The sequence below is a fragment of the Streptomyces sp. NPDC050546 genome, assembly GCF_044457425.1.
Lineage (GTDB): Bacteria > Actinomycetota > Actinomycetes > Streptomycetales > Streptomycetaceae > Streptomyces.
In genome coordinates, this window is the sequence record NZ_JBITGX010000005.1 from 1 (window position 1) to 114,587 (window position 114,587).

The following is a 114,587-nucleotide window of genomic DNA, read 5'->3' on the forward strand; positions in this document are numbered from 1 at the left end:
GCGAACAGCGGCGTCGCGAACATCAGCAGCATGATCGTGCCGTGCATCGTGAACGCCTGGTTGAACTGCTCGTTCGACATGATCTGCAGACCCGGACGGGCCAGCTCGGCGCGCATGAACAGCGCCATCACGCCGCCGATGACGAAGAACGCGAACGACGTCGCCAGGTACAGCGTGCCGATCGTCTTGTGGTCCGTCGTCGTCAGCCACTTGACCACGACACTGCCGCGGTTCTGGCGCCTGACCGGCAGCTCGTCCGCGTAATGGGACCCTGCTGCCGCGGCACCCTGGGGTTCGTTGAGGATGCTCACAGGTTGTTCGTCTCCCGGTTCTTCTCGTGGCTCGTCTGCGCGATGCCGGCAGGAACGTAACCGTTCTGCTGCTTGTCCACGAGGTCCTTGAGGTGCTGCTCGTAGCGCTCGGGGGAGACGACCTTCACGTTGAACAGCATCCGAGAGTGGTCGACGCCGCAGAGCTCGGCGCACTTGCCCAGGAAGGTGCCCTCCTTGTTGGGGGTCACCTCGAAGGCGTTGGTGTGGCCCGGGATGACGTCCTGCTTCATCAGGAACGGCACCACCCAGAAGGAGTGGATGACGTCACGCGAGGTCAGCACGAAGCGGACCGTCTTGCCCTTGGGCAGCCAGAGCGTCGGACCGGGGTTGTTGGTCTGCGGGTTCCGCGTACCGGGGGTGCCGCAGTCGTAGGCGCCGCCGGCGTTGGCCGGGAAGTCGTCCACGAAGCGCTTCGGAATCGCGTCGAGCTCCTTGGACGTCTTGGCGTCACCGGTGGAACCCGCGACGGGCTCGATGTAGTTGAAGCACCAGCTCCACTGGAAGCCGACCACGTTGACCGTGACGTCGGGCTTCTTCTTGAGGCTGAGCAGCTCGGACTCGTCACGGGCGGTGAAGTAGAACAGCACCGAGACGATGATGAGCGGGACCACGGTGTACAGCGCCTCGATGGGCATGTTGTACCGGGTCTGTGGGGGAACTTCGACCTTGGTGCGGCTGCGCCGGTGGAAGAATGCACTCCACAGGATCAGACCCCACACCAGCACGCCAACGGCGAGGGCGGCCGCCCAGGACCCCTGCCACAGGGAGAGGATCCGCGGAGCCTCTTCCGTGGTCGGGGTGGGCATACCAAGGCGGGGGAAGTCTTCCCAGTTGTACGAGCAACCGGTGGCTGTCGCCAGGACCAGGCCCGCGGTCATGCCTTGCAGCAGCTTCCGCCGCATCGGGCGCCGCGGCGAGCGGTCGGAGCCGTTGGGACTCACGTAGCGCCTTCCCGAGAGTCTCGCCCGCGCGGATCGGCTGCGGCCTGGCCTTCTCGCTGGTCGGTCGCCGCCCTGCGTCGGGCAGGGGTTTGGATGTTTATGCGGACCAAACCCTAGCCGACGCCCTCCGGGGGTTCTCTAGGAGGGGTGCCTACTCACCCGAGGGGTTCGCTGAATTGGCGGCTGCGGGTGGTTTGTGGTTCTTCGCGCAGTTCCCCGCGCCCCTGAGGGACGTCTGCGTGCTGGGCGCTCTAGCGTTGACGTGTGGCCTACTTCGATGCTGCTTCCGCTGCTCCGCTTCATTCTGTTGCCCGGCAGGCTCTGCTGGCCTCCCTCGACGAGGGGTGGGCGGATCCCGCGCGGTTGTACAGGGAAGGGCGGCGGGCGCGGATGCTGGTGGACGCCGCTCGGGAGGCCGCTGCCGAGGCGGTGGGGTGCCGGGCGGACGAGCTGGTGTTCACCTCGTCCGGAACGCGTGCCGTGCATACGGGGATCGCGGGGGCGTTGGCCGGACGGCGGCGGGTCGGGCGCCACCTGATCGTGTCGGCCGTCGAACATTCTTCGGTACTCCATTCGGCCGAGGTGCACGAGGCGGGCGGCGGGTCCGTCACCCAGGTGCCGGTCGACCGGGGCGGGACAGTGGATCCGGCGGCGTACGGCGATGCCCTGCGCGGGGACACGGCGCTGGCCTGTCTCCAGTCGGCCAATCACGAGGTGGGGACGGAGCAGCCCGTCGCGGCGGTGTCCGAGCGATGCCGGGAGGCCGGGGTGCCGTTGCTGGTGGATGCCGCGCAGTCGCTCGGCTGGGGGCCGGTGGAAGGGGACTGGTCGCTGCTCACGGCCAGTGCGCACAAGTGGGGCGGGCCGTCGGGGGTCGGGCTGCTCGTGGTGCGCAAGGGTGTGCGGTTCTCGACGCAAGAGCCGGTGGACGAGCGGGAGTCGGGGCGGGCGGCCGGTTTCGAGAACATCCCGGCGATCGTGGCCGCTGCGGCCTCGCTACGGGCCGTACGGGCGGAGGCGGCCGGGGAGGCCGCGCGGCTGCGGGAGCTGACGGAGCGGATCCGGGCCCGGGTGCCTGGGCTCGTACCCGACGTCGATGTGGTCGGGGATCCGGTGCGCCGGCTGCCCGGGGTCGTCACCTTCTCCTGTCTGTACGTCGACGGAGAGGCGCTGCTGCACGAGCTGGACCGGGAGGGGTTCTCGGTCTCGTCCGGATCGTCCTGCACCAGCAGCACGCTGACGCCGAGCCATGTGCTGCGGGCGATGGGCGTGCTGAGCGAGGGCAACGTACGGGTGTCGCTGCCGCTGGGGGCGGCGGAGGAGGATGTGGAGCGCTTCCTGGAGGTGCTCCCCCGCGCGGTGGCGACCGTGCGGGAGAAGCTGGGGGCGCCGGTCTCCGAGGTTGTGGTGCGGGAGGCGGACGTCCTTGTCGTGGACTCCCTGGGCAAGCGGTGCCCGATCCCCGTCATCGAGCTGGCCAAGGTCATCGGCGATGTGCCCGTGGGCGGCCTGCTGCGGGTCCTGTCGGATGACGAGGCGGCACGGCTCGACATTCCCGCCTGGTGCGAGATGAGGGGCCAGGAGTACGTAGGGGAGGAGCCGGCGGACAAGGGGACGGCGTACCTGGTCCGCCGGGTGAGCTGAACTCCCTGCTCGGGGGCGCGGGGAACTGCGCGACCAGCCCCCCACGCACCCGCAGCCGGCAACGGTCAGGCCAGATGCCCCTGCACCTCGGTCGCCGCATCGTCCCCGTACGCCTTGGTGAACCGCTCCATGAAGTGCCCACGGCGCAGCTGGTACTCCTGCGTCCCCACCGTCTCGATGACGAGAGTCGCCAGCATGCAGCCGACCTGCGCGGCCCGCTCCAGGGAGACACCCCACGCGAGGCCCGACATGAAGCCCGCGCGGAACGCGTCGCCGACGCCCGTGGGGTCGGCCTTGCGCTCCTCGTCCGGCGTGCCGACCTCGATCGGGTCCTCGCCGACCCGCTCGATACGGACGCCGCGCGCGCCGAGGGTGGTCACACGGTGGCCCACCCGGGAGAGGATCTCCGCGTCGCTCCAGCCGGTCTTGGTCTCGATGAGGCCCTTCTCGTACTCGTTGGAGAAGAGGTACGTCGCCCCGTCCAGCAGGATGCGGATCTCCTCGCCGTCCATCCGGGCGATCTGCTGGGAGAAGTCGGCGGCGAACGGGATGGACCGGGAGCGGCACTCCTCGGTGTGGCGGAGCATCGCCTCCGGGTCGTCCGCGCCGATGGAGACCAGGTCGAGTCCGCCGACCCGGTCGGCGACGGTCTTCAGCTCGATGAGGCGGGCCTCGCTCATGGCGCCCGTATAGAAGGAGCCGATCTGGTTGTGGTCGGCGTCGGTCGTGCACACGAAGCGGGCGGTGTGCAGCGTGTCGGAGATGCGGACGGAGTCGGTGTCGACGCCGTGCCGGTCGAGCCAGGCGCGGTACTCGTCGAAGTCCGCGCCCGCGGCGCCGACCAGGATCGGCCGGGTGCCGAGCTGTCCCATGCCGAACGCGATGTTCGCGGCGACGCCGCCGCGGCGGACGTCGAGCTTGTCGACCAGGAACGACAGCGAGACCGTGTGCAGCTGGTCCGCGACGAGCTGGTCGGCGAAGCGGCCGGGGAAGGTCATGAGGTGGTCGGTGGCGATGGAGCCGGTGACTGCGATGCGCACGGCGTGGATTCTCCTGAGGGAGGCGGGCCTTGACACTTCACGCTATCGGGTGGGCGGGGCAGCTCTGAAGGCGTTGAAACTACCCGATAGTAGATCTTTCTCCGCGAGCTCGAGCGTGCCTACGGTGCCGCTATGACGAACCTCAAGGTCCAGGTACCCGTTCCGGTCGATCTCGAAGGCGATCTGGCGTCGTTGCCGGGTGACGGGGCGCGGATGGCTCCCCACTGGGCGGCTCCCGACCGGATCGCCTCCCGGCCCGTCTCCCCGGCCCGGATTCACGGTGTGACCGTACCCCCGGCGTCGGCCCGGCTGCTCGACGCCATGTCGGACTACGGAGACTGAGCGAGTCCCTGCGGGAACCGTGTGCTCCCCCGCTGCGTCCCATCGCTGTCCCCCGTAAAGGTGAGGCGGGATACGACCCACCAGCGCCCCGTGTGTGACCGGTCCGGGTCCGATGGGACAGCTGTGCAGCCGAAGGAGCGATGCGGTGAACACCGAGCGACCCGACAACGACGACGACGCCAGGGAAGCGGGCGGCGCCGGAGCCGCCGCCGACCCTGCCCGGGACATCGGGGGCGTCTCCGACGGTGAACGGGGTTCGGCGGACGCCGAGGACGTGACCGAGGCCGCCGAATCCCGTGAGGTCGACACGCCGGGGGTCGCCGAGACGGAGCAGGACGCCGACGCCGATCAAGCCCCTGAGGCTCCGGAGGCGCCCGAGGGCCGTGAGTCCGAGGCCCGTGAGGACGACACGGCAGACGCCGGCTCGACCCCGGAAGCAGAAGGAGAAGGAGAGGGAGAGGGAAAGGGAGAAGCAGCAACAGAGCCAGAAGCCGCCACTGACGCGGAAGCCGGCGAAGACGCCGCCGCGACGCCGGACAATGACCTGCCCCGCAACGACGAGGACCTGGTCCACCCGGGCGGCGGACACCCCCGGACGCCCGCGATCATCGCCTCCGTCGCCGCCGCCGTGCTGCTGATCGGCGGGGGCGGGGCCTGGCTCGCCACCAACGTGGCCGGCGGGTCGGGCGGCGGACAGACGTCCGGCGCGCCCGGTGGGGACGACACTCCCCCGCCGCTCGCGCTCGACGGGTACTCGGAATCGACCTCCGGCGAGGGCAACGGCATCGCACCCGGTGAGCCCAACCCCTACGGCGCCACCTACCGGCTCGGCGGCACGCTGCCGGACGGCCCCGGCGAAGCCCCGGTGTACCGGGCGCGGGGCGAGGTCACCGAGGAGGACGTGGCCCGGCTGGCGAAGGCCCTCGGGGTCGAGGGGGCGCCGGTGACGCAGGGCGAGGCCTGGAAGGTCGGGGCAGGTCAGGACGGTTCGGGACCGAGCCTCCAGGTGAACAAGCAGGCGCCGGGAGCCTGGACGTTCAACCGCTATGCCCCGGGCACCGACAACTGCAAGGGCGCCGACACCTGCACGGCTCCGCAGTCCGGCGGCACCCCGGTGAGCGAGGGGGAGGCCGAGAAGGCCGCCGCGCCCGTGCTGAAGGCGCTGGGTCAGGACGACGCGAAGCTCGACGCGAGCCAGGTCATGGGCGCCCAGCGGGTCGTGAACGCCGCTCCCGAGGTCGGCGGGCTGCCGACGCACGGCTGGAACACCGGGGTGACGGTCGGCTCGGAGGGCGTGGTCGTCGGTGGCAGCGGTCAGCTGAAGGCGCCGGTGAAGGGGGACACGTACCCCGTGGTCAGTGCCAAGAAGGCGCTGGAGCTGATGGAGGAGCGGCCGACGGGCGACCACCGGATGGGCATCGGCGGCTGCGCCAGCGCCGTGCCGCTGAAGGACCGGCTGGAGGAGCCCTGCGGATCGTCGGCGAGCGGCTCTCCCGGGCAGGAGCAGCAGGACACGGTCACGGTCGAGAACGCGGTGTTCGGGCTGGCCTCGCACTTCGTGGACGGGCGGCAGGCGCTGGTGCCGTCCTGGCTGTTCGAGGTGACGGCGCCGGGCGCGAAGGACCCGTTCACGGTGACGTACCCGGCGGTCGACCCGAAGTATCTGACCTCTGCCCAGCCGAGCGAGCCGAGTGACAAGCCGACGTCGGCGCCCGGTCCGCGCGACGTCGAGGTGGACGGCTACCGGGCCGAGGGTGCGGAGCTGACCGTGACCTTCACGGGCGGGGTGTGCGCCGACTACGACGTGAAGGCGAGCGAGAAGGGCGACGAGGTGACGGTCACGGTGACCTCGACCGCCTGGCCGGACAAGGTCTGCATCATGATCGCGAAGCAGTTCCAGAAGACCGTGCAGCTGGACGAGCCGCTCGGCGACCGTGCGGTCGTGGACGCGGACGGCAAGGGCGTCCCGCTGGCCAGTGAGGGCGCACGGCTGCCGGCTCCCCCGACGCGGGAGCGGTAGGAGCCGCGCGGGTACCCAGCGCAGCGCGAAGGCGGCGGCCCCGTCGGAGGGGGCCGCCGCCTTCGTCATGTCCGCTGCCGCCCGTGGCGGCCCGGCAGGCTCAGCTGAAGGAGTCGCCGCAGGCGCAGGAGCCGGTCGCGTTCGGGTTGTCGATCGTGAAGCCCTGCTTCTCGATCGTGTCCACGAAGTCGATCGTGGCACCGCCCAGGTACGGGGCGCTCATGCGGTCGGTGACGACCTTCACACCGCCGAAGTCCTTCTCGACGTCGCCGTCGAGGGAACGCTCGTCGAAGAAGAGCTGGTAGCGCAGGCCGGAGCAGCCGCCGGGCTGGACGGCGACGCGCAGCGCGAGGTCGTCGCGGCCTTCCTGGTCGAGCAGGGTCTTGACCTTGTCCGCGGCGGCGTCGGTCAGGATGATGCCGTCGCTGACGGTGGTGGTCTCGTCCGATACGGACATCTACATCTCTCCCGGGTTGTACGGAGACTGCTTGCCGACAGTGGCAACCGGCGGGGCCGCGGATTCATTCCGGGCCGGGCGCTCGATTTACGGCTCCGTTTCATGCTCGCACACGCGCCGGGAACCGGAAAACGACTCTTTCCCGGTGTTCCCGGGAATGAACGGCGGCTCGCCGGGATTCACGTCACACAGACGCTATGGCCATCGTCAAAGTGACGTGAAGCGGTTATGATAGATAGCGTCAAATCGACGAAAAGTCGCGGAAGAGAAAGGGTGCGTGTGGTGACCACCGCCCAGCCCCAGGAGCTCGACGTTCAGCCGACGCCCCTCGCCCTGCTGCTCCTCGGCCGGGAGGCCGACCCGAAGAGCGAGCGCGGCGTGGAGTGCCCCGGCGACCTGCCCTCGCCGTCCGACCCGGACCTGGTGGAGCGCGCCCGCAAGGCGAAGGAGAAGCTCGGGGACAAGGTCTTCGTGCTCGGCCACCACTACCAGCGCGACGAGGTCATCCAGTTCGCCGACGTGACGGGTGACTCGTTCAAGCTGGCCCGGGACGCGGCCGCGCGCCCGGAGGCCGAGTACATCGTCTTCTGCGGTGTGCACTTCATGGCGGAGTCCGCGGACATCCTGACCTCCGACGACCAGAAGGTCGTCCTGCCCGACCTGGCCGCCGGCTGCTCGATGGCCGACATGGCGACGGCCGAGCAGGTCGCCGAGTGCTGGGACGTGCTGACCGAGGCCGGCATAGCCGAGCAGGTCGTGCCCGTCTCGTACATGAACTCGTCCGCCGACATCAAGGCGTTCACGGGCAAGCACGGCGGCACGATCTGCACCTCCTCGAACGCGAAACGGGCCCTGGACTGGGCCTTCGAGCAGGGCGAGAAGGTGCTCTTCCTCCCCGACCAGCACCTCGGCCGCAACACCGCCGTGCGGGACATGGGCATGTCCCTGGAGGACTGCGTCCTCTACAACCCGCACAAGCCGAACGGCGGGCTGACGACCGAGGAACTGCGCGCCGCGAAGATGATCCTGTGGCGCGGCCACTGCTCGGTGCACGGCCGCTTCAGCCTCGACTCGGTGAACGACGTGCGCGAGCGCATCCCGGGCGTGAACGTCCTGGTCCACCCCGAGTGCCGGCACGAGGTCGTGGCCGCGGCGGACTACGTCGGCTCGACGGAGTACATCATCAAGGCCCTGGAGGCCGCCCCGGCCGGCTCCAAGTGGGCCATCGGCACGGAGCTGAACCTGGTGCGCCGCCTGGCGAACCGTTTCGCACCCGAGGGCAAGGAGATCGTCTTCCTCGACAAGACGGTCTGCTTCTGCTCGACGATGAACCGCATCGACCTCCCCCACCTGGTCTGGGCCCTGGAGTCCCTGGCCGAGGGCAACCTCGTCAACCGCATCGAGGTGGACAAGGAGACGGAGGCCTTCGCGAAGCTGGCGCTGGAGCGGATGCTGGCGCTGCCATAGCCGCGACCTGACGGGTCTCAGTGGACCGGGCTCTGCGTGCTGGACGCGGCCCGGTCCAGTTCGACGAACTCGGCGAGGAGCGCCTCGCATCTGTCGGCCAGTTCCGGGTCCTCGGCCCGGAGCGCCGTCACGCCCTTCTCACCGTCCACCGCCTCGGCGAACAGGATTCCGCGGGTCTGCTCCAGCAGTTCCACAGCCCGTTCGGGCCGGCCCGCCGCGACCATGATGCCGCCCACGGTCATGGCCAGGCCGGGCATGTCCGCCAGCAGATATTCACGTTCGGCCCGGTCCAGGTGCCGGCCCAGGGCCTGCGGAAGCAGCATCACGAGCGTTTCCACCGCATGTGCCGCTTGCTCGGATCTCCCCAGCTTCATGAGGACCAGGGCGCCGCTGCGCGCGGCACGGACGCGCTGGCGGGCACTTCCGGCCGTGCTGTCGGCGCACTCGGCGTAGGCCTCCGCGGCCTCGTTCAGCAGGTGCGGCGGGGCCTCGTCGGCGGCAAGGGACTCCAACGCGCTGCCAAGCTGCAACAGGGCGTTGCAACGGTACGCCTCGGTGGACGGAACGGCTCGGACCGCACGCCGCGACAGTTCCACGGCGAGTGCCAGTGCGGTGTCGTCCCCGGTCTCGGTGAACAGCCCTAGCATGACACCCGCCAGGTTGGACAGGCGCGGACCGAACGGAGGCTGATGCTCAGCGGTGAGCATCAGTGCCTGCCGGGCGTAGGAGATGCACTCCAGCAGCACCGCCCGGTCCTTCGAGGACTGATACCGCAGCCTCAGTACCCAGCTCAGGATGTCTTTGCGCATCGCCAGGGCCGCGTGGCCGTCGGGCGTATGGCGCACCGCCCTGCGTGCCGCGGCCAGGGCCTGGGCCAAGGTCTCCGCGCCGCCGTCACGGACGTGGGACAAGGCCAGCAGCATGGCGACATTGGCCTCGTGATGTCCCCGCACCGCGCCCGCACGGGGCGCCAGGCTCAGGAGCTCCCGGCTGACCTCGATGGCTTCGGCGAAGACGGCTTGGCCACTCACCTCGGCGAAGCGGGCCAGCGCGTTCGCGAGGTTGGCCACATGGGCGACGTACCGGGGGTCGTGGCGCGGTGTCGTCCGGACGGATTCCCGTCCTGCCTGCACGGCTTCGGCCAGGCGGTCCAGGCTGCCTCGGGTCTCGTACTCGATGGTCAGCAGCGTGCAGAGATTGGAGAGCAGACTGGGGTGGCGTGAGGGCTGTGTGTTGGCCAAGATCGCGCGTCTGATCAGCGTGCCGGCCTCGCCGACATGGGTGGCGCTCGTGCCGTGCCAGTAGCAGTCGAGAAGAGCGGATCCCAGCTGGGAAAGGTAGAGCGGATGATCAGGATGTCCCTCAGCCGTGTGCAGCAGGGCCGCTCGTCGCGCCTCGACGAGGTGATCGAGATGAGTGGTGTCCCCTGTTTCGTCGAACATGCCCGAGAGCGCGCCGGCCAGGTTGTTGTACCGCATCGGCAGATACGGGTCGCCGGGCCGGCTCACCTCGATGGCGCGACGCATCACGTCCAGACTTTCCCGCAGGAGGGAGACGTCGTGGGAGCGGGAGTAGTGGTGTACGAGGTCGCCCCCGAGGTTCGCCCACAACGGTGCCACGTCCACGCCGTGGTCCAAGGGGCTGCCGGCCAGTTCGTCGTAGGCCTGGATGGCCGCACGCCGGCAGGCCAGCGTCTCCGTCAGAGCGGAGGCACTGCCCGTCGCGTCCACCACCGAGCGAAGAGCGGACGCCAGGGCGCCGAACGCGAGCACTCGCTCCGGATGCCCGGGCTCCACCAGGTCTACGGCGGTGCGCAGGAGCTCGATCGCCTCGGTCAGATGGCCCGGTTCACTCTCGACCTCATGCAGGCCTATCAGCGCGTTGGCCATGTTGTTCATGATGTTGGCCCGGATGCCGGGGTCGTCCGTCGCACAGGCGAGAGCCGAGCGGGTGGCGTACAGCGCCTCGTGCAGAGTGGCGGGCTCCCCTGTGAAGTCGTAGAGCATCCTCAGCCCGTAGGCGAGGTTGGACAGGCAGTTCGCCCGGTGGTCGGGGATCACCACGGCCGCCGCGATGGACCGGAGCAGGTCCAACGCCCGGTGCAGGACGTCCTGCGCTCCCGTCGTCTGGAACTCTTCGATCAGGTCCAGGGCGCGTTCGTGCCGCTCCACGGCGGCCACCTCCGCTCGCCCTCGTTCGTACAGGGTCCGCAGTTCCGCGGGAACGGCCTCCGGATGCTCCTGATGGACAGGCTGGAGGAGTTGTGCGGCGAGTTCGAGAGAGCGTTGATCGCGCCCCCGGGGCAGGACAAGGTAGCGCTGCCAGCACAGCCGGCCCGCCGCACGCAGCACTTCAAGAGTCGCGCCGCCTTCGGAGACCAGGGCCAGCAGGACGTTCAGCGCCTCCGTCGCCTCGTCCGACAGCACGACGGAGGGACTCGACGACTGTTCAAACAGTTCGACCCGTCGGCGGACATCCTGGAGCGCCCTGTGCACCTCGCCGGCAGCAGCTCCGGACTCGTTCATCTTCCGTCCCCCTTCGGCGCTGCCTGACGTCATGGACCCGTGTGGGTGAACCGCGACCACACGCTGGGGTGATGGCGGTTCTCGCCGCGGTCTCTGAGTTCCCTGACAGCCTCGTGCAGCGCCGAGGCGGCCTCGTCGGGAAAGAACCGCCCCTCACGGACCATGCGGCGGTAGACGGCCTCCGCCAGGTCCGCCGCTACGGCATCGGTCACCGACCAGGTCGTGGCGACGACGTTCCGGAAGCCGGTGTAGTGCAGGGCGGCGGCCAGAGTGATGACTTCGTCCGGCAGTGTGACGGAACCGGTGGCCGTCTTGCACGCCGACAGGAAGGCGAAGTCGCCGTGGTGCCGGCCTCGGGAGATCTCGGAGATGGTGAGCTTGCCGTCGGCGAGGAAGACCCCTCCGTTGGAAGGCGTCTCCAGATCCTGCGTTCCATGGCAACTGAAGTGGGTCCAGCGGTGCGTCGCCATCCCCGCCCGCACGGCCTCGACCGTGGCCGTCTCGTCCGCCAGCAGGGTGTGGCGGCCTGTGAACAGCTCCTGCAGCAGTGCTTGTTCACGCGCCACGGCCGGCAGTGGCGGCTGGCCGGGAGCGTTCGCCACCGTGACGAGCAGCAGCTTGTCCTCGACCGGGCGCTCATGGCCGGACGGACGGGGGCGTCGGGCCTCGCTGAGCGCTTTCAGCGTCGGCGTGTAGGAGGAGACGACCCGGTCGATGACGGTCGACGGACGGGAGCGCCCCGCGTCCTCGTGGTAGCCGGCGGAATGCAGGGGCAGGGAGGTGAGAGGGCCCGAGGGACACCACCAGAGTCGCGGCCATGGCCGGCCCTCATCCGGTGGGCCGGTGAATCCCAGGGCGTCGAGTACCGGGTCGGCGATGGTGTGCCAGACCCATTCCTGGGTGTCGATCATCACCTGTTCCACCGCCACGCGCGCGATCCAGTACCGCTCCAGGTCCGCGGGGGCGCCACTCGCCGCTCTGGCGGCGAGGATGTCCAGTTCCTGAACGGCCCGCAGATAGCGGTCGGTGTGGGTGAGGGCGTCGTCGAAGCTCAGCCCGGGCAGCGGGACCGGCCGGAGCCCGTCCGCCGTGAGGACGAGGGCGTCACAGGTCCAGCGGCTGGCGTTGAGCATCACGACAGGCCCGTCCGCCGCCGACGACAGCAGGCCGGTCAGGCCGGTGGGGCGCATGAAGTCACGGAAGCCGGGCCGCTCCCGGATCTCGTCGAGCAGTGCAGTCCATTCCGCCGCCAGTGCCCTCCTGCGCAGTGCGCGATCCGACGCTGTCGACGGGTCATCAGCCACCATCGCGCTCCCCCTACGGTCCGATGTGAAGGTACGAGGCCCAGGTGGCGAGAGGGGCCGGGTTCGCGCCGGTACGGAGTTCGGTGACAGCGTCGTGCAGTGCCACGGCGGCTGCGGAGGGGTCCTCGCCGAGACCGGAGTAGACCGCGCGGGCCACCTGCGGGGCGATCGGGTCACGAACGGCCCAGAGGGTGCCGATGACGTGCCGGTAGCCGGCCATATGGAAGGCCGCCGCCACATGCATGGCCTCATCGGCGACATCGACGCGACCGCGGGCCGTGTGGCAGGCGGACAGAAAGGCCAGCTCCGCGCCCTCCACCGGTTCGGCGGCGACATCGAGGACGGAGAGCCGGCCGTCGCCCAGCACGATGCCGCTCCGCGTCGGATCGGCGGAGTCGTGCGTACCGTGACAGGCGAAGTGAGCCCAGGGACGGTGGCGCACCGCCGTCTTCACCCGGTCGCATCGAGCCTGTTCGTCCCGGAGCACGAGAAGGTCGTCGCCGAGTCGCTCCCTCAGCGTCTCCAGTTCCCGGGGAACGGCGGGCAGATCCCCGAGTTCCTCGTCCGCCGACGGCGGGGTACGGCTCATACCGACCGCGAGTACCTTGCGGCTTCCCGGGGCGGCCGGTGGCCTGAAGCGCGCGTGGATCAGCGCCCCGAGGGTCGGCGTGTACGAGGAGATGACCCGGTCGGCCGTCGTGACACCGCCCGGGTGGTGCCCGGCCGCGTGTAACGGCAGCAGACCGAGAGGGCCCGTCGGGCACCACCAGACGCGTGGCAGGGACAGTCCGGGCTCTGCCGCCGGGACACCGGGAAAGAGGGCGCCGAGGACGGGTCCGACGATGTGGTCCCAGAGCCACTCGGTGGTCGCCAGCAGGGTCTGCCGGGAGTGGATCAGCCACCCCGGGTCCACGGAGCCCGCCCCCGTGCCGGCCGTCGCCTCGACGAAGGCGTGGGCCCGATGGAGCACCTCGTCGAATTCGAGCGTCTGCAGCGGTACCAGCAGCACGTCGTCGTGGCCCGGCCGCAGCACGAGCGCGTCGCAGCGGTGCCGGCTCACGTTGACGACGACCACCGGCCCGCCGTCCGCTGCCCGCCGCAGTTCGGCGAACCGGGGGATGCGCAGAAAGGTGCCGAAGCCGGGCAGCGCCCGGATCCGTGCGAGCAGTTCGGCGTGCCGCTCGGCCAGCCGCAGCCGGCCTGCCAGCGCCGCGGGGGCGTATCCCGAGGCCTGCTCGCCCAGGTCGCGCCTCGAAGAGTCACCGAAGTGCACGACGTTCAGGTCGAGGAGCCGGCAGACCTCGTTGAACTCCTCGGCGAGCCTGGGGTGTTGCTCACTCAGCGCGCGCCAGTCGCCCCGGGTCTCCATGAGATGGGCCCAGAGCACGGACCGGCCCTGCTCCAGCAGTCGTAGAGCCTGCTCCGGGGCGCCCTGTGTGAGCGCGGCCGCGGCGGCGTCGCTCGCCAGCCCCGGGAACCGGCCCAGTCGAGACAGCTGGGAGAAGCGGTCCAGCCCTCGCCAGGCGAGTCGCGGCAGGAGTTCCTCGATGGCGACGCGATAGCTCTCGACGGCGTCGGCCGACGCGCCCCGCATACACAGATCAGCGTGCGCCACCCGTGCGCGCAGCCGTGCCTCGGTGGATGCCCCTGCCTGGTCAGCCACCTCCTGGAAGGTCCGCAGCGCTTGGTGCAGGAACTCCGGGTCGCCGTCGTGGTCGAACCGCGCCCGCAGCGCCTGGGCGAGGTTGAAGCGGACACGCGCGGTGACCGGGGTGTCCTCGGGTGCTGAGCCCAGACAGGCCCGGAACACCGAGAGTGCCTCGTCGACGACTGCCGGATCGTTCGTCCGGCGGAAGCGCTTCATCAGACTGTTCGCGAGGTTGGACCGGCGCCCCGGCAGGTCCGGGTGCCGGGCCGGAGTGGCCTCCACCGCGGCTCGCGCGGCCCGGATCGCCTCGTCGCTCCGGTCGGCGTCCTCGCCGAAGTCCGCCCACAGGCTCAGCGCGGTGGCGAGGTTGGCCAGGTAGGTATGGCGCGCGGGGTCGTCGTCCGCCGCGTGTTCCACCGCCTTGCGCGCAAGGAAGACCGCCGTCTGCGCCATGGCGGACGCACCGGTCACCTCGGCCTGCAGGCGTGCGGTGACCGAGATGTTGGACACGATCGTCGGGTTGTCCGCCCCTCCGTTCTCGAAGGCGGTCATCCCGTGCAGCATCGCGGCGCGCAGATCGTCCCGGCTGCCGGTGCGCTCGTAGCGCAGGCGGAGTGCGATCATCAGCTCGGTGTAGATCATCGCCCGCCGGCGGTGATCCGCGGGAATCTGCTCGGACGCCCGCTGTCCCGTCTCGATCGCCCGGTCGAGGTCGTCCCCGGCGCCGGTGGCCGCGTAGCGGACGCGCAGGACGGCGGACAGGTTGCCGAGGTAGACGGGTCGGTCCTCGTGCCGGGCCGGTGTCGCCGCGACGGCGGCCTCGGTGAGCCCGACCGCCTCGTCGAGGTCGCCGATGTCTCCGTGCCGTCCGAACCGGCTCCGGTAGCGAGCGCCGAGAGCGGACAGGAGGTCGGGCTGGCCCGGCTCTGCCCGGGCTAGCCCGACCGCACGGTCGAAGTCGGCGGGGTCACCACCGCGGTCCCATCGTGCGAGGAGGAGCGTGCCCAGGGATGCCGACACCGCGGATGCCAGGTCACCGACGGTGGGCAGGTCCAAGGCGCCCTGCAGCGAGGCGATTCCGTCCTCCAAGTCGCCCTCGTCGCGTGTGCGGTGGTAGCGGTTCGCCAGCATGACACCGAGGTTCCAGGTGAATTGGACCCGATGTGAGTGGTCGGGACCGCCCGCCTCGATCGCGTCGCGCATCGTGGCGATCCCGGCATCGCTGTCGGCGAGGCTTTCGGACAGGTCGTAGCGTTGATGCAGCGCGACACCGAGATATCCCAGGCACAGGGATCTGGCCTCACCCGTGGCGATCGCGGCTGCTTGACGCCCGACGGCGACAGCCCGGTCGGCGTCTTCGAGTCTGTTCGTGAGTTGCGTCCGACGTGTCGTCATCGAGCAGACGTTGGCGAGGTAGGTGGCCTTCTCCACCGGGGTGCCGGCCGCGTCGGAGGCCCGTTTGAAAAGGGCGATGGCCGCGTCGAGCGTGCCGAGGTCGCCGCTGCGGAAATGACTGACGCTCAGCTGCAGGGCCTGTTCCGCCAACTCCTCCGGACCATCCGGTACTTGCTGCTCCTGGAACACCGCCTCCAGCGCGGCCGGGACCAGGTCCGGCCGTGTCGCCCGGAGCATCTGGAACAGGCTGAGCGCGATCCGGTAGTCACTGTCCTGCGCCCCGGGAGGCACCTGGGCGTGATGGCGGGCCCAGTGCAAGGAGGCCACCACATGGACCACTTCGACCTCATACGGAGGGCCGGCCGCCCGCATGAGTCCGCTTGCCTCGTTCACGGCCTCGTCGTCCAGCACCTGGCTGTGGTCTCCGGCGGCGAACGCGCGCAGACGGCGCCGCAGCGCCCCCGTCAAGTCGTCCTTCAGCGTGGCAACTCCTCGCGCGTGGATGTGAGGATCCCGCTGACATCTCGCGAGGCCCACCCGTAGGCTAACCACCTTTGATGGCAACATGTGATGTTCTGTAAAAACGGGTGGGTAATGGACGAATCAGATGCTCGCGCCCTGCTCTGCCGGCTGCTGCCGGGCCTGCGGGCGGGGGCGGAGACAGGACGCTGGACCGGCAGACTGGATACGATCCTCGCCCCTGTGCGGGACGGAGGCTCGGCAGCGGAGGCTCTCACGAGGCTCGGCTTGGAACCTCCGGCGGGCGAGACACCCGGCGGCGAGCGAGGTGGCCCCGGCCCGCACGCCCTCTGGGGCGGCGGCCGGGCTGAGGTGAGCGGTGCGTACGTGTGTCCGGGTACACCCCCTTGCCCACGGCGCAGCGGGCGGGACGCCGACGGCAGACCACCGGTGTGCGGCCTCCGTGACGTCCTCATGACCTTCCGGCAGTCGTGAACACGTTCCTGGCCGAGCTGAGCAAGAAGCTGGCCGAACGCTGGTTGTCACTGCTCGTGCTGCCGGGTCTGCTCTTCCTGGGCACGGCATGGGTGGCCACCACGCTCGGTCACCTCGCCGCGCTGAACCACGGGACCGCGCTCACCAAGGCGGCGGAGCAGGCCCAAGCTCTCCACGGCAAGCCGGTTCAGGTGGGTGCCCTGGTGGTGGCCGTCCTGCTGGGGGCCGCGGCGGTCGGGCTTCTCGCCAACGCCTTGGCGACGCCGGTCGAACGCCTGTGGCTCGGCCGGTGGAAGGTGCCGTTCCGCCCGGCGCCCACGGAGCCGCGCACCTGGATCGGCAAGCGCATGGCCCTTCTCGACCAGCGGATCGGAGCGCAGTACTTCGGGCTGCGGATCTCGCTCGTCTGGCCGCGGCTGTGGCTCTTGCTGGAGGAGGACCTGCGCAAGGCCGTCGGCACGCTGCAGGAGCGGATCGGCTCGACGTGCACGCTGGCCGGCTGGGGCCTGCTCTACCTTCTTCTCGGGCTCGTCTGGTGGCCCGCGGCCCTCGTGGGGATCGCCGTCCTCGCGACCGCCTGGCGCCGAGGCCGGGAAGCGGTGCACGGCTACGCGTCGTTGGTCGAGGCCGTCGTCGACGTCCGTCAGACCGACCTTGCGGCCGCGCTGGGTGTGGATCTGCCGCAAGGGGTCATCACGGCCGCCGAAGCAGCCAAGATCAACGAACGGCTGGACAAGGGCCTGCCCCCACTCCCTCCGTGATGACAGTCGGGGCCGGGTCGGGTCGGCCCACGCATACGAACCGGGCCCGCACGATCCGTGCGGGCCCGGCGCATCACAGCTGACCGGTCGGCTACACGCCTGCCGGCTCCGGCTCCTCCGCCGTCTCCGTGCGCGGGGCCGGGAGGCCCTTCTTCGCCGCGCGCTTCTTCGCCCGGCGCTCCTTGCGGAGTTCGAACATCGCGTACAGCGTCGGGACCAGAAGGAGGGTGAGCAGCGTCGACGTCACCAGGCCGCCGATCACGACCACGGCCAGCGGCTGGGCGATGAAGCCGCCCTCGCCGGTGATGCCGAGGGCCATCGGGAGCAGGGCGAAGATCGTCGCCAGGGCGGTCATGAGGATCGGGCGCAGTCGGTGGCGGCCGCCCTCGATGACGGCCTCGACGACGCCGTAGCCCTGCTTGCGGTACTGGTTGATCAGGTCGATCAACACGATCGCGTTCGTCACCACGATGCCGATCAGCATCAGCATGCCGATCATCGCGGGGACACCCATCGGGGTGCCGGTCGCCACCAGGAGGCCGATGGCGCCCGTGGCCGCGAACGGGATGGAGACGAGCAGGATCAGCGGCTGGACCAGGGACTTGAAGGTGCCGACCAGCAGCATGAAGACGATCGCGATGGCCGCCAGCATCGCCAGGCCCAGGTTGAGGAACGCCTCGTCCTGGTCCTCGGAGACACCACCGATCGACGCCGTGGCGCCGTCCGGGAGCTTCAGCGCGCTGATCTCGGACTGGAGCTTGGTGCTCACCGCTCCCGTGTTGTCGCCGGTCGGCTTCGCGGAGATGGTGGCCGCGCGCTGGCCGTCGATCCGGGTCATGGAGACCGGGCCGTCGATCTGCTTCACCGTCGCGATGTCGCCGAGCTTCACCGCGCCCAGGTTCAGGTCCTGAAGCTGCTTCAGGGTCTGGGCGGGCTTCGCCGAGCGGATGACGACGTCGCGCTCGCTGTCGTCGAGGGTCGCCTTGGCCGCGTTGGTGCCGCGGATGGCCTGCGCGACGGCCGCGCCCAGGGTCTGGTCGTTGAAGCCGGCCGCGGCCGCCTTGTCGTTGGCCTTCACCGAGATGCGCGGCACGCTCTGCGCCAGGTCGCTGGTGACGTCCGTGACGTCGTCGAGCTCGGCGACCGTCTTGCGGACCTGCTCGGACGCCGTACGCAGGACATCGGCGTCGGCGGCCTTCACCACGACGCTGAGGTCCTGGGCACCGAAGCCGTCACCGGCGGCGATGGTGGTCGTGCCGATGCCCTTGAGGCCGGCCAGGCCCTTCTCGATGTCGTCCTGGACGTCCTCGAACGGCACGGAGTCGTCCAGCATGATCTGGTACGAGGCCTGGTTGGAGTCCGTGCCGCCGCCGAAGGCGGCCATGAAGCCGGACGAACCGATGGTGACCTGGTAGTCCTTGACGCCCTTGGTGTCGGCGAGCAGCTGCTCGACCTTCTTGGCCTGGGCGTCGGTCGCCGCGAGGCTGGTGCCGGGCTTCAGCTCCTGCTTGACGCTGAGGACCTCCTGCTCGCCCTGGTCGAAGAAGTTCGTCTTCAGCAGCGGCGCCATGCCGAACGTGCCGACCAGGACGACGATCGCGAGGGCCACGCTGGTGAGGCGGCGGCGGGTCGCGAAGCGCAGGACCGGGACGTAGAGGCGCTGGAGGCGGCTCTTGGCCTCCTTCTCCTCGGCGAGGCGGCGTGCCTCGTCCGCGTCTTCCGGGGTGCCCTTCGGCGGGCGCAGGAACCAGTACGACAGGACCGGTACGACCGTCAGGGAGACGAGGAGCGAGGCCAGCAGGGCGGCCGTGACCGTCAGGCTGAACGAGCCGAACAGCTCGCCCACCATGCCGCCGACCAGGCCGATCGGCAGGAACACCGCGACCGTGGTGAGCGTCGAGGACGTCACCGCGCCCGCCACCTCACGGACGGCCAGGAGGATCGCCGAGTGGCGCTCCTCGCCGTAGCCGAGGTGCCGCTTGATGTTCTCCAGGACCACGATCGAGTCGTCGACGACGCGTCCGATGGCGATCGTCAGAGCGCCCAGCGTCAGGACGTTCAGCGACAGGTCACGGGTCCACAGGACGATCAGGGCGAGGACGACCGACAGCGGGATGGAGACCGCCGTGACGAGGGTGGAGCGGATCGAGGCCAGGAAGACCAGGATCACCAGGACCGCGAAGAGCAGACCGAGCGCACCCTCGGTGGTCAGGCCCTTGATGGACTTCGACACGGCCGGGCCCTGGTCGCTGACGACCGTGAGGTCGGCGCCGGAGCCGAGGTCCTTGCGGAGGTCGGGGAGCTTGTCCTGGACGGCCTCGGAGATCGCGACCGCGCTGCCGTCGCGGTCCATGGTGACGGCGACGGAGAGGCTGGGCTTGCCGTCCGTGCGGGTGATGGAGTCGGCCGCGGCCTCCTGCTGCTTCACCGAGGCGACGTCGCCGAGGCGCACCGGCTTGCCCTTGCCGGGCTCGCCCGTGACCATCAGGTCCTGGATCTGCTTCAGCGAGGTGAAGCCGCCGCCGACCTGGACCGTGCGGTTGGCGCCGTCCTCGTCGAAGGAGCCGGCCGGGACGGTGGCGCCGCCCGCCTGGAGGGCCTGCATGAGGGACTGCGGGGTGAGGCCCGCCTTGGCGAGCTTCGCGTTGTCGGGGGTGACGGCGACCTGGAGGTCCCGCACACCGTCGACAGTGACCTGGCCGACGCCGTCGATGCTCTTGAGGTCCGGCACGACGGTCTTTTCGAGCTGGTCGGCCAGGGCCTGCTGGTCCCGCTCGGAGCTGACCGCGAGGACGACGGTCGGCATGTCGTCCGTGGAACCGGCGACGATCTGCGGGTCGACGTCGTCCGGGAGCTGGACACGGGCCCGGTTGACGGCCTGCTGGACGTCGGCGACGAGCTGCTTGGTGTCGTTGCCGTAGTCGAAGGACGCCATGATCACGGCGTTGCCCTCGCTGGCGGTGGAGGTGACGCCGCTGATGCCGTCGACGGCTTCGAGGTTGTCCTCGATGGGTTCGACGACCTGCTTCTCGACCACGTCCGGTGACGCGCCCTGATACGGCGCCAGCACGGACACCATGGGCAGTTCGATGGTGGGCAGCAGCTGCTGCTTGAGCTGGGGTATCGCGATCGCCCCGAAGACGAGCGCGATGATCGACATCAGCCCTATCAGGGCCCGTTGCGCGAGGCTGAATTTCGACAGCCAGGACATGGGTGAGGGTCTCTCTTCTGTTAGCGGCAGAAGCGGCAGCGAGCGCGCAGATGAGCACCCGCCCTAACACCCTGAGCCATCGGGGACCCCGGATTCGTAGGCCCCAGGTCCATTTCCTTATGCCGCGCATACTCCGGGCGCAGTACACCCGGGCCGGGCTCACTCCACCCTTGGACGGACCAGTCCGGACTCGTACGCAGTGACCACGAGCTGGGCCCTGTCCCGGGCGCCCAGCTTGGCCATGGCCCGGTTGACGTGCGTCTTCACCGTCAGCGGGCTGACCTCCAGACGCTCGGCGATCTCGTCGTTGGAGTGTCCTCCGGCGACCTGGACGAGCACTTCGCGCTCCCGCCCGGTGAGCGAGTCGAGCCGCTCGGCGCGGGCCGGGTCGCGCTCGTTGTCGTCGGCCGGGTCCTGGGCGAGGAAGCGGGCGATGAGGCCGGTGGTGGCCGCCGGGGACAGCAGGGCCTGGCCTCCGGCGGCGGTGCGGATGGCGGTGAGCAGTTCCTCGGGCTCGGAGCCCTTGCCGAGGAAGCCGGAGGCGCCGGCGCGCAGCGACTGCACGACGTAGTCGTCGACCTCGAACGTCGTCAGGATGACCACGCGGACGTCGGCGAGTTCGGGGTCGGCGCTGATCATGCGGGTCGCGGCGAGACCGTCGGTGCCGGGCATCCGGATGTCCATGAGGACGACGTCGGCATGCTGCTCCTTGGTCATCCGCACCGCTTCGGCGCCGTCGGACGCCTCCCCCACCACCTCCATGTCGGGCTCGGAGTCGACGAGCACCCGGAAGGCGCTGCGCAGCAGTGCCTGGTCGTCGGCGAGCAGGACACGGATGGTCATGCGGGGTCCTCCCCGGTCGGTGTGCGGTTCTTGACCGGCAGGATCGCATGGACGCGGAAGCCGCCGCCGTAGCGGGGACCGGTGGTGAGGGTGCCGCGCAGGGCGGTGACGCGCTCCCGCATGCCGAGCAGGCCGTGGCCGCCGCCGCTGCCCGGGTCGGCGTCCTCGCCGCTGCCGTCGTCGAGCACGGTGATCTCGATGTTCGGCCCGACCCGTACGACGCTGACCTCGGCCTTGGCGTGCGGCCCGGCGTGCTTCTGCACGTTGGTGAGGGCCTCCTGGATGATCCGGTAGGCGGCCAGGTCCACGGCCGCGGGCAGGGCGGTGCCCTGGTCGGTGCGGGCGACCTCGATGCGTTGCCCGGCGTTGCGGAAGGTGCCGGCGAGTTCGTCGAGGCGGTCCAGGCCGGGGGCGGGTTCCGTGGGGGCCTCCGGGTCACCGGACTGTCTGAGCAGGCCGACGGTGGCCCGCAGTTCGTTGAGGGCGGAGCGGCTGGCCTCCCGGACGTGGGAGAGGGCCTCCTTGGCCTGGTCGGGGCGCTTGTCCATGACGTGGGCGGCGACGCCGGCCTGGACGTTGACCAGGGCGATGTGGTGGGCGACGACGTCGTGCAGGTCCCGGGCGATGCGCAGGCGTTCCTCGGCGACCCGGCGGCGGGCCTCCTCCTCGCGGGTGCGTTCGGCGCGTTCGGCGCGTTCCCGGATGGCCTGGATGAAGGCGCGGCGGCTGCGGACGGCGTCGCCCGCGGTGGCGCCGATGCCGGCCCAGGCCACGATGCCGAGGTTCTCCTGGGCGTACCAGGGCAGCGGTCCGGCGGCCATGGCGGCGCCGGTCAGCACGGTCGTGGTGAGCAGGCCGACCCGCCAGGTGGTGGGGCGGTCGGTGGTGGAGGCGACGGTGTACAGGGCGATGACGGCGGACATGGCGACGGGGGCGCGGGGGTCGCCGGTGACGGACTCGATGACGGAGAACGTGCCGGTGAGGGCCAGGACCGTCATGGGGGCGCGGCGGCGGAAGACCAGGGCGGCGGCGCCGAGGACCATCAGGACGAGGCTGAGGGGGTCGGGGGTGCGCAGGACCCAGTTGACGGTGTCGCGGTGGCGGGGCTCCACGAGGGAGCCGGCGACCATGCAGGTCAGGACGCCTGCGGCCAGGACGGCGTCTACGGCGAGGGGGTGCGCCTTGGCCTGGACTTTGGCCCGCGCGAGTGTGCTCACGGCTGTTTACGGTAACCGGACCGGCTGTGTTTGTGTGAAGTGCTCGGCGTCGGGGCTGGGGGCGGGTGGGTCCGCGGCCCGGCGGTGCGGGGTGCCGCTGCGCCCACCCGTGCCGCCCCTAGCGGCACGCATGCCCGCAGCTAAGCGGGACGGGCGCCCGCAGCTGAGGCGGTGCGCATGCCCGCAGCCAGGGAGGCACGGATGCCGCGGCTGGGTGGGTCAGCCCGGGATCAGGCCGTCGTCGCTGAGGAAGTCCCTGACTTCCTCCAGGGTCGCGTCCGGGGACGGGAGGATCAGTTCCGAGGGTTCCAGGGAGTCGTCCGGGAGGGGGTCGCCGAGGTCGCGGACCCTGGTCAGCAGGGCCTGGAGGGTGCGGCGGAAGGCCGGGCCGTCGCCGTTCTCCATTTCGGCCAGGAGCTCGTCGTCCAGCTTGTTCAGTTCGGTGAGGTGGCCGTCGGCCAGCCTCACCTGGCCCTCCCCCATGATCCGTACGATCATGTCGCCCTCCTAGGCGTGGGCCCCTACTGCTTGTCGAAGCGCGGGGTGTCCTGCGGCTGCTGCCGGTCCTGCTGCTGCGACTGGCTCGTGCCACCACCCTCGATGGCCTGCTGCCCGGCGGCGGGGCCCCCGGCCAGCTCCTGCTTCATCCGCTGCAGTTCCAGCTCTACATCCGTACCACCGGAGAGCCGGTCCAGCTCGGCCTGGATGTCGTCCTTGTGCATGCCGGAGGGGTCGTCCAGCGCCCCGGAGGCGAGCAGCTCGTCGATCGCGCCGGCGCGGGCCTGGAGCTGGGCCGTCTTGTCCTCGGCGCGCTGGATCGCCAGGCCGACGTCGCCCATCTCCTCCGAGATGCCGGAGAAGGCCTCGCCGATCCGGGTCTGCGCCTGGGCCGCCGTGTACGTCGCCTTGATCGTCTCCTTCTTCGTACGGAAGGCGTCGACCTTGGCCTGGAGCCGCTGGGCCGCGAGGGTGAGCTTCTCCTCCTCGCCCTGCAGCGTCGCGTGCTGCGTCTCCAGGTCGGTCACCTGCTGCTGGAGGGCGGCCCGGCGGGACAGCGCCTCACGGGCCAGGTCCTCACGGCCCAACGCGAGCGCCTTGCGGCCCTGGTCCTCCAGCGTGGAGGACTGCTTGTTCAGCTGGGCGAGCTGAAGCTCCAGGCGCTTGCGGCTGGTCGCCACGTCGGCGACGCCGCGGCGCACCTTCTGGAGCAGCTCCAGCTGCTTCTGGTACGAGTAATCGAGGGTCTCGCGCGGGTCCTCGGCCCGGTCAAGGGCCTTGTTCGCCTTCGCGCGGAAGATCATCCCCATACGCTTCATGACACCGCTCATGGGCTTCGCGCGCCCCCTTCTGACCGAACCGGCTCCAGCTCCTGCGACAGAACCCACAGTACGGGCCCTGCATCCATTACCGCACTGTTCGGGGACGGATGCGCTCATCCCCAAGGACGACTGTGGACGGTCCCGCTCCGGCGTAGGGAGTAGGTGGTCCCCGGGGTTACCGGAGGCGTACTTCCCGGGAAACCGCCGGTGCCGTACACATCGTCCCCTCTGTCCCCATACAGACGACTGGTGTTGCCGGATCGTTCCCCACGGGACTGGGGTCCATGCCCGGAAGCCCTTACCCTTGGGTTTTGTGTTCCGTAGCCGTGCGAAGGATGAGAAGGCCCAGGACGCCGTGAAGGCGCCGGAGACCGACTCCAGTCAGCCCCGTCACCCCGAGGCCCGCAAGGGCCGCCCCACGCCCAAGCGCAGCGCGGCCCAGTCGCAGCGCCGCAGCGTGGCCAACACGTCGACGACGCGCAAGGAGGCCGCCAAGCGACAGCGCGCGGAGCGCCGTACCGCGATGGAGCGCCAGCGCCAGGCGCTGGCCAGCGGCGACGAGCGGTATCTGCCCGCCCGCGACAAGGGACCGGTCCGCCGGTTCGCGCGCGACTTCGTCGACTCGCGGTTCAACATCGCGGAGTTCTTCCTGCCGATGGCCGTGGTCATCCTCGTGCTGAGCATGGTGCGCGTGGCCTCGCTGCAGAACATCGCGCTGCTGCTGTGGCTCGTGGTGATCGTGCTGATCGTGCTCGACTCGTTCGTCTCCGCCTTCCGCCTGAAGAAGCAGCTGGCCGAGCGGTTCGCCGGCGAGAACAGGCGTGGCGCGGTCGCCTACGCCCTGATGCGCTCCCTCCAGATGCGTCGGCTCCGGCTGCCGAAGCCGCAGGTCAAGCGCGGAGAGCGGCCCTGACCACGACGCCGTTTTCCGAGAGCGCGGCGGACGCCCGGGTTTCCGGGCCGGTGGGGCTGCGCGATGTGGTCCGGCAGGAGCTGGTCGCCCGGCAGCTGGACGAGCAGATATCCGGGCGGTTCCCGGTCGGCCAGCGGCTGCGGGTGCTCGACGTGGGCATGGGCCGGGGCACGCAGGCGCTGCGGCTGGCCCGGGCCGGGCACCAGGTGACCGGTCTGGAGCAGGACCCGAAGTCGGTCGCCGCGGCGCGGGAGTCCCTCGCGGGGGAACCCGAGGGCATCCGGAAGCGGATGCGGATCATCGAGGGCGACGGCCGGGACACCGGTGTGCACTTCCTGCCGGGCGCCTTCGACGTGGTGCTGTGTCATGGCGTGCTCATGTACGTGGAGGAGCCCGACCCGCTGCTGGCGGGTCTCGCCCGGATGCTCGCGCACGGCGGACTGCTGTCCCTGCTCGTGCGCAACGGGGACGCGCTCGCACTGCGGCCGGGGCTGTCCGGCGCCTGGGCCGACGCGCTGACCGCCTTCGACACGACCGCCAACCTCCCCCATTCTCGAAAAGACTCGAACGGGGGGACCCCCGTCCGGCTGGGGCTCGACGTACGGGCCGACCGGCTGAAGGACCTGACGTCGACGCTCGCGGGGATCGGGGCGCCGCTGCACGCCTGGTACGGGGTGAGCGTGTTCACCGACTCGGCGGCTGACGGCGACGAGGTCCCGGACGACGCCCAGACGCTGCTCGCGGTGGAGGAGAGGGCCGGGCGGACGGATCCGTACCGCGGGGTGGCGGCGCTGCTGCACCTGTGCGGTGTTCGGGGCTGACACAGCCAAAGAAGTGGGGGTGGGCGAGGGCCGTCGGCCCCCGCCCCCGGGCTCACGCCTCGGCCGCGTGCAGACTCATCGGGCCGTAGATCTCCGTGGCGTCCTCGAACAGACGCACCTGGTCGGCGCCGCCTTCCTGCAGCTCCTTCCAGTGCTCCCCGATCCAGGACTCGGCATCCCCCTGGGTGGGGAAGTCCTCCGGCGGTACCGCGGGCTGGACCTCAGTCCCGTCGGTCTTCTCGAACCGCCACGTCCATGCCGCCATGTACGCCTCCCATGTGTGTGAGCACACTGCACAGCCTGCACAACGGGAGCCGGATCTTGGTCCGGCTCCTGTGCCGAGCCTAAGCGTTTCGCCGAGTGGGGCGTTACAGGCGTTGCGGGAGTGCGGGTTCTTGGGCGGGTGCGGGCCGCATTGGGCTGGTCGCGCAGTTCCCCGCGCCCCTGGGGGCGTCGCCGTCACGCATGACACATCGCGACGGGTGAGAATCGGGGGCGTGGAACTTACTCTGCTCGGCACCGGTGCACCCGCGGGACTTCCCCGCCCTGACTGTCCCTGTGCGGCTTGTGCCGCCGCTCTCGGGCCAGACGCTCGGGCGGCCACCGCGTTGCTGCTGGACGGGGCGCTGTTGCTCGACCTGACGCCCGGAGCGGCGTTCGCGGCGGCTCGGGCGGGGCGTTCGCTGACCGGCGTACGGCAGGTGCTGTTGTCGCATCCGCACGACGGGCCCGCGGTCGAGGTGCCTGCCGGGGTGCCGCAACCCGGACGGGTGCCGGACGGGCAGGAGTTGACGCTGCTGACGGGGCACCGGGTGCGGGCGGTGGCGATGGACGCGCCGGGCACGGGGTACGCGGTGACCGGGCCGGAGGGTCAGCGGCTGCTGTATCTGCCGCCGGGCGGGGCGCCGGCGGGGCTGGCGGAACCGACGGAGCCGTACGACATGGTCCTCGCGGATGTCGCGGGGCGGCCGGACGCGCTGGCGAAGCTGCGGGCGGTGGGGGCGGTGGGGCCGACGACCGATGTGGTCGCCGTCCATCTGGACCACGACGTGCCGCCGGGACCGGAGCTCGGGCGGCGGCTCGCGGCGGCGGGGGCGCGGGCGGTGCCGGACGGGGTGACGCTGGCGGTGGGGGCGTACGAGGACGTGCCGGACGTACCGCGGCGGACGCTGGTGCTGGGCGGGGCGCGGTCGGGCAAGTCGGTGGAGGCCGAGCGGCGGCTTGAGGCCTTTCCCGACGTGCTGTACGTGGCGACGGGCGGGTCGCGCAACGGGGACACCGAGTGGTCGGTGCGGGTCGCCGCGCACCGGGAACGGCGGCCGGGGTCGTGGCGGACGGTGGAGACCTGCGATCTGGTGCCGCTGCTGGCGGAGGAGGGGCCGCCGGTGCTGGTCGACTGTCTGTCGTTGTGGCTGACGGATGCGATGGACTCCGTCGGGGCGTGGGACGACGCGGTGTGGGCGGAGCGGGGGGAGAAGGCGTTGCGGGAGCGGGTGCGGGAGTTGACGGAGGCGGTGCGTTCCAGTCGGCGGGCGGTTGTCGCCGTGTCGAACGAGGTGGGGTCGGGGATCGTGCCGGCGACTGCGTCGGGGCGGCGGTATCGGGATGAACTGGGGCGGTTGAACGCGGGGTTCGCGGAGCAGTGTGAGCAGGTGCTGTTGGTGGTGGCGGGGCAGGCTGTGGTGCTGCGGGGGTGAGCGGTGCGGGGCGTCGGGGCTGGGGGCGGGTGGGTCCGCGGCCCGGCGGTGCGGGGTGCCGCTGCGCCCACCCGTGCCGCCCCTAGCGGCACGCATGCCCGCAGCTAGGGGGTTGGGGGGCGGCGCGCGTGCCGGCGGCGGGGCGGCGCGCGCGCCCGCAGCTAGGGGGTTGGGGGCGGCGCGTATGCCGGCGACGGGGCGGCGCGCGTGCCGGCGGCGGGGGGTGGCGCGTATGCCGGCGGCGGGGGGGCGCGTATGCCGGCGGCTAGGGGGTCTTTTGGGCGATGACGCGGTAGGTGTTCGCCAGGCGGGTGCGGCGGGACAGGGGGGCCAGTAGGTGGTCCGTCAGGGACGCCAGGCCGACCAGGGGGAGGCCTGCTCGGAGGAGGGCCTCGCGGGTGTGGCGGCGGAAGGGGGGTGGGGGGATGGCGCGCCAGGGGGTGTCCGGGGCCGGGAGGACGTGGGAGAGGGCCAGGGATGTCGCGCCGGAGAGGTCGTGGGGGATGTGGGTGGGGCAGTGGTCGAGGGTGAGGACCGTGCAGCCGGTCGTCTCCAGTTCGGCCCGGAGGTTGCGCGGGGGCAGCAGATGGAGGTGGCGGGGCTGGTCGTAGGGGAGCCACCAGCGGCCCAGGAGCGCGGCGAAGACACTGCGGGGGTCGAGGGTCTCGATGAGCAGGTGGCCGCCGGGGCGCAGGACGTGGAGGGCGGCGTGGAGTTCCGCGCGGGGGTCGCGGGAGCCCTCCAGGTGGTGGAGCATGCTGACCACGTCGTAGCGGGCGCGCAGCGGGCCGGAGATCCGGGGGTCCGACAGCCGGCCGACGTGGGCCTCCTCGACGCGTTCGGCGGAGACGGCCCGGACCACGTCCGGGGTGTCGTCCAGGCCGTCGAAGGAGGTGTAGGGGAAGAACTCCTGGGCCGTCGCCGGGAAGCGCGCGTGGCCCGTCCCCACGTCCAGCCAGCTCTCCGGCTCCCCGAACCGCAGCATCGCCCGGGCGGCCGACCGGTGGCGGTGCTGTCCGGCGCGCAGTGCGACGAGGGCGTCGGCCGTGGGGTCCCTGGGCGCTCCGCGCGCGGTCCGGCGGTAGTGGGCGAGGCCCTCGGCCGTGAGGCGGGGGTTCTGGAAGGTGTGGCCGCAGTCGCGGCAGTCGTCGACGGTGAAGTTGCCGGGCTTGTACTGCCGGAGGTCACCGGTGCGCAGCCGGTTGCGCAGTCGGCCGGAACCGCACCAGGGGCAGTCCTCGCGGCGCGGTTCGTGGACCGGCGCGGGCGCCTGGGGGACGGAGGGGGCGGGAAGTTCGGGCATGGGCGGCTCCCGGGCGCGAGGCGTACGGCAGTGGCGCGAGACGTACGGCAAGGACGTACGACAATCCGCTGCAAACGGGAACGTATGGGATGCCGATCTTGGGTGCAACGACGTCGCCGTGACGGAGTCGCGATGTGGCGCCGTGACGGAGTCGCGATGTGGCGCCGTGCTGTTCGATCGGTGCCGGTACTGTTCGGCGAATGAGCTCGCTTAATCTCGACGACTTCACCGATCTGATCGAGCGTCCGGACGGCGGGGTACGCCGTGACGCCGAGGCGCGCCGGGAGCGGCAGATCGTGCCGCCAGGATCGCTGGGCCGCCTCGACGACCTGGGTGAGTGGCTGGCGGCGGCGCAGTCCGCAGTGCCGGTACGGCCGGTAGACCGGCCGCGGGTGGTGCTCTTCGCCGGTGACCACGGCGTCGCGGAGCTGGGCGTCTCGGCCCGGCCGGCGGGCGGCGCCGGGGAGTTGGTGCGCGAGGTGCTGGAGGGCGGCAGGCCCGTCTCGGTGCTCGCCCGGCGGCTCGGCGTGCCGGTGCGGATCGTCGACATGGGCCTGGACTGTGACCCCGAGGCCCTGCCCGAGGACGTCGTACGGCATCGGGTGCGGCGCGGCAGCGGGCGGATCGACATCGAGGACGCGCTGACCCTTCAGGAGGCCGAGGCGGCGTTCCGGGCCGGGGTCGCGGTGGCCGACGAGGAGGCCGACTCCGGTACGGATCTGGTGGTGCTCGGCGATGTGAGCGTCGGCGGGACGACGGCGGCGGGCGTGCTGGTCGCGGCGCTGTGCGGGGTCGACGCGTCGGTCGTCACCGGGCGTGGCGGGCTGGCGATCGACGATCTGGCCTGGATGCGCAAGTGCGCGGCGATCCGGGACGCGCTGCGCCGGGCCCGGCCGGTGCTCGGGGACCAGTTGCAGCTGCTGGCGACGGTGGGCGGGGCCGATCTCGCGGCGATGACGGGCTTCCTGCTGCAGAGCGCCGTGCGGAAGCTGCCGGTGGTGCTCGACGGGGTCGTGACGGCCGCGTGCGCGCTGGTCGCGCAGCGGATCGCGTTCCGGGCACCGGACTGGTGGCTGGCCGCGCACGACAGCGGCGAGCCCGGGCAGGCGAAGGCCCTGGACCGGATGGCCCTGGAGCCGCTGCTGACCCAGGGTGTGACGGTCGGCGAGGGTGCGGGCGGGCTGTTGGCGCTCCCCCTGGTGCAGGCCGCGGCGGCGCTGGCGGCGGAGCTGCCCGAGAAGCCGAAGGAGTCGGAGGAGCCGGTGGAGGAGGAGACCTCGGAGGCTCCCGCCGAGCAGTAGCGATCCAGGTCACGCACACCTGGCTCAACTTCGTCCCGTTCCGGTCGGTCTTGGAACGTGGTGTCGGTTTGACTGAGTCGCAGACACCCTCAGACGTACCGACGCACGGACGAGGACGACCGCTCGATGACCACGCTCGCCCGCTGGGCCCGTGCCGAATGGGGGCCGCTGTACGCCGCTGTGCGCGGGCCGCTGCGGGAGCGGCGTCTGCGTGCGGTGCCGATGGCGGCCGGGGCCGTGTGTCTGACGTCCGTGCTGCACTTCGTGCACAACCAGTCGTGGGGCTACGGGTTCGTGCAGGACATCGGCGCCGTGCGGGCCGAGGACCCGCTGTGGCTCGCGCTGCTGCGGACGCCGCTGTCGCTGTTCGTGCCCGCGCTGGATCTGCCGGTGTGGGGCGCGCTGGCGCAGATCCTGCTGGTGTTCGGCATCGCGGAGCTCTGCCTGGGGTGGCGGCGGGCCCTGCTCATCGCCTACCTCGCGACGCTCACGGGCACGCTCTACGCCCGCCTGGGCATCTGGCTGGGCCCGGACTCCCCGCTGGGCCTGCCCGCCTCGGACGCGCGGGTCGTGGACACCGGGCCCTCTGCGGCGGTGGTGGGGCTGGCCGTCTGGCTGGGTCTGCGCTATCGCGCGTATGCCACGGCGGCGGCGGTGATCGTGGCCATGGTGGCCGAGGTCGCTCTGAAGGAGAACCTCGCGGGGAAGGAGCATCTGGCGGCGATCACGGCCGTGCTGGTGCTGTACACGGCCGGTGCGCTGCGTCAGTGGTGTTCGAGGGACCGGACGGGCTCGGGGTCGGGCGCGCCGCCGATCCAGTCCTGAAATCTGCGCCGGGGGCCCACCCAGCGGCGGTCGTGGTGGTAGGCCCGCAGGCCGGATTTCGCCCGGGCGCGGGGGCGGTTGCGGTAGAACCGCTTGGCCCACGGCGAGGTGGGGCGGGCCAGCCGTACGGCGCCGATCAGGGCGACGAGGGGGATGATCACGCCCAGGACGGCGAGGCGGACCTTGCCCTTGAACAGGGCGATGAGGGCGAACCCGAAGTTCACGACGACGTTGGCGAGGACGACGGCGCGGTTCTGCTGCTGGTCCTCGGAGAGGTCGTTGACGCCCAGCGGCGAGAAGCCCAGCAGGAGCAGGCCGACGAGGGAGGCGGTGAGGACGACCATCTCGACGCTCTTGCGGCCGTCCGGGGTCCAGTAGACGTCGGCGAGGTGCAGGACCAGGGCGAACTCGTCGAGGACGAGTCCGGCACCGATGCCGAAGAGCACTGCGGCCAGACACGAGCCGAAGCCGTGCTGGCCGCCTGCGACCGCGCCGAAGCCGCCGACGATCGTCAGGATGACGCCGGGGACCACGTGGTGGACGTGGACGCCGCCGCTGCTGCTGATGTTGCGGAAGGGCCCCTTGCCCGCCCGGATGAGACGGGTGATGCCCCGGGTGATCAGAAAAGTCATCACGAACGAGACGAGAGCGAGGAGCAGCGGCAGCTTGCCGGGTTCCATGATGTTCCGCTCGAACCATCCCATATGTGAACTTTATCCTCGGCCGCCGTGCCCGCTCTCCTGACCGGCCGGTAGCCTGCGCCGGTGCCCGCAACCTCGCCCCTCGACGGTCTCCGCTTCGCCTTCGGCACCCTGACGGTGTTCCCGGTCCGGGTGACCCGGTGGGACCGGGAGGCCGCGCGCGGCGGCATGCTCGGCGCTCCGCTGGCGGGGCTGGCCGTCGGCGTGGCCGCCGCCGCCGTCGGGCTGGTGCTGCTGTTCCTCGGCGCGGGCGGGCTGCTCGCCGCCGTGGCCACCGCCACCGTGCCGGCCGTCCTCACCCGGGGGCTGCATCTCGACGGGCTCGCGGACACCGCCGACGGGCTGGGCAGCGGGAAGCCCGCCGAGGACGCGCTGCGGATCATGAAGCAGTCGGACATCGGGCCGTTCGGGGTCATCACTCTCGTCCTCGTCCTGCTCGCGCAGGTCGCCGCCCTCGCCCAGGCCTACGACGCCTCCTGGGCCCGGGGCGCCTTCGCGGCGGTCGTCTCCGCGACGGTCGCCCGGCTGGCGCTGACCATGGCGGCCCGGGACGGGGTGCCGGCGGCCCGCCCGGAGGGGCTGGGGGCGGCGGTGGCGGGCGTGGTGCCCCTGCGCGGGGCGCTGCTCACCGCCGTCGGCGTCACGGGGGCGGCGGCAGCGGTGAGTGCTTGCTGGGGGCCGTACGACGTGGCCCGGACCGTGTGCGCGGTCGTCCTCTCCCTGGCCGCCGCCGAAGCGCTGCTACGGCACTGCACGCGCCGCTTCGGCGGGGTCACCGGTGATGTGTTCGGCGGGCTCGCTGAGACGGCGGCGACGACGGCGCTGGTCGTTCTGTCACTGGGCTGAAACGATCTCCTCGTCGCCCTCCTGCCCCGGCCGTCCAGCCGCTAGCTTCGTCCCCCGAACACACAAGTCATCGGGGGATGTTCATGCCGAAGCTGCGCCGTGCCGTGGCCTGGTCCGTCGACTTCGCACTGGTGGTGGCGCTGGCCTCGGCGCTCGCCGTGCTCACCTTCCACCGGATATCGGCGCTCGTCACCGACGTGCCCGAGCTGGCCACCCGCGGCGGCTTCGACCTGCTGACCTCGCGCGGTGACGTCGTCGACGCCTCCCAGGACCTGGGGCTCACGCTGTGGAACAAGTCGGTGCTGTATGTCGAGCAGGCCTTCGGGCTGCTGGTGCTGACGGTGTTCCTCTACCAGTGGGGGTGCCTGGCGCTGGCCGGGCGCACGGTCGGCAAGGCCCTGGCCGGGCTGAGGGTCACCCCGAGCCTTCCGCGCCGGGCCGCGCGGCGGGCCGCCGTCACCACCACGGCGGACGTCGCCGTGTACGCGGTCGCCTGCGTGCTGCTGGTCGAGGGGCAGGTCGTGCTGTCGGTGCTGGTGTGGGCGGTCGCGGTGGCGCTGTTCCTGCTGAACGCGCTGCCGGTCCTCTCCCCCGGCCGGCGTTCCCTCGCCGACCGGGTGGCGGGCACGGCGGTCTCCGGTGCCGGGTTCAGCAGGCCTGTCGCCACACCCCCAGTTCGTACTTCTTGAGCAGCGAACTGAGCTTCAGGCGGCGGGACTCGGCGCAGAAGCGGCGGGTGGGCACCTCGTACTCGACGTGGAAGACGGCCTTGCCGGCGTCGACGAACGGCTTCAGGGCCGCGCACTCGCCGTACTGGGCGCACTGTTCGTTGACCGCGAAGTCGAAGTCCCCGACCAGCTCGGGGATCTGGTCCAGGTCGTTCTTGAGGCCGACGGCCAGGCCCCGGTCGTGGGCCAGGCGGGCGATGAGGCGGTTGTAGCGGAGCTGGTCGGCGGCCTTCAGCGGGAAGCCCGTCTCGTTGCGGTAGCCGTCCATGTTGTCGGGCTCCACCGCGTCGAAGCCCTTGTCGCGGCACATGTCGATGCGGGCCGCCATGAGGGGCTCCAGGACGTCGGTGCGGCGGATGTCCAGCCAGCGTTCGCCCTTCCAGCCGTTGCCGCGCCCGAGGACGGACTTCGGGAACTTCCCGGCATCCGGGCGGAACTCCTCCCAGGCGCCGGTGGACAGATAGCAGATGACCTTGCGGTCCTCGCGGTGCAGGCGGGTGACGGTGGCCTCGGAGTGGTCGAAGCCGTCGATGTCGTAGACCGGGACGTCGACGGAGGTGTCCAGGCGCCCGCTGAGCTGCCACTGCCAGGCGGTGCCGGGCCGTGGCTGCCAGCGCGGGCCCGGTTTGTCGTCGGCCTCCTTCTGGGCGCAGCCGGCGAGCAGCAGGACGAGCAGGGCGACGAGCAGGGACGTGCGTCTCACGGGGTGTTCTCCGGGTGGTGCAGGGTGTACGGCAGTGTGCCCCAAGGATGATCGCCGCTGCCGGGCACCGCACAGTGCACCGCCGCGCCCCGCGCCCTGGCCAGGCCCTCCGGGTCGGCGTCGGGCGGCACGTCGTACACCAGGTGGCACAGCCGTACGTCGGCGCCGCCGGGCCACGGCTCGGGGCGCAGCGCGCGGTACGACGCCCAGGTGCCCTCGAAGGTGACGAGGACGTCGGCGATGCGGGCGTAGCAGGGGTGCGGTGCCGTGCCGTGGTTGAGGACGAGGGTGCCGCAGCCGACGCCCCAGGCGGCCACCGCCAGTCGCTGGTAGTACTCGAACTGCTCGGGCCCGGAGGGGACCTGGTCGAGGAAGGCGCCGTCGGTGCCGTACCAGTCGCGGTGCCGGGTGAGGTCGCGGACGACGTCGGTGGTGGCGCGGCGGCCGTAGCCGGTGTCGGCGTACCCGAGCACCCGGACGCCCGCGCCCCGCAGCCGGGCGGCGACCTCGGCGAAGGCCGCGTCGGGGCGGCCGCCGGGCCCGCTGGCCGGGTTGAGGACCACCCCGTAGAGGCGGGGCGCGGCGGCCACGATCGCCTCCCATTCGGCGGGGCGTACGGACGGGTGCTCGTAGTACGGGACCAGGAGAGTGCTCATCGGTGGGCTGTTGCCCTCCCCAGCAGGGCGCACACCAGGGCGCCTTGGACGACGGTCGCCGTGCCGTACACGGCAAGAGCCGCCGGGTGCGGGTCCCCGGTGTGTGTGACGAGGAGCAGGGTCTGGGCGAGGGCCGCGGCGCAGCACACCGCCGTCGCGCCGGTCACCGCGCCGAACGACTGGAGCAGCAGACCCGTCCAGAGCACCACGCCCAGCAGAAGCAGCACCGCCAGCCGAATGCCGCCGGGGGCCGGGGAGTGCGGCCACAGGGCGGAGGCGGCGATGCTCAGTAAGAGCAGGGTGGCGAGGTAGGCGGCCAGGCATGCGACGACGGTGAGGACGGTGGTGCGCCGGAAGGCCCCGGCGGTGCCGCTGGAGCGCAGGGCGGCGAGGCTGTCGCTGCGGAACCGATACAGCAGCCACTCCGCTGGGCCCATGCTGAGGGTGAGGGCCACGGCGGCAGGGGCGGCGACCGCGCTGCCGGTCTCACCGGCGAGGACGTCGCCGAGGGCCGCGTACAGCACGAGGACGCCGGTGGCGAGCCCGAACAGGGCGTACGGCAGGGAGTCCGTGAGCCGGGGCCCGGCGGGGCGCCGGGGGGCGGCGCCGGACGCGCCGAAGGGCAGCAGGGCGGCGAGGCCCGCGGTCCACCCGCCCTCCTCCTTCACGGCCGGTGCCACTTCACGCGCGGCGAGGGCCGCCACGGCCGCCAGGGAGCCCAGTAGGAGAACCAGGCTCACGGCCTCCGGCAGCGGGTCGGCCAGGGAGAGGACCGCGCCCGTCGCCATCGGCGCGAGAGCGGCCAGCAGGAGCCGTTCGCGGCCCATCACCAGCAGGACGGTCGCCGCCGCCAGATAGCAGGACTGCCCGGCGGCGAAGACGACCACCGCCGGGGCCGCGCCGGCCGCACAGGCCAGGGAGACCAGGGAGCCGAGCAGGGCTCCGGCCGGGGCGCCGAGCAGTAGGGCGCGCCGGGCGGCCGTCCGGTCGCCCAGCCCCAGCCACGCGTACGCCCGGTGGGCGAGGCCCTGGTTCCACGTCCAGCCGCACAGGGCGCCGGCGAGCAGCGGGACCGTGCCCGGCGGGAGGCCGAAGTCGTGGTCGCCGGCGAACAGGGGTGCGCCGAGGACATAGGCGAGGCCGGGCAGGGCGAAGACGACGCCGCGCAGCAGACAGCCGAGCAGACTGGTCCGCCAGGGGTCGGGCACCGGGCCGTCGGGCTCGGGGTAGCGGCGTTCGACGCGTTCGTAGAGGGTCTCGGCGAGCGCGAAGGAGTTCTTGACGCCGTACCGCTCGCGTATCTGGTCGTCGGAGAGGCCGTCGGACTCCAGCAGGGCGGCGATCTCGTCCGGGTGGACGGCCGCGGCGATGAAGTCCTCCAGCCGGGCGGCGAGTTCGTCGACCGGGTCGGGCCGGGCCCAGCTCGGCGTGGCGCGCTGCCGGGGGATGTACGGGAGGGTGTCCGGGCGGGAGCCCGGGGGGAGCCAGACGCTGCCGCTCACCGGCCGGCCCCGTCCGCCGCCCCGGCGTACCAGGGGTCGCGCAGCTCCAGGGTCCAGTCGGCGACCGTCTCCAGCGTGGGCTCGTACACCTCGTCCTCGCCCGCGAGTTCCTTGTAGACGGTGCGGAACGCGTCCACCGAGCGGCGCAGGGTAAACCGGTCGATGACGCGCTGGCGCGACAACGCACCCAGTTCCAGGCGCCGTTCGTCGTCCTTGAGCAGGGTCAGCGCGGCGGCGGCCATCTTCTCCGGCTCGCGCGGGGGCACGACCAGGCCCGTGTCGCCGACGGCCTCGCGCACCCCGCCGACATCCGTCGACACCGTCGTACGGCCGCAGGACATGGCCTCGATGATGGAGAACGGGAAGCCCTCGGAGATCGACGACAGCATCACGACGTGCCCGGCGGCGTAGGCCCGCCAGACCTCGGTGATACGACCCTCGAAGGTCAGGCCGTCGGTGACGCCCAGTTCGGCGGCGAGCTTCTCCAGCCGGGTGCGGTAGGCCTCGCCGCCGGGCGGGACCGGGCCGAAGAGCCTGAGCCGGGTCGCGGGGATCTCGGCACGCACCATCGCGTAGGCGCGGATCAGGGTCTCCAGGTCCTTGATGGGGTCGATCCGGCCGCACCAAGAGAGGGTGGGTACCTCGGGCTCGGGTCCGGCGTGCGGGAACGCGGCCGGGTCGACGCCGTTGTAGACCGTGCGGATCTTGCCGGCGTCGGCGCCGCCGCGCTCCTCCCAGCGGCGGTTGTACTGGTTGCACGGGGTGATCAGATCGGCGGCGCGGTAGCCGTACGAGTTCAGCTCGCGGTAGAAGCCGAGCATGAACGCCTTCACGGGCCAGCGCTGGGCGTCGCGGCGGTAGCCGAGGTAGCGCTCGCGCAGATAGATGCCGTGCTCGGTGAGCAGAAACGGTACGCCGTCGAGGTGGCGGGCGGCGAGCGCGGGCAGGGTCGCGAGGCCGCTGCTGACGGCGTGGGCGACGGAGTCCTCCGGGACGCGGACGCCGAGCGGGCGCAGGGCGTGTTCCAGCAGGTCGGTCGCGGTCAGCGCGTCGTGCACGGTGGGCCGTGCGGCGGCGGTCGGCAGATGCGGCATCGTCCAGATCCACATCAGCGACCGCAGCGCCGACTCGGTGCGCAGCGCGGCCGACAGGCGTCCGTCCCGGGCGAGTTCGGCCAGCTCGTTCAGGGACGTGCCGAAGTCGGTGGGCGAGCCGGGGTCGAGGAAGGAGAGCAGGAAACGCTCGTAGGTGTCGGTGAAGCGGCGGCGGGACTTGCCGTAGGGGGGCCTTGCGCGGCCGGGGCGGGGGCCCCAGGTGGGGACCGAGGTGTGTGCGTAGACGTTGGGCGGGAGGTCCCAGGTGACGGGTTCACGGCCGTTGCCGGTGAGGGAGACGATGTGGAAGTCGACCTCCGGCATGCCCTTGACGAGTTGGTCGCACCAGGTGCTGACGCCGCCGTGGACGTGTGGGTAGGTGCCTTCGGTGAGCATGGTGACATGACGGCCTGTTCGCCTCATGCGGTGTTTCCCCCTGTGGTGCGGATCGTGTGCGGGGAGCTGCTGCCCGGATGCCGAGTGCGGGTCCGTCGTGGCTGGTCGCGCCCCGCGGCGGAGCCGCATGTCAGATACAGCCCCGCGCCCCCTTTACGGGAGCCTCAGCGTGAGCGCCGACTGGAGTGCTGCCGGGGTCGTCCAGGCCGAGCGGGAGCCCGCGTACGGGGTGCCGAAGGCCGTGGTGCCCAGCAGGAGTTGCTTCTTCGTGCCCTCCGGGGCGGTCAGCGGGATCTGGGTGCCGGACGGGGCCGTGACCGTGACGGTGGTGCCGATGCGGTACGCCGTCACGCGGCCGTTCGTCAGGGCGGTCTGCCAGGCGGCGCGGCGCTGTACCTCGGTGCCGATGGCGCTGTGCCGGGGGTTCTCCAGCGGGGTGCTGTCGGCGAACAGTGCCCGGTAGTCGGCGAGCACCTGCTCCATGACCGGGTAGAGCAGCCTGTCCTCGGCCAGGTTGGACTGGTGCGCGTAGTGCGGTCTGGGGTCGCCCGCGAGGGCGTGGCCGAGGGCGGTGCGCGCCTCCTGCGGGACGATGTGCTCGGCGTAGCCGGTGGTGGTGTCGAGCGGCTCGTCCAGACAGGTCGAGGTGGGGTTGTCCTCGCAGACGCCGCTGCCGCCGTCACCGCGCGAGGTGTAGATCCAGTTGTACTCGTCGGCCATCTCGGCCGCGGTGCCCACGTTGTAGTACACGTTCATCGGGTGGCGCGGGACGGTCAGCGCGTTGCCGACCGCCCGCTGCCCGGGCTCGCGGGAGTTGTCCGAGGCGATCCACCTGACGCCGGTGTCGGCGAGGGCACCGGCCAGGTTCGGGTTGTCGGCGGGCTGCTGGGGCAGCGTCTTCAGGCCGGAGTGCTCGCCGGTGACGAGTTCGGCGCGGTCGACGGGGAGGCCCTTGCCCACGGCCCAGTTGTGGTTGTCGCGGATCTGCGCGGCGATCTCGGCGCGGCTCATGTACTTCACCGAGCCGTCGGCGTTCTTGGCGCAGCTCCACGGCACGCTGGAGGTGTCCTGGACGCAGCCGAGGAAGGGGTGCGTGTAGGTGTGGTTGACCCAGCGGTACTGCGCCTTGTCGGCGAGCAGCCGGTCGGTGAGGGCGTCGGTGCCGCCGTGCTCGGTCTTCCACTCCTCGCCGGAGCCGGCGTTGTAGACCATGTCCATGGTGAAGCCGTGCTCGCGCTGCCACTGGGCGGCGTAGGCGGCGTCCTCCGCGGTCATGCGGATCGGCGTGGTGCCCTCGCCGTCGCCGCCCGCGCAGTCGAAGTCGCCCGGGGTGCAGTCGCGTTCGGTGTCCCAGCGGCTGTCCGGGGCGAACACGTCGTCGACGTGCACCGCGAAGGAGTTGCGGGTCTGCCCCAGGTGCACGCCCTGGGTGAGCCACTCGACGATGCCGCGGGCGAGCAGCCGGAACTGCTGCTGGTCGCTGTTGTAGGCGAAGGTCACGACGAGTTCGCGGCGGCCGTCGTGGGCGTACTCGCCGACGAGGCTGCCGCGGCCGGTGCCGCCGGGCACGGGGATGTCGACGTAGCTCGTGAAGCCGGGGCGGGGCCGGGCGGCATAGCCGTAACTCTCCTGCACGGCCGGGGCGTTGTCCTCGAAGCGAAACGTTCCTTCGAGGTAGCCGAACCGGCTCGCCTTCCCGGCCGCGGTGACGGATGCCTCGCGTCCGTCGAGGGAGCCCGCCCAGCCGCCCTCGCTGGTGTAGTCGAGGCCGACCTCCGGGTGCGCCCAGGTGTAGGCGTCGACCTGCGGGATGCCGTACGTCCGCTCGTACGTCTCCAGGGCGGTCTGCTCGGCGGAGCCCGCCCCGAACGGGGCCTCGTTGGGCAGGACGACGCCCTGGTACTTGGCGCGGGGTCTGCCGTTCACCGTGTCGCTCAGGAACGACTCGGTGATCCTCGGGCGGCCGGAGTCGTTCAGGTCGACGGTGGTGTACGGGACTCCCGTGTCTCTGAGCTGAGCGGTGACGGCCTGGACGGGGCTGTCGCCGTTGTCCACCACGAGCACCTTGAGATCGATGCGTGGTTCCTCCGCGGCCGCCGCCCCGGGCGCCACCGCCCCGGCCGTGATCATGCCTGCCGCCGTCATCGCGGCGGCCGTGTTCCGCCAGGTGCGCGCACGCTGCGCCATGGTTCCTCCCCCAGAAGATCCCAGAGATCCCCTTGCGGTCGAACAGAGGCCGAACAGAGGAGGATCAGTGAAAATCATGCAAAGCGGAGAGCGGGACTCTCGCCGGATCCGGGCGAGTGTGACCGAGTTCACCGCCATGCGGGATCAAGAAATGGCTACTACGCGACCGACAGGTGAACACCCGCAGTAATGAGCGAACGCGACCACGCGCGTAGTCTCGTCGTCGAGTGTTCGCCGCACCGGGGAAGGCCCCGTGATCGCCAGACCCGGAGTCGGAATAGGGTCGGCTCGGGCCCGGTCGACCCACACCGTTCGACCATCGCAACTTCACATCGGAAGCGAGATTTCACCACCGTGACTGCTCTCACTCTCAGCACCGCCGCGGCGCCCGGTCTGCGGGCCGACGCGATCGTGATCGGTGTCGCCAAGGGCGCCAAGGGGCCGGTCGTCGCACCGGGCGCCGAGGCCGTGGACAAGGCGTACGACGGCAAGCTCGCCGGCGTCCTGGAGACTCTCGGCGCCTCCGGTGCCGAGGGCGAGATGACGAAGCTGCCTGCACCGTCCGGCTTCAAGGCACCGCTCGTACTGGCGGTGGGCCTGGGCGCGGTGCCCGAGAAGGACGCCGACTACGACACCGAGGCCCTGCGCAGGGCCGCCGGCGTCGCCGCCCGTGCCCTGACCGGGACCAAGAAGGCCGCCTTCGCCCTGCCGCTGACCGACGCCGCCGACGCCGGCGCGATCGGCGAGGGCGCGCTGCTCGGCGCGTACTCCTTCGACGCCTACAAGGACAACGGCAAGGACGCCAAGGCGAAGAACGGCAAGGCCCCTCTCGCCGAGGTCGCCCTGCTCGGCGGCAAGCCCCGCGACAAGGCGTACAAGGCGGCGATCGAGCGTGCCGCCGCCGTGTCCGAGGAGCTCAACCGCGCCCGCGACCTGATCAACACCCCGCCGAACGACCTGAACCCCGAGGCGTTCGCCGCGGTCGCGCAGGCCGCGGCCAAGGAGCACGGCATCAAGGTGCAGGTGCTCGACGTGAAGGCCCTGGAGAAGGGCGGCTACGGCGGCATCCTCGGCGTCGGGGCCGGCTCGGCGGCGGGACCGCGCCTGGTGAAGCTGTCGTACAGCTCCTCGAAGGCGAAGAAGCACCTCGCCTTCGTCGGCAAGGGCATCACCTACGACTCGGGCGGCATCTCGCTGAAGCCGGCCGGTCACAACGAGACGATGAAGTGCGACATGAGCGGCGCGGCCACCGTGTTCGCCGCGGTCGTCGCCGCCGCCCGGCTGGGCCTGGAGGTCAACGTCACCGGCTGGCTCGCCCTGGCCGAGAACATGCCCTCCGGTTCCGCGACCCGTCCGGGTGACGTGCTGCGGATGTACAGCGGCAAGACGGTGGAGGTGCTCAACACCGACGCCGAGGGCCGGCTGGTGCTGGCCGACGCGCTGTGGGCGGCCTCCCAGGAGAAGCCGGACGCGATCGTCGACGTGGCGACGCTGACCGGGGCGATGGTGCTGGCGCTGGGCAACCGGACGTTCGGGATCATGGGCAACGACGACGCGTTCCGCTCCGCGGTGCACGAGGCCGCGGAGGAGGTCGGGGAGCCGGCGTGGCCGATGCCGCTGCCGGAGCACCTGCGCAAGGGGATGGACTCCCCCACGGCCGACATCGCGAACATGGGCGAGCGGATGGGCGGCGGGCTGGTCGCCGGGCTGTTCCTGCGCGAGTTCGTGGGCGAGGGGATCACCTGGGCGCACCTGGACATCGCGGGGCCGGCCTTCAATGAGGGCGGGCCTTTCGGGTACACACCGAAGGGCGGCACGGGGTCGGCTGTGCGGACGCTGGTGCGGCTTGCCGAGCTGACGGCTTCGGGTGACCTTGGCTGAGTTCGCCTCCTAGCTCGGGCTCGCCGGTTGTGTGGCGAGTGCGGGGGCGTGGGGGCTGGTCGCGCAGTTCCCCGCGCCCCTTGCAGGGGCGACTCCCCTCGGGGGGCGTCTCTCATCTGAACGTGGGGCGTCTCACACAGCAGCCCGGCGTCTCTTTGTGTGTCGACAAGTGCGAAGATGGGGCTCGGCAGGACAGGGCCCCACCGAAGGGCCGAAGAACGAGCGGCCGGACACCAGCCGCCTGCCGGTCAGTGAAGACCGGCGTACGGCGCACATGCATGGAGGACGTGACGTGGCGAACGACGCCAGCACCGTTTTCGACCTAGTGATCCTCGGCGGTGGCAGCGGTGGTTACGCCGCGGCGCTGCGCGGGGCGCAGCTGGGCCTGGACGTCGCCCTGATCGAGAAGGACAAGGTCGGCGGGACCTGCCTGCACCGGGGATGCATCCCCACCAAGGCTCTGCTGCACGCGGGCGAGATCGCCGACCAGGCCCGCGAGAGCGAGCAGTTCGGTGTGAAGGCCAGCTTCGAGGGCATCGACATCGCCGGCGTCCACAAGTACAAGGACGGCGTGATCTCCGGCCTGTACAAGGGCCTGCAGGGCCTGGTCGCCTCCCGCAAGGTGACGTACATCGAGGGCGAGGGCCGGCTGTCCTCCCCCACCTCCGTCGATGTGAACGGCCGGCGCGTCCAGGGCCGCCATGTGCTGCTCGCGACCGGCTCCGTGCCGAAGTCGCTGCCCGGCCTGGAGATCGACGGTGACCGCATCATCTCCTCCGACCACGCCCTCGTCCTGGACCGTGTGCCGAAGTCGGCCATCGTCCTCGGCGGCGGTGTCATCGGCGTCGAGTTCGCCTCCGCCTGGAAGTCCTTCGGTGCGGACATCACGGTCATCGAGGGCCTGAAGCACCTCGTGCCGGTCGAGGACGAGAACTCGTCCAAGCTGCTCGAGCGCGCGTTCCGCAAGCGCGGCATCAAGTTCAACCTGGGCACGTTCTTCGAGAAGGCCGAGTACACCCAGGACGGTGTCAAGGTCACCCTCGCCGACGGCAAGGAGTTCGAGGCCGAGGTCCTGCTGGTCGCCGTCGGCCGCGGCCCGGTCTCCGCCGGCCTCGGCTACGAGGAGCAGGGCGTCGCCATGGACCGCGGCTACGTGCTGGTCGACGAGTACATGCGCACCAACGTCCCGACCATCTCCGCCGTCGGTGACCTGGTCCCGACCCTCCAGCTCGCGCACGTCGGCTTCGCCGAGGGCATCCTGGTGGCGGAGCGTCTGGCCGGTCTGAAGACCGTTCCGATCGACTACGACGGTGTCCCGCGGGTGACGTACTGCCACCCGGAGGTCGCCTCCGTCGGTATCACCGAGGCCAAGGCCAAGGAGATCTACGGCGCGGACAAGGTCGTCGCTCTGAAGTACAACCTCGCGGGCAACGGCAAGAGCAAGATCCTGAACACCACGGGCGAGATCAAGCTCGTCCAGGTCAAGGACGGTGCCGTGGTCGGCGTCCACATGGTCGGTGACCGCATGGGCGAGCAGGTCGGCGAAGCCCAGCTGATCTACAACTGGGAGGCGCTGCCCGCCGAGGTCGCGCAGCTCGTCCACGCCCACCCGACGCAGAACGAGGCGCTCGGCGAGGCCCACCTGGCCCTGGCCGGCAAGCCCCTCCACTCGCACGACTGACCCCCTCGGTCGAGAAGCGACGACACAGACTTCCGCACTTTCCGTAAGGAGCAACCGAAACCATGGCGGTTTCCGTAACCCTTCCGGCGCTCGGCGAGAGCGTCACCGAGGGCACTGTCACCCGCTGGCTGAAGGCCGAGGGTGAGCGCGTCGAGGCCGACGAGCCGTTGCTCGAGGTCTCGACCGACAAGGTCGACACCGAGATCCCCTCCCCCGCAGCCGGCGTCCTTTCCTCCATCAAGGTCGCCGAGGACGAGACCGTCGAGGTCGGCGCCGAGCTGGCCCTCATCGACGACGGCAGCGGTGCGCCCGCCGCCGCCCCGGCCCCCGCCGCGGAGCAGGTCGCCGAGCCCGCTCCCGAGCCGGCCCCGGCCGCCCCGTCCACCGAGCAGGCCGCTCCGGCGCCCGCTCCCACCGCCGACGCCGCCGCCGGCGGCGGCTCCGCCGAGGGCACGGACGTGGTCCTGCCCGCGCTCGGCGAGTCCGTCACCGAGGGCACCGTCACCCGCTGGCTGAAGTCGGTCGGTGACAGCGTCGAGGCCGACGAGCCGCTGCTCGAGGTCTCCACCGACAAGGTCGACACCGAGATCCCGGCGCCCACCGCGGGCACGCTGCTGGAGATCGTGGTCGGCGAGGACGAGACCGCCGAGGTCGGTGCCAAGCTCGCCGTCATCGGCGTCGCGGGTGCGGCTCCGGCCGCTGCCCCGGCGCAGGAGGCCCCGGCCGCTCCGGCCCAGCCCGAGCCCGCCCCGGCTCCGGCCCCGGCGCAGCCCGCCCCGGCCCCGCAGGCTCCGTCGGCTCCGGCCCCGCAGCAGCAGGAGACCCCGGCTCCCGAGCCGGTTCCGTCCGCTCCGGCGCCCGCCCCGGCTCCGGCCCAGGCCCCGGCCGCTCCGGCCGCCGCCAAGCCGGCCGACGACGGCGCCTACGTCACCCCGCTGGTGCGCAAGCTCGCCGCGGAGAACGGCGTCGACCTGGCCGGCGTCAAGGGCACCGGCGTCGGCGGCCGTATCCGCAAGCAGGACGTCATCGCCGCCGCCGAGGCCGCGAAGGCCGCCGCCGCTGCCCCGGCTCCGGCCGCGGCCGCCCCGGCCGCCTCGAAGAAGGCCCCGGTGCTGGAGACCTCGCCGCTGCGCGGCCAGACCATCAAGATGCCGCGGATCCGCAAGGTCATCGGCGACAACATGGTCAAGGCCCTGCAGGAGCAGGCCCAGCTGTCCTCGGTCGTCGAGGTCGACGTCACGCGTCTGATGAAGCTGCGCGGCCGGGCCAAGGACTCCTTCGCGGCCCGTGAGGGCGTGAAGCTGTCCCCGATGCCGTTCTTCGTCAAGGCCGCAGCCCAGGCGCTGAAGGCGCACGCGCCGATCAACGCCAAGATCAACGAGGCCGAGGGGACCATCACCTACTTCGACACCGAGAACGTCGGTATCGCGGTGGACTCCGAGAAGGGCCTGATGACCCCGGTCATCAAGAACGCCGGTGACCTCAACCTGGCCGGTATCGCCAAGGCCACGGCGGAGCTCGCGGGCAAGGTCCGCGCCAACAAGATCACCCCGGACGAGCTGTCCGGCGCGACCTTCACCATCTCCAACACCGGTTCGCGCGGCGCGCTCTTCGACACGATCATCGTGCCGCCGGGCCAGGTCGCCATCCTCGGCATCGGCGCCACGGTCAAGCGCCCCGCCGTCATCGAGACGGAGGAGGGCACGGTCATCGGCGTCCGCGACATGACGTACCTGACCCTGTCCTACGACCACCGCCTGGTGGACGGCGCCGACGCCGCCCGCTACCTGACGGCGGTCAAGGCCATCCTGGAGGCAGGCGAGTTCGAGGTCGAGCTCGGCCTCTGATCTCCGACGCCGCTACGGCAGTACGGTGCCCCCGCTCGGATCATCTCCGGGCGGGGGCACTTGCTTGGGGGCGCGGGGAACTGCGCGACCAGCCACACACAACCGTCAGCCGAAACGACAAGCTCACACCCCCTATGTAAGTCTCGTCTCACCTGCACCAAGACACCCCCACCCACCCCGCCCACGGAGCTAACCGGCCGTATTGTCTAAACGTCAATCCCGCCTAAGGAGCCCACATGACCGCGCCCGTCATCCACTCGCTGCGCGAGCAGATCCGCGAGCACATCCTGGAGGGGATCATCAGCGGACGCTGGCAGCCGGGCGAGCGGATCGTCGAGCGCCGGATCGCCACGGAGCTGGAGGTCAGCCAGACCCCGGTCCGCGAGGCCCTGCGCGAACTGGAGTCCCTGCGCCTGATCGAGTCCGCCCCCAACAAGGGCGTCCGCGTACGGAACCTGACCGCCGCCGACCTGGAGGAGAGCTACCCGGTCCGGGCCGGCCTGGAGGCCATCGCGGCGGAGCTGGCCGCCCAGGGCCTGGCGGAGAACTGCTCGGCGCTGGAACCGCATGTCAACGCCCTGTACGAGGCCGACCGCAGGTCGGACGGCACGGCCCAGGTCCGCCACACCGTCGCCTTCCACCGCGAACTGGTCCGCGCTGCGGGCAACTCCGTCCTGCTGCACACCTGGGAAGGCCTCGGCATCGAGGTGTTCACGGCCCTGTCGATCCGCTGGCTGGGCACCCAGCAGCAGTCGTACGCGGAGGAGCACGAGGAACTGGTCGCCGCCTTCAAGCGCCGCGACCCCCGGATCGCCGAACTGGTGAAGGCCCACGTCCTGGGCTGCGCGCCCCGGGCGTGACACTCGAGCACATTCCCGCTCAAACGGCTCCGACCTGCGAAAACCGTTCGAAAATCGGTCACCGCGTGCCACCGCTGACGGCACCGCGTGCCTACTTTCTCGTGATCAAGAGGTTTTACGCCTCAACCCTTTGATCGATCATCGATCAGAGAGTTAAAGTCGCCGACGGGCTTCCACCCAAGCCCCCGCCCTGTCCTGCCAAAGACAAAGGGCACCCCCGAACCCTTACCGATGAGGGAACCCCCTTCGACTGAGGAAGGCGGCGACATGACCGACCCCAAAGCCATCCAGCCGAGCGAGCTCGACCAGCTCCCGGACCGGGACCCGGAGGAGACCGCCGAATGGCAGGCCTCCCTGGACGCGGTGACCGAGGCGGCCGGACCGCATCGTGCCGCATACCTCATGCGGCGCACGCTGGAGCGCGCCGAGGGCGCCGGCCTGGCGCTGCCGAAGCTCCTCGAGACCGACTACGTCAACTCCATCCCCACCGCCGCCGAGCCGGGCGTGCCCGGTGACGAGGCGACGGAGCAGCGGATCACCGCGTGGAACCGCTGGAACGCGGCCGCGATGGTGACCCGGGGCAGCAAGTACGGCGTCGGCGGCCACATCGCCACCTTCGCCTCGGCGGCCTGGCTCTACGAGACCGGCTTCAACCACTTCTTCAAAGGCAAAGAGGCCGACGGCTCGGGCGACCAGCTCTACATCCAGGGCCACGCCTCCCCCGGCATCTACGCCCGCGCCTTCCTCGACGGCCGGCTGAACGAGACCCAGCTCGACAACTTCCGCCGGGAGGCGGGCGGCGACGGCCTGCCGTCCTACCCGCACCCGCGCCGCCTGCCCTGGCTGTGGGAGTTCCCGACGGTCTCCATGGGCCTCGGCCCGCTGTCGGCCATCTACCAGGCGCGCTTCAACCGGTACCTCGCCAACCGCGGCATCAAGGACACCGCCGGTTCGCACGTGTGGGCGTTCCTCGGCGACGGCGAGATGGACGAGCCCGAGTCGACGGCGGCCCTCGCGCTCGCCGCCCGTGAGGAGCTGGACAACCTCACGTTCGTCATCAACTGCAACCTGCAGCGCCTCGACGGCCCGGTCCGCGCCAACTTCAAGATCGTGCAGGAGCTGGAGGCCCAGTTCCGCGGCGCCGGCTGGAACGTGATCAAGACGCTGTGGGGCACGGCCTGGGACGAGCTGTTCCAGCTCGACACCACCGGCGCGCTCGTACGCCGCCTGCGTCAGGTACCGGACGCGCAGATCCAGACGTACCAGACGCGCGACGCGGCCTACATCCGCCAGGACTTCTTCGGCGGCGACCCTGCGCTGGTGGAGCTGGCGAAGCTGCTGAGCGACGACAAGATCCTCGAGTGTTTCCACCTCTCGCGCGGTGGTCACGAGGCGCGCAAGGTGTTCGCCGCGTACAAGGCCGCCGTCGAGCACCAGGGCGCGCCGACCGTGATCCTGGCCCAGACGGTCAAGGGCCACACCCTCGGCGAGGGCTTCGCGTCGAAGAACGCCAACCACCAGATGAAGAAGCTGACGGTGGACGAGTTCAAGAACATGCGCGACCTGCTGGAGCTGCCGATCTCCGACAGCGCGTTCGTCGACGGCGTGGTGCCCTACGGCCACCCGGGCGCCGACTCCCCCGAGGTCCGCTACCTCCAGGAGCGCCGCGCCGCCCTCGGCGGTCCGGCCCCGGCCCGCCGCGTGCACCCGGTCGCCCCGCTGCCCGCCCCGGCGGAGAAGGCCTTCGCGTCCTTCGACAAGGGCTCCGGCTCGCAGAACGTGGCCACGACGATGGCGTTCGTCCGCCTGGTCAAGGACCTGGTCCGCGACAAGGAGACGGGCAAGCGCTGGGTGCCGATCGTCCCCGACGAGGCGCGCACCTTCGGTATGGAGTCGCTGTTCCCGTCGCTCGGCATCTACTCGCCCAAGGGCCAGACGTACGAGCCGGTCGACCGCGACCAGCTGATGTACTACAAGGAGGCCAAGAACGGCCAGATCCTCAACGAGGGGATCACCGAGGCCGGTTCGATGGCCGACTTCATCGCCGCTTCGACGTCGTACGCGACGCACGGCGAGGCGATGATCCCGTTCTACATCTTCTACTCGATGTTCGGCTGGCAGCGCACGGCCGACCAGATGTGGCAGCTCGGCGACCAGCTCGGCCGCGGCTTCCTCGTCGGCGCCACGGCCGGCCGCACCACCCTGACCGGTGAGGGCCTCCAGCACGCCGACGGCCACTCCCCCGTCATCGCGGCGACCAACCCGGCGGCCCTGTCGTACGACCCGGCGTTCGCCTACGAGGTCGCGGCCATCGTCAAGGACGGTCTGCGCCGGATGTACGGCGAGGCGGCCCCGGGTGAGGACCAGAACGTCTTCTACTACCTGACCGTCTACAACGAGCCGATGCCGCAGCCCGCGAAGCCGTCCGTGGACGGGGTCGACGAGGGCATCGTCAAGGGCCTGTACCGCTTCAACACGGCGGAGTCCGCGGGCATCACGCCTCCGGCCAACGCCCCGCGGATCCAGCTGCTCGGCTCCGGTACGGCGATCCACTGGGCGCTCAAGGCGCAGCAGCTGCTCGCCGAGGAGTGGGGCGTGGCGGCCGACGTGTGGTCGGCGACGTCCTGGGGCGAGCTGCGCCGGGACGCCCTCGAGGCGGACGAGGCGCTGCTGCGCGGCGAGGAGCGGGTGCCGTTCGTGCGGCAGGCGCTCCAGGGTGCCGAGGGTCCGGTGCTGGCGGTCTCCGACTACATGCGCCAGGTCCCGGACCAGATCGCGCAGTGGGTCGAGCAGGACTACTCCTCGCTGGGCGCCGACGGCTTCGGCCTCTCGGACACCCGTGAGGCGGCCCGCCGCCACTTCGGCGTGGACGCCGAGTCCATCGTCGTCGCGGCCCTGGCCCAGCTCGCCAGGCGCGGCGAGGTCAAGGCGACGTCCGTGAAGGAAGCGCGCGAGAAGTACGGTCTGTAGGGTCTGCGGCCCTCATCGGTCCCGGTCGTTCGTCGACTGCGGGCCGGTGGGGGCTTCTCGCGCAGTTCCCCGCGCCCCTGAAACAGGCCTGCTCGGGCACGCCCATTCTTGGGGGCGCGGGGCTGTATCGATATGCGGCTCCGCCGCGTGGGCGCGACAAGCCCCCCCCCCCCCCCCCCACACACACCCGCACCCGAACACGCACCATGATGGCCTCATGCGTGCTGCCCGGCTCATCAAGATGGTGCTGCTGCTCCAGTCCCGGCCGGCCATGACGGCCGCCGAGCTCGCCCGTGAGCTGGAGGTGTCGGAGCGGACGGTGACGCGGGACGCCCAGGCGCTGTCGGAGGCGGGTGTGCCGGTGTACGCGGACCGGGGCCGGGCCGGCGGGTACCGGCTGGTCGGCGGGTACCGGACGCGGCTGACCGGGCTGCACCGCGGTGAGGCTGAGGCGCTGTTCCTGTCCGGGGTGCCGGGGGCGCTGCGCGAGATGGGCCTGGAGGACGCCGCCTCGGCCGCGCAGCTGAAGGTGTCGGCGGCTCTGCTGCCGTCCCTGCGGGACGCCTCGAAGACGGCGGCTCAGCGGTTCCATCTGGACGCGCCGAACTGGTTCAAGGAGCCGAGGACACCCGCGCTGCTGCCCGCCGTCGCCGACGCGGTGTGGGACGACCGGCGGGTCGTCGCGCGCTACCGGCGCGGGGAGGACGATGTCGTCCGTGAGCTGGAGCCGTACGGACTCGTGCTGAAGGCGGGCGTCTGGTACCTGTGCGCGCGGGTGACCGGGAACGGGTCCTTCCGGGTGTACCGGATCGACCGGTTCACGGCGGTGGATCCGGGCGAGGAGCGCTTCGAGCGGGAGCCGGAGTTCGAGCTGCCCGCCTTCTGGGAGGAGCGGGCGGAACAGTTCGCCCGGTCCATCCTGCGGGCGCGGGTGGTGGTGCGGCTGTCCCCCGACGGTGTGCGCCGGCTGCCGTACGCCCTCGACTCGCTGTCCGCGCGGGAGGCCCTGGTGGACGCGGACGAGCCGGACGGCGACGGATGGGTGACGGTGGCTCTGCCGGTGGAGTCCGAGGAGGTCGCCCACACCCAGCTGACGGCGCTCGGCGCGGAGGTGGAGGTGCTGGCCCCCGAGGGCCTGCGCGAGCGGTTCGCGGCGGACGCGCTGCGGCTGGCCGGGCTGTACCGCCCAGGGCACCACCTCCAGGACGGCGCATAACGATCCCGCGCACTCCGGGTGCGCCCGTGTGTCCCAGGGCCGATGCTTGTCCCGTGATGGACGAGACGGAGTTCTGGGAGCTGGTGGACGACTCACGCGAGGCCGCCGAAGGCGACCCGGAGGAGCAGGCCGACCTGCTCGTGGACCGGCTCTCGCGACTGGATCCGGACTCGGTCCTGGACTTCGCCCGTCACTTCGAGTCCCGCTACAACCGCGCCTACCGGTGGGACCTGTGGGGCGCCGCCTGGGTGCTGCTCGACGGGGCGAGCGACGACGCCTTCGACTTCTTCCGGTGCTGGCTGATCGGCCAGGGCAGGCATGTCTTCGAGGGCGCCGTGCACGACCCGGACGCGCTCGCCGAGTTGCTGGACGACTTCGACGAGGAGATCGACGGCGACGGCGAGGAGCTCGGCTACGCGGCGGACGAGGCCTACGAGCAGCTCACCGGCGTGGTCGCCCCGGACCTGGAGATCCCGCCCGCGCCTCCGGAGCCGGAGGGCACGTCGCTCGACTTCGAGAACGAGCGGCTCCTCGCCGAACGCTATCCCCGGCTGTGGGAGCGCTTCAGGGACTGACCGCCAGGCTCCGGGTGTCGGCCTTCACCGCGTCGTGCAGCGGGGCCGCGTTGGCCTGGTCGAGGGCGGACGCGGTGGCCGCCGCCGGGCCCAGGACGACGGTCGCGACCGCGCGGAGCACCGCCCAGGGGCCGCGCGTGGCCGCGCTCCAGGTGTGCGGGTTCTCCGTATGACCGTTGTTCATGGTCCCCACCTCCGGTCGGCTGCCTGTGAGGGTGACCGTAGGGGGCCGGGATCTGAGGACGATGCGCGTCGGCTGTGGCCTTGCTGTGGGTCTTCCGGCCGCTGCTGCAGACGGGCAGCGAGCTCTCTGATCTCGGGCAGTCGGGCGTGCAGGGCGGCGCCGGGGCAGCTGGTCATGTAGCCGTCGTTGTGGCCCGCGAGGGCGGGCAGTTCCGCGGAGGTGCCGGCCGCGTACCGGCTCAGGCCGTTGCTGGAGACCAGCCGGACGCTGGCTCGCGGGTCGGTGCCGGACAGGCCCAGTTTCCAGGCGGACAGCGCGGCGATGGCGTGGATCATGGCCCGCGGCACGGGCATGCCCGCGGTGAAGGTGCCGAGGGCGGCGATGCCCGTGGTGCCGTGGTTGAAGCCCTGGGTGTGGGCTCCGGTGACGGCACGCTCGACGCCGCCGGCGCGGCCCTCGTAGATGGTGCCGCAGCGGTCGACGACGAAGTTGTAGCCGATGTCGTCCCAGTCCCGGGTGCCGGTCTGGCCGGTGTACACGTCCCGGATGATGCGCGGCGAGTCGGCGCAGTCGTAGCCGTTGGGCGTGTCGGTGTGGTGGACGAACACGGCGGAGACCCGGTCGTCGTAGCGGGGGCGGGGCTGGGTGCGGGCGGCGTCGCCCAGCCAGTGCGAACGGAGCACGATGTGCGGCCGGGGGGCGGTGTAGGGCTTGGCGGTGGGGCGGGCGGCTGCCGGCTGGGGGGCGCTGTCGGCGGCGTTCTCGACACCGTAGGCGCACAGCACCAGCGCGACGGCGGCACTCAGGCCCGGCAGGCAGCCGAGGCCCACCCGGGCCGCGCGCGGCAGGCCGGATATTCCGGGTGTCCTGGCGGCGCGGTGCCTGCGCGCACCCCGCCGTCTTCGGAAGACACGCATGTGCTCACTGTCGGCCCGATCCGGTCCGTCCGCGATGTGTGATGTGCCACCCGGTGGAACCATCGTCACGGTCCGCGACGTTTTTCCTGGTGCACGGGCGCGTGGCCAATTCTGATCATCCACGCGCGTGCGACTGATCACCGGGCCCTCCCCCCACGTACTAAGGGGTTCCGAATGAAAGGCGGCGTGCGTGGACCTGCTCGACATCCTGCTGTTGCTGGTCGTCCTGGCCTATGCGGCGTCCGGGTACCGGCGCGGGCTGGTGGCCGGCTGTGTGTCACTGGCGGGCTTCGTGGGCGGCGCGGTCATCGGCGTGTGGGTCCTGCCGTGGGTGATGGACCTGGTGACGCCGGGGACGACGGGGGCGACGCTGACAGCGGTGTTCACGGTGCTGCTCCCGGCGGTGGTGGGGCACGAGCTGGCGGGGCGCCTCGCGCTGCGGCTGCGGCGGGAGCTGGACAGAGGGCCGCTCAGAGTGGCGGACGGGATCGGCGGGGCCGTGGCCAACTCCGTCGCCGTGCTGATCGTGGCGTGGGTGGCCGCGAGTGTCCTGGGGGTGTCCTCGTCGCCGCTGGTCACCTCGGCGATCCGGGACTCGCGGCTGCTCGACGCCGTGCAGCGGACGATGCCGGACACCACGCCGGGCTGGTTCTCGGGAGCCACGTCCGCGCTGACCCAGGCGGGCTTCCCGCAGGTCTTCAACCCGTTCGAGAACGAGTCGACGGCCGAGGTCGCCGCGCCCTCCGGTGACAGCGTCACAGCGGCCGCCACCGAGGCCGCCAAGCGGAGCACGGTGAAGGTCGAGGGCGTCGCCGGCACCCAGGGCCGCGAGGGCAGCGGGTTCGTGTACTCCCGGGAGCACGTGATGACCAACGCCCATGTGGTGGCCGGCATCGACGAGCCGACCGTGCAGATCGGCGGGGTCGGGCGGACGTATGACGCGCGGGTGGTGCTCTTCGACTCGCAGAAGGACGTGGCCGTGCTGTACGTGCCGGGTCTGAAGGCCCCGGTGCTGCCGTTCGACGACGCGGCGGAGCGCGGCGACTCGGCGGTCGTCGCGGGCTATCCGCAGGACGGCGACCTGAACCTCCAGGCGGCGACGGTCGCGAACCGCGTGCGGGCGACGGGCCAGAACATCTACAACGACGGGACGGTCACCCGCGAGATCTACTCGATCCGCTCCACCGTCCGCCCCGGCAACTCCGGCGGCCCTCTCCTCACCACCGACGGCCGGGTCTACGGCGTGGTCTTCGCCCGCTCCACCTCGGACGCCGAGACCGGCTACGTCCTGACGGCGGCCGAGGTCGCCGCCGACGCGCGACGGGCGGCGGACGCGACGGCTCCGGTGGACACGGGAGATCTGGCCGCGTCATAGCTCCGGCTCAGAGGGAGTACCCCATCAGTACGTCGTCGACGTACTTCCCGTCGAGCAGGAACTCCTCGGGCAGGATCCCCTCCACCACGAACCCCTCGGACTCGTAGAGCCGCCGGGCCGGAGCGTTGTGGGCGAGGACGCGCAGGGTGATTCGTCGCGCTCCCTGTCGTCGCGCCTCCTCCCCCGCCGCCCGCAGCAGCGCCCGGGCGACGCCGTGCCCGCGCGCCTCCTCCGCGACGGCGAGCCCCCGGATCATCCGCACATGGGCGTTGCAGGCGAGCGGCGTCGCGACGCCCAGCCGCAGATAGCCGGCCACGGCTCCGTCGAGTTCGGCGACGAGACATTCATGCCACGGGTCACGCTCGGAGAAGAAGGGACTGTACGGCGGCTCGGGACGGGGCTGGACGGCGTGCAGGGGCGACCATGTGGTGCGGTCGAGCCGCCCGAGCTCCTCCTCGTCGTCGAGCCGTGCGGGTCGTATGTGTGGAGTCGGCATGGCGGTCACGCTATGTCGGCGAGACCGGTTACCGACGAGGCTTTTATGGGCGCGACCGGCAAGATTGAGCCATGCGACGCATCGCGGTGACCGGCGCCTCCGGTCTGATCGGCAGCGCTCTGGTGCGGTCCCTGACCGCGGACGGGCACGAGGTGGTGCGCCTGGTGCGCCATGAGCCCCGGGCTGCGGACGAGGTCCGCTGGGACCCGGAGGGCGGGCGGGTGGACGCGGCCGGGCTCGCCGGGTGCCACGGGGTGGTGAACCTGGCGGGTGCCGGGGTCGGCGACCGCCGCTGGACGGACGCCTACAAGCGGCGGATCCGCGACAGCCGGGTGAACGGCACGGCGGCGCTCGCCGAGGCCGTCGCCGCGCTGGACGAGAAGGACCGGCCGCGGGTCTTCGTCAACGGCAGCGCCATGGGCTACTACGGCGAGACCGGGGACCGGGCCGTCGACGAGGACGCGCCGGCGGGTGAGGGTTTCCTGCCTTCGCTGTGCGTGGAGTGGGAGGGCGCCACGGCACCGGCCCAGGAGGCCGGCGTCCGCACGGTGTTCACCCGGACCGGCCTGGTCGTGTCCCGCGACGGCGGTGCGTGGGGGCGGCTGTTCCCGCTGTTCCAGGCGGGGCTCGGCGGGCGGATGGGTGACGGGCGGCAGTACTGGTCGTTCATCGCGCTGCACGACGAGGTCGCCGCGATCCGGCATCTCATCGACACGGACGGTCTGTCAGGACCGTTCAACCTCACCGCCCCGAACCCCCTGACGAACCGTGAGATCACCGCGGCGATGGGACGCGTGATGCACCGCCCCACGCTGTTCGCCGTGCCCGCGCCCGTCCTGCGGAGCGCGCTCGGCGAGATGGCCGGGGATGTGCTCGGCAGCGCCCGGGTGCTGCCGACGCGGCTGCTGGAGTCGGGATTCCGGTTCGCGTTCCCGGAGATCGAGGGGGCGATCCGGGCGGCACTGTGACGGATCCCGGCCGCTCCGAGGGGGCTCCTCGAGTCGGCCCCTAGCCCCCTGCGACCACTTCATGCCCACAAGGCATCCGTATGCGACCGCCGTGCGACCGTGCCCTGTTGATGCGCGACCCCATTTGACCGATCACAGCCCTACCCTCGACCAGAACTCGCGTATCCCTGCGGCCTGTTGAGGGCATGACGTCTCCAGCGCCCGCGCAACCTCGAGGAGGGGCACGTGCTTGAGCCCGCGTACCAGGCGGACGTGGTCGTCGTGGGGGCCGGGGTCGCCGGACTCTCGGCCGCGAACCGGCTCACCCGCGCAGGAGTGACGACCATGGTCCTGGAGGCCGCCCACGGGGTCGGCGGCCGCATGGCGACGGAGAAGGTCGACGGCTTCCGGCTCGACCGGATCGGCCAGTTGCTGTCCACGGCGTATCCGGAACTGCGACTGACACCCGGCCTGGGCGGGCTGGTGCTGCGCCCCTTCGCGCCCGGTGTCCTGCTGCACGGCGACGGACGCCACCACCGCGCGGGCGTCCAGGCGGGCGCGGGGGGCGCACGGGGCGCACTCCATGCGGTACGCGCTCTGGCGAGCGCTCCCCGGTCGCCGGTCGCCCCCAGGCCGCCCAGGAGGCCGGTGGCGGTGCCGGGCCGGCAGGTCTCCGTGCCCCGGAGCCGGTCCGGCGCCCCGCTCGGCACGGCGGTCGACCAGGCCCGGCTGGGTGCCGCCCTCACCCGGCTGGCGAGTACCCCGGCCGAACGGCTGCTGGCCCGCCCGGAGCGGCCCGCCGGTGAGGCCCTGGCAGCGCGCGGGCTGCCCGCCCGTACGATCGACGGCTTCCTGCGTCCGCTGCTCGCCGCCCTGCTGTGCGACCCGGACCTGACCACGTCCAGCCGGTGCGCGGACCTGGCGCTGCGGGCCTTCGCGAGCGGCCGGCTCTGCGTACCGGAGGGCGGCGCGGAAGCCCTGCCGGAGCTGCTGGCACGCACGCTGCCGCCGGGCACCGTGCATACCGGCGTGCGCGTCACCTCCGTCTCCACGACCTCGGTGACCACCGCCGAGCACGGCGAGATCCGCTGCCGGGCGGTGCTGGTGGCGACCGATGCCCGGGCCGCCGCCGAGCTGCTGCCCGGGCTGCGCGTACCGGATTTCCATCCCGTGACGGTGGTTCATCACACGACCGACGAGCCGCCGGAGACGGGGGCGTCGCTGCTGCTCGACGCGGATCTCGGCGGGCCGGTCGCGCACACGGCGGTGGTGAGCCGAGTCGATCCGTCCCGGGCGCCTGCCGGGCGGGCGCTGGTGTCCTCGACGGTGCTGGGACGGCCGCCGGGGGATGTCGACACGGCGGTGCGGATGCACCTGGCTCGGCTGTACGGGATGCCGACGGCCCGGTGGGAGACGTTGGCCGTGCACCAGACCGTGGAGGCTGTGCCGGCGATGCGGCCGCCGCATGATCTGCGGCGGCCGGTGCGGTTGATCGCCGGGCTGTATGTGTGCGGGGATCACCGGGATACCAGCACGGTGCAGGGTGCTTTGCACTCTGGGCATCGGGCTTCGGCGGCGATATTGGCGGACTTGGGGGCGGGGCGGTCGATGCATGTGGCCGATCCGCTGCCGACTGTGCCGCGGGCTGCTTAGGTGCTTCGTCGGGTGCGGGTGCGTTGGGGTTGTTCGCGCAGTTCCCCGCGCCCCTGAAGAACCTCAGCCAAGGGCCGCTACCTTGTCGCGGTACGTCCGCACCGGGGCCGCGTCCCTGTACGGCTCCAGCCTTCGTTCGAAGTCCCTGACGTACTCCACCGCCCGCACCGAACGCATCTCGGCGGCCTGGCCCGCCGCCTCCGCCCCCAGTTGGCAGGCCTGGTCGAGTTCGCCCAGGCCCAGGCGGGCGGTGGCCAGGACGATGCGGCAGAAGAGGCGGCTGCGGGCGTAGGAGGGGGCGCGCAGTTGCAGGGAGCGTTCCGCGTGCTGGGCGGCGGCGCGGAACTGCTGCAGGTCGCGGTGGCAGTGGCCGAACTCGTCGGCGAGCTGTGCCTCGTCGAAGAACTTCGCCCAGTGCGGTACGTCGTCCCCGGGCCGGGCCGTCTCCAGGGCGCGCTCGGCACGGACCAGGGCCGCGGTGCAGGCCCGGACCTCGCCGAGCACCCCGTGCCCGCGTGCCTCGGAGGCGTGCAGCAGTGTCTGTACGACGGGCGGGGCCGAGGTGCCGACGCCCTGTTGTGCCACGCGGGCGAGCTGGACGGCCTCCCGCCCGTGCCCGAGGTAGACGGCCTGCCGGCTCATGGTGACCAGCACATACGCCCCGTACGTCCGGTCCCCGGCCGCCTGGGCGAGCCGGAGCGCCTGCACGAAGTAGCGCTGGGCGAGGCCGTGCGCGGCGATGTCGTACGACGTCCAGCCCGCGAGCCGGGTGAGGTCGGCGGCGGCCGCGAACAGCCGGCGGCCGGTCTGCTCGCCGTAGGTGCCGCGCAGCATCGGCTCGCACTCGTGCTCCAGATAGCGCACCAGGGCCTGGCGGGCGTGACCGCCGCCGTAGGCGTCGTCGAGGGTGCGGAAGAGCTCGCCGACCGAGCGCAGGGCGGCGATGTCGCCGGCGGTGACCTTCTGGCCGGGGCCGCGCTCGGCCTGGCCGCGCTGGCGGGGCAGGGACGGTACGCCCGGGCCGTCCGTCGCCGGCAGGCGGACGGGGGCGCGGCCCTGCGCCGGGATGCGGGCGGCGGGCGGCTCGCCCCGGGCGACCTTCTCGTCGGCCCGGCCGATCAGCCAGTCCCGGCTCGGCACGACGAGCCCGGCCGGGGTGAAGGCGATCTTGCGCAGTTCGGCGTGGCTGCCGGAGTCCTTGCGCCACAGACCGCTGACGATGTCGACGGCCTCCTCGGGGGCGGCGGCGAACTCCAGCCCCGCGTAGACCGGGGCGCAGGCGTCCAGGCCGAGGTCCTGGGCGGTGAGGCGGCGGCCCAGGCGCCGGGTGAAGACCTCGGCGATGAGCGCGGGCGTGGTGCCTCGGGGCTGCTGGCCGCGCAGCCACCGGGTGACGGAGGTCTTGTCGTATCTCAAGTCGAGCCCGTGTTCGAGACCGAGCTGGTCCACGCGACGGGCGAGTCCCGCGTTGGAGAACCCCGCTTCTGCGATGAGCGCGGCGAGCTGTCGGTTGGGGGTGCGCTGCGCGGGTCGTTCCGTCATGGTGCGGTGCGGTCTCCTGCCTTCCGGTGTCGGTGCTGTGCCGGATTGCGTGTGAGCAGGCCTTTTGGCTTGCTGGACGGCGCGAATGTAGCGGAGAGTAAGCACCCCATCACACATTTTCACGGACATTCATCCGATCGTGTGAGGATTGACCCCGGGGCTGACGTGTTCGGGCCGGACGTACAGTGGCTTGGGCGCGATACGTGCCTGACACACCCGTCCGAGGGAGGCGCTTGCCGTGAGTGGGTTGCGGTTCGTCCGCATGGGGTTCGGTGACGAGGCCGTCGAGTACCAGGAGGCCTGGGACGAGCAGCGCCGGGTGCACGCGGCGCGGTTCGCCGACGAGATCTCAGACACGGTCCTGCTGCTGGAACACCCGCCGGTCTACACGGCCGGACGGCGCACGGCGGACAACGAGCGGCCCCTGGACGGCACGCCGGTCGTCGACGTGGACCGCGGTGGCAAGATCACCTGGCACGGCCCGGGCCAGCTGGTGGGCTACCCGATCCAGAAGCTGCCCCGCCCGGTGGACGTCGTGGCGCATGTACGCCGCCTCGAAGAGGCCCTGATCCTGACCTGCGCGGAGTTCGGCCTGGAGACCACCCGGGTCGAGGGCCGCAGCGGCGTGTGGGTCCTGGGCGACCCGGTCGATCAGCGCCCCGCCTGGGGGTCCCCCCGGCCGGAGGCTGGGGGAGGGCTTGCCCTGGACTTCGACCCGCGGCTGCACGACGAGGAGTTCGACCCGCGCATGAACGGCCCGGAGTACGCCCCGTCCAACGCGGGCCAGCGCCGGGAGGACCGCAAGATCGCCGCGATCGGCATCCGCGTGGCCAAGGGCGTCACCATGCACGGCTTCGCGCTCAACGTGAACCCCGACAACAAGTGGTTCGACCGGATCATCCCCTGTGGCATCCGCGACGCGGGCGTCGCCTCCCTGGCGAACGAGCTCGGCCGCGACGTGCCGATCGCCGAGGTGCTGCCGGTCGTGGAGCGACACCTGAAGGACGTACTGGAGAACGCGGAGCTGAAGCCGCGGGAGATCGAGAAGGCGCCGGCAACCGTCAGCCCGTCCGGCGTGTGAGGACGAGGCCGTTCAGGCCGAAGCGGGGGCCTGGGGGCCGCAGCCCCCAGGGGGCAGGAGACCACCGCCGGGTTTCAAATCCACGGGCGTACCCTAGAGGACGCCGAAGAATCAATCGCTAGGGAGCCGGTCGTGTCCGCAGTCGCACCCGACGGACGCAAGATGCTGCGCCTGGAGGTCCGCAACAGCCAGACCCCCATCGAGCGCAAGCCCGAGTGGATCAAGACCCGGGCGAAAATGGGTCCCGAGTACACCAAGATGCAGAACCTCGTGAAGAGCGAGGGCCTGCACACGGTCTGCCAGGAAGCCGGCTGCCCCAACATCTACGAGTGCTGGGAGGACCGGGAGGCCACGTTCCTCATCGGTGGCGACCAGTGCACCCGGCGCTGTGACTTCTGCCAGATCGACACCGGCAAGCCCGAGGCGCTCGACCGCGACGAGCCCCGCCGCGTCGGCGAGTCCGTGGTCACGATGGACCTGAACTACGCCACGATCACCGGCGTCGCCCGCGACGACCTGGAGGACGGCGGCGCCTGGCTGTACGCCGAGACCGTGCGCCAGATCCACCAGCAGACCGCGGGCCGCGAGGCCGGCCGCACCAAGGTCGAGCTGCTCGCGCCCGACTTCAACGCCGTCCCGGAGCAGCTGGCGGAGGTCTTCTCCTCCCGCCCGGAGGTCTTCGCGCACAACGTCGAGACGGTCCCGCGGATCTTCAAGCGCATCCGCCCCGGCTTCCGCTACGAGCGCTCCCTGAAGGTCATCACCGAGGCCCGCGACTACGGCCTGGTCACCAAGTCGAACCTGATCCTCGGCATGGGCGAGACCCGCGAGGAGGTCAGCGACGCGCTGAAGCAGCTGCACGACGCGGGCTGCGAGCTGGTCACCATCACGCAGTACCTGCGGCCCTCCGTGCGCCACCACCCCGTGGAGCGCTGGGTCAAGCCGCACGAGTTCGTGGAGCTGCAGCAGGAGGCCGAGCAGATCGGCTTCTCCGGTGTGATGTCCGGCCCGCTGGTGCGCTCCTCGTACCGCGCGGGACGCCTCTTCAAGATGGCCATGGAACAGCGGGACGCGCGCATCGCGGCCCAGGCCGTCTGACACATCGTCACCGCCCCCGCCCGGCGCGGGGCGAGACAAGCGTGTGAATTCTCGCACAAGACGCTACCTGCCAGTAGCGGCCGATTTGACGCGGTCCTGACCGTCCTCGCAGATGAGGGCACATGTCAGGACCGCGTCGGCGTTTCACCACTCCCCGCCGGGGCTTCATGGGTGTTTGACCGGCCGGTCACGCACTGGTAACACCAATCAGTGACGCTGAACTCACAGCACGTACACCCATACCGAGGGGGGACCTCACCCATGCAGGCCGCGCCGGTCCGCGCCACCGCGATTCCGTCCTTCACCACCGCACTGCGTGCCGTCGAGTCGCTGCTGATGAGCAGCGGTCAGCGCACCGCCCGCCGCAACGCGTGGACCTCCGTGCTGGAGGACCGCCGTCGCGCCAAGGACCGGGTCGAGGCGCAGCGCGTCCTCGACCAGTCCGTTTCCCGGTCCGTCTCCGTCCGCCCCTGAGCGCGGCCCCTCCCCCACGGGGCCCCCGCGGGCACTGCCGTCGTCGGCGCTTGTGGGGCCACGTAGACTTCGTGCCATGGCGAGGAAGGAACCTGCAGCGGACGCTGCGAATCCCGGGCGACTGAAGCAGATCGCTCTGACCTACAAGATGACCCGCAGGGCCGACAAGAAGATCGGTCTTGTACTCGCGGCAGTCGGAATCGTCACCTTCGGTGTCTTCCTCGCGATCGGTTTCTTGATCGGTCACCCCATCTATCTCGGCATCCTGGGCCTCCTGCTCGCCTTCCTCGCGTCGGCGATCGTGTTCGGGCGCCGGGCCGAGCGGGCCGCCTTCGGGCAGATGGAGGGACAGCCCGGCGCCGCCGCGGCGGTACTCGACAATGTCGGCCGGGGCTGGACGACGACCCCCGCGGTGGCGATGAACCGCAACCAGGACGTGGTGCACCGCGCGGTCGGCAAGGCCGGCATCGTTCTGGTCGCCGAGGGCAACCCGAACCGGGTGAAGTCCCTGCTCGCCGCCGAGAAGAAGAAGATGAACCGCATCGTCGCGGACGTGCCCGTGCACGACCTGGTCGTGGGCACGGGCGAGGGCCAGGTCGAGCTGAAGAAGCTGCGCACGACCATGCTGAAGCTGCCGCGCGTGCTGACCGGCCCGCAGGTCACGGCCACCAACGACCGGCTGCGCGCCCTCGGCGACCTGATGAGCAACATGCCGCTGCCGAAGGGGCCCATGCCGAAGGGCATGAAGCTGCCGAAGGGCGGGCCGAAGGCCCGCTGACCCCGCACACTGACGACGAAGGGGCGCCCGGATCACTCCGGGCGCCCCTTCGTCGTCAGTGAAAGGTCACTCAGTGAAAGGTCACTCAGTGAAAGGTCACCGTGGCGCTAGATACGGACCTCGACCGTGCCCGCCACCCGGTCGTGCAGACCGCGGCCGTCGCGGTCCCAGATCAGGGCGGGGATCGCGAGGAAGAGCAGGACCGTGCGCAGGAGGGTGCGCCAGGGGCTGACGCGGCCGGTGTCCAGGGCGAGCACCCGCAGGCCGAGGAGCCGCTTGCCCGGGGTGGAGCCGACCGTACCGACCGTGAGCACCATGAGGGCGAACAGGATCAGGGGTGCCCAGATCTGTGCCGCTTCGTTGTAGCTCTGTGTGATAAGACCGTATGCGATCAGGAGACTCAGACCCCAGTCCACGGCGAGGGCGCCCAGCCGGCGGCCCGGGCGGGCGATCGAGCCGGGTCCCTCCTCGGGCAGACCGAGCTGCTCGCCCCGGTATCCGAAGTCGACACCGGCCTCTTCCGCGGCCGCGCGGGGCCCGGAAAGCCACGATCCGAGTGCTTGCCTGTTGTCCACCCGTCCACGGTACTGCGCCCGTAAATGACCAGGGCACAGCGGGGTGTGATCGGGCTACGGTGGAGGGTGAGCCGGTTAACTTGTGCGAAACAAATGAGTCACGCCAGAGAAATCACCCGTCCCTAGGGTCTACGTCAGCGTGTGCCACCCGCACTGGCAGCACGAACGAACTACCACCCCGGCGGGACGGTCGGGAGTAGGAGGAGCTGGATGTTCCAGAACGCCGACGAGGCCAAGAAGTTCATCGCGGACGAGGACGTCAAGTTCGTCGACGTCCGTTTCTGCGACCTGCCGGGCGTGATGCAGCACTTCACGATCCCCGCATCGGCCTTCGACCCGGCCGAGGAGCTCGCCTTCGACGGCTCCTCGATCCGCGGCTTCCAGGCCATCCACGAGTCCGACATGGCGCTGCGCGCGGACCTGTCGACCGCCCGGGTCGACCCGTTCCGCCGTGACAAGACGGTCAACATCAACTTCTTCATCCACGACCCGATCACGGGCGAGCAGTACTCCCGTGACCCGCGCAACGTGGCGAAGAAGGCCGAGGCCTACCTCGCCTCCACCGGGATCGCCGACACGGCGTACTTCGGCCCCGAGGCCGAGTTCTACGTCTTCGACAGCGTCCGCTTCGCGACCAGCGCGAACGAGTCCTTCTACCACATCGACTCCGAGGCCGGCGCCTGGAACACCGGTGCCCTCGAGAACAACCGTGGTTACAAGGTCCGCTACAAGGGCGGCTACTTCCCGGTCCCGCCGGTCGACCACTTCGCCGACCTGCGTGCCCAGATCTCCCTGGAGCTGGACCGTGCCGGTCTCCAGGTGGAGCGCCAGCACCACGAGGTGGGCACCGCCGGCCAGGCCGAGATCAACTACAAGTTCAACACGCTGCTCGCCGCGGCCGACGACCTGCAGCTCTTCAAGTACATCGTGAAGAACGTGGCGTGGCAGAACGGCAAGACGGCGACCTTCATGCCGAAGCCGATCTTCGGTGACAACGGCTCGGGCATGCACGTCCACCAGTCGCTGTGGACCGGCGGCCAGCCGCTCTTCTACGACGAGGCCGGTTACGCGGGCCTGTCGGACACCGCCCGCTACTACATCGGCGGCATCCTCAAGCACGCCCCGTCGCTGCTGGCCTTCACCAACCCGACGGTGAACTCGTACCACCGCCTGGTGCCGGGCTTCGAGGCGCCGGTCAACCTCGTCTACTCGCAGCGCAACCGCTCCGCGGCCATGCGTATCCCGATCACGGGCTCGAACCCGAAGGCCAAGCGCGTCGAGTTCCGCGCGCCCGACTCCTCCGGCAACCCGTACCTGGCCTTCTCGGCGCTGCTCCTCGCGGGCCTGGACGGCATCAAGAACAAGATCGAGCCGGCCGAGCCGATCGACAAGGACCTCTACGAGCTCGCCCCCGAGGAGCACGCGGGCGTCCCGCAGGTCCCGACCTCCCTCCCGGCCGTCCTCGACCGCCTCGAGGCCGACCACGAGTTCCTCCTCCAGGGCGACGTGTTCACGCCGGACCTGATCGAGACGTGGATCGACTACAAGCGCGCGAACGAGATCGCGCCGCTGCAGCTGCGTCCGCACCCGCACGAGTTCGAGCTGTACTTCGACGTGTGATCGACGCCTGATCGAGGCATCACGACCGCGCCCCCGCCGCCGCACAGGCGGCGGGGGCGCGGTCGTATGTTCTATTCTTCAGACAGGACCACACGGGGGTGGAGTGGGAATGTCCGAGCACGAACAGGACGGCCAGGAGCGCGAGTTCGACCTCAGATGGGCGGACGACGCCGAGCACAAGGAGCCCTCGGCCCGGGCCCGCATGCTCGCCGCGCGCTGGAAGCACAACCCTCCCGGCCCCGTACCCTTCCGCCCCGACCCCGACCACCGCTCACGCCGCCGCCGCTCCGGCTCCGGCTCCCGCTCCCGCTCCCGCTCCCGCTCCCGCTCGTCGTGGATCTCCACGGCCGTGGTGTTCGGCTGTGTGGCGGCGCTGATCGTGCTGCTGGGGTACATCAACTTCCGGGCGCCGTAGCGGAGCGTGCGCCGAGAGGGCCTCGCCAGGCGGCTGCTAGCGTCCCCGCGCGTGGACGACAGTGTGTATGTGGGCAACGCCGGCAAGGACGCCGCGCTGGACCGTGGGTGGATCCTCGGGCACTTCAAGGACGTCGGAGACCCCCGGCGCAGCGAGGCCGTGGAGATCAAGTGGGGGGTTCACCCCCGGGGTGACGAGCGGGCCGAGTGGGTGCGGGGCGAGGAGCGGACCGCGCTGCTGGTGCTGATCAGCGGGCGCTTCCGGGTGGAGCTTCCCGGGCGCAGCGTGCTGCTGGAGCGGCAGGGGGACTACGTCGTGTGGGGGCGTGGGGTCGATCACTCCTGGGTCGCGGAGGAGGAGTCGGTGGTGCTGACCGTGCGGTGGCCGTCCGTGCCCGGGTACGCGGTGGGCGCGGGCGGCTGACGCCTTTGCCTGTCCTGGGGCCGATCACGACCCGTTCATGGGCGGGGCCGGGTGCACACTGGCAGTGGGACGAGTGCCTGACTGCGGGGTGATGCAGATGCACAGCCGCTTCCGGAGCGACCGGCGGTTGACCACCCGTATGGGGATCACGCTGTTCCTGCTCGGGTTGTTGTACGTGGGGTTCGTGGCGGCGCTGATCGTGCTGCTGAAGTCCTGGGTGCTGGTCGTGGTGGTCGCGGCCGGCCTGTTGGGGGCTCAGTACTGGTTCTCGGACCGGATCGCGCTGTACGCCATGCGCGGGCGGGTCGTGGAGCGGGAGGAGTTTCCCGAGCTGCACGGGGTCGTGGACCGGCTGTGTGCCATCGCGGACATGCCCAAGCCGGTGGTGGCCGTCTCCGAGATGGACATGCCGAACGCGTTCGCGACCGGGCGGAACCCGGACCACGCCGTGGTCTGTGTGACGACCGGGCTGCTGCGGCGGCTGGAGCCGGCCGAGCTGGAGGGCGTCCTCGCGCACGAGCTGTCGCATGTGGCGCACAAGGACGTCGCCGTGATCACGGTCGCGTCCTTCCTGGGTGTGATCGCGGGGCTGATCGTGCGGTTCGCGTTCTACTCGCAGGTGTTCGGCGGAGCCAGGAGGGACCAGAACACGGCCGCGATCTTCGCCGCGGTGATGGGGGTGGCCGCCGCCGTGTACGCGATCAGCTTCCTGCTGATCCGGGCCCTGTCCCGGTACCGGGAACTGGCCGCCGACCGGGCGGCCGCGCTGCTCACCGGCCGTCCCTCGGCACTCGCCTCCGCCCTCACCAAGGTCTCCGGCGAGATCGCCCGTATCCCGACCAAGGACCTGCGCACGGCCCAGGCCTTCAACGCCTTCTACTTCACCCCGGCGCTGGGCCGCGACCCCGGTGTCGCACGGCTCTTCTCGACCCACCCGAGCCTGGAGCAGCGCCTCGACCAACTGGGCCGGATCTCCGCCGAGCTGGGCGAGGCGGCGGCGCCCGGAGGAGTGTGAGCACGGACATGGGGCTGCTGGACATCCTGCTCGGCCGGACCAAGCCGGTCGTGGCGGATCTCGACCGGCTCTTCGCCCTGCCGTCGGCGGCCGTGACCCTGGAGGCCGCGGCGGGCTTCGCCCCGACCGGGCAGGGCGCGGTGTGCTTCGCCACGGTCGAGGGCGCGGCCTTCGAGCAGACCCACCGCGAGGTGCAGGCCCTGCTGGACGCCGACACCGACCGCGACGGCCCACCGGTGGAACTGCGGCAGGACGACTACGGCTACTCCTGGCTGGTCTCGCACCGCTCCCCCGACCAGCTGCCCGCGCTCGTGAACGACCTGCACGCCGTGAACAGCCAGATGGAGGTCAACGGATTTGGCCCGCAACTGCTGTGCTCCCTGGCCGGGTTCCGCGACCGGGCCGGCCGGCGACTCGCGCTGGTCTACCTCTACAAGCGCGGCACCTTCTATCCGTTCGCGCCCCTGCCGGGCGGCGAGGCGCAGCGGCGCGACAACGCGCTGGAGCTCCAGGTGCGGGCGGCTCTCGACGGCGACCTGCGGATCGAGCAGGATCTCGGCCGCTGGTTCCCGGTGTGGGGAGCGCCCGGCCTCTGATCGCCCCTCATGTGCCTGCGCGGCGTGAGTGAATGACCGTATGAGTGAGCTGGAGCTGGTCCCTTTCACGCACACCACCGGCGGTGAACGACTCAGCGGGCTGTACGGCGGAGCCGGTGCTTCGGCGAGAGCGACCGCCGTGGTCCTGCACGGCGCGGGCAACGGCAGCAAGGAGCGGCTGGTGCCGTTGCTGTCGGAGTTCGCCGGACACGGCTGCCACGCCCTGGCCTTCGACTTCTCGGGCCATGGGGAGAGCACCGGCCGGCTGCGGGAGCTGAGCCTGCGCCGCCGTTTCGAGCAGGTCGTGTCCGTGATCGACGCGCACGCGCTCGGGGACGCGCCGCTGATCCTGGTCGGGTTCAGCATGAGCGGTCAGACGGTGGCCGATCTCGCCCGGCACTACGGGGACCGGGTGGCGGCCCTGGGGCTGTGCGCGCCCGCGGTGTACGCGGCCGAGGCATGGGACGTGCCCTTCGGGCAGGGCGACGGGCGGTTCAGCGAGATCATCCGGCGGCCCGGCGGTTGGCGTGCGTCGCCCGCGCTCGACGCGCTGCGGGCGTACGAGGGGCGGGCGGTGCTCGCGGTGCCGGGCACGGACGAGGTCATCCCGCCCGCCGTGACGGAGGCCGTCTCGGAGGCGCTGGCCCGGCGCGCCCAGTTCACCCACTGGGAACTTCCCGAGGCGCGGCACCGGTTGGGCCTGTGGTTCCGCGACCGTCCCGACGACCGGCGGGAGTTCGTCACCGCCGTGCTGACCGGGCTCGGCGAGCAGGGCTGGACGGCGACCCGGGCCTGGGTGGCCAAGCAGCTCCCGGAAGGCCGTACGGTCGACAAGTCGTCTTTCCTGAAGGGTGGTTGGAGCGCCCAGATGCGGCGGCTCACCCTCGACGACGGCACCTCCCTCGCCCTGCGGACCTTCGTGAAGCCCTTCTTCCGGCGGCACGCCCCCGGGCTGCTGGCCCGCGAGGCCGACGTGCTCACGCTGCTGGCCGGGCAGGAGGGCGTGCCGGCCCCCGAGCTGATCGGTGTGGACGCGACCGCCGAGCACTGTGACCATCCGTCCCTGTTGATGTCCGTGCTGCCGGGGCGGGTCCGGGTCGACGAGGAGGACCTCGACGCTCGCGTGGAACTGCTCGCGGCTCAACTGGCCGCGATCCACCGGGTCGTCCCGGAGGAGCGTCCGCGCACGTACCAGGCGTGGACGTCGCCGACGGGCGTCCCTCCGGGCTGGGAACGGGCCGTGGACGTCATCCGCCGCGATTCCCCGCCGTACGAGGGCTGTTTCCTGCACCGGGACTTCCATCCCGGGAACGTGCTGTTCACGGGCTCGGGACCGGGTCTGCGGATCGGCGGTGTCGTCGACTGGGTGGAGACCTCGTGGGGTCCCGCCGACCTGGACGTCGCCCACTGCTCGACGGCGCTCGCGCTGCTGTACGGCCCGGAGTACGGCCTCGGATTCCGCGAGCGCTACGAGGCGCACGGCGGGCGGCACCTGGCCGACGGCCCGGACCATCTGTACTGGCGGCTGCTCGACGCGCTGGCCTACGTCCCCGACGCGGCGAAACTGGCGGTCCCCTGGCGGGAGCTGGGGCGGACGGATCTGACGCCGGAAGTGCTGGCCGGGCGGCTGGAGGCCTACGTGGCGGGGCTGCTGGAACGGTACGCCTGAGGCCGGGTCCTCGAGGTCTCAGGCCCGTACGTACACGCCCGCGCGTGCCGCCGTCGCGGCGGCCTCGGCGGCCCGGTCGGCCGCGGCACCGTCGAGCCGGGCGCCGCTGATCAGCAGGTGGTAGTAGAGCGGGGCGGAGACGGCGCGGATCACCTCATGCGTGTCGGTGCCCTCGGGCACCTCGCCCCGGTCGACGGCCTGCCGCACGCAGGGAGCCCATTCCCGGACGCGGATGTCGTAGAAGCGCCGCAGCGCCGCGGCCGTCCTGGGGTCGCCGGTGGCGGCGGCGATCAGCGCTTTGAACAGCGGCCCCTGCCGAGGATCCGTCAGGGTGCGCTGCACGAGCCGGGCGTTGGCCGTCAGGTCGCCGAGCAGCGAGCCGGTCTCGGTGCGCGGCGCGGACTGCTCGGCCATGTCCAGCAGGAGGTCGGCCACCAGCCCGGTGACCGTCGCCCAGCGGCGGTAGACGGTCGTCTTGCCGACTCCGGCGCGCCGGGCGATGTCGGCCAGGTCCAGGCCGGTGAAGCCCTGCTCGGTCAGCGCGTCCTCGGCCGCCCGCAGCACCGCCTCCCGTACCCGCGCCGTGCGCCCTCCCGGCCGTACGGTCCCCGGCTCGCCTCCGTCAGCCATAACGGCACTCCCGTTCCATTAAGCGGTTCACCCTGCTACCTTAGTGACTGTTAACGGAACCACAGACCTGTTAACTCGACCGAAAGGGGCCGAGATGGAATACAGGCGATTGGGCGCGTCCGGGCTGATGGTGCCCGCGCTGAGTTTCGGGGCCGGCACCTTCGGCGGGCAGGGCCCGCTGTTCGGCGCGTGGGGCACGACCGACGCGCGGGAGGCGCGCCGCCTGGTGGACATCTGCCTGGACGCCGGGATCACGATGTTCGACACCGCCGACGTCTACTCCGCCGGCGCCTCCGAGGAGGTGCTGGGGCAGGCGATCAAGGGCCGCCGGGACCAGGTGATCGTCTCCACCAAGACCGGCCTGCCGACGGGCGACGGACCGGGCGAAGCGGGCTCCTCCCGCTCCCGGCTGATCACCGCCTGCGAGGACGCCCTGCGCAGGCTGGGAACCGACCACATAGACCTTTTCCAGCTCCACGCCTTCGACGCCGGGACACCGGTCGAGGAGGTACTGGCCGCGCTCGACACACTCGTCCAGGCGGGCAAGGTGCGCTACACGGGCGTCTCCAACTTCTCCGGCTGGCAGGTGATGAAGTCCCTCGCGGCCGCGGAGCGGCACGGCCGGCCCCGTCATGCGGCCCACCAGGTGTACTACTCCCTCGTCGGCCGCGACTACGAGTGGGAGCTCATGCCGCTCGCCCTCGACCAGGGCCTCGGCGCGATCGTCTGGAGCCCGCTCGGCTGGGGGCGTCTCACCGGCAGGATCCGCCGCGGCGCACCACTGCCGCCCGGGAGCCGACTGCACCGCACGGCCGAGTACGGACCGCCCGTCCCCGACGAGCAGCTCTACGACGTGGTCGACGCGCTGGACGAGATCGCCGAGGAGACGGGCAGGGCCGTGCCGCAGATCGCCCTCAACTGGCTGCTCCAGCGGCCGACCGTGTCCTCCGTCATCATCGGCGCCCGCAATGAGCGGCAACTGCGCCAGAACCTCGGCGCCGTCGGCTGGAGCCTGAACCCCGAGCAGGTGGCGAGGCTCGACGCCGCGAGCCACCGCCCGGCGCCGTACCCCTACTTCCCCTATGAACGCCAGGAGGGTTTCGCCCGGCTGAACCCACCGGTGTTCCCCGCGCCGGGAACACCGGTGGGACAGCTTCAGCGCGCGTAGCGCATGAACGCCCGCACCATGTGGCACGTCGTGTCCGACGGCGGGTGGACACCGATCTGCTCGGCCGCGCCGCGGATCGTCTCGTTACGGGCCTGGTTCGGCATATAGACGCCGGAGTCGAGCAGGGCGATGGCGAGGCGCATCGCCTTGAGGCGACGGTTGTGCGTGACGTACCACTCGCGCGGCCGGCCCGGCGGCAGCGGCCGCTTCTCCACGGGCGCGTAGGGCAGGTCGAGCAGGACGGGACGCTTCGCGGTGGACTGGGTGGGCAAGGGCTTCGACTTCAGAGCGGCAGCGGGCACAGGCATCCTCCTGTCGCGGTCGGGCGGCCACCGGAGTCCTCTGCGACCCCGGCGCCACCCTCGAACACTGCTTATATTCTACCGCCGGGCACTGACAACGGGGAGTCCGCCAGGCACGGCAAATGCCCTGGTGAGCAGGGAAATTGGCATCGCGTCACGGCAGGTCCGCGAGGGGCGCATGAGTCGGCAGAAATTCGAACAACATCGGCAGCGCGTACCGTGACCCCCATGGAGATCTGGATCAATCCGGCCTGTTCGAAGTGCCGTAGTGCCGTGTCGCTGCTCGACGCCGAGGGGGCCGACTACACCGTCCGCCGCTACCTGGAGGACGTGCCGAGCGAGGAAGAGATCCGTGGCGTTCTCACGCGCCTCGGGCTCGAACCCTGGGACATCACCCGCACCGGGGAGGCGGTCGCCAAGGAGCTCGGGCTCAAGGAGTGGCCGCGGGACGCCGGTTCGCGTGACCGGTGGGTCAAGGCGCTCGCCGAGCACCCGAAGCTGATCCAGCGCCCGATCATCACGGCGGACGACGGCACGGCCGTGGTGGGCCGCTCCGACGAGGCCGTGCGGGACGCCCTCTCCCGCTAGAACCGCCCCGTGACGCAGGTCACTTCACTGACTCCTGTAACCGCTGAGTAACTTCGTTCGGTATCTCGTACATAGCGACGTACGCTCCCCTACCTCTTCAGGAGGCGCGCATGTCGCGTAGGAGAACTCTCGGTCCGAAGAAGAAGATCGCGCTGCTGGTGAGCGCGGTGACCGTGGCGGGAGGCGGGGCCTTCGTCATGGCGAGCACGTCGAACGCCACGCCGCCGGCCGCGAACACCAAGTCGGCGGCGGAGTCGACGGCCTGCCTGGGACTCGCCACCGCGCTCGGCAACAACGAGAAGTTCATCGCCGACCAGCAGGCCAACCCCGACGCGCAGTCGGAAGCCCGGATCGCCAACCGCGAGGCGGTCATCGAGGAGATCAAGCGGAAGCAGGAGGCGTCGGGGTGCACGGTTGGGGAGTCGGCTCAGGACTCCCAGGCCGCGCAGCCGTCGCAGCCCGCGCAGGGCGGTGAGCAGGCCGGCGGCGAGCAGGACGCGGCCGGGGGCGCCGAGGCCTCTGCGCCGGCGGAGCCCGCGGAGTCGGCTCCGGCGGAAGACGCCGGCGGTGGCGCCGCGGCCTCCGGACAGCAGGTGTGCAACGGCTCCACCGTCACGCTCTCCGGCGAGGGCGGTGCGCCTGCCGCGTCCAGCAACCAGTTCCCGGTCGGCACACAGCTGAAGGTCACCAACCTGGACAACAACAAGTCCACGACGGTGGAGGTCACTTCGGCCTCCGGTAGCTGTGCGCTGCTCAACAACGCGGCCTTCGAACAGGTCCGCGAGCCCGGCAAGTTCCTGATCCGCCGGGCCGTGATCGAGAAGGTGGGGTGATGCCGGACGGCCGAACGGGTCACTGAGGCGGCGGCCAACCCCTCGGCCGCCCCCTCGGTACGTGTCACCGGTCCTGCTGCTCCCGGCCAGGAGCAGCAGGACCGGCACGTCCGGGTCACACAGGCGACGGTCACCGGCTTGACGGAGGGAAGCCGGTGGCCGCCCCCTCCCCCGGGCAGAACGCCCTCTCGGCGTGAAGTACGGCACAGGCACACCAGGTAACACGGGGTTCACATTCGAGCAATGGCCGGGAAATCGCCCGTTGACAGGCTGCCGGGCAGTTGACGCGGCGCACCGGTGCCGCAGCGCCGCAGCACCCGCGATACGCGCCCAGACACACCCCCGAAGGATGTGGCCCGTGACCTTCAAGGCTGAGTACATCTGGATCGACGGCACCGAGCCGACGGCCAAACTGCGTTCCAAGACCAAGATCATCACGGGCTCGCCCGCCGGTCTCGACGCACTGCCGATCTGGGGCTTCGACGGGTCGTCCACCAACCAGGCCGAGGGCCACGCCTCGGACTGTGTCCTCAAGCCGGTCTTCACCTGCCCGGACCCGATCCGCGGCGGCGACGACATCCTGGTGCTGTGCGAGGTCCTGAACATCGACCTCACCCCGCACGCCAGCAACACCCGTGCCGCGCTGGCCGAGGTCGCCGAGAAGTTCGCGGCCCAGGAGCCGATCTTCGGCATCGAGCAGGAGTACACGTTCTTCCAGGACGGCTACCCGCTCGGCTTCCCCAAGGGCGGCTTCCCGGCCCCGCAGGGCGGCTACTACTGCGGTGTCGGCGCGGACGAGATCTTCGGCCGTGAGGTCGTCGAGGCCCACCTGGACAACTGCCTGGAGGCGGGCCTCGCCATCTCCGGCATCAACGCCGAGGTCATGCCCGGCCAGTGGGAGTTCCAGGTCGGCCCGGTCTCCCCGCTGGAGGTCTCCGACCACCTGTGGGTCGCCCGCTGGCTGCTCTACCGCACCGCCGAGGACTTCGACGTCGCCGCCACCCTCGACCCGAAGCCGGTCAAGGGCGACTGGAACGGCGCCGGCGCGCACACCAACTTCTCCACCAAGGCGATGCGCGAGAACTACGACGCGATCATCACCGCGGCCGAGTCGCTCGGCGAGGGCTCCAAGCCGCTCGACCACGTCAAGAACTACGGCGCCGGCATCGACGACCGCCTGACCGGTCTGCACGAGACCGCCCCGTGGAACGAGTACTCCTACGGCGTCTCCAACCGCGGTGCCTCGGTCCGTATCCCGTGGCAGGTCGAGAAGGACGGCAAGGGCTACATCGAGGACCGCCGTCCGAACGCCAACGTCGACCCGTACGTGGTGACCCGCCTGCTCGTCGACACCTGCTGCTCGGCGCTGGAGAAGGCCGGCCAGGTCTGACCGGCACCACCCGGCTCCCGAGGGGGCGCACACCGTTCGCGGTGGGCGCCCCCTCGCGTTGTCGGTGGGGCGTGTCAGGCTGACGGCATGGAGATCGACGGGGGCCTCGCGGCCAAGGTGAAGACGGAGAGCGGGCGGTCTTACACGTGGATCGCGGCGCGGGAGCTACGGGAGTTGGTGGAGCGGATCGGCGGGGACGACGACCACTTCCTTGTCGTGCAGCGGATACCGGACCGGCCGATGGTCTTCATCCAGACGGCACGCGACGGGGACGGGGCCTACGACCTCCAGCACCGCACGGGGTCCGTTCCGCACCTGTGGGTGACCCGGCTGACCGATCCGGGGCTCGTCGCCGAGGTGATGGTCCGCTGGGCGCGCCAGGAGGACGGCTGGGACACCGGAGTGACCTGGGAGCGCGAGGAGTTCGGGCTGCCGGCCCCGCCGCCCCCGCTCGCCCCCGGGGTCTCGGCGCGGGCCGAGGGGTACGTCCACGAGATGCTCCGGGACGGCTGTCTGGACATCGAGACGATGATCCGCGAGACGGTGTACCTGATGCGGGGCGAGGAGGACTCCTCCCCCGTCTCTCCGGCGCAGGCCCGCGAGATCGTCGAGCGGCTGTGGCTGGAGCGCGTCGACGAGCAGGAGTCGTGGAGCGAGCCGACCGACCCGGACCGGCTGGAGCGTGCCTTCGCGGCCCTGGACCGCGCCGGCATCGTGGCCCGCGAGGACTTCACCTGCTGCCGGGGCTGTGGCATGGCGGAGATCGGCGCGGAGGCGGACGGCAAGCCGGGGGTGCGGGGGTTCGTGTTCTTCCACCACCAGGGCACGCGTGGTGCGGCGGAGGGGCACGGACTGTCGCTGTACTACGGCGGGTTCGACGGGGCAGAGGAGACCACGAAGGCCGTCGGCCACGAGGTCGTGGCGGCGCTGGCCGCGGCCGGGCTGTCCACGCAGTGGGACGGTGATCCGGGCAAGGCGATCGATGTCGTGCCCATGGAGTGGCGGAAGCGGCTGGTGGGGTGAGGTTTCGGCGGGGCGGCCGGATGTCCGGCGCGTGTCCAGGGTGTGAGAGGAGGGTCCCGGCGCGGGGGGCTCTCTGCTTCAATGGGGTCATGGCCAGCTACCAGAAGTGCACCGCGACGGGTCGTCATGACCTCGAGCCCTTCTGGCCGTCCCGTCAGGACCACGACTTCGACCGGGTGTGTTGCCGCGCGACGAACGCGCCGGCCCTCTAACGCCGTACACCCCGGCCTTCGGCCAGCGCGAACCGCGTACGTCCCTCGGCGACCCCGACCACGAACTCGCGGCCGTCGAACTCTCCGACGAACTCCTCGCGCGAAAGAGCTGACCTCTCATGGCGACCACTCGTTCTCTGTCCACCGCCGCCCTCGACACCCCTTCCGCGAACAGTGCCCGGCATCGGCTGCGTGCCGTCGACCGGGACGAGGTGGTGACCGTCGCGGATCTGCTGCCGCCGGGTGCCACCTGGCTGCCGGCGCCGCAGCACACCCTGCCCACGCTGCCGGGACAGCCGCCGATGATCGGCTATCTGGTGCTCGTCCCGGCCGACCAGCAGCCGCCGTTCCCGGTGGCGGTGCCGGACCGGCCGGAGCCCGTCGCCCCCGGGGCCGGTCCCGAGCCGGGCGGCGAGCCGCTGATCCGTGTCGACACCGGGCAGCGCACCGCCCAGGTGGCCGGCCGGCCGCTCGACCTCACCTATCTGGAGTTCGAGCTGCTCGCCCACCTGGTGGCGCACCCGGGCCGGGTGCACACCCGTGACCAGCTGGTCGGCACGGTGTGGGGCTACGGGCACGTGGGCGACGGCCGTACGGTCGACGTCCATGTCGCCCGGCTGCGCCGCAAGCTGGGCGCGGAGCACCGCGACACGATCCGGACGGTACGCCGGGTCGGGTACAAGTACGTGCCTCCGGTGAGCCACTGAGCCGCCGGCCCCGGTCCGTCTGCTGACGGCAGATCCCCTTTCCGTCCCGCCGCCCCACCGGGCAGAGTCAGCGCATGAGGCTTCTGATGCTGGGTGGTACGGAGTTCGTGGGGCGGACCGTCGTGGAGGCGGCCCTGGGGCGGGGCTGGGACGTGACCGTCTTCCACCGGGGGCGGCACGAGGCGCCTGCGGGCGCACGGTCGTTGCTCGGCGACCGCACCGCGCCCGACGGTCTCACCGCCCTCGCCGACGACCCCGGCGCGTGGGACGTCGTCGTCGACACCTGGTCGGCGGCGCCCCGGGCGGTGCGGGACACGGCGCGGCTGCTGCGGGGCCGCGCCGGCCGGTACGTGTACGTGTCGAGCTGCTCGGTGTACGCGTGGGCCCCGCCCGCCGGGTACGGCGAGGACGCGCCCCTGGTGGAGGGCGCCGCGGCCGACGCGGAGCAGACCGCGTACCCGCAGGACAAGCGCGGCGGTGAACTGGCCGTGCTGGACGCCTTCGGCGAGGACCGGTCGGTGCTCGTCCGGGCCGGGCTGATCCTCGGCCCGTACGAGAACATCGGCCGGCTGCCGTGGTGGCTGGGCCGCGTGGCGCGCGGTGGTCCGGTGCTCGCCCCGGGCCCGCGCGAGCTGCCCCTGCAGTACGTGGACGTCCGGGACCTGGCCGAGTGGATCCTGCTCGCGGCCGAGCGGAAGCTGAGCGGGCCGTACAACCTGGCCGCCCCGCAGGGGCACGCCACGACCGGCGAACTGCTGGACACCTGCGTACGGGTCACCGGCGGCGGTGCCGAACTGCGGTGGACCGAGCCCGAGGTGATCCTGGAGGCGGGCATCGAGCCGTGGACCCAGCTGCCGGTGTGGGTGCCGCCGGGCAGCGACCTGCACGACGCCCTGCACAGGGCTGACGTCTCCCGGGCGGTGGAGGCGGGGCTGAACTGCCGGCCCGTCGCCGAGACCGTGGCCGACACCTGGAGCTGGCTCCAGGACATCGGCGGCACGGCCCCACAGCGGCCCGACCGGCCGCGCTCGGGACTCGACCCGGAGGTGGAGGCGAAGGTGCTCGCGGCCGACGGAGGCGTATGAACCGCCCGCACCGCCGCGCCTCGTGAGGTGTACGTAGCACCACCCCCGGGCCGGGTGTCCCGGCCCAGTGACCCCGCACCCCCGCTCGGCGAGACTGACGTCATGACCATCGACACGAAGAGCGGTTACAGGGGAGCCAAGGGGCGGGGCGTCGCGCTCGCCGCGCTACGGGGGCTGGGGGTGGCCCTCGTATCGCTGCCGGGGGCGGTGCTGTGCTTCACCCTGTCGCTGGTGTCCATGGCGCTCATCCCGATCGGCGTCGGGCTCGTCACCACGCCGTACGTACTGAAGGGCGTGCGGGCGTTCGCGAACTGGCGGCGGGTGCTCGCGGCGGAGTGGGGCGGGGTGCGGATCCCGCCGGCGTACCGGCCGCTGCCGAAGGACGCCAACCCGTGGGCGGCCACGTTCGGGATGCTGCGCGACCCGGCGACCTGGCGGGACCTGATGTGGCTGCCGGTCGACATGACGGCCGGGTTCCTCACCGCGTTGCTGCCGGCCGCGCTGTGGCTGTATCCGCTGGAGGGCTTCGCGCTCGGGGCCGGGCTGTGGCGGGTCTTCCCCGACGGGTACTGGTACGGGTTCGTCAAGGTCACCGGGCAGGTGTCCGCGCTCGGCGCCGCCTTGCTGGGTCTGGTCGTCCTCTTCTTCGCGCACTTCCTCACCACACGGCTGCTGGACGTCCACTTCCGGCTCACCCAGGCCGTCCTGGGCTCCGGCCAGGGCGAACTGGCCGAGCGGGTGCGGGTCCTGACCGAGACGCGGCGCGACGCCGTCGACACCTCCGCCGCCGAGCTGCGGCGCATCGAACGGGACCTGCACGACGGGGCCCAGGCCCGGCTCGTCGCGGTGGGCATGGACCTGGGCACCATCGAGGCGCTCCTGGACAAGGACCCGGCCAAGGCCAAGGAGCTGATCGCACAGACTCGCACGTCCTCCGTCGAGGCCCTGGCCGAACTGCGTGAGCTGGTGCGCGGCATCCATCCGCCGGTCCTCGCCGAGCGCGGTCTCGGCGACGCGGTACGGGCGCTCGCGCTGCGGCTGCCGGTGACCACCGAGGTGAGCGTGGACCTGCCCGGGCGGGCGGAGGCGCCCGTGGAGTCCGCCGCGTACTTCGCCGTCAGCGAGGTGCTCACCAACGCGGTGAAGCACTCCGGAGCCGACCGGATCTGGGCCGACCTGCACCATGCCGACGGGATGCTGCGGGTGTCCGTCACCGACGACGGCAAGGGAGGTGCGGTGATCGGCGCCGGTTCCGGACTCTCCGGAGTGGAGCGGCGGCTCGGTACATTCGACGGCGTCCTGGCCGTCAGCAGCCCCGCGGGCGGTCCCACCATGGTCACCATGGAGATCCCTTGCGCGTTGTCCTAGCCGAAGACCTCTTCCTGCTGCGCGACGGACTCGTCCGGCTGCTCCAGGCGCACGACTTCGAGATCGCGGCGGCCGTCGAGTCCGGTCCCGAACTGGCCGCCGCCCTGGCCGAGCTGGAACCGGACGTCGCCGTGGTCGACGTACGCCTGCCGCCCACGCACACCGACGAGGGGCTCCAGTGCGCGCTCGACGCCCGTCGCAAACGGCCCGGCCTGCCGGTGCTGGTGCTCTCCCAGCACGTGGAGCAGCTCTACGCGCGTGAGCTGCTCGCCGACGGCAGTGGCGGGGTCGGGTACCTGCTGAAGGACCGGGTGTTCGACGCCGAGCAGTTCGTGGACGCCGTACGGCGGGTCGCCGCCGGGGGTACGGCGATGGATCCGCAGGTCATCCAGCAGTTGCTGGCCCGGCAGTCGAGCGACGACGGGCCGCTGGCGCGGCTGACTCCCCGGGAGCGGGAGGTGCTGGAGCTGATGGCGCAGGGCCGGACCAACGCGGCGATCGCCGGCCGGCTGGTGGTGACGGAACGGGCCATCGCCAAGCACACCGCGAACATCTTCGCCAAACTGGGACTGGAGGTCTCGGACGACGACAACCGCCGCGTGCTGGCGGTTCTGGCGTATCTCGACCACGACCGGTGAAAGCGGACCCGCCGGTTCACCGACCGTGGGTGATCAACAACTCCCGGTACTGAACGGGCTGTTGAGAACACAGAGCCCTCACGAATCTCGCATCAATTTCAGAGACATCTGAACACCCCTGGGACCACCTCCGTATGGAAGGGAGCCGCTTCACTCCTGTCGGGCGCCTCGATGCCCCCGAAAAAGGAAGTCAGAGGAGTTCCATGGGACGCAACACAAGAAAACGCCGGACGCCGATGGCCACCAAGGCCATAGCCGCATCGGCGGCCCTAGCGCTCGGTGGGGGCGGGCTGATCTGGGCAAACTTCTATGCCTCGGCGCATGAGGAGAACTCGGCGAACCAGACGAAGTCCGCGGGTGCGCAGGTCGCCACGATCCAGTGCCCGGACGTAGGACAGAGCCTGACCGACGTGCCGGACGGCGCGCGCCAGGGCGTGGACAAGGAGCTGGCGAACCTCGACAAGCAGATCAGCGAGGCCTACACCCGGCTCGCCTCCACGCGTCAGGCCCAGGCCGGTGACTCCGGCTTCGTCAACAACGCCATCCTCGGCCCGCTGAAGTCGAAGCGGACCGCCGCCATCGACCGGATCGGCATCAACATCAAGCGGGTTGGTGGCCAGGCGCCGGACAACCTCGCCCAGATGGCCGAGTGCCAGGGCATGAACGCCGACGTGAACACCAACGACGGCCAGGCCGGGGGCGATCAGAACCAGGACGGCCAGAACCAGGACGGCCAGGACGGCCAGAACCAGGACGGCCAGAACCAGGACGGCCAGGACCAGGGCGGTCAGGACCAGGGCCAGGACCAGGGTGGTCAGGACCAGGGTCAGGGCGGCAACGGCGGTCAGGGCGGCAACGGCCCGGCAGCCGCGGACTTCGTCAACATCGAGGACGTCCAGCCGAACTCCCGCAACCTGCCGAACGGTCTCGCGGCGAACGGTGACGGCGGCTCCACGGGCACCTTCACCACGCAGTGCGGCACCAACGAGAACGAGAACCGCAACTCGGACAACGTGATCGTGGCGCCCGGCGTGTCCAACGGTGCCCAGCACCAGCACGACTACGTCGGCAACCAGGCCAACAACGCCTTCGCGAGCGACGAGGACCTGGAGAACGGCGAGACGACCTGCCAGAACCAGGGCGACAAGTCCACCTACTTCTGGCCGGTCATCCGGATCCAGGACGGTTCGGACGACATCGACGCGGGTCAGCCCGGCGGCGGCCAGGACGGCAACGTCGGCAAGATCGTCGAGCCCTCGCAGGCGGAGCTGAAGTTCGTGGGCAACCGCACGAGCGACGTCGTCGCCATGCCGAAGGCCCTGCGGATCATCACCGGTGACGCGAAGTCCTTCACCAACGGCCTGAACAACGCCAACACGTCCTGGACCTGCACGGGCTTCGAGGACCGTCAGGTGACGGACAAGTACCCGATCTGCCCCGACGGCAGCAGCATGGTCCGGCTGTCCAACTTCCAGAGCTGCTGGGACGGCCAGAACATCGACTCTGCCAACCACCGCACCCACGTGGACTTCGTGGAGCAGGACGGCAGCTGCTCGAACGGCTTCCAGGCCATCCCGCAGCTCCAGGTCCGCCTGGTCTACGACGTGCAGGCGCCGCAGATCAACAACGGACAGGTCCAGAACGCTTTCGCGGTGGACTCCTTCCCGGAGCAGCTGCACAAGCCGATCACCGACCACAACGACTTCATCAACTTCTTCGACGAGAACGTGATGAACGAGATGGTCCAGTGCATCAACAACGGCGAGAACTGCCAGTAGTACCCGGGCAGTAGTACTCAGCCAGCAGAAAGCCGGCGGTGGGAATTCCCACCGCCGGCTTTCTCGTCTGTTCCGTTGTTCCGTCTGTCTTTCTCGTCCGTCCGGGTCCGGGAGGCTCAGCCGTGGTGGCTGCTGCCACCGTCGTGACCGCCCTTGTTGTGGCTGCCGCCGGGGTTCATGTGCTCGGACCCCTCCTCCATGGTCCCGCCGAGGGTGCTCTGCAGCGCCGTGACCGTCTTCTGCTGGCCCACCGCGACCCACTTGCGGCCGACGAGGTAGTAGCCGCCGTAGTCCTTCGCGCCGTTCAGCCACTCGCGCTGGCCGCGGTCGGTGGAGAAGGTCGCCAGGACGTACTTCTCCTTGCCCTTCTTGCAGAGGGCCTGGCGGATGGTGTCGGCGTCGGTCTGCATGTTCGGCTTGCACTTGGCCTCGGCCGCGATGTGCTCCAGGCTGCCGGTCACCTCTTTCGGCACGGCTGCCTCGTCCTTGCCGCCGGATCCGCAGCCGGCCAGCGCCAGTATCGCCACCGCGCCGCTCAGCGCGAGCATCGGTCGGGTCACCCTCATCTGTTCCTCCGGTCCTTGTCACGGCACGGTCCGGACGCATGCCGCACGGAGCCCCGGCAAGGGCTCTCGCCTTCGATACGGCTGCGGAGCCCGTAGCACTCAAATTCCGCTGCCTCCGTCGGCACGCCTGTGCGAGGGTGGCACGGTGAACCAGGACTGGGAAGATCGCACAGCCGCTCTGTGGGCCCGCTTCGACGACTACGCCGAAGAGGATGCGGACGAGGCGCGCTTCCGTGCCGAGGTCGACGCCCTCGTCGCCGAGCTGCCGGACGGCAGCCCGCTCGGGCCGTTCGAGCAGGCCTGCGCCTGGGACTCCACGGGCCGCTCGGACCTGGCGGTGCCCCTGTACCAGGAGGCGCTGCGGCGCGGACTCTCCGACGTCAGCCCCTACAAGGCCCGCCGGACGAAGATCCAGCTGGCCAGCTCGCTGCGGAACATCGGCCGGGCGGAGGAGGGCGTCGCACTGCTGACGCCCGAGCTCCTCGCCCCGTCCGACGAGCTGGACGACCCGGTGCGTGCCTGTCTCGCTCTGTGCCTGTCCAGCCTGGGCCGGGACCGCGAGGCGTTGTCCTTGGCCCTCGGCGCCCTGGCCCCGCACCTGCCCCGCTACCAGCGGTCGATGGCGAACTACGCCCGGCTGCTCGTGGAGCAGGAGCAGCCGCGGGGGTGACGCTCCGCGGTCAGGTGACCATCCGACCATTCGCTCGTTCTGCTGAACGTGCAGTCACAGGATGTCGCCCAGCGCCCCGCACCCTCCTCCCCCACCGGCCCGGTCGTCGACGTCGAGCAGGCCGAGGCCGCGCTCGTCGAGCACTACCCGCGGCTCGTGCGGCTCGCCTATCTGGTGCTGCCACCGGGCCTGGGCCGCAGCAGGCGGGTCGTGACCGCCCACGCGCTCACCCAGCGCGCACTCCCCCGCAACCGCACACCGGCACCGGTCATCCCGGCCCAGTCGACCGGCCGTGACGGCGACCCGGGCTACGCGCTGGTCCGCCTCCAGGTGCTGCGTACGGCGCTGGAGGCGGGGCGGCCGCTGCGGCGCAGGGCATGGCCCAGGCGGTCCCAGCTGCCGCCGCTGCTGCCGCAGGTGTGGGGCCTGAAGCTGTTCCCGCGGTCCGGCGGCGCCGACGAACTCGCCCTGGACCAGCGGCTGTCCACCCTGTCGGGACCGGCCCGGGCCGCCTACGCGCTGCGCGGCCTGGAGCGGCTCGCGGACGACGGGGTGCGCGAGGTGCTCACGGCCGCGGGTGTCGCCGACGCGGACGGCGCGCTGCTGGAGGCCGGCGGGGTCCCCGCACAGTACGGGCTGCTCGACTCCCCCGAGTTCGACCCCTGCTCGCTCCAGGCCCGGCCGACCGACCTGATGCGGCGCCGCCAGCACCTGAAGGCCGCGCTGGCCGCCGGGGCGGCGCTGCTGGTGTGCGGGGCGCTGCTCGGTCCGCCCGGCGAGGGCTGGGGTCCCGACGGCGCCGCCGCACCCCCGTACGCGCGCAACCCGGCCGCACAGGCCGCCCTGGACCCGGCGAAGCTGACCCGGGTCCCCTCTGCCGCGTGGCAGAGCTCGGCGCGCACCGACTTCTCGGTGTGGCCGGCCCGCGGCGGTCTCACCGGCGACTCGGCCCTGCTGCGCCGCGCCCTGGCCGTCTGGGCACGCCCCGGCGAGAGCGTCCAGGTGTCGGCGACGCCCGGCACCCTGTCCGGCGGCCCGGCCGGACCGCCCCAGCTGCTGTACGCGGGGAAGGTCGACGCCGCGCGCGTGGTGATCCTCTACGACGGTCTGCGCATCGCCCGCTACGCCGAGCCCGACGACGGCACACAGGGCGCCGCCCTCGACTTCGCCCGGGTCGACGGCGCCGGCCGGGCCGAGGCGAGCGCGGTGGTCCTGGGCCGGACCGACGGCAACGTCCGCTATCTGACGGCCCCCTGGGTGTCGAAGGCGGGCGAGCGGGATCTGCTGAAGCCGGGCTCCGGGGCGATGGACCTCGCCCTCACCGACGGGGTGACCGCGCCCCTGGCCAGCCCGGCCCTCAGGTCCGGTCCGTGCACCTCGTGGAACGTGCTGCAACTGGCCGACGGCAAGCGGACCCGGCTGCTGAGCGACCTCGGCGAACTGGTCCCTGCCCGGCTCACCAGCGGCCGGCCCGGCTCACCGGGAGAGGCGTCCGGCGCGGCGGCGCTGCGCACCTGGCAGCCGTATGCCTGCTCGCTGGGCTCGGTGCGCTCGGCGGGTGTGCGGAGCGTGAACGCCTGGGCGTTCAACGAGCAGCCGCTGCCGGACGCGAGCGGAGCGAGATGGGGGTCCCCCCGCCCGGAGGGTGGGGGAGGGTCGGCGGCGTGGGTGTGCACGCGGGCCGAGACCTGGCGGGGCGGCGGGGCGCGGGTGCTGGCGCAGTTCCACACGCCGGGCGGGAGGTACGGGGCGGTGGCGGCGAAGGCCGAGAACGTCCCGGCGTGCGGCGCGCGTGACCCGCATGTGCTGGCCGGGGTGCTGTGGAAGTCGGAGGGGGGCAGCTGGTATCTGCTGGCCGCGGGCAGCCGTGGGACCGAGTCGATCCGGGCGACGGGCGGGATCAGCGGGTCGGCGCGGGGCAGTCTGCTGACCGTGCCGGGCGAACGGGGGGCGCGGGCCGAGCTGAAGGGGACGCTGCGGGACGGGCGTTCGCTCGGCGGGCTGCGCTGACAGGGCCGTTCTCGTGCCCGCCCGGTGCACCCGGGTGAACTTCCGCGATCGATCCGGTCCGTTCGAGGCTGGAATCGATCGGTAAGGTGTTCGCATGACTACCGGGGTTCGCCGCAGATTGGGAGTCGAGGAGCGGCGGCAGCAGTTGATCGGCGTCGCCCTCGAACTGTTCAGCCGCCGCTCGCCCGACGAGGTCTCCATCGACGAGATAGCGTCGGCCGCGGGCATCTCACGCCCGTTGGTCTATCACTACTTCCCCGGCAAACTCAGCCTGTACGAGGCCGCGTTGCGGCGGGCGGCGGACGATCTCGCGGCGCGGTTCGTGGAGCCGCACGAGGGTCCCCTGGGGGCGCGGCTGCATCGCGTGATGGGCCGCTACTTCGATTTCGTGGACGAGCACGGGCCGGGTTTCTCCGCCCTCATGCGCGGCGGACCCGCGGTCGGCTCCTCGACGACCAACGCGCTCGTCGACTCCGTACGGCAGGCCGCGTATGTCCAGATCCTTTCGCACCTGGGCGTGACCGATCCGCCCGCGCGTCTGGAACTCGTCGTCCGGTCCTGGATCTCGCTCGCCGAGTCCACGGCGCTGATCTGGCTGGACGGCCGGCGCATCCCGCGGGAGGAACTGGAGGGCCAGCTCGTGCACGACTTCGCCGCGCTGGCCTCGGTGAGCGCCGCCTACGACGAGGAGATGGGCGCCCTGCTGCGCCGTATCTTCAAGGAGGAGCCGGCCGACGGCCCGTTCGCCGACCTGGCCGGCCGCCTCCTGACGCTGGCGACCTGAGCCCGCTCAGCCCTCGAACTTCCGGTAGGAGGCGTCCAGGTCGCGCACCTCGGCGGAGGCGTGCAGCACGATCCCGTCGGCGGTCTTCAGATACTCGCGCAGCAACTCCAGCGCGGCCTCGGTGAGCCGGGCCTTGGTGTCCTCGGTACGGCCGGCGAGCAGGGCGATGTGGACGTGGACATGGGCGTGTCCCTCGGTGTCGGACCCGACCACGATGTCCTCGGTGGGGCGGAACCGGCTCTTGCACGCCGGCGGCTTGGCGGCCGCGATGTCGACCGTCGCCTGGTGCAGCGCCTTGGCGAATCCGGGCCGGTCGAAGCCGTCCGCGAGGTCGGCGGAATAGTCGACGGTGATCTGCGGCATCAGTACTCCTTCTGGGCGGCCAACGGGGTCACCCTAACCGCAGGGCCAGCAGGGCGATGTCGTCCTCCCGGTCGTGGCCGAAGCACTGGAGGAGCACGTCGCAGAGGGTGTCCAGGGCGGTGGGGGCGTCGGCGGCGGCCGTGCGGAGCTGTTCCATGGAGGTCTCCAGGGGGATGCCGCGGGTTTCGATGAGGCCGTCGGTGACCATGAGCAGGCGGTCGGCGGGGGTCAGCTGGTGCTCGGTTGCCGGGGGGCGTTCCAGGCCCAGGCCGAGCAGCGGACCGCACGCGTCGGCGTACCGCGCGCCGCCCCCGTCGCGCAGGATCAGCGGCGGGATGTGACCGGCGTTGGCGATCCGCACCCGGCCACTGCCGGGGTCGACCAGGGCCAGGCACACGGTGGCCGTGATGTCGGGGTGGTACCGCTGGAGCATCCGGTCGAGCCGCGCGGCCAGTACGACCGGGTCGCTCTCGTCCACGCAGTAGGCGCGCAGCGCGTGCCGTATCTCGACCATGACGGTGGCGGCGTCCAGCGAGTGCCCGACCACGTCCCCGACCGCGGTGAGCACCCCGTCGCCGGTGCGCAAAGCGGCGTAGAAGTCGCCGCCGATCTCGGCCTGCCGGGAGGCGGGCACATAGCGGACCTCGATGTCGACGCCGGGCAGATGGGGCAGCTTGTGCGGCCGGGGCAGGAAGCTGTGCTGGAGGGTGAGGGCGACATGCCGCTCCACCTGGTACAGCAGCAGCGGTTCGGCGGCGAGCGCGGCGGCCTGGGCGAGCCGGGCCAGCAAGCCGTCGTCCGCGGGGCCGGTGATCGCCGCGCGCCGGACGGGCGTGGCCAGGCACACGGCCGTACGGCCGTCCTGGGCCGTCGCCACGGTCAGCAGGGCGTCCTCCTCGACGCCCGGCCGGAAGATCCCGGCCGGCCACAGCGGTGCGGGGACGACGGCGCTGTGCACGCCCGTGCGGCCCTCCGCGAGCCGGGCGGCCAGCCGGGCGGCCGCCTGGTGCGCGCCGCTGTCCGTCGGTGCGGGGCGGCTGCGGGCCGTGCCCTGGTAGGGCTCGCCGTCCGGGGCGATCACGAACACCAGGGCGGGCGAGCCGGTGAGACGTGCGGTGCCGTCGGCCGCCGCGGTGGCGAGTTCCCGGGGGCAGCGTGCCGTCTGCACCGTGATGATGGCCTCGGAGAGCAGTGTCAGCCGGTGGACGACGGTCTCGGCGCCCGCGGTGCGGCGCGCTCCGCGTACGGCGGCCCGGACGACGGCCTGGATCTCCAGCGGTTCGGCGGGCACGGTCAGATAGGCGTCACCGCCCGCGTCCAGTCCCCGGCAGCGGTCGCCGGGTGCGGTGGCGGCGGCCGAGAAGTGCACGACGGGCAGGGCGGCCATGGGCGGCAGGGCCCGGAGCCGGCGGCAGAGTTCGAAGCCGCTCATGTCCGGCAGGCCCACGTCGACGAGGGCCACGTCGGGCAGGGCGCCGTCGCGGAGCCGGACGTCGAGTTCGACGAGCGCCTCGCCGCCGCTGGCGACGGGCACGACCTGGTGGCCGGCCCGGCTCAGCACCGCGCCCATGGCGTACCGGCTGGCCGCGACGTCGTCCACGACCAGCACGGTGGTGCCGGGGGTGTGCTGCGTGCCGTTGCCGTCCATCTCGAGGAGCACCTCGGGCCGTACCTGGGTGGGGCGGACCGTCGGTCGCGGCCCGCCCCACCCAACGTAGTGCGCTATTCGGCGGCCCGGGTGAAGACGGCGACCGTGCGCCCCGGAACGGCGAACGTGCCCGATTCAGCCGCGTAGGAGGACGACTTGACGGTAGGGTCCGCCCCCGCCGCCTGCACCGGGTGCAGCCGGTAGCCGGTTCCGGCGACCGCGGTGACCCGCTGTTCCTGGCGCTCTGGTGTGGCGTTGAAGACGACGACGAGATCGCCGAGCCGCATGGTGATCACGCCGGGGGTCTCGTCCTTGCCGGACAGCGGGAAGGAGAGCCGGGACCGCACCTGTTCGGCCGTGCCGAGGGAGAAGTCCTTCTCCGTGCCGCGGATCCGCAGCAGGTCGCGGTACGCCGCCGAGGCGCCCTCGATCTGCTCGCAGCCCACCGCGACCCTGCTCAGCAGGGGTTTGGCGTACGGCCACTTGTCGGCGTTGTCGGCCGCCGGGGGCAGGCCGCGGCCGAAGCCGTTGCCGTCCGCGCAGTTCCAGTGGACGGCGTTGAACCAGTCGCCGCTGTCGTAGGAGTTGCGGTCCAGGGACTTGGAGCGCAGCAGGTCGGTGCCCGCCTGGGAGAGGGCCGGGCCCTGGGAGAGGGTGGCCGTCGCCATGGCGAGGACCTGCATACGGGCGCGGTCGGAGGCGCTCGTCGTGGCGGGCAGTTTGAAGGCGAGGGCGTCGAAGAGGGACTCGTTGTCGTGCGCGTCGGCGTAGGCGAGGGCGTCGCCGGGGGCGTCCGCGTAGCCGGCGGGGGCGCCGTTGTAGTCGACGTCGGCGCCGGTGACCTCCCTGCCGTCGGTGTCGGTGAAGCGGTAGCCGGCGAGGTTGCCGGAGAGGCCGACCTTGATGAGGTCCTGGTAGTGCAGCAGGCGGGCCTTCTGTTCGGCCGGAGTGCCGTTGTGCTGCGAGGAGTTGGGGTCGGTGTAGAGGCCGGACGCGAAGCCCTGGACGCCGGGGTCCTCGTCGAAGGGGCCGCCGCCGCGCACGGCGTCGCGGGCGCGGTCGGAGAAGGTGGCGATGCCGGTGCCGGCCATGTTCTTCTGCGTGGCCTGCTCGAACCGGGCGTCGTCGGCGATCTCGCCGAAGTTCCAGCCCTCGCCGTAGAGGATGATCTTCTTGCCGTCGACGCCGTCCTTCTCGACGGTGAGCGCGTCGAGGGCCTTGCGGACCGCGAGGATGTTGGCCTTCGGGTGGTGGCCCATGAGGTCGAAGCGGAAGCCGTCGACCTTGTACTGCCTGGCCCAGGTGACGATCGAGTCGACGACGAGCTTGCCCATCATGGCGTTCTCGGTGGCCGTGTTGGCGCAGCAGGTGCTGTTCGCGACCGAGCCGTCGGCGAGGAGCCGCTGGTAGTAGCCGGGCACGATCCGGTCGAGGACGCTCGTCCGCTCCTGGCCGCTCGCCGCGGTGTGGTTGTAGACGACGTCCATGACGACCCGCAGTCCGTCGTCGTTCAGCGCCTTCACCATCCTGCGGAACTCGACCGTGCGGGCCGTGCCGTCGGGATCGGTGGCGTAGGAGCCCTCGGGGACCGTGTAGTGGTACGGGTCGTAGCCCCAGTTGTAGGCGTCCTTCGCGGCGATCTTCCCTACGCACTCCTGCTGCTTGTCGGAGTCGGCCGGGTAGGCGGCGAGGTCGCAGTCGACTCTCGCCTGGTCGGCCTTGCGCTCCGGAATGGTGGCGATGTCGAAGGCGGGCAGCAGGTGGACGTACGAGGTGCCCGCCTTCGCCAGCTCGCGCAAGTGCTTCGAGCCGTCGCTGTCCTTGTCGGCGAAGGCGAGGTAGCTGCCGGGATGCTTCGCCGTGCGGTCCTCGACGGAGAAGTCCCGGATGTGCAGCTCCTGGATCTGGGCGTCCCTCAGCGCTACGGCCTCGGGCTTCTTGTACGACGACCAGCCGGACGGCTTCAGCGTCTTGTCGTCCAGGTCCACGACCAGGCTGCGCTCCGAGTCGGCGGTGAGGGCCAGGGCGTAGGGGTCGGTGACCTTGTTGGTGACGACCTCGCGGGTGCTGGGGGCCCAGACCTTCACGACGTAGCGGTAGGGCTTGCCCTTCCAGGACTTCGGGCCGGTGACGGACCAGACGCCGGTGGTGGCGTCGCGTTTCATCGGCGCGGTGGAGTCGCCGATCTCCAGGGCCACCCGCTGAGCGGTGGGCGCCCAGACGGACAGCGTGGGGCGGCCGTGGGAGAACGTCGGTCCCAGGTCTGCCCTGGTCGCGCCTGAGTACAGATCGTCGAGGACCCCGGCGATCTGGACACCGGTCGCCGCGAGGACGGCTCCGGTTGCCGCGTGCTGCGTGGCGACGACCTGGCCGCGCAGGGCCTCGCGGACCCGGTCGCGGTCGCGCGGGTCGACGGTCCAGGCGTCGTACGCCTTCAGGTGCGGGAACCTGGCCTTCTGGGCGGCGGTGAGCTCGGTCTTCGCCAGGCGCAGCCACTTGGCGTCACCGGTCAGGGCGCGGTCCTTGACGGCGATCGAGCCGTCGCGGGCATAGAGCAGCTGGGTGGAGGCGGCGGCGTCGGAGCCGTTCCAGGCGAGGGTGTTCCGGTCGATCCAGACCGCCTTGGACGTGGTCAGGTCGAGCGCGGCGGCGGCCCCGGCCGGCTGCGGGAGCAGGTACTTCTCCTGGCCGCTCAACAGCCACACCTCGTGGCCGTTCGCCTTGAGGTCGAGCGACTGGTCGGAGGGCAGGTCCTTCTCGTCGCCCTTGTGGAGGATGTAGCTGAGGCTGGTGGCACCGTCGGTGAGCGGTACCTCGAAGACCGCACCATAGGTATCAGTCTTGACCGGCTTGAGGGGGTTCGACCAGTCGGTGGGGTTCGCGGCGCCGGTCCAGACGTGCAGGCCCCAGCCGTCGTGGTTCCCGTCGGCGCGGTGGTAGTGCAGGACGGCCTTGGTCCTGTCGGGTGCCGGGTAGTCGGCGGCCGGCTTCTCCGTGCGGACGGTCTCCTCGCCCTGCTCGATCCAGACCTCGCCGGTCTTGGTGACGTCGATCGTGCGGTCGGCGGAGACGTCCTTGTCGCCGTCCTTGTCGATGACGAGGAAGTTCACGTTCGAGGCACCGGGCTTGAGCTTGACATGGGCGAAGGCGCCGTAGGCGTCACGGCCGGTGAAGGGGTGGCTCTTCGGCCATTCCGTGGCCTCGCCCTCGGCGAGGTCGCCCCAGGCGTACAGGCCCCAGTCGGCGTAGTTCCCGTCGGCGCGCTTGTAGTGGACGATCGCGTAGTCGCGGGAGGCGGCGCCGGGCGGCTCCTCGACGGGCGGGGTGCCGGTGGTGGAGGCGGCCAGGGCGCTCGCGGTGCGCCCGGCCGAGTCGACCACGACGGCCTTGTAGCGCAGGGCGGTGCCGGGCGGTACGTCCTCGGCGACGGTGTGGGTGACCTTGTACGGGGCGTGGTCGGCGGAGCCGAGGGTCCGCCACTTGCCGTTGCCGGTCTGGGCCGCGAAGACGACCCGGTTCAGCTGTCCCCCTTCGACATCGGCGGACAACTCCACGGTTCCGGTGGCGCCCGCCGCCGGGGCCTTCAGGGTGATCGTCGGCTTCGTGGCGGGCTCGGCGAGCTTGCCGGCCGCCTTGAGGACGATCGCCGACCCGGCCGGGACGGTGACCGTGAGCTTCTTGGCCCCGTCACTCCTCAGGGCGGCGTCGGTGCCGTAGACACCCCTGAAGGCCATGCCGGCCGAGCCGGTGGCGAAGGTCGCGGTCTTCTTCTCGGCGGCGTTGTTGAAGGCGACGACGTACTCGGTGCCGCGCCTCGCGTCCGTGCGCGAGAAAGCGTAGACGCCCGGGCCGTCGGCCGCGTAGCGCTGCTGCTGGACGCCGTCGGTGAGGGCCGGGTTGGCCTTGCGGAGCTTGGCGAGGGCGCTGATCCGGCGGTAGAGCGGCGCTCTCGTGTCGTAGGCGTCCTCGGCGTGGGTACGGTCGGTGCCGATCTGCTCGTCGTCGAGGTAGTCGGCGGTGCGCGAGGCGAACATGCTCTGCCGGGCGTCCTTGTCACCGCCCGCGCCCGTGAAGCCCTGCTCGTCGCCGTAGTAGACGACGGGATTGCCGCGGCTGAGGAACATCAGCTCGTTGGCGAGCCGGTCCTTGGCGAGGATCTGCGCATCGGTGGCCTTGGGGTTGTCCTGCTTCAGGAAGGTCCCGATCCGGCCCATGTCGTGGTTGCCGAGGAAGGTGACCTGCTCGTAGGCGTTCGCCTTGCCGGTCGTGTACTTGTAGTCGTCGCCGAAGACGCCCGCGAGCTGCTGCGCGCTGCCGCCCTGCGAGGCGTACTGACGGGCCGCCTCCTGGAAGGGGAAGTCCAGCGTGGCGTCGAGCCGTCCCTGGGTGACGTACGGGGAGGTGACGGCGGTGTCGGCCGAGTACACCTCGCCGAACATGAAGAAGTCGTCACGCCCCTGCCTCGCCGCGTAGGCGTCGAGGGCGGTGGCCCACTGGGTCCAGAACTCCAGGTTGACGTGCTTCACGGTGTCGATCCGGAAGCCGTCGATGTCGAAGTCCCGCACCCAGCGCTGGTAGATCTTCTCCATGCCGCCGACGACCTCGGGACGCTCGGTCCACAGGTCGTCGAGCCCGGAGAAGTCGCCGTGCTCGGAGCTCTCACCGGCGAAGGTGGAGTCGCCGCGGTTGTGGTACATCGTCGGGTCGTTGAGCCACGACGGGACCTTGTTGTTCTTGACGACCTTGGGTGTGCGCGGGAAGGAGCCGCGGTCGACCTCGGGGAAATCCCGCCGCCCGTCCGCGTAGTCCGCGTCGTCGAAGGGCTCGCCGTCCTTCGTCAGGTACGGGAAGGCGCCCTTGGAAAGGTAGTCGTAAGACTTCTCCTCATAGTCGACGACATCGGCCGTGTGGTTGGTGATGACGTCGAAGAAGACCTTCATGCCCTTGGCGTGGGCCTTGTCGATGAGGGTCTCGAGGTCCCTGTTGGTGCCGAAGTGCGGGTCGACCTGGGTGAAGTCGGTGATCCAGTAACCGTGGTAGCCGGCGGAAGCGTTCGCTCCCGTCCCCTGCACGGGCTGGTTCTTGAAGATCGGGGCCATCCAGAGGGCGGTGGTGCCGAGGCCCTTGATGTAGTCGAGCCTCTTGGTCAGGCCCTTGAGGTCGCCGCCCTGGTAGAAGCCCTTGTCGGTGGGGTCGTAGCCGGTGGACAGCCGCGAACCGGTCAGGCCGCCCTTGTCGTTGCGCGGGTCGCCGTTGGCGAAGCGGTCCGGGAGGACGAAGTAGAACTGCTCACGGGTCGCGTCGTGCCGGGCGGGCTCGGCGGCGAGCCTCGCGTCGGACGGGGGCGCCGGCGGCGTGGCCGCTTCGGCGGCGAGAGGCTGGACGAGTGCTGCGGCCAGCGCGGTGGCGGTGACCGCGGCGACCCGTCCGGCACGGGAGGTTCGGCGCCTTGAGGGCGCACGCCATCTCGGTATCACTGACGTGGACTCCTTGCGATTGCGGCTCTCACGGGTCCGACCCCGCGCGACCGTATCGCCGCCGAAACGCTTACAGCAAGAGTCCTGAAAGCATCGGAAAGAACTTTCAACAACTGGAGTTGGCCCTGCGTCAGCAGAAGCGCACCGTGTCTCCTATCGCTGGAGGGTGTAGGTGACGAGCGAGCGGGCCGGAACCGTGGCCTTCAGCGAGCCGCCCGTGACCGGCACGGCCGACTGCCGGGCCATGCTCTGGGAGCCGTTGGTGAGGTACGGGGTCGCCGTCCCGGCGGTGAAGCCGAGGTTCCGCAGGCCGAACGAGACCGGCGTGGCGCTGCCGGCCGCGTTGAGCGCCACGACCGTCACGGATCCGTCGGTGTTGCGGAACGCCGACAGCCTGAGGTTGCCGTCGGACGTGGTGGCGCCGATGCGGGTGGCGCCGGGCCGGATGAAGCGGCTGTAGTTCGCGAGGGCCCACAGGCGCTTGGAGACGTGGTAGTTCGCACCGTCCATCTGGATCAGCCCACGGGTGGCACCGGTCGAGGCGCCGTACCAGTACACGTAGCCGCTGGTGTTGCCCTTGGTCAGGGCGTCGTGCACGGCGGAGGCGACGGTGAGACCGTCATAGCCGCTGCCGTCGTCCCACGCCTCGTTCCAGGTGGTGCCGTCGGGCGACCACTCCGACATCCAGGTCCGCTTGCCGGTCGGCAGCGGCCCGTCGACCTTGCTGGCATAGGTGTGGCCGGCGTGGGTGTCGACGAAGCCGCGGGCCGTGGCGTCGGCCTCGATCGCGCTGGTGTAGTTCTTCTGCTGGTTCCAGCCGAAGGAGTCGCAGCAGACGACCTGGTAGCCGCCCGCTCTCGCCACCGGGCCGAAGACCTTGGTGAACTCCACGGCCTGGGCGGGCGTGAGCCGCATGGAGTCGTAGGTGGCCGTCCAGTCGGGCTCGTTGGTGAACCCGAGGTCGTTGATCCGGATGCCCTCCTGGGCGTAGAACTTCGCGTACTGGACCAGGTAGTTCGCGTACGCCTTGCGCCAGTCGCCGCTCGCGCAGCTCGCGCCCGCCAGGCCGCACAGGGTGCCGCCGTTCGCGTCGGTGCCGTTGGTCTTCATATAGCCGGGGGCCGTCCAGGCGTCGGCGTAGAACCGGTTCACGCCGTACGCCTTGGCCTGCTGGGCGAGCCACACCTGGCCCTTGTCGTCGCGGTCCCACACGTACTTGGGGGTCGCGTTCGGCCCGCCGGGGTCGGTCGGCTGGATGCCCGAGTCGATGCCGAGGCGCAGGATGCTCAGCCCGACGCCGGTGCTGCGGCTGAACAGCAGGTCGAGGATCTCGCGTTGGCGCTGGGCGGGCAGGCCCTGTGAGCCGCGCATGATCTGGGCCCGGCCGAAGTGCTCGGAGATACCGAAGCCGTCGATCGGCTGGTGCCGGGTGGAGCCGTCGATGGTGGCGGTGGCGTCCGCCCTGGTGGGTGCCGCCTCGGCGGTGACTCCGGCGGTCGCGAGCAGCACCGCGAGAGAGGTGACCGTCCACGTTCTGAGCCTGCGCAGCGTGATCCGTCCCGTCATGGGAGCGCTCCCAGTGGTATGAGGTCGCCCCTCGGGGTTTCCGAGGGGCGAGTGTTCGAGATGCTGAACAGCGTTCAGGGAGTTGCCACTGTGGAGGGAACGTAGGGCAGCGTTCCGGGAGCGTCAATCCCTCACGCACCGCACCGGGGCGCTCGCGCTCAGCAGTTCGACCGGCCCGCGTGGAGGGCGAGAGCGGTGTTCGCGCCGAGGGTGGCGGTGAACTGGCCGGCGGAGTCCACGGTCACGGTCGTGTTGTTCTGCACGTTGCAGTACGTCCCCGCCGGCAGCGAGGTCTGGTAGGTCCGGCTCAGCGCGCCCGGCTCGTGGTTGATGGCCACAAAGCCCTTGCTGCCCCGCCCGAAGGCGATGGCGTCGCCCCCGTTGTCCCACCAGTTGGTGACGGCCTCGCCCCGCGTGGCGTTGCGGAAGCCGACCATCGACCTGATCTCCAGCCAGTTGTGCTGGCACTTCCAGCCGTCCTGCCAGCAGGCGTTCACCTGGCCGCCGCCGGGCGGGCCGGCGTCGTGGTCGGAGAACTCGTAGCCGGAGTTGATGTCCGGGGCGCCGTAGGGCCAGGCGAGCATGAAGACGTTGGCCAGGGTGTAGTTGGCGTTGTCCTTGTAGCTCAGCGTGGAGCCGTTGCGCTCGGTGTCGTGGTTGTCGACGAAGACGCCGGAGACGCCGCTGCTCATATAGCCCCAGCCCTCGCCGTAGTTCTTCAGATAGGCGAGGTTCTCGTTGTTGAAGACCCGCTTGAGGTCGTAGGCGTAGCGGAACTCCTGGACGTCGCCGTTTCTCGTGTACTCGGTGGGCTGGACGGCTTCGCCGGAGCCGTAGATGACCTCCTGCTTCCAGTACACCGACGGGTTGCTCAGCCGGGACTTGATGTTCGCCAGGTCGGCCGTGTCCATGTGCTTGGCCGCGTCGACACGGAAGCCGTCGACACCGAGGGAGAGCAGGTCGTTCATGTACCCGGCGATCGCCCCGCGGACGTAGTCCTCGCCGGTGTCGAGGTCGGAGAGGCCGACCAGTTCGCAGTGCTGGACGTTCCAGCGGTCCTGGTAGTTGGTGATCTGGCCGGTGCAGTCGTCGAAGTCGGGCGCGGAGTACAGACCGGGGTAGTTGTACTTGCTGTACGACGAGCCGCCGGTGCCGGTGCCGCTGCCCGCCGCCATGTGGTTGACGACCGTGTCGGCGACGACCTTCACACCCGCCGCGTGGCAGGTGTTCACCATGTTCCGGAAGGCCGTGCGGTCGCCGAGCCGGCCGGCGATCTTGTAGCTGACCGGCTGGTACGACGTCCACCACTGGGAGCCCTGTATGTGCTCGGCGGGCGGCGAGACCTGGACGTAGCCGTAGCCGGCGGGCCCGAGGGTGTTGGTGCACTCGCGGGCGACGGAGGCGAAGTTCCACTCGAAGAGGACGGCGGTGACGTCCTTGGTGCCAGGTGGGGAGGCCTGGGCGCTGGTCGGGTTCATGACAACCGAAGCGGCGGCGAGCGCGACCGCGGCGGCGAGGTATCTGCGTGCCATGTGGGGTTTCCTTCTTCGTTGAAGGTTCTTGCAGCAAGGTTCAGAAACCTTGCGGTGACGCAGATAGTAGAGGCCCGCCGCCCGAAAGGGCAGCGGGCCGTACGAAATTCAAAGGAAAATCAGGCGCGGTCCCCCGCGGTCGCCGTGGTCCACCACACCGTGCTGTCGGCCGGCACCTTCGCCTCGTCGTCGACCAGGACGACCTCGCCGCTCGCGACCAGCACCCGGCCGTACGCCGGCATCGCCACCGACTCCCCGGTGGTGTTCGCGACGCACACGAACTCCCCGCGCCGGAAGGCGAGCACGCCCTCGGGCGCCCGCAGCCACTCCACGGACGTACCGGCGCCGAGGTCGGGCTGCTCGCGGCGCACGGCGAGCGCGGCGCGGTACAGCTCCAGGGTCGAGCCCGGCTCCCCGGTCTGCGCCTCGACGCTCAGCTCGCCCCACCCGTCCGGCTGCGGCAGCCAGCTGCCGCCGTCACCGAAGCCGTACGACGACCCGGTCCGGGTCCACGGGATCGGCACCCGGCACCCGTCGCGGAAGCCGTCCTGGCCGGCCCCCCGGAAGTACGCCGGGTCCTGACGCACCTCGTCCGGCAGGTCGACGACATCGGGCAGCCCGAGCTCCTCGCCCTGGTAGACGTAGGCCGAGCCGGGCAGCGCCAGCATCAGCAGGCTCGCGGCGCGGGCCCTGCGCAGCCCCAGCTCCCGGTCGCCGGCCAGCCGGATCTGGGTGCCGAGCCCTGCCGGGTTGGCGAAGCGGGTGGCGTGCCGGGTGACGTCGTGGTTGGACAGGACCCAGGTGGCGGGGGCTCCGACCGGACGCATGGCGTCCAGGGTGCGGTCGATGACCTCACGCATCTCCGCTGCGTCCCAGTGGGTGCTGAGGTACTGGAAGTTGAAGGCCTGGTGCAGCTCGTCCGGGCGGACGTAGTGGGCGGTGCGCTCGATCGTCGGCGTCCAGGCCTCGGCGACGAAGATCCTCTCCCCCGCGTACTCGTCGAGGACGAGCCGCCACTGCCGGTAGATCTCGTGCACGCCCTCCTGGTCGAAGAACGGCATGACATCGTTGCCCAGCAGCTTCACCTGGTCGTGGGATCCAAGGTCGGGCAGCCCCTCCGCCTTCACCAGACCGTGCGCGACATCGATACGGAAGCCGTCGACGCCCATGTCCAGCCAGAAGCGCAGGATGGAGCGGAACTCGTCGCCGACCGCCGGGTGCTCCCAGTTGAAGTCGGGCTGCTCGGGGGCGAAGAGGTGCAGGTACCACTCACCGGGTGTGCCGTCGGGCTCGGTGACCCGGGTCCACGCCGGGCCGCCGAAGATCGACTCCCAGTCGTTGGGGGGCAGTTCGCCGGTCTCCCCCTTGCCGGGGCGGAAGTGGTAGCGCTCCCGGAGCGGGGAGCCCGGGCCCTCGGCGACGGCCCGCTTGAACCACTCGTGCTGGTCGGAGGAGTGGTTCGGGACCAGGTCGACGATGATCCTGAGGCTCAGCTCGTGGGCGTCGCGGATCAGCGCGTCGGCGTCCAGGAGGTTGCCGAACATGGGATCGACGGCCCGGTAGTCGGCGACGTCGTAGCCGGCGTCGGCCTGCGGCGAGGCGTAGAAGGGGCTGAGCCACACGGCGTCCACGCCGAGGTCGCGCAGATACGGCAGACGGGTGCGGACACCTTCCAGGTCGCCCATGCCGTCGCCGTTGCTGTCGGCGAAGCTGCGCGGGTACACCTGGTAGATCACCGCGTCCCGCCACCAGTCGCGGCGCTTGACGACGGTGGGGGTCATGGCAGGGGCGGCGGAGTGCTGCTGGCTCATGTCGTCCTTGATGCGGTGGGGGTCCCCCCGCTCGAGCGGGTTCGAGAGTGGGGGAAGAGGTGTGGTCATGTGAGACGTGGGGTGCGGTGACGAGGTGGCCGCGGTACAGCGGGGTCGGATGGGCACCGCGGCCACCTCGGGCTTCTGGAGGGCGGTTGGGCAGCGCCCCCAGGGGCGCGGGGAACTGCGCGACCAGCGACGACGGCGCCGCAGCCGAGCGACGGCCCGTACCGGCTCGACCAGCGGAGCGTGTGTCACCCCTTGGTGCCACCGGCGGTCAGCCCGGTCACCAGGTTCTTCTGCACGAGGTAGAAGAAGATGGCCGCCGGTATCGCGATCAGCACAGCCGTCGCGGCCATCAGATTCCGCTGAGCGTCATGCTCGCTCACAAAGGTCTGCAGACCGACGGCAAACGTGTACTTGTCGTCGCTCAGCATGAACGTCGAGGCGAACGCGACCTCACCGAAGGCCGTGAGGAAGCTGTAGAACGCCGCGACCGCGAGGCCGGGCTTCGCGAGCGGCAGGATCAGCCGCGCGAACGTGCCGAAGGGGGTCAGCCCGTCGACGCGCCCGGCCTCGTCGATCTCGAACGGGATGGTGTCGAAATAGCCCTTCATCAGCCAGGCGCAGTACGGCACGATCGTGGTGCAGTTGACAAGGATGAGACCAAGGTAGCTGTCGATGAGCTGGAGATCCGAGAGGATCTGGTACATCGGCACGATCAGTACCGCGATCGGGAACATCTGGGTGACCAGCAGCACCCACATCAGCTTCCGGTAGCCGGGGAAGCGCATGCGGGAGACCGCGTAGCCGGTGGACGCCGCGACGACGACGCCGATGAGCGTCGTGCCCAGCACCACGACCAGTGTGCTCGTCAGCCAGTCGAAGAAGCTCGTGTCCTGGAGGACGAACGCGTAGTTGTCGAGCGTCATCTTGCTCCAGATGCGCCCGGGGTGGAGGTAGTCGTCCTTGTCCGGGCCGAGGGACAGGAAGACCAGCCAGGCGATCGGGAAGAGCGCGGTCAGGCTCGCGCCGATCAGCACGGCGTGCGAGGCGAGGGAGGCCGCGCGGCTGTTCTCGCCACGGCGGCGGCCCTTGCGCGGGTCGCCCGCGGGGCGCCGCTCGCCGGCCGGGGCGGAGGTCTCGACGGTGGTCGCACTTGTCGTACTCATGGGAACTCCTGCCTCAGATCGCGAGCTGCTGCTCGTTGCGGTTAAGCCAGCGGCGGTAGAACGAGGTGAAGACGATCAGAAGGGACAGGAGCAGGATTCCGTACGCGGCGGACTGGGCGTAGTCACGCGGCTGCTGACCGAAGCCCAGCTGGTAGGCCCAGGTCACGAGGATCTGGGCGTCGGGGGCCGTGTTGCCGAACAGCAGGAAGATGATGGCGAACTGGTTGAAGGTCCAGATCACGCCGAGGAGGACGACCGTGGTGCTGACGGACCTCAGGCCGGGCAGAGTGACGTAGCGGAACCGCTGCCAGGCGTTGGCCCCGTCCATCTCGGAGGCCTCGTACAGGCTCGCGTCGATCGACTGCAGTCCGCCGAGCAGCGAGACCATCATGAACGGCACACCGCACCAGGTGTTGACCATGATCGCGGCGAACCGCTGCCAGAAGGTGTCCTCCAGCCACGACGGCGTCGGCAGGTGCAGCAGTTCCAGGCCGGAGTTGATGATGCCGCCGTCGGCGAGCATGAACCGCCAGCCGAAGACGGTGACGAAGGTCGGCACCGCCCAGGGCAGCACCAGGATCATCCGGTAGAGGGTGCGGCCGCGCAGCTTCTGGTCGAGCAGCAGCGCGAGTCCGAGGCCGATGCCGTAGTGCAGGGCGACACAGGCCGCCGTCCAGAAGACCGTCCACAGGAAGTGCGACCAGAAGCGGTCGTACGCCGTCGGGCCCCACAGGATGTCGGCGTAGTTGTCCAGGCCGATGAACTTGTAGGTGGCGTCGATCTCGTTGACGCCGATCGTGCGGGCGGTGTTGAGGCTGGTGGCGTCGGTGAGCGTGAGGTACAGGCCGTACGCCAGCGGGTACAGCACGAGGACGCCGAGGACGATCGCCACCGGGGCGACCATCGCGTAGGCGTACCAGTGCTTGTGGAAGCCGTTCTTCAGCCGCTGGGCCGGCCCGGGGCGCGGTTCCCGCTCACCGCGCCGCTTGCCGGTCGCTCGGTCGATGACGACTGTCATGGTTCGACACCTTCTGGAGGTTCAAGGAGGTCAGGGAGGCCAAGGGGAGCTGCCCGGGCTCAGGCGCAGGCGCGGGCGGTGGCCGCCGGATCCCCTCCCCCCGGGGGATCCGGCGGCCACCCGGCGGTCACTTGGAGAAGTCCGGCACCAGCTTGGTGATGGCGGTCTCGGCGTCGCCGAGGCCCTTGTCCAGGGACTCCTTGCCGCCGGCGATCTCGATCAGCTCGTCGTCCAGCGGGCCCCACAGGGAGCTGTACTCGGGCAGCGCCGGACGCGGCTGGGCGGCGGACAGCACGCCCTGGTAGCCGGCGATGCCGGGGTCGGCCTTGACCTCGGCGGTGTAGGCGTCCTCGCGGGTGGGGAGCGTGGAGTTCTTCAGCGCGATGGTCTCCTGGGCCTTCGCCGAGGTCATGAACTTCACGAACTTCAGCGAGGCCTCCTGGTGGGCCTTGTCCGAGCCCGCGTACACGGAGAGGTTGTGGCCGCCGGTCGGGGCGCCCGCCTTGCCGGTGGAGCCGGCCGGGACGGTGGCGATGCCGAGGTTGTTCTTGTCCTTGAAGGCGGAGCCCTTGTAGAAGTTCGTGATCTCCCACGGGCCCTGGACGATCGAGGCGACCTTGCCGCTGACGAACGCCTCCTGGATGTGGGCGTAGGCGTCCGCGGTGGTGTCGGCCTTGTGCAGGCCCTTGCCCTTGAACAGGCCCTGCCAGGTGCCGTAGCCCTTCTTGGCCTCCGGCGAGGTGACGGTGATCTTCTTGGCGGCGACGTCGACGGTGTCGGCGCCCTCGCCGTAGAGGAAGCTCTGCGCGTAGTAGGCCTGGGTGGAGCCCCAGTAGCCGTCGACGCCGGTCTTGTCCTTGACGGTGGCGGCGGCCTTCTTCAGGTCGTCCCAGGTCTTGGGGGCCTCGACGCCGGCCTTCTCGAACAGGGCCTTGTTGTAGACGAGGGCGAGGGTGTCCGTGGTGAAGGGGACGCCGTAGGTCTTGCCCTCGTACTTGGCCTGCTCGATCAGGCTGGGCTGGAACTTGTCCTGCTCGGCGAGGGCCTCGGTGCCGTCGAGCGGTGCGAAGAAGCCCTTCTTGGCGAAGGCGGGGGTCCAGCCGACCTCGGAACGCAGCACGTCGGGGGCGCCCTTGGAACCGGCGGCGGTGTCGAACTTGTTCTGCGCCTGGTCGAAGGGGACGTTGACGTAGTTGACCTTGATGTCCTTGTGGGCGGCCTCGAACTCCTTGACGAGGGCCTTGTACGTCGGCGCCTCGTTGGTGGCGTTGGAGGTGTCCCACCAGGTGATGGTGACCGGGCCGCCGGCCTCGCCGCCGCTGTCGCTTCCGCCGCACGCCGTCGCCGCCAGGGCGAGGGACGCCACCAGCGCGGTGGCCGCTATGCCACGCCGCATGAGTTCTCCTTGAGGGTCAGCCCGTTCGTGCTGCCGACTGCGCCGTTGGCCGCCGGGCGTCGGTGAGATTAGCCGCGCTTCAAGGACTTGCGAAAGACCTTGCAGCAAAAAGTTGCAAGCGGTGTGGATGGTTACCCCGCCGTGACCTCGCCTCAGCCCCTGCGGGACCCGGATTTCCGGCTGTTCGGCGGGGACTCGGACAGCTGTGCAAGACTCTGCAAGCACTTGCCATCCGCTTCCGTCGGGGGAATCATCCGTTGCGGATCGGACGCCGGCCACGACCTCTTCTCGACCTTTTGGGGACCGCGATGACCCAGCAACCCGCCGCCGGCCGTGGAACGGCACGCACCAGGCGTCCCGTCGGTGCGCAAGGAGAACCCCGGCCGCTACAGTCCGGTGCTGTGACCACACGGCTTGCCGACATCGCCGCCCAGGCGGGGGTGAGCGAAGCGACCGTCAGCCGCGTCCTCAACGGGAAGCCGGGCGTCGCCGCCACCACCCGCCAGTCCGTGCTGGCCGCCCTCGACGTGCTGGGCTACGAACGCCCGGTGCGCCTGCGCCAGCGCAGCGAGGGCCTGGTGGGCCTGATCACCCCGGAGCTGGAGAACCCGATCTTCCCGGCCCTGGCGCAGGTCATCGGCCAGGCGCTGACGAGGCAGGGCTACACCCCCGTCCTCGCCACCCAGACCCCGGGCGGCTCCACGGAGGACGAGCTCACGGAGATGCTCGTCGACCGGGGGGTCGCCGGCATCATCTACGTCTCCGGGCTGCACGCGGACACCACCGCCGACATGCAGCGCTACGACCGGCTGCGCGCGCAGGGCGTGCCGTATGTGCTGGTCGACGGCTTCTCGCCGAAGGTGCAGGCGCCGTTCATCTCCCCCGACGACCGCGCCGCGATGAGCCTGGCGGTCACGCACCTGGTGTCCCTGGGGCACCAGCGGATCGGGCTGGCTCTGGGGCCTAAGCGGTTCGTGCCGGTGCAGCGCAAGATCGAGGGGTTCGTGCGCACGATGCAGGACCAGTTGGGCCTGGGTGCCGAGGCCGTCGAGTCGGAGCTGGTCCAGCACTCCCTGTACACCCTGGAGGGCGGCCAGGCCGCGACCACGGCGTTGATCGAGCGGAACTGCACGGCTGTGGTGTGCGCCAGCGACATGATGGCGCTGGGCGCGATCAGGGCGGCCCGGCAGCTGGGCCTGGACGTGCCGAAGGACATCTCGGTGGTCGGCTTCGACGACTCGCCGCTGATCGCCTTCACCGACCCGCCGCTGACCACGATCCGCAAGCCGGTGCCCGCGATGGGCCAGGCCGCCGTCCGCACGCTGCTGGAGGAGATCGGCGGGACTCCGGCCCCCCACAGCGAGTTCGTGTTCATGCCCGAGCTGGTGGTGCGCGGTTCGACCGCTTCGGCACCGGGGGATCGCGGTCGTTCCTGACGTCGTGGCCTGATCTCGCCGTAGGGAGAACATGCGCCCCGGGCCTCGCCGGGGGATGATCGGTGGGGAAGTCCTTTTCTGGCAGACTTTGTGCCTATGGGTGATACGACCGTGACGAAGCCGGAAGGCCGGGAATCGGCCCTTCCGCAGACCGTTACGGCCGAGAGCGACCCGGGTTCGCCACGCCGGCCGCGCACCCCGCGCCGGCCCCGGTTCTGGTTCGAGATCCTGCTGATCGCGGTGAGTTACTGGACGTACTCACTGATCCGCAACGCCGTGCCCGAGCAGAGGGGCGAGGCGCTGCGCAACGCCGACTGGATCTGGAAGGCCGAGCACCAGCTGGGCATCGCCGTGGAGGAGTCGGTCAATCACGCCGTGAACGCGGTGACTTGGCTGATCATCGGCATGAACTACTACTACGCGACGCTCCACTTCGTGGTGACGCTGGGTGTGCTCGTGTGGCTGTTCCGTCGCCATCCCGGCCGGTACGCGGCGACCCGGCTGGTGCTGTTCGCGACCACCGCCGTCGCCCTGGTCGGCTACTACCTGTATCCCCTGGCGCCCCCGCGCCTGATGAACGGCAGCGACTTCATCGACACCGTCATGGTCCACCAGACCTGGGGATCGATGGCCTCCGGCGATCTGAAGCACATGTCCAACCAGTACGCCGCGATGCCGTCGATGCACATCGGCTGGTCCCTGTGGTGCGGCCTGACGATCTTCGCGCTGGCGACGGTCCCCTGGGTGCGGGTGCTGGGCCTGCTGTACCCGACGCTGACCCTGGTGGTCATCGTCGCCACCGCGAACCACTTCTGGCTGGACGCGGTGGGCGGCCTGCTCTGCCTGGCCTTCGGATTCACGGTGGCGAGGCTCTGGTACGGCACCCTGCCGTACGCGCTGCCACGCCTGGTACCAGCGAAACCCACCTCGCCCCGGCACCGGGCGCGGGTGAGGGCCGGCCGGGGGCCGTCGGACTAGCGCTCCGCCGCCCCGTAGAACAGTTCCTCCACCACGCCCCGTGCTCTGCGTGCCGTGCGGCGGTACGCGTCGAGCATGTCGCCCGCGTGGCCGGGGCCGTAGCCCAGGTAGCGGCCGACGGCGGCCAGTTCTCGGGGCTCGGTGGGGAACGTGTCGCCGGCCCGGCCTCGGACCAGCATCACCGCGTTGCGGACGCGGGTCGCGAGGACCCAGGCCTCGTCCAGGGTCGCGGCGTCCTCCTCCGTGATCAGCCCGGCCGTGCGGGCGGCGGCCAGGGCCTCCCGGGTGCGGGTGGTGCGCAGGCCCGGCTCCGCCGAGCCGTGCCGCAGTTGCAGCAGCTGTACGGTCCACTCCACGTCGGACAGACCGCCCGGGCCCAGCTTGGCGTGCAGTTTGGGGTCGGCGCCGCGCGGCAGCCGCTCGGACTCCATACGGGCCTTGAGCCGCCGGATCTCGCGGACGGCCTCGTCGTCGAGCCCGTCCGCCCGGTAGCGCAGCGGGTCGATCAGTTCGATGAACCGGCGGCCCAGGTCCTCGTCCCCGGCGACGGGCTCGGCCCGCAGCAGCGCGTGCGACTCCCACGTCAGGGACCACCGGCGGTAGTACGCCTCGTACGATTTGAGGGTCCGTACGAGCGGCCCGGACTTGCCCTCGGGGCGCAGGTCGGCGTCGATGAGCAGGGGCGGGTCGGCGCTGGGGATCTGGAGCAGGCGGCGCATCTCGGAGACGACCCGGTTGGCGGCCTGCCCGGCCTCCTGCTCGTCGACGCCGTCCCGCGGCTCGTGCACGAACAGCACGTCCGCGTCGGAGCCGTAGCCCAGCTCGTGCCCGCCGAAACGGCCCATGCCGATGATCGCGAACCGGGTGGGCAGGCTGTCGCCCCAGCCCTCCCGCACCACGGCCCGCAGCGTGCCGGCGAGCGTCGCCGCCGTCAGGTCCGACACCGCGCCGCCGACCTGGTCCACCAGCGCGCCCTGGTCGGCCTCGGCGGGCTGCTCCTCGGTGCCGTAGGAGCCGACGATGTCGACGGCGGCCGTACGGAACAGCTCGCGGCGGCGCACCCCACGTGCGGCGGTGACCGCCTGAGCGGCCCCGTCGGCCCGTTTCACGGCGGCGAGTATCTCCTGCTCCAGATGGGTGCGGGAGCGCGGTTCCAGACCGCCGCCGTCCCCGTCGCCGAGCAGCGCCACCGCCTCCGGGGCCCGCATCAGCAGGTCGGGCGCGAGCCGCCCGGCGGACAGCACACGGGCGAGGTTCTGCGCGGCGGCGCCCTCGTCCCGCAGCAGCCGCAGGTACCAGGGCGTCTTGCCGAGGGCGTCCGACACCTTGCGGAAGTTGAGCAGGCCCGCGTCCGGGTCGGCGGAGTCGGCGAACCAGCCCAGCAGGACGGGCAGCAGGGTGCGCTGGATGGCGGCCTTGCGGGTGACGCCGGAGGCCAGCGCCTCCAGGTGACGGAGGGCGGAGGCCGGGTCGGCGTAGCCGAGGGCGACCATGCGCTCCCGGGCCGCCTCGGGCCGGAGCCGGGCCTCTCCGGAGGCGAGTTGGGCGACCGCGTCGAGCAGCGGCCGGTAGAACAGCTTCTCGTGCAGCCGGCGTACGACGGTGGCGTGCCGCCGCCACTCGCGGTGCAGGTCGGCGACCGGGTCTGCGCGCAGGCCGAGGGAGCGGCCGATGCGGCGCAGCTCGGCCTCGTCCTCGGGTACGAGATGGGTCCGCCGCAGCCGGAACAGCTGGATCCGGTGCTCCATGGAGCGCAGGAAGCGGTAGGCCTCGTCGAGCTGGGCGGCGTCGGCCCGGCCGACGTAGCCACCGGCGGCGAGGGCCTTGAGCGCGTCGAGGGTGGTGCCGCTGCGCAGCGAGGTGTCGGTCCGGCCGTGCACCAGCTGGAGCAGCTGCACGGCGAACTCGACGTCCCTGAGGCCGCCCGGGCCGAGCTTGAGCTGGCGGTCGACCTCGGCGAGGGGGATGTTCTCCACGACCCGGCGGCGCATCTTCTGCACGTCGGGGACGAAGTTCTCGCGCTCGGCGACCTTCCACACCAGGGGCTGGACGGCGGCGACGTACTCCTCGCCGAGGTCGAGGTCGCCGGCCACCGGGCGGGCCTTGAGGAGCGCCTGGAACTCCCAGGTCTTGGCCCAGCGCTGGTAGTAGGCGAGGTGGCTGGAGAGGGTCCGTACGAGCGGACCGTTTCTGCCCTCGGGCCGGAGGTTGGCGTCCACGGGCCAGATGGAGCCCTCGACCGTGGTCTCCGAGCAGATCCGCATCATGTGCGAGGCGAGCCGGGTCGCGGCCCGCACGGCCTTGGTCTCGTCGGCCCCCTCGGTGGCCTCCCCCACGAAGATGACGTCCACGTCGGAGACGTAGTTGAGTTCGTGACCGCCGCACTTTCCCATCGCGATGACCGCGAGCCGGCACAGGGCGGCGTCCTCGGGCGCGGCCGCCTCGGCGAGACCGAGGGCGGCGCGCAGGGTGGCGGTGGCGAGGTCGGCGAGCTCGGCCGCGGACTCGGCGACACCGGTCGTGCCGCACACGTCCCGAGCGGCGATGGACAGCAGACAGCGCCGGTAGGCGACGCGCAGGGAGACCGGGTCGGTGGCCTCCGCGAGGCCGGCCTCGAACTCCTCCACCCCGGGGTGGAGGTCGTACGCCTCGTACATGACGAGCGCCTGCCAGTCGCCTGGGTGCCGGGCGAGGTGGTCGGCGAGGGCGGTGGAGGCGCCGAGCACACCGAGCAGCCGGTCGCGCAGCGGCTTGGCCGCGATCAGCGTGTCGAGGAGTTCGCGGCGGGCGCCGGGGTTCGGCTGGGCCTCCAGCAGCCGGACGAGGCCGAGCAGCGCGAGATCGGGGTCGGCGGTCCCGCCCAGCGCTTCCAGCAGCACCGGGTCGTCGCGCAGGGGCACGAGCTCGGCACTGTCCAGGAGCCGTTCGGCGGCGGAGGCGTCGGTGAAGCCGTGCCGCAGCAGCCGTGTGAAGGTACTGCTTCTGCGCCCCGGCGCCGCCGTCATCCCGGGCCTCCCTCGGACTCGCCTCGTGCTTCTTCGGTCTTCTTCGGATCAAGGTCGTACGGGCTCGAGCCTAGTCGCAGACCCTCGGTCAGGCTCCGATGAGTTCGGCAGGCGGACGCGGTCTGCCCTGTGACGGCGAGACGCCAGGAGGACGCTCATGACCACCACACGACCCCAGACCACGCTGGATCCGCGCTACAGCGACGCGACGGCCACCGCGACCGACTGGCAGGAGGCCGAAGCACGGCTCACGGCGGCGGAGCTGTTCTGGATCACGACGGTACGACCGGACGGGCGCCCCCATGTCACCCCACTGCCCGCGATCTGGTCGGACGGCGCCCTGCACTTCTGCACGGGCCCGGAGGAGCGCAAGGCGAGGAACCTGGCGGAGAACCCGCACGTCGTGCTCACCACCGGCACGCCCATGTGGGACCAGGGCTACGACCTGGTGGTGGAGGGCGAGGCGAGGCGCGTGACCGACGACGCCCGGCTACACGAACTGGCCACCGCGTGGGAGACGAAGTACGGCAGTTTCTGGCACTTCGAGGTACGGGAGGGCTATTTCCACCACGGCGCGGGACACGCGGCCGTCTACGCGGTGGCGCCGCGCACGGTTTTCGGCTTCGGTAAGGGGGAGCCGTTCAGCCAGACGCGGTGGCGGTTCGCCTGAGCCGTGGTCCACAGCCCGACGGATGCCTGACGAAGACGGATGCTTGACGAAGGAGTCACGCCATGGACTTCACTCTCGAAGTGATCCCGCTGCCGGTCACCGACATCGACCGTGCCCGGGACTTCTACCGGGACAAGGTCGGCTTCCACGTCGACATCGACCAGGAGGTCATGCCCGGGATGCGGATCGTCCAGCTGACCCCTCCGGGTTCCGGCTGCTCGATCGCCCTCGGCGAGTCGATCTGGCAGATGACACCGGGCCCCACCCCGGCCCCCGGCTCGTACCAGGGCCTGCAGCTGTGCGTCGCCGACATCAAGGCGGCCCACGCGGAGCTCGTCGAACGCGGCCTCGACGTCTCGGAGCCGGTCCAGTACGCCCCGGACGACGGCGCCACGTTCATGCACTTCACCGACCCGGACGGGAACGGCTGGGCGGTCCAGGAGTACCGCCGCCGGGCGACGGAGCCGCTGCACCAGCTGCTGGCAGACCTCAAGCGACAGGGGGCGTGACCCCACCGGGCGCCGCAGGAACGGACGAGGGGCCGACGGTCCGTGACCATCGGCCCCATCCGCCGTGTCCGGGGGCAACCCCGCGCTGACCTGTCCTACAGCGCCGGCAGGTTCTTCCGCAGCTCGAAGGCCGTGACCTCGCTGCGGTACTCCTCCCACTCCTGCCGCTTGTTGCGCAGGAAGTGACGGCTGCCCGGACCTACCTCGCGCGATTGACATGGGCGCGGCGCTGACCTGCGGTCGGCCGGTCGTCATTGGTCATCGTTGGTTGCTGTGGGCCACCCTCGGACGGCCCACAGACGGCCCAGGCTTACGACTCCAAGCGGTCTGCATCGGCTTCCTAGCTGCACAGCAGGTGTGCTGTAAGAAGCCTGTCTGCACGCTGCACTACACGTAGGGGTGGCGTGTACAACGTAAGGGTGACTGCACCGACTTGGCCCACCTGCGCTCTGAACACCGCTGACTGCCGAGGAGTTTCGGTCGCCCCGTATGACCGATGCTTTGCTCACCTCTCCCCCGACCAGCGATCTTCCTTCTTCTTGGAGCTCGACGAAGGAAGCAACATCGATTTCCGAGGTACAACGTTCACGCAGGAGTTGCTCACTGATCTGTTGTCCGCGCTGCGCCACCGCCCCCAGGAAATACATCTCAGTAGTGCCGAGTTCCTCTCGACAGTCGACTTTTCCGGAATGGTTTTCCAAGGGGCTTGCTGGTTCGACAATGCCGTATTCCACGCTTCTGTAAATTTCCAGGGCGCATCCTTTCAATCATCAGCATGCTTCCTGAGAAGCCGGGTTGAAGGCACGGCAAGCTTCACCGGAGCCCACTTAGGAGACATCGACTTTTCGGGAGCATACTTCGAATCGGCTAACTTCTCCGGAATCGCACAAACGGGTTCCTTGAACTTTAGCGAAGTCACATTCAACGACTTTGTAACCTTCGAGGGGTCACAGATTAAGGCAGCCACGTTCCATAAGGCCGAATTCGGACAGGGGAGATTTTGGCGCGCCGACTTCACGACTTCACCACGCTTCTCCGAGGCTAATTTTCTGAACCATGCAAGCTTCGAAGGGGCGCACTTCCGCGATGGCGCAGACTTCTCCAAGGCCAGATTCGCAGAGGTCACCTTTGAAGATGCTACTTTCACAGGCGTGGCCATGTTCGTCGAAACCACGTTCAAATCCGGCAACTTCGCAAGAGTGACGTTCACTCATTCGCTAGTATGCAATCTGGCCTACGCTACAGAAGCACTAAGCTTCGGTTCATGCACTTTCATGGGACACTTCGTAGGTCCAGTACGTGCTCAAACCATCTTCATGGCGAACGTGGTCTTCCAAAAAACTGTGCGCATCGAAGCGGCAACCGAGTATCTAGATCTCCATAGAGCACGATTCGAAGCTCCCGCAGCCTTTCACGTACGGCACGCCGTCGTCGAAGTAGCAGACGCGCATCCTAGCTTTCCCATCACAATCGCCTCCCATAACGAGTGCTTCACCTCAGGCACGACACAGCTTCGGGAGGACTTCAGCCAAGGGGAGAGCGCACTCGGAAAGGTCAAGAGCGTAAGGGGCCTGGATGCCGCATTGATAGTTCTTAAAGACATTGACCTACGCCAATGTACTTTCGAAGGCACCTATCACCTTGACCAAATCAGCCTGGAAGGTAGGTGCAGATTCTCCTTTCCCCCGCAAGAGATAAAATGGGGGAAAGCATGGATGCCCGTGCGCATATGGACCCTAAGAAAGGTGCTGGAAGACGAGCGCGCATGGAGAGCTACAGCCCCCGACTCTGCACTGGATAGAAGCGGCTGGGGGGACTCCATCACGCCAAACGGGATTGCCGACTCGCAAGACATATCCGCAACCTATAGACAGTTGCGAAAGGCGCTAGAGGACAGCCTAAACGAACCTGGAGCGGCAGACTTCTATTACGGCGAGATGGAAATGCGGAGACGCGATCGCGAGATATCTCGCAGCGAACGCGGACTGCTGCATGTCTACTGGGCACTTTCTGGTTACGGCCTGCGTGCTTCACGTTCGATTGGATGGCTCCTCTCAGCAATGGCGCTGACTGTCCTACTCATGATGGGCTGGGGACTCCCCGGAGCCTCACCCAAGCAAGAAGCGTCAGGAATTATCCGCCCCCCGGGCGAAAAGACCACGCTCGTCGTAGACAAGGCTGACCCTGCCCTCACACTCCCCTTTAAGGAGCGGTACTCCGGAAAGCGACTAGAAAAGGCGGGACAGGTGGTGCTTAATTCTGTGGTTTTCCGATCTAGCGGCCAAGACCTAACGACTGTGGGAACTTGGATCGAGATGATATCCCGCTTCACTGAGCCGATCCTGCTTGGATTCGCAGCATTGGCCATCAGAGGGAGAATCAAACGGTCATAGCCGCGAATTTCCCGGATGCTTGGAGGATGGGTGCAATCCCCTAGGTCGCATTGACACGCGCGCCGTTAGCCAGGAACCCGGACATTGCGTCCGGGTCCCCGTGCGCCTCGCGATCACCACTGGCAGTACGCCACAGTCGCATCATCCCCGGACTTGTAGCGCGGCCACCGGACTCCCGTGGGATCCGTGGCTTCAACCTTCCGCACAGCCTCAATCAGCTCGCGCGGCCCGCCGGCCTGAAGCGTGGTGAAGACATCAGACCAGGTCGCCATCCCGTATTCCGTAACCAGCCTCGACACACCATCCGACATGACGGCGGCCGAGCGGATGCCCCTCAACGGTGTGGTGCCGGCCAGCGCGTGCTGTGCTGCTTCCGGACGGGATCCGGCTACCCAGTAACCCTCTGGCGTGTTGCGTACCTGCCGCTGAGCCAGTACGAGGCGCTGCAGTGCCTCCCTGTGCCCTGGGGTGTGAGTCTGGTGGCTCTCAACTTCCGCCCGCAGCTCGGGCAACACGTCGTCCACCCGAAGATCACTGATCACGGTGTAGTCCTCGGGGCCATTGAGGACGATGGGCGAGTCGGCAAGCACCAGGTGCTCAAGCACCCCGTACTTATGCCGCAGGATCGCAACCGTGGCCGAGGGCGTCCCGGGGTCACTTAGATCACAGCCGGGATGCATCGCCGCTACACGTTCGAGCGCATCGGCGAAGCCGCTCGACAGGGGCCGGTCGAGATCTGCCAGAGCGGCTAGGAGATGCCCCCCGAGGTGGGCGACGTACCACGGGACGCCATGGCGGCATCCCGTGGACAGTCCAGCTGTACTGAGCCCATCCAGCACCACGGCGAGCGTGGGGCTGCCGGCCACCCAGTCTTCGTTGGGGTTGGCTCCCCCACCTTGTGTTTCGAAGCAGACGCGCATGATCAGCTCTCATGTCGGTACAGCGGAGTGACGCGGCGGCTCTCCAGCACTTCCCGCGTCTCGGGGTCGAAGCGACACGAGATCAGCGTCGAGAAGCGCCGCGTACGAACCTCTCGGTACAGGTCTGCCAAGTGGTGCTCCAAGTAGTGCACGACTCCGTTCGCCCCTATGGCGTGGATACCTGCGATGTACAGAAACGTTCCACGGCCGTCCAGACGCGGGAGCCGCCCGAGGTAGCCGAAGTCGCCTGGTGAGCCGTCCTCATCCATCGGGGACCTGTACGTCTCGCCCGTCTTCTGGTCCACCAGGTGCCAGGCATGGTCCTTCTCAAACCGCAGGTTGTGGTCCCCCTCCAACACCTGGGCGACGATGGGCGACAACCGCGGACCGCAGATGACTACGTGGTTTTCACGGTTGAGGTTGACGATGCCGGTGGGCGGGATCACCTCGTACTGAGACTCAAGCTTCATGCCACCGAGAAGCTTGCGCAGATGCTCGAAGTTGTCGAGGTCTTCGCGGACCACGACCGCACTCGGGTTTTGGTCGGGCCCCTTGCCGGCTTCGGGCTTGCCGCCCAGCGAAACCGTGACCAGGTCCGTGCCGAAGAACACCCGCTCCGGGGGCGGCCCGGAGGACGCCAGTTGCCCGACTCTCCCTCGGCTCACCCCCAGATGCGAGGCGATCTCGGACTGCGTCATGCCGGCCGACTGCGCCTCTTCAATGGCCTCGCGGCGAATGCGGGACAGCTCCAGCACCCACCCCTGGTAGGTCGCCATCAGGTCGATTGCGGCTTTGGCTCGCTCGACCGGGACCGGTATGTCAGCGACCCGCTTCATGTCGTCGTGCACAGCTCTCCTTCGTCGCCTAGGGGGGCTAACGAACTGTATCGCGAGAGGGGGTTGCGCGCAGCCTTGGGTTTGCCTACGGTACCTAACAAGCGAGACGGCAACCCCCCCTAAGCAGGGGGAAGCGCCATCTTTGCGCTGTTTGACCTGCACGAATAGCGCCCGGATGCACGGCCCGGAGTCAGCGCTGCCACGAACTCAACAGAGTGCCGACCCAGCCGCATGAACTCGTGTGGTCGATGGGTGCGGGTCACCACCCCGACCGCCCATGTCGGGCCGGGTGACCCGCCCGGATCCGTCCGTCGGGGCGGTGACTGGCCTTGCGCGATCTGAAATCCGCAGAACCTTCCGCGGCACCTACCGCGCTTCGAACCTCAGCCCTTCCGCCGTGCTGGTCACGGCGGCCGGTTGCCTCCGCTGCTCGTCGCCTACGAGCAGCGGAGGGGTGCCGGACATTCCGACTTCAACGGCGCGTGCCCCCGGTGCTGGAACACCGGGGGCACTGTTCGGGCCGTTTCACCTGCTAGGGAGACCACGACCCATGGACCACATCGTCACTGTTCAGGACGCTGTTACCGCGTTCGGCGACTTCATGGAGCCGACGGCTGCGGAGCTGGACGCGATCGAGCAGGAGATGCCCGTCATCCTGGCGGACGTTGACCTGCTCGACGCGCAGATCATCACGCTGGACCGCATCCCGACCGAGCTGGACAACCGGCGCATCTGCCGGGCCCGCCTGCGGGCGCTGACCGCGCGTATCGCCCTGGCCAGCCGCACCGCCGCCGCGACGGTTCCCGGAGGTGCCGCATGAGCGCCGCCGCCCGGAGCCTGAAGGACGTGCACGCCGAGGTGAAGGCCGAGATCACGCGGACCGACACCAAGACCGGTCTCCTGCTGGCGTTCGTCGGCGCGGTCCTGGCCGGCGCCTGGTCGGTCGCCCGCGACCTGCCCCTGACGCTTCCCGCCTATGTGGCGGGTGGTCTCGGGATGGTGCTGCTGGTCGCGGCGGCCGGTCTGTTGTTGCGCTCGACCCGTCCGAACCTGCGCGGTCGGCACGGTTTCCCGCTGTGGGCCACGTTCACCGCCGAGGAGATCACCACCACCGTCGCGACCGACTTGGCCGCCGACATCGCCGGACTGTCCCGGCTCGCGGTCGCCAAGTTCACGTGCCTGCGCCGCGCGGTCGACCTGACCTGTGCCGGCGGGGCGCTGCTCATCCTGGCCGCCCTGCTCACGGCAGGGGGTGCGCTGTGAAGGCCGCGAACCTGCTGCGCATCACGCGGGCGAAGACGGTGCTGCCCGCCGTGGCGATGACGGCGGTGTCCATGGTGCTCACCCTCGCCGTGGTCGTGATGTGGCTCGGTGAGGCCATGCCCAGGAGTGTCGCCCTGGTCGTCGGTCTCGGCCTGGATGGTGGGTGGCTGGCCACCCTCGCCTACGAACGGCGCCTGGCGGCCCAGGGTGACCACAGCACCCCGGTGACCGTGGTCGGTTGGGTGTTCGGGGCCGCCGCGACCGGCGTCCTGGTCACGCACGCGCTCATGGCGGAGAAGGACTCCGTCGGGGCCTGGCTCGCCGTGTCCTGGCTGCCCCTGGCCGCCAAGGCACTGTGGCTGGTCCATGCGCTGTGGGAACGGACCGCGCTCACCCCGGACGCGCTGGACGCGATCCAGGGCATCCAGCAGGAGGCGCGCGACGAGGCGGCCGTGGCCCGTGCCCGGCTGCGGTCCGACGCTGCCACGGAGGAGACCCGGCTGACGGCCGTGACGCAGGCCGGAGCCCGCGTCGCACACGTCCAGGCCAAGACCGCCGAGGTCCTCGCTGAGGCGTGGTCGACGCTGGAGAAGGCACGCCAGGGTGAGGACACGTCCAGGGCGCTGACCAGCGTGACGAACCGCGTCACGCCCGACGTCACACCCCGCTGGGAACTCCCCGTCTGGGGGCCCACTGAGCCGGTTCCCGCGCTGGAGTCGGGCCCCGCGCTCACCGACGAGGCGCTTGGCGTTCTGGTCGACGAGATCCGCCACAGCGAAGTCCCCACACTGTCCTACCGCGAGATGGCCGCCCGCTTCCGCACGGCCGGCCACTCCGCCTCTGAGGTCCGGCTGCGGGCCGCGTGGAAGCGCGTGGCCTGATGGCCACGCTGCCGGTGTTCCGGTGGCGCCTGGCCCCGGACGGCTACGCCACCCGCCGCCAACTCCGCGCGCAGGGCCTGCGGCCCGGTGGTCAGTGTGTGGCCGCTCAGCTCGAACGGCCGCGCCGCCGCCAAGGGCCGCTGGTCGCCTACCTCTACCGCGTCGACCTTGCCAAGCCCGTGCGGCCGATGACCCCGGGCCGGTGGGCGGCTCTGGCCAAGGCCAACGCCGCTCGCCGCATCTGCCCTGCCTGCCGGCGCGATGCGGGCTACGTCATCCCCACGTCGCTCGGCATGTGCGTGCCCTGCGCCTACCCCGAACCCGCCGACTCCCCGAGGAGTGCCTGACCATGCGCAACGCCGATATCCGTCGCCTGGACCGCGAGATCCAGACGACGACGAAGAAGCTGGAAGCGGTCCGCCGGGGTGAGTGGTGGCCGCTGAACGGCAGTGAGCGCCGGGCGATGGCCCGCGCCCTGGCCGGCGGCTCGTACCAGGTCGTACGGGGGCGTAGCGCGGGCCGTGCCGAGGAGCGGATGGACGCCACCGGCAACGCCGCTGAGATGCGGCTGAACGCGGAACTGACCGCCCTGCACGGCGAGCGTCAGCGGCTCATCACCGAGGCCGCCCGCGCCAAGGCCGCGAAGAAGTCGTCCGGCTGGTTCTGACCAGCCATCACACCGGGGTGGCCGCTCTTTCCACGGACCCGGCCACCCCGGCTCTCCCTCACTCCCGCCCCCGAAAGGGGCAGTCAGGAGCACGTCCAGCATGTCTGACAACGTCGTCCACCTCCACAAGCCCACCGACCCGACCGACGACACCGCACCCACCGTGCTGACCGTCGTGCCGGATGCGCCGCCCGAGCGTCCCGTGCCGCTGTGGGTCCGCTCCGGCCGCGCCATCAAGTCCGGCGTCACGCACGAGCGCACGAAGTCGACGATGCGGGCGGTGGCCCGGCACAGCCTCTACACCCTCAACGGCTCCCGGATCGTGGCCCGCCGGGCCTGGGACGGCCGCACCGGCTCCCGGTACGAGCGGATGATCCGTGCGGCGGAAGCCGCGGGGAACCTGGAAGCGGCCGAAGAGTGGGAGGAGCGGCTGCAGCGCTTCCGCGCCGCCCGCCACCACCGCCGCATGGACCTCCTGCACTCCCCGGTGGAGGCCGCCAAGGGCGTGGCCGTCGGCGCCGGCATGAGCATCGGTGTCCTGGTCGCCCTCGGCGTCGTCCTGGCCCTCAACACCGGCCACGTCGGCGACGTCATCACCCCGCTCACGGCGACCATCGACTTCATCGCCCTGCTCATCCGGATCGTTCAGATCGTGTGGGGCCCGGCGCTGACGATCGGCCCGTTCCTCGCCCTGCTCGCCCTGTGGTCGGTCGGCCGCAAGCAGCACGCAGCCCCGAACTGGGCGCTCCCGGCGAACGTCCGCAACGGCGAGGGTGAGCCGATCACCCCGTCCATCGTGGTCAAGGCCCTGCGCGACCTCGGCGTGCCCGCCCTGGCCCGCGCCATTAAGGAGATGGGAGACGCCGGCGCCTCCATGCTCGGACCGATCCGGATCGCCGGATGCGGCGTGGAAGTCGACGTGACCCTTCCTTCCGGGGTGGCCACGAACGAGGTGCAGGGCAAGCGCCGCAAGCTCGCCGAGAACCTGACCCGCCATGAGCACGAGGTGTTCATCACCATCCCGGAAGCCGCGCGCACGGTGCGGCTGTGGATCGCCGACAGCGGGGCGCTGGACGAGCCGATCGGCCCGTCCCCGCTGGTCACCGATGAGACGCTGACCGCGAACTACAAGACCGGTCGGGCCCCATGGGGCCAAGACCTGCGTGGGGATGCCGCTGAGCTGAGCGTGTATCAGCGCCACCTGCTGGTCACGGGTCTGTCCAACCAGGGCAAGACCGCCGCCCTGCGGGCGCTCGCCTTGTGGCTGGCGCTGGACCGGTCGGTGGAGTTCTGGATCGCCGACCTGAAGGGCATCGGCGACTGGGCCCCGTTCGACGGCATCGCCAAGGTCCTGATCGAGGGTCCCTCGGACAGTCACTGCGTTCAGGCGACCGAGATGGTCGAGGACGCGGTGGAGGAGATGAACCGGCGGATCGAGGAAGTTCGCAAGGACCCGTCCCTCGTGTTCCCGCCGCTGATCGTGCTGGTCGATGAGGCACAGAAGGCGTTCATGTGCCCGGCCAAGGGCGAGGACGGCCGCCCCTACGGCGGCTCCAAGGCCACCTCCCGCTACTTCATGGCCGTGCGAGAGATCCACAACCAGGGCCGCGCGGTCGACGTGCTGATGTGGCAGGGCACCCAGGACCCCACCGACCAGAACCTTCCCAAGCTGGTCCGCGAGGGCGCCCACACCCGCGCCTCCCTCGTGGTCGGCACCGAATCGCAAGCTGAGATGGCCCTCGGGGCCAAGGCCGTCAACGCCGGCGCCGCCCCGCACCTGCTGCGCCAGGGCCTGGACAAGGGCACCCTCGTGGTCGCCTCCGACGGCATCACCATCCCCGCCGGCCAGGCGTCCATCACCGTGCGGACCCACTTCATCGACGACGAACCCGCCGCCGAGATCGCCGCCCGGGCCAAGGCCCTGCGCGACGGAGTGGCCACCCTGCACGCCGTCGACCGCGACCAGGAGCGCGACCACCTCGCCGACGTTGCGGCCGTCATCGGCGACGCCACCCGGCTGCGCACCGACGAGGTCCTCAAGCGGCTGCACGCCCTGGACACGGCCGTCTACCGCGAGTGGAACAACGGCCGCCTGAAGCGGCTGCTGGAGGAGCACGGCGAGGAGCCGAAGAAGTCCCACGGGGTCATGGTCGTGCGCCGCGACGACGTGACCCGCGCCCTCGCCAACCGCGACGCTGACGGTTCCGCTTCCGCCGCCGAGTAGCGGGGAGGAACGCAGGTCTGGCCGGGGGAGGCGGGGAGAACTCCCCAACTCCCTCCCCGGGCCCGCCTCCCCGCGCTGATCAGCACAAA

97 protein-coding genes and 1 pseudogene are annotated in these 114,587 nt (G+C 70.8%); 57 read left to right on the plus strand and 41 right to left on the minus strand.

Annotated features, from left to right (window positions below; genetic code table 11):
• The coding region (locus tag ACIBK5_RS13770; RefSeq protein ID WP_399019226.1) for a cbb3-type cytochrome c oxidase subunit I at window positions 1–311 on the minus strand (311 nt) is incomplete at its 3' end.
• Window positions 308–1,273, minus strand: a complete 966-nt coding sequence (coxB, locus tag ACIBK5_RS13775; protein ID WP_399019228.1) for a cytochrome c oxidase subunit II — start codon at window positions 1,271–1,273, stop codon at window positions 308–310. The genes coxB and ACIBK5_RS13770, both read right to left, overlap by 4 nt.
• A gap of 264 nt (window positions 1,274–1,537) precedes the next feature.
• On the opposite strand from coxB, the gene ACIBK5_RS13780 reads away from it, so the two are divergent.
• On the plus strand, window positions 1,538–2,917 hold the full coding sequence (locus tag ACIBK5_RS13780; RefSeq protein WP_399019230.1) for a cysteine desulfurase/sulfurtransferase TusA family protein: 1,380 nt from the start codon (window positions 1,538–1,540) through the stop codon (window positions 2,915–2,917).
• A gap of 65 nt (window positions 2,918–2,982) precedes the next feature.
• On the opposite strand, the gene ACIBK5_RS13785 is transcribed toward ACIBK5_RS13780, so the two are convergent.
• Window positions 2,983–3,957: a carbohydrate kinase family protein gene (locus tag ACIBK5_RS13785; RefSeq protein WP_399019232.1), complete on the minus strand. Its 975-nt coding sequence runs from the start codon at window positions 3,955–3,957 to the stop codon at window positions 2,983–2,985.
• A gap of 132 nt (window positions 3,958–4,089) precedes the next feature.
• On the opposite strand from ACIBK5_RS13785, the gene ACIBK5_RS13790 reads away from it, so the two are divergent.
• On the plus strand, window positions 4,090–4,299 hold the full coding sequence (locus tag ACIBK5_RS13790; protein WP_399019234.1) for a hypothetical protein: 210 nt from the start codon (window positions 4,090–4,092) through the stop codon (window positions 4,297–4,299).
• A 145-nt stretch (window positions 4,300–4,444) separates the two neighbouring features.
• Window positions 4,445–6,319 carry a hypothetical protein gene (locus ACIBK5_RS13795; protein ID WP_399019236.1) on the plus strand — a complete coding sequence of 625 codons (1,875 nt, stop codon included), beginning with the start codon at window positions 4,445–4,447 and terminating at the stop codon, window positions 6,317–6,319.
• Between the two features lie 100 nt (window positions 6,320–6,419).
• On the opposite strand, the gene ACIBK5_RS13800 is transcribed toward ACIBK5_RS13795, so the two are convergent.
• Window positions 6,420–6,776, minus strand: a complete 357-nt coding sequence (locus ACIBK5_RS13800) for an iron-sulfur cluster assembly accessory protein (protein ID WP_003989692.1) — start codon at window positions 6,774–6,776, stop codon at window positions 6,420–6,422.
• A 282-nt stretch (window positions 6,777–7,058) separates the two neighbouring features.
• Here ACIBK5_RS13800 and nadA point away from each other — a divergent pair, with 282 nt between their 5' ends.
• Complete coding sequence (nadA, locus tag ACIBK5_RS13805) at window positions 7,059–8,243, plus strand: quinolinate synthase NadA (RefSeq protein WP_399019238.1); 1,185 nt, start codon at window positions 7,059–7,061, stop codon at window positions 8,241–8,243.
• Window positions 8,244–8,260: 17 nt separating this feature from the next.
• Here the strand turns inward: nadA and ACIBK5_RS13810 are convergent, their stop codons facing one another.
• Genes ACIBK5_RS13810 through ACIBK5_RS13820 form a run of 3 tightly spaced genes read right to left on the minus strand, consistent with a single transcriptional unit; the run spans window position 8,261 to window position 15,583 of the window.
• Entirely contained in the window at window positions 8,261–10,768 is a 2,508-nt protein-coding gene (locus ACIBK5_RS13810) for a hypothetical protein (protein ID WP_399019240.1), read from the minus strand.
• A 29-nt stretch (window positions 10,769–10,797) separates the two neighbouring features.
• The gene (locus ACIBK5_RS13815; RefSeq protein ID WP_399019242.1) at window positions 10,798–12,075 is read right to left on the minus strand and encodes a CHAT domain-containing protein; all 1,278 of its coding nucleotides are present in this window, start codon (window positions 12,073–12,075) and stop codon (window positions 10,798–10,800) included.
• A 10-nt stretch (window positions 12,076–12,085) separates the two neighbouring features.
• Window positions 12,086–15,583 (minus strand): CHAT domain-containing protein, encoded by a 3,498-nt coding sequence (locus ACIBK5_RS13820; protein WP_399019244.1) that lies wholly within the window; start codon window positions 15,581–15,583, stop codon window positions 12,086–12,088.
• Between the two features lie 482 nt (window positions 15,584–16,065).
• Between ACIBK5_RS13820 and ACIBK5_RS13825 the strand changes: the two genes are divergently transcribed.
• Entirely contained in the window at window positions 16,066–16,830 is a 765-nt protein-coding gene (locus tag ACIBK5_RS13825; protein ID WP_399019245.1) for a hypothetical protein, read from the plus strand.
• A 91-nt stretch (window positions 16,831–16,921) separates the two neighbouring features.
• Here ACIBK5_RS13825 and ACIBK5_RS13830 read toward each other — a convergent pair whose 3' ends face one another.
• From ACIBK5_RS13830 to ACIBK5_RS13850, 5 genes are all read right to left on the minus strand, one after another.
• On the minus strand, window positions 16,922–20,041 hold the full coding sequence (locus ACIBK5_RS13830) for an efflux RND transporter permease subunit (RefSeq protein WP_399019247.1): 3,120 nt from the start codon (window positions 20,039–20,041) through the stop codon (window positions 16,922–16,924).
• A 159-nt stretch (window positions 20,042–20,200) separates the two neighbouring features.
• On the minus strand, window positions 20,201–20,884 hold the full coding sequence (locus ACIBK5_RS13835; RefSeq protein ID WP_399019249.1) for a response regulator: 684 nt from the start codon (window positions 20,882–20,884) through the stop codon (window positions 20,201–20,203).
• Window positions 20,881–22,101, minus strand: a complete 1,221-nt coding sequence (locus ACIBK5_RS13840; protein ID WP_399019251.1) for a sensor histidine kinase — start codon at window positions 22,099–22,101, stop codon at window positions 20,881–20,883. The genes ACIBK5_RS13835 and ACIBK5_RS13840 overlap by 4 nt, the downstream gene beginning before the upstream one ends.
• Before the next feature lie 219 nt (window positions 22,102–22,320).
• A complete protein-coding gene (locus ACIBK5_RS13845) occupies window positions 22,321–22,599 on the minus strand; it encodes a hypothetical protein (protein WP_215121952.1) in 279 nt (92 codons plus the stop codon).
• Between the two features lie 23 nt (window positions 22,600–22,622).
• On the minus strand, window positions 22,623–23,408 hold the full coding sequence (locus tag ACIBK5_RS13850; RefSeq protein ID WP_399019990.1) for a PspA/IM30 family protein: 786 nt from the start codon (window positions 23,406–23,408) through the stop codon (window positions 22,623–22,625).
• 325 nt (window positions 23,409–23,733) lie between these two features.
• On the opposite strand from ACIBK5_RS13850, the gene ACIBK5_RS13855 reads away from it, so the two are divergent.
• Window positions 23,734–24,333 carry a DUF3043 domain-containing protein gene (locus ACIBK5_RS13855; RefSeq protein ID WP_399019252.1) on the plus strand — a complete coding sequence of 200 codons (600 nt, stop codon included), beginning with the start codon at window positions 23,734–23,736 and terminating at the stop codon, window positions 24,331–24,333.
• Window positions 24,334–24,413: 80 nt separating this feature from the next.
• A complete protein-coding gene (locus ACIBK5_RS13860; RefSeq protein ID WP_399019992.1) occupies window positions 24,414–25,154 on the plus strand; it encodes a class I SAM-dependent methyltransferase in 741 nt (246 codons plus the stop codon).
• 52 nt (window positions 25,155–25,206) lie between these two features.
• On the opposite strand, the gene ACIBK5_RS13865 is transcribed toward ACIBK5_RS13860, so the two are convergent.
• The gene (locus ACIBK5_RS13865) at window positions 25,207–25,419 is read right to left on the minus strand and encodes a hypothetical protein (RefSeq protein ID WP_382841179.1); all 213 of its coding nucleotides are present in this window, start codon (window positions 25,417–25,419) and stop codon (window positions 25,207–25,209) included.
• Between the two features lie 232 nt (window positions 25,420–25,651).
• On the opposite strand from ACIBK5_RS13865, the gene ACIBK5_RS13870 reads away from it, so the two are divergent.
• Window positions 25,652–26,851 (plus strand): bifunctional adenosylcobinamide kinase/adenosylcobinamide-phosphate guanylyltransferase, encoded by a 1,200-nt coding sequence (locus ACIBK5_RS13870; protein WP_399019254.1) that lies wholly within the window; start codon window positions 25,652–25,654, stop codon window positions 26,849–26,851.
• A 265-nt stretch (window positions 26,852–27,116) separates the two neighbouring features.
• Here ACIBK5_RS13870 and ACIBK5_RS13875 read toward each other — a convergent pair whose 3' ends face one another.
• Entirely contained in the window at window positions 27,117–28,154 is a 1,038-nt protein-coding gene (locus tag ACIBK5_RS13875) for a class I SAM-dependent methyltransferase (protein WP_399019256.1), read from the minus strand.
• Window positions 28,155–28,354: 200 nt separating this feature from the next.
• Here ACIBK5_RS13875 and cobT point away from each other — a divergent pair, with 200 nt between their 5' ends.
• Both cobT and ACIBK5_RS13885 read left to right on the plus strand, forming a co-directional pair.
• Window positions 28,355–29,455, plus strand: a complete 1,101-nt coding sequence (gene cobT / locus ACIBK5_RS13880) for a nicotinate-nucleotide--dimethylbenzimidazole phosphoribosyltransferase (RefSeq protein WP_399019258.1) — start codon at window positions 28,355–28,357, stop codon at window positions 29,453–29,455.
• A gap of 126 nt (window positions 29,456–29,581) precedes the next feature.
• Window positions 29,582–30,280, plus strand: a complete 699-nt coding sequence (locus ACIBK5_RS13885) for a hypothetical protein (RefSeq protein ID WP_399019260.1) — start codon at window positions 29,582–29,584, stop codon at window positions 30,278–30,280.
• Here ACIBK5_RS13885 and ACIBK5_RS13890 read toward each other — a convergent pair.
• On the minus strand, window positions 30,220–30,984 hold the full coding sequence (locus tag ACIBK5_RS13890; protein ID WP_399019262.1) for a hypothetical protein: 765 nt from the start codon (window positions 30,982–30,984) through the stop codon (window positions 30,220–30,222). The two genes, ACIBK5_RS13885 and ACIBK5_RS13890, sit on opposite strands and share 61 nt — an antisense overlap.
• Before the next feature lie 60 nt (window positions 30,985–31,044).
• Here ACIBK5_RS13890 and ACIBK5_RS13895 point away from each other — a divergent pair, with 60 nt between their 5' ends.
• Window positions 31,045–31,827, plus strand: coding sequence for an adenosylcobinamide-GDP ribazoletransferase (locus ACIBK5_RS13895; protein ID WP_399019264.1), 783 nt, complete (start codon window positions 31,045–31,047; stop codon window positions 31,825–31,827).
• A gap of 83 nt (window positions 31,828–31,910) precedes the next feature.
• Window positions 31,911–32,516: an RDD family protein gene (locus ACIBK5_RS13900; RefSeq protein ID WP_399019266.1), complete on the plus strand. Its 606-nt coding sequence runs from the start codon at window positions 31,911–31,913 to the stop codon at window positions 32,514–32,516.
• Here the strand turns inward: ACIBK5_RS13900 and ACIBK5_RS13905 are convergent.
• The 5 genes from ACIBK5_RS13905 to ACIBK5_RS13925 form a co-directional block, all read right to left on the minus strand.
• Window positions 32,476–33,258 (minus strand): endo alpha-1,4 polygalactosaminidase, encoded by a 783-nt coding sequence (locus tag ACIBK5_RS13905; RefSeq protein WP_399019267.1) that lies wholly within the window; start codon window positions 33,256–33,258, stop codon window positions 32,476–32,478. The genes ACIBK5_RS13900 and ACIBK5_RS13905 overlap by 41 nt on opposite strands.
• Window positions 33,255–33,914, minus strand: a complete 660-nt coding sequence (locus tag ACIBK5_RS13910; RefSeq protein ID WP_399019269.1) for a spherulation-specific family 4 protein — start codon at window positions 33,912–33,914, stop codon at window positions 33,255–33,257. Before ACIBK5_RS13910 ends, ACIBK5_RS13905 begins: the two co-directional genes overlap by 4 nt.
• The gene (locus ACIBK5_RS13915; protein ID WP_399019271.1) at window positions 33,911–35,416 is read right to left on the minus strand and encodes a hypothetical protein; all 1,506 of its coding nucleotides are present in this window, start codon (window positions 35,414–35,416) and stop codon (window positions 33,911–33,913) included. The genes ACIBK5_RS13910 and ACIBK5_RS13915 overlap by 4 nt, the downstream gene beginning before the upstream one ends.
• Complete coding sequence (pelF, locus tag ACIBK5_RS13920) at window positions 35,413–36,933, minus strand: GT4 family glycosyltransferase PelF (RefSeq protein WP_399019274.1); 1,521 nt, start codon at window positions 36,931–36,933, stop codon at window positions 35,413–35,415. Before pelF ends, ACIBK5_RS13915 begins: the two co-directional genes overlap by 4 nt.
• Window positions 36,934–37,059: 126 nt before the next feature.
• Window positions 37,060–39,093, minus strand: coding sequence for a hypothetical protein (locus ACIBK5_RS13925; protein ID WP_399019276.1), 2,034 nt, complete (start codon window positions 39,091–39,093; stop codon window positions 37,060–37,062).
• Window positions 39,094–39,447: 354 nt separating this feature from the next.
• On the opposite strand from ACIBK5_RS13925, the gene ACIBK5_RS13930 reads away from it, so the two are divergent.
• From ACIBK5_RS13930 to ACIBK5_RS13960, 7 genes are all read left to right on the plus strand, one after another.
• On the plus strand, window positions 39,448–40,974 hold the full coding sequence (locus tag ACIBK5_RS13930; protein ID WP_399019277.1) for a leucyl aminopeptidase: 1,527 nt from the start codon (window positions 39,448–39,450) through the stop codon (window positions 40,972–40,974).
• A 292-nt stretch (window positions 40,975–41,266) separates the two neighbouring features.
• On the plus strand, window positions 41,267–42,655 hold the full coding sequence (gene lpdA / locus ACIBK5_RS13935) for a dihydrolipoyl dehydrogenase (protein ID WP_399019279.1): 1,389 nt from the start codon (window positions 41,267–41,269) through the stop codon (window positions 42,653–42,655).
• A 62-nt stretch (window positions 42,656–42,717) separates the two neighbouring features.
• The gene (gene sucB / locus ACIBK5_RS13940) at window positions 42,718–44,502 is read left to right on the plus strand and encodes a 2-oxoglutarate dehydrogenase, E2 component, dihydrolipoamide succinyltransferase (protein ID WP_399019281.1); all 1,785 of its coding nucleotides are present in this window, start codon (window positions 42,718–42,720) and stop codon (window positions 44,500–44,502) included.
• Between the two features lie 236 nt (window positions 44,503–44,738).
• A complete protein-coding gene (locus ACIBK5_RS13945) occupies window positions 44,739–45,362 on the plus strand; it encodes a GntR family transcriptional regulator (protein ID WP_399019283.1) in 624 nt (207 codons plus the stop codon).
• Window positions 45,363–45,629: 267 nt separating this feature from the next.
• The gene (aceE, locus tag ACIBK5_RS13950) at window positions 45,630–48,332 is read left to right on the plus strand and encodes a pyruvate dehydrogenase (acetyl-transferring), homodimeric type (protein ID WP_399019285.1); all 2,703 of its coding nucleotides are present in this window, start codon (window positions 45,630–45,632) and stop codon (window positions 48,330–48,332) included.
• A 217-nt stretch (window positions 48,333–48,549) separates the two neighbouring features.
• Entirely contained in the window at window positions 48,550–49,548 is a 999-nt protein-coding gene (locus ACIBK5_RS13955; RefSeq protein WP_399019287.1) for a helix-turn-helix transcriptional regulator, read from the plus strand.
• A 53-nt stretch (window positions 49,549–49,601) separates the two neighbouring features.
• Entirely contained in the window at window positions 49,602–50,123 is a 522-nt protein-coding gene (locus ACIBK5_RS13960; RefSeq protein WP_399019289.1) for a DUF4240 domain-containing protein, read from the plus strand.
• Here ACIBK5_RS13960 and ACIBK5_RS13965 read toward each other — a convergent pair.
• Both ACIBK5_RS13965 and ACIBK5_RS13970 read right to left on the minus strand, forming a co-directional pair.
• On the minus strand, window positions 50,113–50,307 hold the full coding sequence (locus tag ACIBK5_RS13965; RefSeq protein WP_399019292.1) for a hypothetical protein: 195 nt from the start codon (window positions 50,305–50,307) through the stop codon (window positions 50,113–50,115). The genes ACIBK5_RS13960 and ACIBK5_RS13965 overlap by 11 nt on opposite strands.
• Window positions 50,304–51,224 (minus strand): peptidoglycan recognition protein, encoded by a 921-nt coding sequence (locus tag ACIBK5_RS13970; protein ID WP_399019294.1) that lies wholly within the window; start codon window positions 51,222–51,224, stop codon window positions 50,304–50,306. Before ACIBK5_RS13970 ends, ACIBK5_RS13965 begins: the two co-directional genes overlap by 4 nt.
• Window positions 51,225–51,414: 190 nt before the next feature.
• On the opposite strand from ACIBK5_RS13970, the gene ACIBK5_RS13975 reads away from it, so the two are divergent.
• On the plus strand, window positions 51,415–52,599 hold the full coding sequence (locus ACIBK5_RS13975; RefSeq protein ID WP_399019296.1) for a MarP family serine protease: 1,185 nt from the start codon (window positions 51,415–51,417) through the stop codon (window positions 52,597–52,599).
• 7 nt (window positions 52,600–52,606) lie between these two features.
• On the opposite strand, the gene ACIBK5_RS13980 is transcribed toward ACIBK5_RS13975, so the two are convergent.
• The gene (locus ACIBK5_RS13980; RefSeq protein WP_399019297.1) at window positions 52,607–53,095 is read right to left on the minus strand and encodes a GNAT family N-acetyltransferase; all 489 of its coding nucleotides are present in this window, start codon (window positions 53,093–53,095) and stop codon (window positions 52,607–52,609) included.
• A 71-nt stretch (window positions 53,096–53,166) separates the two neighbouring features.
• Here ACIBK5_RS13980 and ACIBK5_RS13985 point away from each other — a divergent pair, with 71 nt between their 5' ends.
• The gene (locus ACIBK5_RS13985; RefSeq protein WP_399019299.1) at window positions 53,167–54,063 is read left to right on the plus strand and encodes a TIGR01777 family oxidoreductase; all 897 of its coding nucleotides are present in this window, start codon (window positions 53,167–53,169) and stop codon (window positions 54,061–54,063) included.
• A gap of 225 nt (window positions 54,064–54,288) precedes the next feature.
• Window positions 54,289–55,695: an NAD(P)/FAD-dependent oxidoreductase gene (locus tag ACIBK5_RS13990; RefSeq protein WP_399019301.1), complete on the plus strand. Its 1,407-nt coding sequence runs from the start codon at window positions 54,289–54,291 to the stop codon at window positions 55,693–55,695.
• Between the two features lie 63 nt (window positions 55,696–55,758).
• Here the strand turns inward: ACIBK5_RS13990 and ACIBK5_RS13995 are convergent, their stop codons facing one another.
• Window positions 55,759–57,237 (minus strand): regulator, encoded by a 1,479-nt coding sequence (locus ACIBK5_RS13995; protein ID WP_399019303.1) that lies wholly within the window; start codon window positions 57,235–57,237, stop codon window positions 55,759–55,761.
• 238 nt (window positions 57,238–57,475) lie between these two features.
• On the opposite strand from ACIBK5_RS13995, the gene lipB reads away from it, so the two are divergent.
• The 4 genes from lipB to ACIBK5_RS14015 all read left to right on the plus strand — a co-directional run bounded on the left by lipB (window position 57,476) and on the right by ACIBK5_RS14015 (window position 60,668).
• Window positions 57,476–58,318, plus strand: a complete 843-nt coding sequence (gene lipB, locus ACIBK5_RS14000; RefSeq protein WP_399019305.1) for a lipoyl(octanoyl) transferase LipB — start codon at window positions 57,476–57,478, stop codon at window positions 58,316–58,318.
• 132 nt (window positions 58,319–58,450) lie between these two features.
• On the plus strand, window positions 58,451–59,416 hold the full coding sequence (lipA, locus tag ACIBK5_RS14005) for a lipoyl synthase (protein ID WP_382499324.1): 966 nt from the start codon (window positions 58,451–58,453) through the stop codon (window positions 59,414–59,416).
• A gap of 261 nt (window positions 59,417–59,677) precedes the next feature.
• Window positions 59,678–59,890: a hypothetical protein gene (locus ACIBK5_RS14010; protein ID WP_215121925.1), complete on the plus strand. Its 213-nt coding sequence runs from the start codon at window positions 59,678–59,680 to the stop codon at window positions 59,888–59,890.
• A 76-nt stretch (window positions 59,891–59,966) separates the two neighbouring features.
• On the plus strand, window positions 59,967–60,668 hold the full coding sequence (locus ACIBK5_RS14015; RefSeq protein WP_391104835.1) for a DUF4191 family protein: 702 nt from the start codon (window positions 59,967–59,969) through the stop codon (window positions 60,666–60,668).
• Between the two features lie 107 nt (window positions 60,669–60,775).
• On the opposite strand, the gene ACIBK5_RS14020 is transcribed toward ACIBK5_RS14015, so the two are convergent.
• Window positions 60,776–61,243: an RDD family protein gene (locus tag ACIBK5_RS14020; protein WP_399019308.1), complete on the minus strand. Its 468-nt coding sequence runs from the start codon at window positions 61,241–61,243 to the stop codon at window positions 60,776–60,778.
• A 210-nt stretch (window positions 61,244–61,453) separates the two neighbouring features.
• Between ACIBK5_RS14020 and glnA the strand changes: the two genes are divergently transcribed.
• From glnA to ACIBK5_RS14050, 6 genes are all read left to right on the plus strand, one after another.
• Window positions 61,454–62,863 carry a type I glutamate--ammonia ligase gene (gene glnA / locus ACIBK5_RS14025; RefSeq protein WP_382499331.1) on the plus strand — a complete coding sequence of 470 codons (1,410 nt, stop codon included), beginning with the start codon at window positions 61,454–61,456 and terminating at the stop codon, window positions 62,861–62,863.
• A gap of 109 nt (window positions 62,864–62,972) precedes the next feature.
• The gene (locus ACIBK5_RS14030; protein ID WP_399019310.1) at window positions 62,973–63,278 is read left to right on the plus strand and encodes a hypothetical protein; all 306 of its coding nucleotides are present in this window, start codon (window positions 62,973–62,975) and stop codon (window positions 63,276–63,278) included.
• A 51-nt stretch (window positions 63,279–63,329) separates the two neighbouring features.
• The gene (locus tag ACIBK5_RS14035) at window positions 63,330–63,701 is read left to right on the plus strand and encodes a signal peptidase I (protein ID WP_399019312.1); all 372 of its coding nucleotides are present in this window, start codon (window positions 63,330–63,332) and stop codon (window positions 63,699–63,701) included.
• Between the two features lie 97 nt (window positions 63,702–63,798).
• A complete protein-coding gene (gene htpX, locus ACIBK5_RS14040) occupies window positions 63,799–64,716 on the plus strand; it encodes a zinc metalloprotease HtpX (protein WP_399019313.1) in 918 nt (305 codons plus the stop codon).
• A gap of 8 nt (window positions 64,717–64,724) precedes the next feature.
• Window positions 64,725–65,312, plus strand: a complete 588-nt coding sequence (locus ACIBK5_RS14045; RefSeq protein ID WP_399019994.1) for a hypothetical protein — start codon at window positions 64,725–64,727, stop codon at window positions 65,310–65,312.
• A gap of 40 nt (window positions 65,313–65,352) precedes the next feature.
• Complete coding sequence (locus tag ACIBK5_RS14050; RefSeq protein WP_399019315.1) at window positions 65,353–66,981, plus strand: alpha/beta fold hydrolase; 1,629 nt, start codon at window positions 65,353–65,355, stop codon at window positions 66,979–66,981.
• Between the two features lie 18 nt (window positions 66,982–66,999).
• Here the strand turns inward: ACIBK5_RS14050 and ACIBK5_RS14055 are convergent, their stop codons facing one another.
• Window positions 67,000–67,611, minus strand: coding sequence for a TetR/AcrR family transcriptional regulator (locus ACIBK5_RS14055; protein WP_399019317.1), 612 nt, complete (start codon window positions 67,609–67,611; stop codon window positions 67,000–67,002).
• Window positions 67,612–67,705: 94 nt separating this feature from the next.
• Here ACIBK5_RS14055 and ACIBK5_RS14060 point away from each other — a divergent pair, with 94 nt between their 5' ends.
• On the plus strand, window positions 67,706–68,779 hold the full coding sequence (locus ACIBK5_RS14060; protein WP_399019319.1) for an aldo/keto reductase: 1,074 nt from the start codon (window positions 67,706–67,708) through the stop codon (window positions 68,777–68,779).
• Here ACIBK5_RS14060 and ACIBK5_RS14065 read toward each other — a convergent pair.
• Window positions 68,767–69,081, minus strand: a complete 315-nt coding sequence (locus ACIBK5_RS14065; protein WP_189724648.1) for a hypothetical protein — start codon at window positions 69,079–69,081, stop codon at window positions 68,767–68,769. The genes ACIBK5_RS14060 and ACIBK5_RS14065 overlap by 13 nt on opposite strands.
• Window positions 69,082–69,309: 228 nt before the next feature.
• Here ACIBK5_RS14065 and ACIBK5_RS14070 point away from each other — a divergent pair, with 228 nt between their 5' ends.
• The 10 genes from ACIBK5_RS14070 to ACIBK5_RS14115 all read left to right on the plus strand — a co-directional run bounded on the left by ACIBK5_RS14070 (window position 69,310) and on the right by ACIBK5_RS14115 (window position 78,703).
• Complete coding sequence (locus ACIBK5_RS14070) at window positions 69,310–69,669, plus strand: arsenate reductase family protein (RefSeq protein ID WP_399019321.1); 360 nt, start codon at window positions 69,310–69,312, stop codon at window positions 69,667–69,669.
• A gap of 110 nt (window positions 69,670–69,779) precedes the next feature.
• Window positions 69,780–70,502, plus strand: coding sequence for a hypothetical protein (locus ACIBK5_RS14075; RefSeq protein WP_399019323.1), 723 nt, complete (start codon window positions 69,780–69,782; stop codon window positions 70,500–70,502).
• Between the two features lie 358 nt (window positions 70,503–70,860).
• Window positions 70,861–71,892: a glutamine synthetase gene (gene glnII, locus ACIBK5_RS14080; protein WP_399019324.1), complete on the plus strand. Its 1,032-nt coding sequence runs from the start codon at window positions 70,861–70,863 to the stop codon at window positions 71,890–71,892.
• A gap of 87 nt (window positions 71,893–71,979) precedes the next feature.
• Window positions 71,980–72,915, plus strand: coding sequence for a DUF6891 domain-containing protein (locus tag ACIBK5_RS14085; protein ID WP_399019326.1), 936 nt, complete (start codon window positions 71,980–71,982; stop codon window positions 72,913–72,915).
• Window positions 72,916–73,096: 181 nt separating this feature from the next.
• Complete coding sequence (locus tag ACIBK5_RS14090; protein WP_399019328.1) at window positions 73,097–73,240, plus strand: hypothetical protein; 144 nt, start codon at window positions 73,097–73,099, stop codon at window positions 73,238–73,240.
• Between the two features lie 6 nt (window positions 73,241–73,246).
• A complete protein-coding gene (locus ACIBK5_RS14095) occupies window positions 73,247–73,834 on the plus strand; it encodes a winged helix-turn-helix domain-containing protein (protein WP_399019330.1) in 588 nt (195 codons plus the stop codon).
• A 74-nt stretch (window positions 73,835–73,908) separates the two neighbouring features.
• Window positions 73,909–74,919, plus strand: a complete 1,011-nt coding sequence (locus ACIBK5_RS14100; protein WP_399019331.1) for an NAD-dependent epimerase/dehydratase family protein — start codon at window positions 73,909–73,911, stop codon at window positions 74,917–74,919.
• A gap of 102 nt (window positions 74,920–75,021) precedes the next feature.
• Window positions 75,022–76,287, plus strand: a complete 1,266-nt coding sequence (locus tag ACIBK5_RS14105) for a sensor histidine kinase (protein WP_399019333.1) — start codon at window positions 75,022–75,024, stop codon at window positions 76,285–76,287.
• A complete protein-coding gene (locus tag ACIBK5_RS14110; protein ID WP_399019335.1) occupies window positions 76,272–76,925 on the plus strand; it encodes a LuxR C-terminal-related transcriptional regulator in 654 nt (217 codons plus the stop codon). The genes ACIBK5_RS14105 and ACIBK5_RS14110 overlap by 16 nt, the downstream gene beginning before the upstream one ends.
• A 203-nt stretch (window positions 76,926–77,128) precedes the next feature.
• Window positions 77,129–78,703: a DUF1996 domain-containing protein gene (locus ACIBK5_RS14115; RefSeq protein ID WP_399019336.1), complete on the plus strand. Its 1,575-nt coding sequence runs from the start codon at window positions 77,129–77,131 to the stop codon at window positions 78,701–78,703.
• 116 nt (window positions 78,704–78,819) lie between these two features.
• Here the strand turns inward: ACIBK5_RS14115 and ACIBK5_RS14120 are convergent, their stop codons facing one another.
• Complete coding sequence (locus ACIBK5_RS14120; RefSeq protein WP_399019338.1) at window positions 78,820–79,269, minus strand: hypothetical protein; 450 nt, start codon at window positions 79,267–79,269, stop codon at window positions 78,820–78,822.
• Window positions 79,270–79,414: 145 nt separating this feature from the next.
• Between ACIBK5_RS14120 and ACIBK5_RS14125 the strand changes: the two genes are divergently transcribed.
• The 3 genes from ACIBK5_RS14125 to ACIBK5_RS14135 all read left to right on the plus strand — a co-directional run bounded on the left by ACIBK5_RS14125 (window position 79,415) and on the right by ACIBK5_RS14135 (window position 82,733).
• Window positions 79,415–79,939 carry a tetratricopeptide repeat protein gene (locus ACIBK5_RS14125; protein ID WP_399019340.1) on the plus strand — a complete coding sequence of 175 codons (525 nt, stop codon included), beginning with the start codon at window positions 79,415–79,417 and terminating at the stop codon, window positions 79,937–79,939.
• A gap of 48 nt (window positions 79,940–79,987) precedes the next feature.
• Window positions 79,988–81,949 carry a hypothetical protein gene (locus tag ACIBK5_RS14130; protein ID WP_399019341.1) on the plus strand — a complete coding sequence of 654 codons (1,962 nt, stop codon included), beginning with the start codon at window positions 79,988–79,990 and terminating at the stop codon, window positions 81,947–81,949.
• 94 nt (window positions 81,950–82,043) lie between these two features.
• Window positions 82,044–82,733 (plus strand): TetR/AcrR family transcriptional regulator, encoded by a 690-nt coding sequence (locus tag ACIBK5_RS14135; RefSeq protein WP_399019343.1) that lies wholly within the window; start codon window positions 82,044–82,046, stop codon window positions 82,731–82,733.
• A gap of 6 nt (window positions 82,734–82,739) precedes the next feature.
• Here ACIBK5_RS14135 and ACIBK5_RS14140 read toward each other — a convergent pair whose 3' ends face one another.
• The 9 genes from ACIBK5_RS14140 to ACIBK5_RS14180 form a co-directional block, all read right to left on the minus strand.
• Window positions 82,740–83,096: a 5-carboxymethyl-2-hydroxymuconate Delta-isomerase gene (locus tag ACIBK5_RS14140; protein WP_399019344.1), complete on the minus strand. Its 357-nt coding sequence runs from the start codon at window positions 83,094–83,096 to the stop codon at window positions 82,740–82,742.
• Between the two features lie 28 nt (window positions 83,097–83,124).
• Complete coding sequence (locus tag ACIBK5_RS14145; RefSeq protein ID WP_399019996.1) at window positions 83,125–84,744, minus strand: SpoIIE family protein phosphatase; 1,620 nt, start codon at window positions 84,742–84,744, stop codon at window positions 83,125–83,127.
• Between the two features lie 74 nt (window positions 84,745–84,818).
• Window positions 84,819–90,221, minus strand: a complete 5,403-nt coding sequence (gene pulA / locus ACIBK5_RS14150) for a pullulanase-type alpha-1,6-glucosidase (protein ID WP_399019346.1) — start codon at window positions 90,219–90,221, stop codon at window positions 84,819–84,821.
• A 153-nt stretch (window positions 90,222–90,374) separates the two neighbouring features.
• Complete coding sequence (locus ACIBK5_RS14155) at window positions 90,375–91,787, minus strand: glycoside hydrolase (protein ID WP_399019348.1); 1,413 nt, start codon at window positions 91,785–91,787, stop codon at window positions 90,375–90,377.
• Window positions 91,788–91,945: 158 nt separating this feature from the next.
• Complete coding sequence (locus tag ACIBK5_RS14160; RefSeq protein WP_399019350.1) at window positions 91,946–93,319, minus strand: alpha-amylase family protein; 1,374 nt, start codon at window positions 93,317–93,319, stop codon at window positions 91,946–91,948.
• A gap of 119 nt (window positions 93,320–93,438) precedes the next feature.
• Window positions 93,439–95,130, minus strand: a complete 1,692-nt coding sequence (locus ACIBK5_RS14165) for a glycoside hydrolase family 13 protein (protein WP_399019352.1) — start codon at window positions 95,128–95,130, stop codon at window positions 93,439–93,441.
• 254 nt (window positions 95,131–95,384) lie between these two features.
• Window positions 95,385–96,302 (minus strand): sugar ABC transporter permease, encoded by a 918-nt coding sequence (locus ACIBK5_RS14170; RefSeq protein WP_399019354.1) that lies wholly within the window; start codon window positions 96,300–96,302, stop codon window positions 95,385–95,387.
• 13 nt (window positions 96,303–96,315) lie between these two features.
• Window positions 96,316–97,320 carry a carbohydrate ABC transporter permease gene (locus tag ACIBK5_RS14175; RefSeq protein ID WP_399019356.1) on the minus strand — a complete coding sequence of 335 codons (1,005 nt, stop codon included), beginning with the start codon at window positions 97,318–97,320 and terminating at the stop codon, window positions 96,316–96,318.
• Window positions 97,321–97,447: 127 nt separating this feature from the next.
• Entirely contained in the window at window positions 97,448–98,716 is a 1,269-nt protein-coding gene (locus ACIBK5_RS14180) for an extracellular solute-binding protein (RefSeq protein WP_399019358.1), read from the minus strand.
• Between the two features lie 401 nt (window positions 98,717–99,117).
• Between ACIBK5_RS14180 and ACIBK5_RS14185 the strand changes: the two genes are divergently transcribed.
• Both ACIBK5_RS14185 and ACIBK5_RS14190 read left to right on the plus strand, forming a co-directional pair.
• Window positions 99,118–100,152, plus strand: coding sequence for a LacI family DNA-binding transcriptional regulator (locus tag ACIBK5_RS14185; RefSeq protein ID WP_193477606.1), 1,035 nt, complete (start codon window positions 99,118–99,120; stop codon window positions 100,150–100,152).
• A gap of 96 nt (window positions 100,153–100,248) precedes the next feature.
• Entirely contained in the window at window positions 100,249–101,130 is an 882-nt protein-coding gene (locus ACIBK5_RS14190; RefSeq protein WP_399019360.1) for a phosphatase PAP2 family protein, read from the plus strand.
• On the opposite strand, the gene ACIBK5_RS14195 is transcribed toward ACIBK5_RS14190, so the two are convergent.
• Window positions 101,127–104,135: a bifunctional [glutamine synthetase] adenylyltransferase/[glutamine synthetase]-adenylyl-L-tyrosine phosphorylase gene (locus tag ACIBK5_RS14195; RefSeq protein WP_399019362.1), complete on the minus strand. Its 3,009-nt coding sequence runs from the start codon at window positions 104,133–104,135 to the stop codon at window positions 101,127–101,129. The genes ACIBK5_RS14190 and ACIBK5_RS14195 overlap by 4 nt on opposite strands.
• Before the next feature lie 157 nt (window positions 104,136–104,292).
• On the opposite strand from ACIBK5_RS14195, the gene ACIBK5_RS14200 reads away from it, so the two are divergent.
• Complete coding sequence (locus ACIBK5_RS14200; RefSeq protein ID WP_399019364.1) at window positions 104,293–104,805, plus strand: pyridoxamine 5'-phosphate oxidase family protein; 513 nt, start codon at window positions 104,293–104,295, stop codon at window positions 104,803–104,805.
• 62 nt (window positions 104,806–104,867) lie between these two features.
• Window positions 104,868–105,314: a VOC family protein gene (locus tag ACIBK5_RS14205; RefSeq protein WP_399019365.1), complete on the plus strand. Its 447-nt coding sequence runs from the start codon at window positions 104,868–104,870 to the stop codon at window positions 105,312–105,314.
• A 95-nt stretch (window positions 105,315–105,409) separates the two neighbouring features.
• On the opposite strand, the pseudogene ACIBK5_RS14210 reads toward ACIBK5_RS14205, so the two are convergent.
• A pseudogene (locus tag ACIBK5_RS14210) lies at window positions 105,410–105,496 on the minus strand (glutamine synthetase); the annotation flags it as partial.
• A 357-nt stretch (window positions 105,497–105,853) separates the two neighbouring features.
• On the opposite strand from ACIBK5_RS14210, the gene ACIBK5_RS14215 reads away from it, so the two are divergent.
• Window positions 105,854–107,707 (plus strand): pentapeptide repeat-containing protein, encoded by a 1,854-nt coding sequence (locus tag ACIBK5_RS14215; RefSeq protein ID WP_399019367.1) that lies wholly within the window; start codon window positions 105,854–105,856, stop codon window positions 107,705–107,707.
• Between the two features lie 113 nt (window positions 107,708–107,820).
• On the opposite strand, the gene ACIBK5_RS14220 is transcribed toward ACIBK5_RS14215, so the two are convergent.
• Both ACIBK5_RS14220 and ACIBK5_RS14225 read right to left on the minus strand, forming a co-directional pair.
• Entirely contained in the window at window positions 107,821–108,627 is an 807-nt protein-coding gene (locus ACIBK5_RS14220) for a hypothetical protein (RefSeq protein WP_399019369.1), read from the minus strand.
• A 2-nt stretch (window positions 108,628–108,629) separates the two neighbouring features.
• Entirely contained in the window at window positions 108,630–109,475 is an 846-nt protein-coding gene (locus ACIBK5_RS14225; RefSeq protein ID WP_399019371.1) for a sigma factor-like helix-turn-helix DNA-binding protein, read from the minus strand.
• Between the two features lie 538 nt (window positions 109,476–110,013).
• On the opposite strand from ACIBK5_RS14225, the gene ACIBK5_RS14230 reads away from it, so the two are divergent.
• The 6 genes from ACIBK5_RS14230 (at window position 110,014) to ACIBK5_RS14255 (ending at window position 114,498) form a co-directional block, all read left to right on the plus strand.
• Window positions 110,014–110,283 (plus strand): DUF6284 family protein, encoded by a 270-nt coding sequence (locus ACIBK5_RS14230; RefSeq protein ID WP_399019372.1) that lies wholly within the window; start codon window positions 110,014–110,016, stop codon window positions 110,281–110,283.
• Window positions 110,280–110,726, plus strand: a complete 447-nt coding sequence (locus tag ACIBK5_RS14235; RefSeq protein ID WP_399019373.1) for a Pycsar system effector family protein — start codon at window positions 110,280–110,282, stop codon at window positions 110,724–110,726. The genes ACIBK5_RS14230 and ACIBK5_RS14235 overlap by 4 nt, the downstream gene beginning before the upstream one ends.
• 56 nt (window positions 110,727–110,782) lie before the next feature.
• Window positions 110,783–111,607 (plus strand): protein spdB, encoded by an 825-nt coding sequence (locus ACIBK5_RS14240; protein WP_399019999.1) that lies wholly within the window; start codon window positions 110,783–110,785, stop codon window positions 111,605–111,607.
• Window positions 111,607–111,954, plus strand: a complete 348-nt coding sequence (locus ACIBK5_RS14245) for an RRQRL motif-containing zinc-binding protein (RefSeq protein ID WP_399019375.1) — start codon at window positions 111,607–111,609, stop codon at window positions 111,952–111,954. The genes ACIBK5_RS14240 and ACIBK5_RS14245 overlap by 1 nt, the downstream gene beginning before the upstream one ends.
• A 2-nt stretch (window positions 111,955–111,956) precedes the next feature.
• Complete coding sequence (locus ACIBK5_RS14250) at window positions 111,957–112,274, plus strand: hypothetical protein (protein WP_399019377.1); 318 nt, start codon at window positions 111,957–111,959, stop codon at window positions 112,272–112,274.
• A 100-nt stretch (window positions 112,275–112,374) separates the two neighbouring features.
• Complete coding sequence (locus tag ACIBK5_RS14255) at window positions 112,375–114,498, plus strand: FtsK/SpoIIIE domain-containing protein (RefSeq protein WP_399019379.1); 2,124 nt, start codon at window positions 112,375–112,377, stop codon at window positions 114,496–114,498.
• Window positions 114,499–114,587: the final 89 nt, after the last annotated feature.

Excerpts from the sequence above, each read along its gene's own strand:
- ACIBK5_RS13925 (WP_399019276.1), bottom strand. The coding sequence starts at position 39,093 with ATGGCGCAGCGTGCGCGCACCTGGCGGAACACGGCCGCCGCGATGACG.
- ACIBK5_RS14135 (WP_399019343.1), top strand. The coding sequence starts at position 82,044 with ATGACTACCGGGGTTCGCCGCAGATTGGGAGTCGAGGAGCGGCGGCAG.
- ACIBK5_RS13965 (WP_399019292.1), bottom strand. The coding sequence starts at position 50,307 with ATGAACAACGGTCATACGGAGAACCCGCACACCTGGAGCGCGGCCACG.
- sucB (WP_399019281.1), top strand. The coding sequence starts at position 42,718 with ATGGCGGTTTCCGTAACCCTTCCGGCGCTCGGCGAGAGCGTCACCGAG.
- ACIBK5_RS13835 (WP_399019249.1), bottom strand. The coding sequence starts at position 20,884 with ATGACCATCCGTGTCCTGCTCGCCGACGACCAGGCACTGCTGCGCAGC.
- ACIBK5_RS14240 (WP_399019999.1), top strand. The coding sequence starts at position 110,783 with ATGACGGCGGTGTCCATGGTGCTCACCCTCGCCGTGGTCGTGATGTGG.
- ACIBK5_RS14245 (WP_399019375.1), top strand. The coding sequence starts at position 111,607 with ATGGCCACGCTGCCGGTGTTCCGGTGGCGCCTGGCCCCGGACGGCTAC.
- ACIBK5_RS14145 (WP_399019996.1), bottom strand. The coding sequence starts at position 84,744 with ATGGACGGCAACGGCACGCAGCACACCCCCGGCACCACCGTGCTGGTC.
- ACIBK5_RS14230 (WP_399019372.1), top strand. The coding sequence starts at position 110,014 with ATGGACCACATCGTCACTGTTCAGGACGCTGTTACCGCGTTCGGCGAC.
- ACIBK5_RS14045 (WP_399019994.1), top strand. The coding sequence starts at position 64,725 with ATGGGGCTGCTGGACATCCTGCTCGGCCGGACCAAGCCGGTCGTGGCG.
- ACIBK5_RS14165 (WP_399019352.1), bottom strand. The coding sequence starts at position 95,130 with ATGAGCCAGCAGCACTCCGCCGCCCCTGCCATGACCCCCACCGTCGTC.
- cobT (WP_399019258.1), top strand. The coding sequence starts at position 28,355 with ATGAGCTCGCTTAATCTCGACGACTTCACCGATCTGATCGAGCGTCCG.
- ACIBK5_RS14170 (WP_399019354.1), bottom strand. The coding sequence starts at position 96,302 with ATGAGTACGACAAGTGCGACCACCGTCGAGACCTCCGCCCCGGCCGGC.
- ACIBK5_RS14140 (WP_399019344.1), bottom strand. The coding sequence starts at position 83,096 with ATGCCGCAGATCACCGTCGACTATTCCGCCGACCTCGCGGACGGCTTC.
- ACIBK5_RS13830 (WP_399019247.1), bottom strand. The coding sequence starts at position 20,041 with ATGTCCTGGCTGTCGAAATTCAGCCTCGCGCAACGGGCCCTGATAGGG.
- ACIBK5_RS13790 (WP_399019234.1), top strand. The coding sequence starts at position 4,090 with ATGACGAACCTCAAGGTCCAGGTACCCGTTCCGGTCGATCTCGAAGGC.
- ACIBK5_RS14155 (WP_399019348.1), bottom strand. The coding sequence starts at position 91,787 with ATGACGGGACGGATCACGCTGCGCAGGCTCAGAACGTGGACGGTCACC.
- ACIBK5_RS13800 (WP_003989692.1), bottom strand. The coding sequence starts at position 6,776 with ATGTCCGTATCGGACGAGACCACCACCGTCAGCGACGGCATCATCCTG.
- ACIBK5_RS13945 (WP_399019283.1), top strand. The coding sequence starts at position 44,739 with ATGACCGCGCCCGTCATCCACTCGCTGCGCGAGCAGATCCGCGAGCAC.
- ACIBK5_RS13985 (WP_399019299.1), top strand. The coding sequence starts at position 53,167 with ATGCGACGCATCGCGGTGACCGGCGCCTCCGGTCTGATCGGCAGCGCT.
- ACIBK5_RS13865 (WP_382841179.1), bottom strand. The coding sequence starts at position 25,419 with ATGGCGGCATGGACGTGGCGGTTCGAGAAGACCGACGGGACTGAGGTC.
- ACIBK5_RS14255 (WP_399019379.1), top strand. The coding sequence starts at position 112,375 with ATGTCTGACAACGTCGTCCACCTCCACAAGCCCACCGACCCGACCGAC.
- ACIBK5_RS13850 (WP_399019990.1), bottom strand. The coding sequence starts at position 23,408 with ATGGGGATGATCTTCCGCGCGAAGGCGAACAAGGCCCTTGACCGGGCC.
- ACIBK5_RS14205 (WP_399019365.1), top strand. The coding sequence starts at position 104,868 with ATGGACTTCACTCTCGAAGTGATCCCGCTGCCGGTCACCGACATCGAC.
- ACIBK5_RS13810 (WP_399019240.1), bottom strand. The coding sequence starts at position 10,768 with ATGAACGAGTCCGGAGCTGCTGCCGGCGAGGTGCACAGGGCGCTCCAG.
- ACIBK5_RS14015 (WP_391104835.1), top strand. The coding sequence starts at position 59,967 with ATGGCGAGGAAGGAACCTGCAGCGGACGCTGCGAATCCCGGGCGACTG.
- ACIBK5_RS14175 (WP_399019356.1), bottom strand. The coding sequence starts at position 97,320 with ATGACAGTCGTCATCGACCGAGCGACCGGCAAGCGGCGCGGTGAGCGG.
- ACIBK5_RS14160 (WP_399019350.1), bottom strand. The coding sequence starts at position 93,319 with ATGGCACGCAGATACCTCGCCGCCGCGGTCGCGCTCGCCGCCGCTTCG.
- ACIBK5_RS14190 (WP_399019360.1), top strand. The coding sequence starts at position 100,249 with ATGGGTGATACGACCGTGACGAAGCCGGAAGGCCGGGAATCGGCCCTT.
- ACIBK5_RS14235 (WP_399019373.1), top strand. The coding sequence starts at position 110,280 with ATGAGCGCCGCCGCCCGGAGCCTGAAGGACGTGCACGCCGAGGTGAAG.
- ACIBK5_RS14220 (WP_399019369.1), bottom strand. The coding sequence starts at position 108,627 with ATGCGCGTCTGCTTCGAAACACAAGGTGGGGGAGCCAACCCCAACGAA.
- pelF (WP_399019274.1), bottom strand. The coding sequence starts at position 36,933 with ATGAGGCGAACAGGCCGTCATGTCACCATGCTCACCGAAGGCACCTAC.
- ACIBK5_RS14050 (WP_399019315.1), top strand. The coding sequence starts at position 65,353 with ATGAGTGAGCTGGAGCTGGTCCCTTTCACGCACACCACCGGCGGTGAA.
- ACIBK5_RS14055 (WP_399019317.1), bottom strand. The coding sequence starts at position 67,611 with ATGGCTGACGGAGGCGAGCCGGGGACCGTACGGCCGGGAGGGCGCACG.
- ACIBK5_RS14030 (WP_399019310.1), top strand. The coding sequence starts at position 62,973 with ATGTCCGAGCACGAACAGGACGGCCAGGAGCGCGAGTTCGACCTCAGA.
- ACIBK5_RS13815 (WP_399019242.1), bottom strand. The coding sequence starts at position 12,075 with ATGGTGGCTGATGACCCGTCGACAGCGTCGGATCGCGCACTGCGCAGG.
- ACIBK5_RS13910 (WP_399019269.1), bottom strand. The coding sequence starts at position 33,914 with ATGAGCACTCTCCTGGTCCCGTACTACGAGCACCCGTCCGTACGCCCC.
- ACIBK5_RS13955 (WP_399019287.1), top strand. The coding sequence starts at position 48,550 with ATGCGTGCTGCCCGGCTCATCAAGATGGTGCTGCTGCTCCAGTCCCGG.
- ACIBK5_RS14195 (WP_399019362.1), bottom strand. The coding sequence starts at position 104,135 with ATGACGGCGGCGCCGGGGCGCAGAAGCAGTACCTTCACACGGCTGCTG.
- htpX (WP_399019313.1), top strand. The coding sequence starts at position 63,799 with ATGCACAGCCGCTTCCGGAGCGACCGGCGGTTGACCACCCGTATGGGG.
- ACIBK5_RS13980 (WP_399019297.1), bottom strand. The coding sequence starts at position 53,095 with ATGCCGACTCCACACATACGACCCGCACGGCTCGACGACGAGGAGGAG.
- glnA (WP_382499331.1), top strand. The coding sequence starts at position 61,454 with ATGTTCCAGAACGCCGACGAGGCCAAGAAGTTCATCGCGGACGAGGAC.
- ACIBK5_RS14095 (WP_399019330.1), top strand. The coding sequence starts at position 73,247 with ATGGCGACCACTCGTTCTCTGTCCACCGCCGCCCTCGACACCCCTTCC.
- ACIBK5_RS14100 (WP_399019331.1), top strand. The coding sequence starts at position 73,909 with ATGAGGCTTCTGATGCTGGGTGGTACGGAGTTCGTGGGGCGGACCGTC.
- ACIBK5_RS14060 (WP_399019319.1), top strand. The coding sequence starts at position 67,706 with ATGGAATACAGGCGATTGGGCGCGTCCGGGCTGATGGTGCCCGCGCTG.
- ACIBK5_RS14180 (WP_399019358.1), bottom strand. The coding sequence starts at position 98,716 with ATGCGGCGTGGCATAGCGGCCACCGCGCTGGTGGCGTCCCTCGCCCTG.
- ACIBK5_RS13970 (WP_399019294.1), bottom strand. The coding sequence starts at position 51,224 with ATGCGTGTCTTCCGAAGACGGCGGGGTGCGCGCAGGCACCGCGCCGCC.
- ACIBK5_RS14085 (WP_399019326.1), top strand. The coding sequence starts at position 71,980 with ATGGAGATCGACGGGGGCCTCGCGGCCAAGGTGAAGACGGAGAGCGGG.
- ACIBK5_RS14010 (WP_215121925.1), top strand. The coding sequence starts at position 59,678 with ATGCAGGCCGCGCCGGTCCGCGCCACCGCGATTCCGTCCTTCACCACC.
- ACIBK5_RS14075 (WP_399019323.1), top strand. The coding sequence starts at position 69,780 with ATGTCGCGTAGGAGAACTCTCGGTCCGAAGAAGAAGATCGCGCTGCTG.
- ACIBK5_RS14105 (WP_399019333.1), top strand. The coding sequence starts at position 75,022 with ATGACCATCGACACGAAGAGCGGTTACAGGGGAGCCAAGGGGCGGGGC.
- ACIBK5_RS14200 (WP_399019364.1), top strand. The coding sequence starts at position 104,293 with ATGACCACCACACGACCCCAGACCACGCTGGATCCGCGCTACAGCGAC.
- ACIBK5_RS14115 (WP_399019336.1), top strand. The coding sequence starts at position 77,129 with ATGGGACGCAACACAAGAAAACGCCGGACGCCGATGGCCACCAAGGCC.
- ACIBK5_RS13875 (WP_399019256.1), bottom strand. The coding sequence starts at position 28,154 with ATGCCCGAACTTCCCGCCCCCTCCGTCCCCCAGGCGCCCGCGCCGGTC.
- aceE (WP_399019285.1), top strand. The coding sequence starts at position 45,630 with ATGACCGACCCCAAAGCCATCCAGCCGAGCGAGCTCGACCAGCTCCCG.
- ACIBK5_RS14250 (WP_399019377.1), top strand. The coding sequence starts at position 111,957 with ATGCGCAACGCCGATATCCGTCGCCTGGACCGCGAGATCCAGACGACG.
- ACIBK5_RS14070 (WP_399019321.1), top strand. The coding sequence starts at position 69,310 with ATGGAGATCTGGATCAATCCGGCCTGTTCGAAGTGCCGTAGTGCCGTG.
- ACIBK5_RS13890 (WP_399019262.1), bottom strand. The coding sequence starts at position 30,984 with ATGGGATGGTTCGAGCGGAACATCATGGAACCCGGCAAGCTGCCGCTG.
- ACIBK5_RS13995 (WP_399019303.1), bottom strand. The coding sequence starts at position 57,237 with ATGACGGAACGACCCGCGCAGCGCACCCCCAACCGACAGCTCGCCGCG.
- ACIBK5_RS13885 (WP_399019260.1), top strand. The coding sequence starts at position 29,582 with ATGACCACGCTCGCCCGCTGGGCCCGTGCCGAATGGGGGCCGCTGTAC.
- ACIBK5_RS13845 (WP_215121952.1), bottom strand. The coding sequence starts at position 22,599 with ATGATCGTACGGATCATGGGGGAGGGCCAGGTGAGGCTGGCCGACGGC.
- ACIBK5_RS13900 (WP_399019266.1), top strand. The coding sequence starts at position 31,911 with ATGCCGAAGCTGCGCCGTGCCGTGGCCTGGTCCGTCGACTTCGCACTG.
- ACIBK5_RS14120 (WP_399019338.1), bottom strand. The coding sequence starts at position 79,269 with ATGAGGGTGACCCGACCGATGCTCGCGCTGAGCGGCGCGGTGGCGATA.